The 112,163-nt window shown below is 65.8% G+C and carries 110 protein-coding genes (2 of these 110 running past the window's edge); 60 read left to right on the top strand and 50 right to left on the bottom strand.

Features of this window, described 5'->3' with window-relative positions; all coding sequences use genetic code 11:
* The 6 genes from KCN53_RS05765 to KCN53_RS05740 all read right to left on the bottom strand — a co-directional run.
* On the bottom strand, nt 1–785 hold the 5' portion of the coding sequence (locus KCN53_RS05765; protein ID WP_088711028.1) for a divergent polysaccharide deacetylase family protein. The gene continues 142 nt to the left of window position 1, outside the view; 785 of the gene's 927 nt are visible here — the first part of the coding sequence; the start codon lies at nt 783–785; its stop codon lies beyond the left edge, outside the window.
* 18 nt (nt 786–803) lie between these two features.
* A complete protein-coding gene (locus KCN53_RS05760; protein ID WP_088711029.1) occupies nt 804–2,141 on the bottom strand; it encodes a S41 family peptidase in 1,338 nt (445 codons plus the stop codon).
* Between the two features lie 86 nt (nt 2,142–2,227).
* Entirely contained in the window at nt 2,228–3,400 is a 1,173-nt protein-coding gene (locus tag KCN53_RS16150) for a murein hydrolase activator EnvC family protein (protein ID WP_088711030.1), read from the bottom strand.
* Nucleotides 3,390–3,812, bottom strand: coding sequence for a 23S rRNA (pseudouridine(1915)-N(3))-methyltransferase RlmH (locus KCN53_RS05750; protein ID WP_088711031.1), 423 nt, complete (start codon nt 3,810–3,812; stop codon nt 3,390–3,392). The genes KCN53_RS16150 and KCN53_RS05750 overlap by 11 nt, the downstream gene beginning before the upstream one ends.
* Nucleotides 3,813–3,846: 34 nt before the next feature.
* On the bottom strand, nt 3,847–4,236 hold the full coding sequence (gene rsfS / locus KCN53_RS05745) for a ribosome silencing factor (RefSeq protein WP_224199387.1): 390 nt from the start codon (nt 4,234–4,236) through the stop codon (nt 3,847–3,849).
* A 15-nt stretch (nt 4,237–4,251) separates the two neighbouring features.
* A complete protein-coding gene (locus KCN53_RS05740; RefSeq protein ID WP_088711033.1) occupies nt 4,252–4,860 on the bottom strand; it encodes a nicotinate-nucleotide adenylyltransferase in 609 nt (202 codons plus the stop codon).
* Between the two features lie 169 nt (nt 4,861–5,029).
* Between KCN53_RS05740 and KCN53_RS05735 the strand changes: the two genes are divergently transcribed.
* From KCN53_RS05735 to nhaA, 5 genes are all read left to right on the top strand, one after another.
* Nucleotides 5,030–7,207: a TonB-dependent receptor gene (locus KCN53_RS05735; RefSeq protein ID WP_088711034.1), complete on the top strand. Its 2,178-nt coding sequence runs from the start codon at nt 5,030–5,032 to the stop codon at nt 7,205–7,207.
* Nucleotides 7,207–8,640, top strand: a complete 1,434-nt coding sequence (locus KCN53_RS05730) for an alkaline phosphatase (RefSeq protein ID WP_172406138.1) — start codon at nt 7,207–7,209, stop codon at nt 8,638–8,640. Before KCN53_RS05735 ends, KCN53_RS05730 begins: the two co-directional genes overlap by 1 nt.
* 79 nt (nt 8,641–8,719) lie before the next feature.
* Nucleotides 8,720–8,938 (top strand): dodecin, encoded by a 219-nt coding sequence (locus KCN53_RS05725; RefSeq protein ID WP_088711035.1) that lies wholly within the window; start codon nt 8,720–8,722, stop codon nt 8,936–8,938.
* A 63-nt stretch (nt 8,939–9,001) separates the two neighbouring features.
* Nucleotides 9,002–10,111: a sensor histidine kinase gene (locus KCN53_RS05720; RefSeq protein ID WP_088711036.1), complete on the top strand. Its 1,110-nt coding sequence runs from the start codon at nt 9,002–9,004 to the stop codon at nt 10,109–10,111.
* A 40-nt stretch (nt 10,112–10,151) separates the two neighbouring features.
* Entirely contained in the window at nt 10,152–11,450 is a 1,299-nt protein-coding gene (nhaA, locus tag KCN53_RS05715) for a Na+/H+ antiporter NhaA (protein ID WP_088711037.1), read from the top strand.
* Here the strand turns inward: nhaA and KCN53_RS05710 are convergent.
* The 3 genes from KCN53_RS05710 to KCN53_RS05700 form a co-directional block, all read right to left on the bottom strand.
* Entirely contained in the window at nt 11,431–12,309 is an 879-nt protein-coding gene (locus KCN53_RS05710; protein WP_088711038.1) for an acyl-CoA thioesterase, read from the bottom strand. The two genes, nhaA and KCN53_RS05710, sit on opposite strands and share 20 nt — an antisense overlap.
* Nucleotides 12,306–12,731: a methylmalonyl-CoA epimerase gene (gene mce, locus KCN53_RS05705; protein WP_088713277.1), complete on the bottom strand. Its 426-nt coding sequence runs from the start codon at nt 12,729–12,731 to the stop codon at nt 12,306–12,308. Before mce ends, KCN53_RS05710 begins: the two co-directional genes overlap by 4 nt.
* A gap of 83 nt (nt 12,732–12,814) precedes the next feature.
* The gene (locus tag KCN53_RS05700) at nt 12,815–13,474 is read right to left on the bottom strand and encodes a M23 family metallopeptidase (RefSeq protein WP_088713278.1); all 660 of its coding nucleotides are present in this window, start codon (nt 13,472–13,474) and stop codon (nt 12,815–12,817) included.
* A gap of 116 nt (nt 13,475–13,590) precedes the next feature.
* Here KCN53_RS05700 and KCN53_RS05695 point away from each other — a divergent pair, with 116 nt between their 5' ends.
* The 3 genes from KCN53_RS05695 to KCN53_RS05685 are packed head-to-tail and all read left to right on the top strand — an operon-like array spanning nt 13,591 to nt 16,002.
* Nucleotides 13,591–14,565 (top strand): SPFH domain-containing protein, encoded by a 975-nt coding sequence (locus KCN53_RS05695; protein WP_088711039.1) that lies wholly within the window; start codon nt 13,591–13,593, stop codon nt 14,563–14,565.
* Between the two features lie 18 nt (nt 14,566–14,583).
* Nucleotides 14,584–15,048 carry an NfeD family protein gene (locus tag KCN53_RS05690; RefSeq protein ID WP_088711040.1) on the top strand — a complete coding sequence of 155 codons (465 nt, stop codon included), beginning with the start codon at nt 14,584–14,586 and terminating at the stop codon, nt 15,046–15,048.
* Between the two features lie 33 nt (nt 15,049–15,081).
* Nucleotides 15,082–16,002 (top strand): radical SAM protein, encoded by a 921-nt coding sequence (locus KCN53_RS05685; protein ID WP_088711041.1) that lies wholly within the window; start codon nt 15,082–15,084, stop codon nt 16,000–16,002.
* Here the strand turns inward: KCN53_RS05685 and KCN53_RS05680 are convergent, their stop codons facing one another.
* From KCN53_RS05680 to glmM, 6 genes are all read right to left on the bottom strand, one after another.
* Nucleotides 16,003–17,268, bottom strand: coding sequence for a hypothetical protein (locus tag KCN53_RS05680; protein WP_143712156.1), 1,266 nt, complete (start codon nt 17,266–17,268; stop codon nt 16,003–16,005).
* Between the two features lie 41 nt (nt 17,269–17,309).
* Complete coding sequence (folP, locus tag KCN53_RS05675) at nt 17,310–18,377, bottom strand: dihydropteroate synthase (protein WP_088711043.1); 1,068 nt, start codon at nt 18,375–18,377, stop codon at nt 17,310–17,312.
* A gap of 18 nt (nt 18,378–18,395) precedes the next feature.
* Nucleotides 18,396–19,481 carry a site-specific DNA-methyltransferase gene (locus KCN53_RS05670; protein WP_088711044.1) on the bottom strand — a complete coding sequence of 362 codons (1,086 nt, stop codon included), beginning with the start codon at nt 19,479–19,481 and terminating at the stop codon, nt 18,396–18,398.
* A 196-nt stretch (nt 19,482–19,677) separates the two neighbouring features.
* Nucleotides 19,678–20,292, bottom strand: a complete 615-nt coding sequence (locus tag KCN53_RS05665; protein ID WP_088711045.1) for a ribonuclease HII — start codon at nt 20,290–20,292, stop codon at nt 19,678–19,680.
* Between the two features lie 172 nt (nt 20,293–20,464).
* Entirely contained in the window at nt 20,465–21,274 is an 810-nt protein-coding gene (gene thiD / locus KCN53_RS05660) for a bifunctional hydroxymethylpyrimidine kinase/phosphomethylpyrimidine kinase (RefSeq protein WP_088711046.1), read from the bottom strand.
* Nucleotides 21,271–22,605: a phosphoglucosamine mutase gene (glmM, locus tag KCN53_RS05655; RefSeq protein ID WP_088711047.1), complete on the bottom strand. Its 1,335-nt coding sequence runs from the start codon at nt 22,603–22,605 to the stop codon at nt 21,271–21,273. The genes thiD and glmM overlap by 4 nt, the downstream gene beginning before the upstream one ends.
* Nucleotides 22,606–22,711: 106 nt before the next feature.
* On the opposite strand from glmM, the gene KCN53_RS05650 reads away from it, so the two are divergent.
* Nucleotides 22,712–24,151, top strand: a complete 1,440-nt coding sequence (locus tag KCN53_RS05650) for an alanine/glycine:cation symporter family protein (RefSeq protein WP_088711048.1) — start codon at nt 22,712–22,714, stop codon at nt 24,149–24,151.
* Nucleotides 24,123–25,121 carry an aldo/keto reductase gene (locus KCN53_RS05645; RefSeq protein ID WP_088711049.1) on the top strand — a complete coding sequence of 333 codons (999 nt, stop codon included), beginning with the start codon at nt 24,123–24,125 and terminating at the stop codon, nt 25,119–25,121. The genes KCN53_RS05650 and KCN53_RS05645 overlap by 29 nt, the downstream gene beginning before the upstream one ends.
* Here the strand turns inward: KCN53_RS05645 and KCN53_RS05640 are convergent.
* Nucleotides 25,118–25,915 carry an SDR family NAD(P)-dependent oxidoreductase gene (locus KCN53_RS05640; protein WP_088711050.1) on the bottom strand — a complete coding sequence of 266 codons (798 nt, stop codon included), beginning with the start codon at nt 25,913–25,915 and terminating at the stop codon, nt 25,118–25,120. The genes KCN53_RS05645 and KCN53_RS05640 overlap by 4 nt on opposite strands.
* A gap of 192 nt (nt 25,916–26,107) precedes the next feature.
* Nucleotides 26,108–26,767: a Tim44/TimA family putative adaptor protein gene (locus tag KCN53_RS05635; protein WP_088711051.1), complete on the bottom strand. Its 660-nt coding sequence runs from the start codon at nt 26,765–26,767 to the stop codon at nt 26,108–26,110.
* Nucleotides 26,768–26,971: 204 nt separating this feature from the next.
* On the opposite strand from KCN53_RS05635, the gene secB reads away from it, so the two are divergent.
* The 4 genes from secB (at nt 26,972) to KCN53_RS05615 (ending at nt 31,085) form a co-directional block, all read left to right on the top strand.
* Nucleotides 26,972–27,541, top strand: a complete 570-nt coding sequence (gene secB / locus KCN53_RS05630) for a protein-export chaperone SecB (protein ID WP_088711052.1) — start codon at nt 26,972–26,974, stop codon at nt 27,539–27,541.
* 139 nt (nt 27,542–27,680) lie between these two features.
* Nucleotides 27,681–29,246 (top strand): murein biosynthesis integral membrane protein MurJ, encoded by a 1,566-nt coding sequence (murJ, locus tag KCN53_RS05625; protein ID WP_088711053.1) that lies wholly within the window; start codon nt 27,681–27,683, stop codon nt 29,244–29,246.
* 81 nt (nt 29,247–29,327) lie between these two features.
* Nucleotides 29,328–30,341 (top strand): tryptophan--tRNA ligase, encoded by a 1,014-nt coding sequence (gene trpS / locus KCN53_RS05620; RefSeq protein ID WP_088711054.1) that lies wholly within the window; start codon nt 29,328–29,330, stop codon nt 30,339–30,341.
* 120 nt (nt 30,342–30,461) lie between these two features.
* A complete protein-coding gene (locus KCN53_RS05615) occupies nt 30,462–31,085 on the top strand; it encodes a DUF4136 domain-containing protein (RefSeq protein WP_088713279.1) in 624 nt (207 codons plus the stop codon).
* Here the strand turns inward: KCN53_RS05615 and KCN53_RS05610 are convergent.
* Entirely contained in the window at nt 31,082–32,020 is a 939-nt protein-coding gene (locus tag KCN53_RS05610) for a redoxin family protein (protein WP_143712157.1), read from the bottom strand. The genes KCN53_RS05615 and KCN53_RS05610 overlap by 4 nt on opposite strands.
* 19 nt (nt 32,021–32,039) lie before the next feature.
* On the opposite strand from KCN53_RS05610, the gene argH reads away from it, so the two are divergent.
* From argH to KCN53_RS05575, 7 genes are all read left to right on the top strand, one after another.
* Nucleotides 32,040–33,443 (top strand): argininosuccinate lyase, encoded by a 1,404-nt coding sequence (gene argH / locus KCN53_RS05605; protein ID WP_088711056.1) that lies wholly within the window; start codon nt 32,040–32,042, stop codon nt 33,441–33,443.
* The gene (locus KCN53_RS05600) at nt 33,440–33,676 is read left to right on the top strand and encodes a hypothetical protein (protein WP_088711057.1); all 237 of its coding nucleotides are present in this window, start codon (nt 33,440–33,442) and stop codon (nt 33,674–33,676) included. The genes argH and KCN53_RS05600 overlap by 4 nt, the downstream gene beginning before the upstream one ends.
* Before the next feature lie 3 nt (nt 33,677–33,679).
* Entirely contained in the window at nt 33,680–34,951 is a 1,272-nt protein-coding gene (lysA, locus tag KCN53_RS05595; RefSeq protein ID WP_088711058.1) for a diaminopimelate decarboxylase, read from the top strand.
* A complete protein-coding gene (locus KCN53_RS05590) occupies nt 34,948–37,296 on the top strand; it encodes a DUF4175 family protein (protein WP_088711059.1) in 2,349 nt (782 codons plus the stop codon). The genes lysA and KCN53_RS05590 overlap by 4 nt, the downstream gene beginning before the upstream one ends.
* A complete protein-coding gene (galU, locus tag KCN53_RS05585; protein ID WP_088711060.1) occupies nt 37,293–38,156 on the top strand; it encodes a UTP--glucose-1-phosphate uridylyltransferase GalU in 864 nt (287 codons plus the stop codon). The genes KCN53_RS05590 and galU overlap by 4 nt, the downstream gene beginning before the upstream one ends.
* Nucleotides 38,156–38,932, top strand: a complete 777-nt coding sequence (locus KCN53_RS05580; RefSeq protein ID WP_088711061.1) for an esterase/lipase family protein — start codon at nt 38,156–38,158, stop codon at nt 38,930–38,932. Before galU ends, KCN53_RS05580 begins: the two co-directional genes overlap by 1 nt.
* 62 nt (nt 38,933–38,994) lie before the next feature.
* Complete coding sequence (locus tag KCN53_RS05575; RefSeq protein WP_172406139.1) at nt 38,995–39,627, top strand: class I SAM-dependent methyltransferase; 633 nt, start codon at nt 38,995–38,997, stop codon at nt 39,625–39,627.
* Here KCN53_RS05575 and KCN53_RS05570 read toward each other — a convergent pair.
* Together KCN53_RS05570 and KCN53_RS05565 are read right to left on the bottom strand one after the other, a co-directional pair.
* Nucleotides 39,624–41,066, bottom strand: a complete 1,443-nt coding sequence (locus KCN53_RS05570; RefSeq protein ID WP_088711063.1) for an ArnT family glycosyltransferase — start codon at nt 41,064–41,066, stop codon at nt 39,624–39,626. The two genes, KCN53_RS05575 and KCN53_RS05570, sit on opposite strands and share 4 nt — an antisense overlap.
* A gap of 22 nt (nt 41,067–41,088) precedes the next feature.
* Nucleotides 41,089–42,219, bottom strand: coding sequence for a glycosyltransferase (locus tag KCN53_RS05565; RefSeq protein WP_224199382.1), 1,131 nt, complete (start codon nt 42,217–42,219; stop codon nt 41,089–41,091).
* A 112-nt stretch (nt 42,220–42,331) separates the two neighbouring features.
* On the opposite strand from KCN53_RS05565, the gene KCN53_RS05560 reads away from it, so the two are divergent.
* Nucleotides 42,332–43,654, top strand: coding sequence for an O-antigen ligase family protein (locus tag KCN53_RS05560; RefSeq protein ID WP_088711064.1), 1,323 nt, complete (start codon nt 42,332–42,334; stop codon nt 43,652–43,654).
* Nucleotides 43,655–43,670: 16 nt separating this feature from the next.
* Here KCN53_RS05560 and KCN53_RS05555 read toward each other — a convergent pair whose 3' ends face one another.
* The 8 genes from KCN53_RS05555 to KCN53_RS05520 all read right to left on the bottom strand — a co-directional run bounded on the left by KCN53_RS05555 (nt 43,671) and on the right by KCN53_RS05520 (nt 50,409).
* Nucleotides 43,671–44,072, bottom strand: coding sequence for a F0F1 ATP synthase subunit epsilon (locus KCN53_RS05555; protein ID WP_088711065.1), 402 nt, complete (start codon nt 44,070–44,072; stop codon nt 43,671–43,673).
* Nucleotides 44,073–45,536: a F0F1 ATP synthase subunit beta gene (gene atpD, locus KCN53_RS05550; protein ID WP_088711066.1), complete on the bottom strand. Its 1,464-nt coding sequence runs from the start codon at nt 45,534–45,536 to the stop codon at nt 44,073–44,075.
* Between the two features lie 19 nt (nt 45,537–45,555).
* The gene (locus tag KCN53_RS05545) at nt 45,556–46,431 is read right to left on the bottom strand and encodes a F0F1 ATP synthase subunit gamma (protein WP_088711067.1); all 876 of its coding nucleotides are present in this window, start codon (nt 46,429–46,431) and stop codon (nt 45,556–45,558) included.
* 104 nt (nt 46,432–46,535) lie between these two features.
* The gene (gene atpA, locus KCN53_RS05540; RefSeq protein WP_088711068.1) at nt 46,536–48,065 is read right to left on the bottom strand and encodes a F0F1 ATP synthase subunit alpha; all 1,530 of its coding nucleotides are present in this window, start codon (nt 48,063–48,065) and stop codon (nt 46,536–46,538) included.
* Nucleotides 48,065–48,607, bottom strand: a complete 543-nt coding sequence (locus KCN53_RS05535) for a F0F1 ATP synthase subunit delta (RefSeq protein ID WP_397333618.1) — start codon at nt 48,605–48,607, stop codon at nt 48,065–48,067. The genes atpA and KCN53_RS05535 overlap by 1 nt, the downstream gene beginning before the upstream one ends.
* Before the next feature lie 203 nt (nt 48,608–48,810).
* Entirely contained in the window at nt 48,811–49,413 is a 603-nt protein-coding gene (gene msrA, locus KCN53_RS05530; protein ID WP_088711070.1) for a peptide-methionine (S)-S-oxide reductase MsrA, read from the bottom strand.
* A 10-nt stretch (nt 49,414–49,423) separates the two neighbouring features.
* Nucleotides 49,424–49,924, bottom strand: a complete 501-nt coding sequence (msrB, locus tag KCN53_RS05525; protein ID WP_088713281.1) for a peptide-methionine (R)-S-oxide reductase MsrB — start codon at nt 49,922–49,924, stop codon at nt 49,424–49,426.
* Nucleotides 49,925–50,061: 137 nt separating this feature from the next.
* Nucleotides 50,062–50,409 carry a GntR family transcriptional regulator gene (locus KCN53_RS05520; RefSeq protein WP_088711071.1) on the bottom strand — a complete coding sequence of 116 codons (348 nt, stop codon included), beginning with the start codon at nt 50,407–50,409 and terminating at the stop codon, nt 50,062–50,064.
* A 99-nt stretch (nt 50,410–50,508) separates the two neighbouring features.
* Between KCN53_RS05520 and KCN53_RS05515 the strand changes: the two genes are divergently transcribed.
* Both KCN53_RS05515 and KCN53_RS05510 read left to right on the top strand, forming a co-directional pair.
* Entirely contained in the window at nt 50,509–52,140 is a 1,632-nt protein-coding gene (locus KCN53_RS05515) for a cation:proton antiporter (protein WP_088711072.1), read from the top strand.
* A 23-nt stretch (nt 52,141–52,163) separates the two neighbouring features.
* Nucleotides 52,164–52,751, top strand: coding sequence for a hypothetical protein (locus KCN53_RS05510; RefSeq protein WP_088711073.1), 588 nt, complete (start codon nt 52,164–52,166; stop codon nt 52,749–52,751).
* A 25-nt stretch (nt 52,752–52,776) separates the two neighbouring features.
* On the opposite strand, the gene mutS is transcribed toward KCN53_RS05510, so the two are convergent.
* Nucleotides 52,777–55,398, bottom strand: a complete 2,622-nt coding sequence (mutS, locus tag KCN53_RS05505; RefSeq protein WP_224199380.1) for a DNA mismatch repair protein MutS — start codon at nt 55,396–55,398, stop codon at nt 52,777–52,779.
* A gap of 105 nt (nt 55,399–55,503) precedes the next feature.
* Here mutS and KCN53_RS05500 point away from each other — a divergent pair, with 105 nt between their 5' ends.
* From KCN53_RS05500 to KCN53_RS05490, 3 genes are all read left to right on the top strand, one after another.
* Nucleotides 55,504–56,067, top strand: a complete 564-nt coding sequence (locus KCN53_RS05500; RefSeq protein ID WP_088711075.1) for an ATP-dependent Clp protease proteolytic subunit — start codon at nt 55,504–55,506, stop codon at nt 56,065–56,067.
* 125 nt (nt 56,068–56,192) lie between these two features.
* A complete protein-coding gene (locus tag KCN53_RS05495) occupies nt 56,193–58,469 on the top strand; it encodes an NADP-dependent malic enzyme (RefSeq protein WP_088711076.1) in 2,277 nt (758 codons plus the stop codon).
* Nucleotides 58,470–58,480: 11 nt separating this feature from the next.
* On the top strand, nt 58,481–59,251 hold the full coding sequence (locus KCN53_RS05490; protein ID WP_088711077.1) for an alpha/beta hydrolase: 771 nt from the start codon (nt 58,481–58,483) through the stop codon (nt 59,249–59,251).
* 41 nt (nt 59,252–59,292) lie between these two features.
* On the opposite strand, the gene rpoN is transcribed toward KCN53_RS05490, so the two are convergent.
* From rpoN to KCN53_RS05460, 6 genes are all read right to left on the bottom strand, one after another.
* The gene (rpoN, locus tag KCN53_RS05485; RefSeq protein WP_088711078.1) at nt 59,293–60,810 is read right to left on the bottom strand and encodes an RNA polymerase factor sigma-54; all 1,518 of its coding nucleotides are present in this window, start codon (nt 60,808–60,810) and stop codon (nt 59,293–59,295) included.
* A gap of 18 nt (nt 60,811–60,828) precedes the next feature.
* Nucleotides 60,829–61,620, bottom strand: a complete 792-nt coding sequence (gene lptB / locus KCN53_RS05480; RefSeq protein WP_088711079.1) for an LPS export ABC transporter ATP-binding protein — start codon at nt 61,618–61,620, stop codon at nt 60,829–60,831.
* A gap of 187 nt (nt 61,621–61,807) precedes the next feature.
* Nucleotides 61,808–62,848, bottom strand: a complete 1,041-nt coding sequence (locus KCN53_RS05475; RefSeq protein ID WP_172406140.1) for a cupin-like domain-containing protein — start codon at nt 62,846–62,848, stop codon at nt 61,808–61,810.
* Nucleotides 62,848–63,477 (bottom strand): prolyl hydroxylase family protein, encoded by a 630-nt coding sequence (locus tag KCN53_RS05470; protein ID WP_088711081.1) that lies wholly within the window; start codon nt 63,475–63,477, stop codon nt 62,848–62,850. Before KCN53_RS05470 ends, KCN53_RS05475 begins: the two co-directional genes overlap by 1 nt.
* Nucleotides 63,474–64,253, bottom strand: a complete 780-nt coding sequence (locus tag KCN53_RS05465; RefSeq protein ID WP_088711082.1) for a prepilin peptidase — start codon at nt 64,251–64,253, stop codon at nt 63,474–63,476. The genes KCN53_RS05470 and KCN53_RS05465 overlap by 4 nt, the downstream gene beginning before the upstream one ends.
* Entirely contained in the window at nt 64,254–65,258 is a 1,005-nt protein-coding gene (locus KCN53_RS05460; RefSeq protein ID WP_088711083.1) for an SDR family NAD(P)-dependent oxidoreductase, read from the bottom strand.
* Between the two features lie 154 nt (nt 65,259–65,412).
* Between KCN53_RS05460 and KCN53_RS05455 the strand changes: the two genes are divergently transcribed.
* Nucleotides 65,413–65,622, top strand: coding sequence for a DUF2061 domain-containing protein (locus KCN53_RS05455; protein ID WP_088711084.1), 210 nt, complete (start codon nt 65,413–65,415; stop codon nt 65,620–65,622).
* 36 nt (nt 65,623–65,658) lie between these two features.
* On the opposite strand, the gene KCN53_RS05450 is transcribed toward KCN53_RS05455, so the two are convergent.
* Nucleotides 65,659–66,645, bottom strand: a complete 987-nt coding sequence (locus tag KCN53_RS05450; protein WP_088711085.1) for a mechanosensitive ion channel family protein — start codon at nt 66,643–66,645, stop codon at nt 65,659–65,661.
* 53 nt (nt 66,646–66,698) lie between these two features.
* The gene (locus tag KCN53_RS05445) at nt 66,699–67,184 is read right to left on the bottom strand and encodes a (2Fe-2S)-binding protein (protein ID WP_088711086.1); all 486 of its coding nucleotides are present in this window, start codon (nt 67,182–67,184) and stop codon (nt 66,699–66,701) included.
* A gap of 32 nt (nt 67,185–67,216) precedes the next feature.
* On the opposite strand from KCN53_RS05445, the gene KCN53_RS05440 reads away from it, so the two are divergent.
* From KCN53_RS05440 to KCN53_RS05385, 13 genes are all read left to right on the top strand, one after another.
* Entirely contained in the window at nt 67,217–68,029 is an 813-nt protein-coding gene (locus KCN53_RS05440; protein WP_088711087.1) for a crotonase/enoyl-CoA hydratase family protein, read from the top strand.
* A 45-nt stretch (nt 68,030–68,074) separates the two neighbouring features.
* Complete coding sequence (locus tag KCN53_RS05435) at nt 68,075–68,611, top strand: DUF421 domain-containing protein (protein ID WP_088711088.1); 537 nt, start codon at nt 68,075–68,077, stop codon at nt 68,609–68,611.
* A gap of 79 nt (nt 68,612–68,690) precedes the next feature.
* Nucleotides 68,691–69,914, top strand: coding sequence for a cytochrome c oxidase subunit II (coxB, locus tag KCN53_RS05430; protein WP_088711089.1), 1,224 nt, complete (start codon nt 68,691–68,693; stop codon nt 69,912–69,914).
* Nucleotides 69,915–69,932: 18 nt separating this feature from the next.
* On the top strand, nt 69,933–71,597 hold the full coding sequence (ctaD, locus tag KCN53_RS05425) for a cytochrome c oxidase subunit I (protein WP_088711090.1): 1,665 nt from the start codon (nt 69,933–69,935) through the stop codon (nt 71,595–71,597).
* Nucleotides 71,597–72,547 carry a heme o synthase gene (locus tag KCN53_RS05420; protein WP_088711091.1) on the top strand — a complete coding sequence of 317 codons (951 nt, stop codon included), beginning with the start codon at nt 71,597–71,599 and terminating at the stop codon, nt 72,545–72,547. Before ctaD ends, KCN53_RS05420 begins: the two co-directional genes overlap by 1 nt.
* A complete protein-coding gene (locus tag KCN53_RS16035) occupies nt 72,544–72,669 on the top strand; it encodes a hypothetical protein (RefSeq protein WP_263434960.1) in 126 nt (41 codons plus the stop codon). Before KCN53_RS05420 ends, KCN53_RS16035 begins: the two co-directional genes overlap by 4 nt.
* Nucleotides 72,669–73,232, top strand: coding sequence for a cytochrome c oxidase assembly protein (locus tag KCN53_RS05415; RefSeq protein WP_088711092.1), 564 nt, complete (start codon nt 72,669–72,671; stop codon nt 73,230–73,232). Before KCN53_RS16035 ends, KCN53_RS05415 begins: the two co-directional genes overlap by 1 nt.
* A 2-nt stretch (nt 73,233–73,234) precedes the next feature.
* Nucleotides 73,235–74,068, top strand: a complete 834-nt coding sequence (locus KCN53_RS05410) for a cytochrome c oxidase subunit 3 (protein ID WP_088713282.1) — start codon at nt 73,235–73,237, stop codon at nt 74,066–74,068.
* Between the two features lie 5 nt (nt 74,069–74,073).
* Nucleotides 74,074–74,481, top strand: a complete 408-nt coding sequence (locus KCN53_RS05405; protein WP_088711093.1) for a DUF983 domain-containing protein — start codon at nt 74,074–74,076, stop codon at nt 74,479–74,481.
* The gene (locus tag KCN53_RS05400; protein ID WP_088711094.1) at nt 74,478–75,125 is read left to right on the top strand and encodes an SURF1 family protein; all 648 of its coding nucleotides are present in this window, start codon (nt 74,478–74,480) and stop codon (nt 75,123–75,125) included. The genes KCN53_RS05405 and KCN53_RS05400 overlap by 4 nt, the downstream gene beginning before the upstream one ends.
* A 24-nt stretch (nt 75,126–75,149) precedes the next feature.
* Nucleotides 75,150–76,547, top strand: a complete 1,398-nt coding sequence (thrC, locus tag KCN53_RS05395; RefSeq protein ID WP_088711095.1) for a threonine synthase — start codon at nt 75,150–75,152, stop codon at nt 76,545–76,547.
* The gene (locus KCN53_RS05390) at nt 76,547–77,776 is read left to right on the top strand and encodes a M16 family metallopeptidase (RefSeq protein WP_088711096.1); all 1,230 of its coding nucleotides are present in this window, start codon (nt 76,547–76,549) and stop codon (nt 77,774–77,776) included. Before thrC ends, KCN53_RS05390 begins: the two co-directional genes overlap by 1 nt.
* Complete coding sequence (locus tag KCN53_RS05385; RefSeq protein WP_088711097.1) at nt 77,773–78,633, top strand: class I SAM-dependent methyltransferase; 861 nt, start codon at nt 77,773–77,775, stop codon at nt 78,631–78,633. The genes KCN53_RS05390 and KCN53_RS05385 overlap by 4 nt, the downstream gene beginning before the upstream one ends.
* 10 nt (nt 78,634–78,643) lie before the next feature.
* Here KCN53_RS05385 and KCN53_RS05380 read toward each other — a convergent pair whose 3' ends face one another.
* Both KCN53_RS05380 and rnr read right to left on the bottom strand, forming a co-directional pair.
* Nucleotides 78,644–80,296, bottom strand: coding sequence for a GGDEF domain-containing protein (locus KCN53_RS05380; protein ID WP_088711098.1), 1,653 nt, complete (start codon nt 80,294–80,296; stop codon nt 78,644–78,646).
* A gap of 105 nt (nt 80,297–80,401) precedes the next feature.
* On the bottom strand, nt 80,402–82,594 hold the full coding sequence (gene rnr, locus KCN53_RS05375) for a ribonuclease R (RefSeq protein WP_088711099.1): 2,193 nt from the start codon (nt 82,592–82,594) through the stop codon (nt 80,402–80,404).
* Nucleotides 82,595–82,873: 279 nt separating this feature from the next.
* Between rnr and KCN53_RS05370 the strand changes: the two genes are divergently transcribed.
* Nucleotides 82,874–84,493, top strand: coding sequence for a DEAD/DEAH box helicase (locus KCN53_RS05370; RefSeq protein ID WP_088711100.1), 1,620 nt, complete (start codon nt 82,874–82,876; stop codon nt 84,491–84,493).
* A gap of 93 nt (nt 84,494–84,586) precedes the next feature.
* Here the strand turns inward: KCN53_RS05370 and KCN53_RS05365 are convergent, their stop codons facing one another.
* Genes KCN53_RS05365 through KCN53_RS05355 form a run of 3 tightly spaced genes read right to left on the bottom strand, consistent with a single transcriptional unit; the run spans nt 84,587 to nt 88,259 of the window.
* Entirely contained in the window at nt 84,587–86,779 is a 2,193-nt protein-coding gene (locus tag KCN53_RS05365) for a xanthine dehydrogenase family protein molybdopterin-binding subunit (protein WP_088711101.1), read from the bottom strand.
* Entirely contained in the window at nt 86,776–87,765 is a 990-nt protein-coding gene (locus KCN53_RS05360; protein WP_088711102.1) for an FAD binding domain-containing protein, read from the bottom strand. Before KCN53_RS05360 ends, KCN53_RS05365 begins: the two co-directional genes overlap by 4 nt.
* Nucleotides 87,762–88,259, bottom strand: coding sequence for a 2Fe-2S iron-sulfur cluster-binding protein (locus tag KCN53_RS05355; protein WP_088711103.1), 498 nt, complete (start codon nt 88,257–88,259; stop codon nt 87,762–87,764). Before KCN53_RS05355 ends, KCN53_RS05360 begins: the two co-directional genes overlap by 4 nt.
* A 153-nt stretch (nt 88,260–88,412) precedes the next feature.
* Between KCN53_RS05355 and KCN53_RS05350 the strand changes: the two genes are divergently transcribed.
* From KCN53_RS05350 to KCN53_RS05340, 3 genes are all read left to right on the top strand, one after another.
* Nucleotides 88,413–89,048: a trimeric intracellular cation channel family protein gene (locus KCN53_RS05350; RefSeq protein ID WP_088711104.1), complete on the top strand. Its 636-nt coding sequence runs from the start codon at nt 88,413–88,415 to the stop codon at nt 89,046–89,048.
* 76 nt (nt 89,049–89,124) lie between these two features.
* A complete protein-coding gene (locus KCN53_RS05345; RefSeq protein WP_088711105.1) occupies nt 89,125–89,613 on the top strand; it encodes an SRPBCC family protein in 489 nt (162 codons plus the stop codon).
* Between the two features lie 86 nt (nt 89,614–89,699).
* Nucleotides 89,700–90,869 (top strand): serine hydrolase domain-containing protein, encoded by a 1,170-nt coding sequence (locus tag KCN53_RS05340; RefSeq protein WP_088711106.1) that lies wholly within the window; start codon nt 89,700–89,702, stop codon nt 90,867–90,869.
* Here the strand turns inward: KCN53_RS05340 and KCN53_RS05335 are convergent.
* Together KCN53_RS05335 and topA are read right to left on the bottom strand one after the other, a co-directional pair.
* Nucleotides 90,866–91,855: an alpha/beta hydrolase gene (locus KCN53_RS05335; RefSeq protein WP_088711107.1), complete on the bottom strand. Its 990-nt coding sequence runs from the start codon at nt 91,853–91,855 to the stop codon at nt 90,866–90,868. The two genes, KCN53_RS05340 and KCN53_RS05335, sit on opposite strands and share 4 nt — an antisense overlap.
* Nucleotides 91,856–91,938: 83 nt before the next feature.
* Complete coding sequence (topA, locus tag KCN53_RS05330; RefSeq protein WP_317988406.1) at nt 91,939–94,530, bottom strand: type I DNA topoisomerase; 2,592 nt, start codon at nt 94,528–94,530, stop codon at nt 91,939–91,941.
* A 201-nt stretch (nt 94,531–94,731) separates the two neighbouring features.
* On the opposite strand from topA, the gene KCN53_RS05325 reads away from it, so the two are divergent.
* From KCN53_RS05325 to aat, 4 genes are all read left to right on the top strand, one after another.
* Nucleotides 94,732–96,777 carry a putative bifunctional diguanylate cyclase/phosphodiesterase gene (locus tag KCN53_RS05325; protein ID WP_143712158.1) on the top strand — a complete coding sequence of 682 codons (2,046 nt, stop codon included), beginning with the start codon at nt 94,732–94,734 and terminating at the stop codon, nt 96,775–96,777.
* 112 nt (nt 96,778–96,889) lie between these two features.
* The gene (plsY, locus tag KCN53_RS05320; RefSeq protein ID WP_088711110.1) at nt 96,890–97,603 is read left to right on the top strand and encodes a glycerol-3-phosphate 1-O-acyltransferase PlsY; all 714 of its coding nucleotides are present in this window, start codon (nt 96,890–96,892) and stop codon (nt 97,601–97,603) included.
* Complete coding sequence (dprA, locus tag KCN53_RS05315) at nt 97,596–98,696, top strand: DNA-processing protein DprA (RefSeq protein ID WP_224199379.1); 1,101 nt, start codon at nt 97,596–97,598, stop codon at nt 98,694–98,696. Before plsY ends, dprA begins: the two co-directional genes overlap by 8 nt.
* On the top strand, nt 98,693–99,343 hold the full coding sequence (gene aat / locus KCN53_RS05310) for a leucyl/phenylalanyl-tRNA--protein transferase (RefSeq protein ID WP_088711112.1): 651 nt from the start codon (nt 98,693–98,695) through the stop codon (nt 99,341–99,343). The genes dprA and aat overlap by 4 nt, the downstream gene beginning before the upstream one ends.
* On the opposite strand, the gene KCN53_RS16145 is transcribed toward aat, so the two are convergent.
* The 5 genes from KCN53_RS16145 to KCN53_RS05285 all read right to left on the bottom strand — a co-directional run bounded on the left by KCN53_RS16145 (nt 99,274) and on the right by KCN53_RS05285 (nt 101,862).
* Entirely contained in the window at nt 99,274–99,732 is a 459-nt protein-coding gene (locus tag KCN53_RS16145) for a DUF2155 domain-containing protein (RefSeq protein ID WP_088711113.1), read from the bottom strand. The two genes, aat and KCN53_RS16145, sit on opposite strands and share 70 nt — an antisense overlap.
* Nucleotides 99,729–100,292 (bottom strand): outer membrane lipid asymmetry maintenance protein MlaD, encoded by a 564-nt coding sequence (gene mlaD / locus KCN53_RS05300; RefSeq protein WP_088711114.1) that lies wholly within the window; start codon nt 100,290–100,292, stop codon nt 99,729–99,731. Before mlaD ends, KCN53_RS16145 begins: the two co-directional genes overlap by 4 nt.
* Complete coding sequence (locus KCN53_RS05295; RefSeq protein ID WP_088711115.1) at nt 100,289–100,693, bottom strand: NADH:ubiquinone oxidoreductase subunit NDUFA12; 405 nt, start codon at nt 100,691–100,693, stop codon at nt 100,289–100,291. Before KCN53_RS05295 ends, mlaD begins: the two co-directional genes overlap by 4 nt.
* A 102-nt stretch (nt 100,694–100,795) precedes the next feature.
* Nucleotides 100,796–101,284: a DUF192 domain-containing protein gene (locus tag KCN53_RS05290; RefSeq protein WP_224199378.1), complete on the bottom strand. Its 489-nt coding sequence runs from the start codon at nt 101,282–101,284 to the stop codon at nt 100,796–100,798.
* The gene (locus KCN53_RS05285; protein ID WP_224199377.1) at nt 101,281–101,862 is read right to left on the bottom strand and encodes a cold shock domain-containing protein; all 582 of its coding nucleotides are present in this window, start codon (nt 101,860–101,862) and stop codon (nt 101,281–101,283) included. The genes KCN53_RS05290 and KCN53_RS05285 overlap by 4 nt, the downstream gene beginning before the upstream one ends.
* A gap of 117 nt (nt 101,863–101,979) precedes the next feature.
* On the opposite strand from KCN53_RS05285, the gene KCN53_RS05280 reads away from it, so the two are divergent.
* From KCN53_RS05280 to KCN53_RS16135, 4 genes are read left to right on the top strand one after another with little or no spacing between them, the layout of a single operon-like run.
* Entirely contained in the window at nt 101,980–102,672 is a 693-nt protein-coding gene (locus KCN53_RS05280) for a CoxG family protein (RefSeq protein ID WP_088711117.1), read from the top strand.
* A 17-nt stretch (nt 102,673–102,689) separates the two neighbouring features.
* The gene (locus tag KCN53_RS05275) at nt 102,690–103,634 is read left to right on the top strand and encodes an XdhC family protein (protein WP_088711118.1); all 945 of its coding nucleotides are present in this window, start codon (nt 102,690–102,692) and stop codon (nt 103,632–103,634) included.
* Nucleotides 103,607–104,608 (top strand): molybdopterin-binding protein, encoded by a 1,002-nt coding sequence (locus tag KCN53_RS16140; protein WP_088711119.1) that lies wholly within the window; start codon nt 103,607–103,609, stop codon nt 104,606–104,608. The genes KCN53_RS05275 and KCN53_RS16140 overlap by 28 nt, the downstream gene beginning before the upstream one ends.
* Nucleotides 104,605–105,207, top strand: a complete 603-nt coding sequence (locus KCN53_RS16135; RefSeq protein ID WP_088711120.1) for a nucleotidyltransferase family protein — start codon at nt 104,605–104,607, stop codon at nt 105,205–105,207. The genes KCN53_RS16140 and KCN53_RS16135 overlap by 4 nt, the downstream gene beginning before the upstream one ends.
* Here KCN53_RS16135 and KCN53_RS05260 read toward each other — a convergent pair.
* A complete protein-coding gene (locus KCN53_RS05260; RefSeq protein ID WP_088711121.1) occupies nt 105,204–105,752 on the bottom strand; it encodes a regulatory protein RecX in 549 nt (182 codons plus the stop codon). The two genes, KCN53_RS16135 and KCN53_RS05260, sit on opposite strands and share 4 nt — an antisense overlap.
* A 125-nt stretch (nt 105,753–105,877) precedes the next feature.
* Here KCN53_RS05260 and KCN53_RS05255 point away from each other — a divergent pair, with 125 nt between their 5' ends.
* The 7 genes from KCN53_RS05255 to KCN53_RS05225 all read left to right on the top strand — a co-directional run.
* Complete coding sequence (locus KCN53_RS05255; RefSeq protein ID WP_172406141.1) at nt 105,878–107,692, top strand: fatty acyl-AMP ligase; 1,815 nt, start codon at nt 105,878–105,880, stop codon at nt 107,690–107,692.
* A gap of 4 nt (nt 107,693–107,696) precedes the next feature.
* Nucleotides 107,697–108,611, top strand: coding sequence for an NAD-dependent epimerase/dehydratase family protein (locus tag KCN53_RS05250; RefSeq protein ID WP_088713285.1), 915 nt, complete (start codon nt 107,697–107,699; stop codon nt 108,609–108,611).
* A gap of 27 nt (nt 108,612–108,638) precedes the next feature.
* Nucleotides 108,639–108,887, top strand: a complete 249-nt coding sequence (locus KCN53_RS05245) for an acyl carrier protein (RefSeq protein ID WP_088711122.1) — start codon at nt 108,639–108,641, stop codon at nt 108,885–108,887.
* A 17-nt stretch (nt 108,888–108,904) separates the two neighbouring features.
* Nucleotides 108,905–110,110 (top strand): serine palmitoyltransferase, encoded by a 1,206-nt coding sequence (gene spt / locus KCN53_RS05240; RefSeq protein WP_088711123.1) that lies wholly within the window; start codon nt 108,905–108,907, stop codon nt 110,108–110,110.
* A 465-nt stretch (nt 110,111–110,575) separates the two neighbouring features.
* The gene (locus KCN53_RS05235; protein ID WP_088711124.1) at nt 110,576–111,064 is read left to right on the top strand and encodes a (2Fe-2S)-binding protein; all 489 of its coding nucleotides are present in this window, start codon (nt 110,576–110,578) and stop codon (nt 111,062–111,064) included.
* The gene (locus KCN53_RS05230; RefSeq protein WP_088711125.1) at nt 111,061–111,834 is read left to right on the top strand and encodes an FAD binding domain-containing protein; all 774 of its coding nucleotides are present in this window, start codon (nt 111,061–111,063) and stop codon (nt 111,832–111,834) included. Before KCN53_RS05235 ends, KCN53_RS05230 begins: the two co-directional genes overlap by 4 nt.
* A 4-nt stretch (nt 111,835–111,838) precedes the next feature.
* Nucleotides 111,839–112,163 carry the beginning of a M15 family metallopeptidase gene (locus KCN53_RS05225; protein WP_172406142.1) on the top strand. It continues 422 nt past the right edge of the window, so only the first 325 of its 747 coding nucleotides appear in the window; it begins with the start codon at nt 111,839–111,841; its stop codon lies beyond the right edge, outside the window.

The following is a 112,163-nucleotide window of genomic DNA, read 5'->3' as shown; positions in this document are numbered from 1 at the left end:
CGCTTCGCAATCTCGCTGAGCTGCGCCAGCCGGCGGTCGATAAGCTCCCGCTCCGCCGGTTCGTCCAGAAAGAGGTCGTTCGTCCGCGAGGCGACGCCGGCAGCACGCGCCTCCGCCTCGGCGATGCTGCTGGCGGACGCGCGCTGATCGATAAAGGCAAGTTCCCGCGCCGACAGATCGATCATCAGCGGGCCCAGCGCCTCGCGGCTGCGGGTGAAGCGGCTACCCATCATGCCGGTCACACCGTCTACTTCGGGAAAGCGCCCGAGCACCTGCTCCACGGCAGCGAGATTGTCTTCGGCCGAAACATCCGTTCTCAGCGTCCCGGGACCGGGACTTATGTCCGGGTAGCTGTTGGGCTCCATCGGAAGCGAAACGATCACTTCATGACCGTGATCGCGGGTAAGTTCGACCAGACGTGCCAAATTCTCCCCATAGGGGGAAAAGGCGAGGCTAACCTCCGGCGGCAGGGTAGGAATTAGCTGTGCGTCCCGTATGGGCTGCATACCGATCTCGGTCACGAGAATCGCAACCAGCGGCCCCTCCGGAAGCGGCGCTGAGGACTCGCCGGCGGGCGGTCGCTCGGTTCGGCTTTGGGCTGCGGCAGCGGCGCTTTCCTCGGCCGCCAGGACAGCGTCCGATCTAGCCAACGACGACAAGGCGGCCTGCTGCTGCGCCGCGCGCACGGCCTTGGTTTCCGGAAGTCCGGCAAAAGCAAGTGCGGCAAGCCAGGCGGACGCCGCGACCACCACGGCGGCGAGAAGCGTCAGGCCGACGAACTTCATTCCGCCCGCCCGGCCGGGCTATTCCGCCACGCTCGCCATTTTGATGAGTCCGGGCTGACCGTCGAGACGCCCGAGAATGTCGAGCGCATATTGCAGCTGGAAGTCCTCGATGCCGGCATCCTGAAGCTCTTCATAGCTGATGTCGAAGCGAGGATTGACCATGTCATCTTCCTCGATGATCGCGTCGTCGCCGACACTCTCGTTACGAAGCGCCCGGCGCAGATCGGTCTCCCGCACCACGCGGCGATCCGCGTAATTCTCATCGCTGAGCTGCGGGACGATGATGTCGGGTTCGATACCCGCTTCCTGTACCGAACGGCCGGAGGGCGTGTAGTAGCGGGCAGTCGTCAGGCGTAGCGCCGTGTCCGTTCCCAGCGGGATCAGCGTCTGGACCGAACCCTTGCCGAAGCTCTGGGCCCCGATCACGAGGGCGCGCCGGTGGTCCTGCAGCGCCCCCGCCACGATTTCCGATGCCGACGCCGACCCTTCGTCGACGAGCACCACGACCGGCTTGCCGTCGGTCTGGTCGGGCGTGCGCGCGAAATAGCGCTGCACATCCTTCGACTGGCGGCCGCGCTGGGAGACGATTTCGCCGCCATCGTTCAGGAAAGCGTCGCTGACTTCGATCGCCTGGTCGAGAAGACCGCCCGGATTGGAGCGGAGGTCGATGACGAAGCCGAGCAAGTCGCTACCCACTTCCTCCTCAATGGCCTCGATCGCCTCGCGCGTCGCATCGCCGGTCTGCTTGTTGAAAGTCGAAATGCGGATCACGCCGACGTCGTTGGTCACTTCCCAGCGAACCGGCTTCAACTCGATCGTCTCCCGCACGAGCGTGAAGTCGATCGGCTCGTCCTCGCCTTCGCGAACGACGGTGATTTCGATCGGCGTACCCGGCGGCCCGCGCATCTGTTCGACGGCTTCGTTCAGCGACAGGCCGTAGATGAGCTCCCCGTCGATATGGGTGATGTAGTCGCCCGACTCGATGCCCGCGCGCGCGGCGGGCGTATCGTCCGTCGGCGCCACGACGCGAACGACGCCGTCTTCCATGTTCACGGTAAGGCCGAGACCGCCATATTCGCCGTCGGTCTGCGTCCGCATGCGGTCGAAGTCGCTCATATCCAGGAACGAGCTGTGCGGATCGAGGCTGGCCAGCATGCCGTCGATTGCGCCCTGAAGGAGCTGCTCGTCGGACACCTCCTCGACATATTCAGCCCGCACGCGTTCGAACACGTCCATCAGCTGATCCAGCTGGCGATAGGTGTCCTCGCTGTTGCTCGCCGCCTGGACCGTCGTGGGCGTCGGGACGAGCGCGCCCAGTGCGATCGGCAGGAAGGCGTAGAGAATGCGGTGCTTCATGTCGCGGGTTCCTCGAACTCAAGAGATACCAATATAGAGACGCTCCTCGCCCACTTACAGGGCCTGTTACGACACGGGGCAGCCACTCACCCGTCCTCCTGCGAAGCCCGCGCCTCGCCCGCGATGTAAAATAGCGGGTCGACGGGCGTACCACCGCGGCGCAGTTCCAGGGCGACCCCAGCCGCGCCCGCCCGGCCGACGGGCAGTCCGCGAGAGACCTCTTGGCCCACCTGCGCTTCGACGTCCGCCAATCCGGAAATGATGGTCGTCATGGGCGGACCGGTCGCCACATTCCCATGCTCCAGGATGACGACTCCGCCATAGTCGCGAAAAGGGCCAGCATAGACGACCGTGCCATTCGCGGGCGAGGTCACGAGCGCACCTTTACGGGTACCCAATGTGATCCCCCTGCCGATCACTCCCACCTCGCTAGGCGCGCCAAAGCGGGCAAGAACCGGTCCGGTCGCCGGACGCCGGTAACCCAGTGCATCCACCTCAGCGCGCGCAGGCCTGTGGCTGCGAAGACGGCGGCCGCGTTCGATGTCGTCGGGCAGGGCGAGCCCCCGGTCGAGGCCGGCCGCTTCGACCGCATTGGCTGCCAGCCGGCTGGCCCGCGTCGCGGCGGTAGCGGCGTTTTGCGACAAGCTGCGCGAGCGGCGACGATAGCGGGCCGCAGCGTCGCTATATTCGGACATTCTCTCGCTAAGTTGCGCTTCGGTGCGCGCGAGGGCGCTGCGCTGCTTCGCAACGCTGCGGCGCAGCGCTGCCAGCCTGTCGAGGTCGGCGCGCAGATCTGCCGTTCTTGCAAGTATCTTCGGGCGCACCGTCTTCACGAGCGAGGCGAGGCGGGCCGCCTCCAGCGCGCTGCCCGGTTCAAGAAGCATCGCCGCGGCGGGCCGGCGGGCCATCGACTGAAGGGCGGCAAGCAGCGCGGTCAGTCCCTCCTCGCGTTCGGCCACGCGGTCCAGCAGGGCGCCGCGTCTGGATTGCAGCGTCTGCAGCCGGCGCTCCGCAGCCAGCGCTCGACCTTCAAGCACCTGAATCTCCGCAGCCATCTGTCTGACCTGCGCCTCGGCCTGCGAAGCGGCAGCGGCAGCCTCTTCGGATTCGCGCCTCAGCTCACGCGCCTCGCGGTCGACCGCGAGAGCCGAGTCGACGGCTTCCGTTTCCGGCCCGGCATCCTGAGCTCGGCCCGGTTCCGCTCCGGTGAAAAGCAGGACCCCCAGCAGAATAGCGGTAGCGCGAGGGTCAGCCGGCACGGTGATAGGGATGCCCTGCGATGATGGTTTCCGCCCGGTAAAGCTGCTCCGCCAACATCGCGCGTACGAGAAGATGCGGCCACGTTGCGGCGCCGAACGAAAGCAGGAGGTCGGCACTCCGGCGAAGCTCCTCCGGATGACCATCCGCGGCGCCGATATGAAACTGCGTCTCGCGCACGCCCTCATCGCGCCATGCGCTCAGCTTGGCCGCAAGGGCCTCGGACCCAAACGCCGTGCCGCGTTCATCCAGGACCACCATCCTAACCGGGGCCGAAGGCTCGGGAAGACGGCCTCCGCTTTCGGGCAATTCCGTAAGCTTCAACGGCGGGCGGCAACGGCGGGCATAGCGCTCGACCAGCTCGGCTTCGGCGCTACGCCCGATCTTGCCGCGGGCAACGATATGCAGCCTCATGCCGAGCCTCGTCCGCGGCGCCGCACGCGGCAGCTCAGGACGGGTTGGAGGCGGCGGCGCTGCGCAGGTGCGGACTGTCCGCGACGGCCCACATCTTCTCCAGATTGTAGAAGCTGCGCACTTCGGGACGGAAAAGGTGCACGATGACGTCACCGGCGTCGACCAGAACCCAGTCGGCCGCCGGCAGCCCCTCGATGCGCACCGGGCGGCCCATCTCGGCCTTGATGCGCTCGGACAGCTTCTGCGCCATCGCGGCGACCTGCCTGGTCGACCGCCCGGACGCGATGATCATGTGATCGGCAACCTCCGTCTTACCGCTGAGGTCGATGTCGACGAGATCCTGCGCCTTGTCGTCATCGAGACTCTGCAGGACCAGCTCGTGCAGCCGGTCGGAGGAGCCGGTGTCGCTAACGCCTTCAGGCAAGATGGTATGCGTCCTTCATCTAGGGGGGGCCGGGTCTTCGATATAGGCACCTGCCCAGTCGGGCGAGTGCGCACGAATGGCTGTGGCGGAACGTGCGTCGAGCGGAATGCGCAGGAACAGGATCGCCGGTAATCTCCATTCGGTCCATCGCCGCGCCTGTTCCGGCCGTTTCAAGAACCTGCGCAGCCAACCCATCGCCTGAGCGCGGTGGGCCGCCCCAATGTAGTCGGGCCGGGCCATAACCGCAATCGGCAGCGTGCGCGCGAGGCGCCGCCACTCTTTCCAGCGGTGAAACTGCACCAGATTGTCGGCGCCCATCAGCCAGATAAAGTCGTGCTGCGGAAACCGCCGGACCAGCGCCCGGGCCGTATCCGCGCTATATCGGGTCCCCAGTTCGACCTCCAGGGCCGTTACCTCCAGTCGCGGATGGCGGGCCACTTCCTTGGCTCTCAGCATTCGTGCAGGGAGCGGCGCCATCGTGCGTTTTGCCTTCAGCGGGTTCTGCGGGCTGACAAGCCACCACACCTGGTCGAGGCCCAGCCGGCGCAGCGCCTGCAGGCTGATATGGCGATGACCGCCATGAGCGGGATTGAAAGAGCCGCCTAGGATTCCGATGCGCGCCATGGTCGCCTCGGCTTAGGCGCCGCCGGCGCAGGGAAACAAGCGGCTTGATCGCCGGGCCTGTCCACCCGCGCCGCGCAGCGCCGTGTGCGCCCGCACATGCACCGATTGACAGGAATCGTAGGAACGCGCGTAAGAGACGGGTTTTCCGACACCTCCGAGGCTTACTTACATGTTCCTGCGCAGCGCCTTGTTCGCCGGCATTTCCACCCTTGCAGCGTCCACGGCGGTCGTGGCGGCCGAGCCAACGACGGACCCGGTTTCCCTGAACCTCTCGCAGGAGGCGATGGAGCGCCGATACCTGACCGAGCCAGCGGATTTGCTTGGTCAGGCGCCCAACGGCGTCGCCGTGACGACGCCCGGCTTTGGCGCAGGAACGCTCTATACCCTCCGCGGCGTGCCGGATGTGGGCACCTATATCGACGGCATCCGCCTCAGCCTTCCCACCGCGAACCTGCTGGGGTCGTTCGACTATGAGCAGATCGATATCGGTCGGGGGGCTGCGCTGTTCCCCTTTGCGCTCCCTTCGGCGGGTGGATCGGTATCGGCCCGCTCCCACCGGCCCGGCGCTGAACCGCATGGCCGCTTTCGCGCGCATTACGGCGCGTTCGACCAATGGGGACTGGACGGGTCCCTCGACATCGCCTCCGACAACGGCAGCTTCGGCATGAACCTCAATGGCTTCTACGAGGATGGCGACGGCTATGTGGACAATCTCGCGACCGGCGAGACGCTGAACGCCACGCGGCGCTGGGGCGGGCGGCTCGGCATCCGCCTGACGCCCACGGACGGCCTTGAATGGGACGTCGTCGCCGGCGTCGTGCAGGACCGGTCGCTCTATCTCTACAATGCCGAGTGCGGCGACCTGTGCGACGACCGCTACTCCACGACCGGCTTTTCCAACGAGGTGGACGACCTCCTCGACCCACTTGCAGGCCTGCCGGTCAGCGGCGACAAGGCCCGCGGTGGACTGGGCGCCGAAACGGCAGTCGCGCTCATGTCGAGCGACATGCGGCTCGATGCCGGATTTGGCACGTTTTCCTTCGTGGCGGGCTATGCCGATACCGACCAGGACTACGGGCTCGACCTGTCGGCAGGCAGCCCGCTGCCGTCCGGGGGCGGCGCATTCCCGGAAGATCCCGCTTTCCCGCTGGGACAGGATCTTCGCCTCGGTGAGACTTCACGCGAAGACCTGACCGCCAGCCTCAGGCTGGAGGGCGATGTAGCCCGGGGCTTCGGCTACCTGATCGGGATTTCCGGATTCGACTCGAGCGAAACGTCCGATGAGGCGCGCGTGACGACCGGCGACGACGGGGTGTCGGCCGTGGCGTACGACCGCCTGACGGAGGTCAACTCGACCGGCTATTCGGTCTTTGGCGCCCTCTCGGCCGAACTCGGCGCTTTCAGGCTTTCCACGGGCGGCTCGTTCGGTTCCGAAAGCCCCGAGGTCGTTCAGAGGCGCAGAGATGTCGCACTTCCCACGGTCCGCGACTCCTTCGAGGAAGACCTTTGGAGCGCCTTTGCCGACGCAAACCTGGCTCTCGGGCCGTCTGCGAACCTGTTTGCCCGGGCTGCCCGCGGTCACGGCACCGCCGATTTCGAAGAAGACCGCCTGGGCGCTACCGGGGCGGGGCGGCTGCGCCCGGTTGAGACCCTCAGCTTCGAAGCTGGCATTTCCGCGGGTCTGTTCGGCGATGCAGTCAACCTGCGCGCCTTGGGCTTCTATCTGGAGGCCGACAACCTCGCGGCTGGCTTCAGCGAGACGGAAGTCGCCGCGAGCGCTGTACAGGCCGACCTTCGCAACGCCGGCGCCGAACTGGAACTGGTCGCGCGGCCTTTCGACGGTTTCGTCCTCACCGCGGCGGGCGGCTACCAGTCGCCGGAATTCAAGGAGAGCGGTGCGCTCATGCAGGTCAGGCAGGCCTGCCTCGCCGAGTTGCAGGCGGGTCAGGCAGGCGGCGTCTGCGGATCCGGCTTCATCGGCAGTGACGGGACGATCGCCGATCCCGTCTACGCGCCCGACTTCACCGCCCGCGCCGACGCCTCGTGGAGATTTTACATCCCCTCCGCGGAAAGTTTCATCACTCCGTCACTTGCAGTTGATTATCGGGGCGACATGGAGACGAATTCGGCCAACCTCCCGCTGCAGGGACCGACCGGAGCGATCCGCGCCGATGCGCGGACGCTGGTCGATGCCGGCCTCTCCCTGGAAACCGACGACGGCTGGTGGCTGGTATCGCTGGAATGCGACAACTGCTTCGACGAGACATATGTGGATTCGAGCGCAGCAGGCCTTCCTTATCTCGGCCGTCCGATGACCTGGACATTTCGAGCCCGAAGGAAATTCTGATGCTGCGTACTCTTGCGGCCGCCTGTCTGTCGGCGGCCCTGGCGATGCCCGCCGCTGCCCAGGACGCCGAGGCACGGCCGAAGAACATCATCGTGATGATCGCCGACGGAGCCGGCTACAACATGCTGGCCGCCACGCGCTACTGGCACGGCCGGGCGCTGACCGCCGACGGCCCGGCATGGGAAAAGGCGGCGATGGCGACCTACGCCCTGCGCCGCGACATCGAGCCCCTCGGCCTCTCGCAAAATCCGGAGACCGTCTACGACAGCGGCAAGAACTGGGACGCCGCGCCAGTGACGGGCGCGTCCGCCTGCGCCGACGGCTATGATGCAGGCTATGCGGGCTATGAGTGGAACCGCTGCTCCGCGCCCGACAGCGCCGGGACGATGTCGGCCATGATGACCGGTATTCGCACCTATAACGGGGCGATCAACGTCGACGGGCGCGCCGAACCGGCCAAATCGCTGGCGGAGACAGCGAAAGCGGCCGGCTGGAAGGTCGGCACGCTGTCGAGCGTTCCCTTCACTCATGCCACTGTGGCTGCAGGCGGCGGCGCGCATAATCGCGACCGCGACAATTACCACGAGATCGCTTCGGAAATGCTCTCTTCGGAAACGCTCGACTTCATCGCGGGCGGCGGCAATCCCGACTATGACGGCGATGGCAAGGTACGCGGCGAAAATGCGGACGAACGCTACCGGTGGATTTCGGAAGCGGACTGGACGGCTTTGAAGAGCGGCGAATCGGCTTGGACGCTCGTCGAGGACCGGGATGCCGTTCGCGACCTCGCCTCCGCTCCGCAAACCGGCCGCCTTATCCTTCTTCCCCGCGTGGCCAGCACGCTGCAGGTCGAACGCACGCCGGTCGGCGGCGACGGGGGCGACCCGCGCCTCCAGGCTCCCGGCGACACCCCGCCCATCGAAACGGTGCCAACGCTCGCGGAGCTTGCCGCAGCAGCGCTCTCGCAACTCGAAGGCGGAGACGGCATGTTTCTCCAGATCGAGGGCGGCGCCGTCGACTGGGCCATGCACGGGAACTTCCTCGGCCGGGCGATCGAGGAATATAATGGCTTCAACGAGGCCGTGGACCTGGTCGAGGCGTGGGTCGACGACCCTGACAACGGATCGACGTGGGACAATACGCTTGTCGTCGTCACCGCCGATCACGATCATTTGCTGTTCGGTCCCGGCAATGCGCCCTTCGAACCGATCGAGAATCGCGGGGTGGGTAAGCTTCCCGGTCACAAATGGTGGTCGGGGTCGCATTCCAACCAGCTCGTGCCCTTCTTCATCCGCGGCGCGGGCGCGGACCGGGTGATCGCCGAAGCGGATCAGATCGACAGCGCCCGGGTGAACGGCGAAACGGTGGGCCGAGGCCGCTACCTGACCCAACCGGAACTGGGAGAGGCGCTGATCGGGCTCGTTTCGGACTAGGACTTTTCACAGCGGGCCGGAACAATATCGGGGCCGCGAAGCGTTGGATTGCTCTTTATGCCAGAGCAGGAGCGCCTCAATGTCCGACAATGTCTATGCCGTGACGGAACTCGTCGGAACGTCGGAAACGAGTATCGAGGATGCGATCTCCGGGGCCATCGGCCGGGCGTCCGAAACCATCGACAATCTTGACTGGTTTGAGATGACCGACCTGCGCGGACATATCGACGGCAACAAGGTGAAGCATTTCCAGGTCACCATCCGCCTAGGTTTCCGGCACGATCCAAAATCGGCCTAGTTTGAGCCAGCGCAGCGGGTCCCGCCACTGGCCGGAGCCCCCGCTGCGCACTATGAGGCCGATGTGAACTACATTCCTCCCGGCACACCAGCCTCCGAGCGTCGTCGCCAGGCGATCCTCGACTCGCTGCGCGTTCTCGATACGCCAGCCGAGCAGGAATTCGACGGGATCGCCCGGGCCGCGAAGCTCGCTCTGAATGTAGAAACGGCGCTGCTCAGCCTCGTCGATCGCGAACGCCAATGGTTCAAGGCCGCCGTGGGCACCACAGCGCGTCAGACGCCGCGCGACGTGTCCTTCTGCGGGCATGCGATCCTGAAGCCCGACGAAGTCATGGTCGTGCCGGACACCCGCGAAGACGAGCGTTTCCGCGACAATCCCCTCGTGACCGGCGACCCGCGTATCCGCTTCTATGCCGGCGCCCCGATCGTGGTCAGCGGCGAAGCGGTCGGCACGCTCTGCCTGCTGCACCCCGAACCGCGACCCGAAGGGCTGTCCGATCGCGAAACGACGATCCTGAGAGAATTGTCCCGTGTCATGTCCAATGCCCTGACGGCGCGGACGCAGCAGATCGACTACGCTCAATCCGTCGAGAATCAGGCGCGCGAACTCCGCCATCGGGTCAACAACCTGATCGGGCTAATTGACGCACTGGCGGGCCGTACCGCCACCGAAGTTTCCAACCTTCCGGACTTTATAGAGCTTTACAGATCGCGGCTGCAGGCGCTCGCTCGGACTCAGCGGCTGACCCTGTCGACAGAAGACGGTACCGATATCGAGCAGCTGATCGAGGCAGTCGTGTTCCCCTTCCGGTCGAGTTTGAAGAGCCGCTGGTCGATTGGCGGCCGGTCGATAGAGACGGGAACGCGGCGCGCGCAGGTCATCGCTCTCACCGTCCACGAACTGGCCCTTAACGCCTTCAAATATGGAGCGTTCAGTCGTCCGGGCGGAGAAGTCGAGGTTGTGTTGGATGGTGATCCGCACGAAATTCTGATCACGTGGAAAGAGATCATTCCCGACGGGCCCGTGCCGGAGAGCTTCGCCGTCGACAGCGCGCTCATGTCCACGGGATCCGGCAGGTCGATCGTCGGACGGCTCGTGAAAGCGGAAGGCGGCACGTTCGATTTCGACCTGGGGCCGCGTAGTCTTACCGCAAAACTAAGCCTCCCGGCTTAGCGGCTTTTCAAAATGGCTGCCTCTGGGGTAGGCGAGGCGCATGGCTGAAAGACCCCCCGAGGAGAACGGTATGCTTGGCGCCGTTCACACCACCTTGATCGAGCGGCCGAAGTCGGCCCTGCGCAACCTCGTCGCGACGGAATCGGCCGGCGGTCTGGTCCTGATGGGGGCCGCGCTTCTCGCCATCCTCGTCGCCAATACGGCGCTCTACGACAATTACGACCACCTGCTGCACACCTACCTAGGCGGGTTCGAATATGAGTCGGGCCTCAGCTGGAAGGGCCTCAGCGTCCTCCACTGGATCAACGACGGCCTGATGGCGATCTTCTTCCTGCTCGTCGGACTGGAAGTGAAGCGCGAGATGCTCGACGGGCAGCTGTCGACATGGGAGCGGCGCATCCTTCCTGGGGCCGCTGCGATCGGCGGCATGGTCGCCCCCGCACTGATCTTCGTCGCCTTCAATGCAGGCGAGCCGACGCTGCGCGCCTGGGCGATCCCCGCCGCGACCGACATCGCCTTCGCTCTCGGCGTACTCGCGCTTCTCGGCAAGCGCGTTCCCGTCTCGCTCAAGGTGTTCCTGACCGCAGTCGCCATCATCGACGATCTCGGCGCGATCATCATCATCGCCCTGTTCTACACCGCAGAGCTGAACCTGGTGCCGCTGGTAATGGCGTTCGGCCTTCTCGGGGTCCTGTTCTTCCTCAACAAGCGCGGCGTGCGGACGTTGTGGCCCTATATGGTCATGGGGCTCGTCATCTGGGCATTGATGCTCGTATCGGGCGTCCACGCCACCCTGGCGGGCGTTGCCGTGGCGCTGACGATTCCGATGACGAAGAATCCCGGCCATCCGGACAGCGTCGAGTCGCCTCTCCACAAGCTCGAGCACGCCATCGCGCCCTGGGTCGCGTTCCTGATCGTTCCGATCTTCGGCTTTGCTAATGCCGGCCTGAATTTCAGCGGCCTCGAGCTCGAAATGCTCTGGGCGCCCCTGGTCCTCGGGATTGCGATGGGCCTGTTCATCGGCAAGCAGATCGGCGTGTTTTCGGTGATCTGGCTGCTCGAAAAGCTGAACATCGTGGACTATCCCGCGCGCGCCTCGGTGGCGCAGGTCTACGGCGTGTCCCTGCTTTGCGGTATCGGCTTCACCATGAGTCTGTTCATCGGCAACCTTGCCTTCGTCGACATGACGTACATCAACGAGGTGAAGATGGGCGTTCTCGGCGGGTCGCTCCTCAGCGGGATTGTCGGAACGCTTGTGCTGGTGTTCGCCCAGCAGGAAAGGCTCGAGGAGGAGCCCGACCTGCCGGCAAGCGACGAGGTCAGGACCTCGGCCGAATAAGGCCCTCCTGCGCCACCGAGGCGCACAGCCGTCCCGAGCGGTCGTAGATAAGGCCGCGGTTCATGCCGCGCGCATGGCCTGCCCAGGGGCTGTCCTGCACGTAGAGCAGCCAGTCGTCCGCGCGAGCGTCGGCGTGAAACCACAGCGCATGGTCCAGGCTGGCGATCTGCACTTCGCCGGAATACCATTTCAGCCCGTGCGGCCGCTGACAGGTCGAAAGCAGGGTCATGTCGCTGGCATAGGCGAGCAGGCAGCGATGCAGTTCGGGATCGTCCGGCAGCGGCGCCTGGGCACGAAACCACACCTGCTGGCGCGGCTCGCTCCCCTCCTCGTCGGGCACGGACTGGTCGACGCGGCGGAAGTCGATCGGGCGTTCCCGCAGAAAATGGTCGCGCATCCGCTTCGGCACGGAATCTATGAAGCTTGCCCGCCACTCCGTCTCGCTCATCAGCGTTTCGGGATCGGGAACATCCGGCATGTCGAAACGGTGCTCATAGCCATCTTCGACGATCTGGAAGCTGGCGGCCATGTTGAAGATCGGCTTGCCGTTCTGAATCGCGATCACCCGCCGCGTGGAAAAGCTGGAGCCATCTCTGTCGCGTTCGACCTGGTAGATCACGGGAACGTCGATCGCCCCCGGCCGCATGAAATAGGCATGCAGGCTGTGCGCGGGACGCTCTGTCCCCACGGTTCGCTGCGCCGCCACCAGGGCCTGCGCGATGACCTGGCCGCCGAACAGGCGAAACGTGGCATCCGGTGAGTTCTGGCCGCGGAACAGGTTCTCGTCGATCCGCTCCAGGTCGAGTATGTCGACCAGCTCTCGCATCAGGCCTGCGGCGTCCGGATCCGCATCGCTCATTCGTGAAGATCCTCGGGACGTTCCATAAGCTCGACGAGGACGCCGCCCATATCCTTCGGATGAACGAAGATGACCGGGGTGCCGTGGGCCCCGATGCGGGGCTCGCCCGTGCCGATCACCTTCGCGCCCTTGGCCGCCATCTCGTCGCGTGCGGCATAGATATCCTCGACCTCGAAGCAGACATGATGCTGCCCCCCGGCCGGGTTCTTCGCCAGAAAGCCGTGAACGGGGCTGTCGTCGCCCAGCGGCTCGATCAGTTCGATCTGGCTGTTGGGGACGTCGACGAAGCAGACCCGCACCCCCTGTTCGGGCATGTCGAAAGCGTCGTGGATCTTCGTGGCGCCCAGTACGTCGCGGTACAGCGTCACCGACTTCTCGATCGACGGGGTCGCCACCCCGACATGGTTCAGACGTCCGATCATTTTCATCTCCTTTGGGCGTTCGCGGCCACGGCCGCGCCTTGCGGCCAGCGCTTAGATAGGGCCGCTACGGGCGGCAAGCCGCGCTAGTTGGCGGACAATACGGGATAGGGGTCGATGGGCGTCGCCTGCCACCAGCGCTTTTCAGGGCCCAATCGCTCGATGGCAAAGTGAAGATGAGGTTCATCGCCATCGGCGTTGCCCGTGCTGCCGACATATCCGATCACCTGGCCCCGGCGCACGCTGTCGCCCTCGGCAAGGCCGTCCGCGCGGCTGTCCAGATGGGCGTAATAATAGACATAGGTCTCGGTCGGATCGAACTGGTAGATCGTGATCCCGCCGCGGTCGGAATCGTAGAACTTCTCGATGACGCCGTCTTCCGCGGCGAGTACGGGCGTTCCCTGCGGCGCCGGCAGGTCGATGGCCCTGTGCTGACGACCGCCGCGATCGTCCTGGAATTGCGGGCGCAGCTCGTCGGCCGGAAATCCCTGCACCGGGATGACCAGATCCTTTCCCATCAGCTGCGCAAGGGCAGGGCTGGAAGGCTCGACCAGCATCTCTTCCGGTACGGGAACGGGTATTTCCCGGGGCGGAAGCGGATCGGCCGGGCTGTCATCGACCAGTTCGGGCACGGTCACAGCCGGCCCGCCCGTATCGGGCGTCCGCTCATAGAGGAAGATCCAGCCCGCGCTGGTCGCGAGGGCCGTTACGAGCGTCGTGGCGAGGATGGTTCCCAGAGTACGCATCTTGAAGGCCTTCTTCCGGACATCGTGCGGGCTCCGCAAGAGCCAGCTCTGCATTCGCCTTGCGGGCGGGCGGCGGGCCGCTAGGCTTGCGCTCCATTCTCTCGGGGAGGCGGGCCATGCTGGAAGCGGGCACCATCATCACGTTCATAATCGTCGCACTCGTGATCGTCGCGCTCTTCAAGGCCGTGGTCGTCGTCCGCCAGGGCCACGAATATACGCTGGAGCGCCTTGGCCGCTACACCCACACGCTGAAACCCGGCTTTTCGCTGATCATGCCCTTCATCGATTCCGTCGGTCGGCGCATCAACGTGATGGAGCAGGTTCTCGACATTCCTGGTCAGGAAATCATCACGCGCGACAATGCCATGATCTCGACCGACGGCGTGGTCTTCTTCCAAGTCCTCGATGCCGCCAAGGCCGCGTATGAGGTCAGCGATCTCTACAATGCCATTCTCAACCTGACGACGACGAACCTGCGGACGGTGATGGGATCGATGGACCTCGACGAGACGCTGTCGAAGCGCGACGAGATCAACGCCCGCCTGCTGGCGACCATCGACGAGGCCACGGGCGTATGGGGCGTCAAGGTTACCCGTGTCGAAGTGAAGGATATCCGGCCGCCGCAGGACATCGTCGAGGCGATGGCGCGGCAGATGAAGGCCGAACGCGACAAGCGCGCCACCATCCTCGATGCCGAAGGCGAGCGGCAGGCGGCCATCCTGCGGGCGGAGGGCGAAAAGCAGTCGAACATTCTCGAGGCCGAAGGACGGCGCGAAGCGGCGTTCCGCGATGCCGAAGCGCGCGAGCGCGAAGCAGAAGCGGAAGCCAAGGCCACCCGCGCTGTTTCCGAAGCGATCGTCGGGGGCGACGCGCAGGCGATCAACTATTTCGTGGCACAGAAATATGTCGACGCTATGGAAAGTTTTGCCCGTTCCCCGAATGCAAAGACGATTTTCCTTCCGCTTGAAGCCACGAGCCTGGCCGGGACGATTGGCGGCATCGGCGAACTGGTAAAGACGATCGCAAAGGACGCAGAAACCTCCTCCAAACCCGGAAGCGCGCTGGACCAGCCCCGCGCCGACCGAAGCTAAAAGAAGCGGGCGGAGGCAATGGGCGATCTCTTCGGCCAGCTGTTCAGCCCGTGGGGATGGGCGGCCGTCGGCCTACTCCTGCTCGGTCTGGAAGTGATCCTGCCGGGAACCTTCGTCATGTGGTTGGGGATCGCGGCCCTTCTGACCGCCTCCTCCACCCTGTTCTTCGATCTGGGCGTTGAACCGCAGCTGCTTAGCTTCGCGCTCTACAGCGTTGTCAGCGTGCTGCTGGGGCGCAGATACTTCCAGAACCTGTTCGAAGCCGCTCCCTCTCCCGGCCTCAACGAGCCCGCAGCCCGATATGTCGGGCGCGTCGTCGAGGTGATCGAGCCTATCGAGAATGGAAGGGGGCGCGTCAAAATCGCCGACTCCCCTTGGATTGCGCAGGGGCCGGACACACCTGCGGGACGCAAGGTTCGCATTGTCGCCGTCGACGGATCCGCCGTCGAGGTCGAGCCTGTCGCCGAACTTCCGGCGGCGTAACGCCGCCTCTGCGCGGACCGAAACAGGGATATCATGACTGCGCGCCCTTTTTCCGATCCGACCACGACTGCTCTTGGAGAACAGCGCGCCCATGTGGATTTCCGCGGCCTCGAAACGCTGTGGCTGAACACCGGCACGTTGTGCAACCTCGCCTGTGATCATTGCTATATCGAGAGCTCTCCGAAGAACGACCGGCTCGCCTATCTGACGCGCGGCGATGTCCGTGCCGCGCTCCGGCAGGCCGCCGAGACCCGGCAGCCGCTGAGGTCGGTGGGCATTACCGGCGGCGAGCCGTTCATGAACCCGGACATCGACGACATCCTTGCCGATTGCCTTGCAGAGGGGCTGGAGGTTCTGGTCCTGACCAACGCGATGACGCCGATGCGCCATCACCGGCAGGCGCTTCTCAGCCTGGCGGCGCGCTATCCGGCGCTGCTGACGATGCGGGTCAGCCTGGATCATTACGACCCGGCGCTACACGAGGAAGAGCGCGGCCCGCGCAGCTTTCGTCCCGCCATGGACGGCCTTCGCTGGCTCTCCGACCACGGCTTTCCCATCGCGGTTGCGGGGCGAACGCGCTGGGGTGACGACGAGGAGGATCTGCGGCGCGGCTATGCCGAACTTTTCGCGAACGAGGGAATTTCAATCGATGCAGCCGATCCCGAAGCGCTCGTTCTGTTTCCCGAGATGGACGAACAGGGCAAAACTCCAGAGATCACCACCGCCTGCTGGCAGATTCTGGACAAGAATCCCGCCACGCTGATGTGCGCGAACGAGCGCATGCTTGTGCGCCGCCGGGGCGCGCAGCACGCCTCCTACGTGGCCTGTACGCTGCTGCCCTATGATGAAGAGTTCGACTATGGCGCGGACCTGCAAGGCGCGGTTGGCCCCGTACCGCTGAATCACCCGCACTGCTCGCGCTTCTGTGTGCTCGGGGGTGGCAGTTGCGGCTGATCAGCCGTTCGTGAAGTCCTGGTAGATCGGCAGCGAATCGAGCGCTGCGTCGATCCTGTCGACAGCGGCCTCATATTGCTCGCTGTTCAGTCGGCCGAAGCGGCGCTCGAACTCCTCCTCCGATAGTCCTTCTTCCATCCCAAGGGCGCGTGCGGGGAAGAGATTCGCCGTGCCGCCGCGGCCCAGATGCCGCTGGACCTCCGCTGTCGTCTTGGGGTCGGCAAGCAATGTGCCAAGGCGGATTCCTGCCCGGTCGGCGGCAAGATCGACGAACGAAAAACCGCTGCCGCCGGGTAGGGCATCGCTCAGTTCCTTCATTTCACCCAGCGCGCTGCCAAGTTCCCGGTCGCGCTGGGCGGAGAAGATTGCCGAGATGAGGAGGTGGAGCGCAAGGTCGCGCCGGCCGACGACCGTCACGACAACCCGCTCACCCCGGCATGGTGGATTTCGCTGCGCATCGACGTCGACCAAGCGGAGAAAATCCGGATCGTAGGCCGCCATGATCATGCCGACCAGGCGGCCCGACGCTTCCTCCGGGGAAACCGTGTCCTCGTCCTGCGGAAACGCCTGGGCGAACAGGCCTCCCAGCGAGGCCGGGCGCCGAAAAGAATCTTCGAAGTTCGTCAGGCGTAAATAGGTCGCCCGGGCGGCGGCATCTGCATCGGGCGAATATCGCCCGGCGAGCCTTTGGGCCGCGCGCAGAAGGCCGATGGGCATGTCGATCCGCGCAGCGGCGAAATCCTCGCCCACCCTGACCTCTTCGATCAGGTCGGACAGACGCGGCGCATCCTCGAACGGTTCGGGCCAGATGAGCCCGACCCCCATGTTGCTCAGCCAGCGCACGGCGGCGGGCGAGAATCGGACGGTGCCTGCCCGAACATAAAGTCGCGGCAGCTCCTCGGGAGTGTGCGCAGCAACCGCGAGATCGAGATTGAGATAGGTAGCCGTAGCGAGGGCCAGGCTGCCCCTGAGTTGCAGGGCCCCGTTCTCGATGCGGCCATCGGCAGCCAGCCCCGGATTGCTGAAGGAGACCACCCGGGAGACGGAGGGCAGTTCCTCGGCGCGCACGCCGACAAAGCCCCCCTCCTCCGACCTGATGGCCGCAAAGGCCATCCGGGCGATGGTGCTCACTGTCCCCACATCACGCGGACCCGGCGTCTCCGGCGGGACTATTTCCGGACGGTCCGACAGCACCGCCGCGCCAAAAAAGGCGAGCGAAGCGACTATGACTAGGAGAAGGCGGCCTGCGCCTCGAACGATCGACACGGGCGGTCTCTATCGCGGCGGTCCGAGAGCCGCAAAGGCCTTCAGGCCGGACTGAGCGCCGCGTCACGCAGGCCGCGCCAGACGTGGAGCGCCTGCACACTCTCGGGAACGTCGTGAACGCGGACCAACTGCACGCCCTGGGAAAGACCGGCCTGCAGCACAGTCAGCGACCCGGCCAGGCGGCGGTCCGCGGGTGCCTCCTTCGACAGCGCCCCGATGAAGCGCTTTCGGCTCGCCCCTAGCAGCAGCGGCGCGCCCAGCCCGTGGAACAGCGACAGTCCGTTGATAAGGGCCAGGTTGTGGCGCAGCGTCTTGCCGAATCCGATGCCCGGATCGACGATAATCCTTCCGCGCTCGATGCCTGCCGCGACCGCAGCGTCTATCCGCTCTGCGAGCCAGTCGTACACGTCGAGGAGGACATGGTCGTAGGCGGGCGCCTGCTGCATGGTCTGCGGGTCGCCCTGCGCGTGCATCAACACCACCGGAACGCCGGCCTCGGCAACGACGCCCGCGCTTTCGCTGTCATAGGTCAGCGCACTGACGTCGTTCACAAGATGTGCGCCCGCCGTCAATGCAGCGCGCATTACGGCGGCTTTCCGCGTGTCGATGGAGATAAGCGCGCCTTGGTCGCGTAGCCGTTCGACCACGGGAAGAATGCGGGCCGCCTCGTCGCCTTCCCAGACCGGTTCGGCGCCCGGCCGGGTCGATTCGCCACCAATATCGATCAAGGCCGCTCCGGCCGCGCTCATGTCCCATCCCGCCTCGGCGGCAGCGGTCACATCTTCATACGCTCCGCCGTCGGAGAAACTGTCGGGCGTCACATTCAAAATGCCCATGATCTGCGGCTGGTCGAAGCGGAACGCACGGCCGGAGCAGGATAGCGGCGGACGCGTACCGATCAGGTTCGACCAGACCGGCTCCGCCTCCGGGCAGGACGAAAGAAAGGCTTCAATGTCGCTAACCGCGAGCAGCTCGGGCTCTGCGCCACGCCGAAGGATCTCGACGGCGGAGAACCAGCACATACCGCCCGCGAGGCGTGCCACCTTGCCATCATGCCCGAAGGGCGCCTCCACGAACCCCGTGGGCCGAAGATAGGGACCAGCAGCCATGATAGTCCTGCGGACCGGTCAGCCGGTCTGCTGCTGGTCGCGGTACCGCTGCCGCAGCGCGTCGAGGGGCATCAGGGAGCCGGCCTCCTCCATATGCCAGAAGGTCCAGCCATTGCAGCTCGGCGCATTCTGTACCTGCGCGCCGATCTTATGGATCGACCCCGCTTCCTTGCCGTGGAGGATGGAACCGTCGGCCCGCACCCGCGCCTCGAACCGGCGGCGGGCATCCCATAGCGGCGTGCCGGGCCGGATGAGGCCCGTCTCCAGCAGCGCGCCGAACGGCACCCGGGGCTGGGCGCGCCGGCCCCGGCTGATCTCCAGCGCATCCAGTTCCACCTGGCGGGCACGCTCGATGCGGGAGCGGGCGACGCCGATATAGGTCTCTTCTCGCTCTATGCCCATGAAGCGGCGGCCGAGCCGCTTAGCCACTGCGCCGGTGGTGCCCGATCCCAGAAATGGATCGAGAACGAGATCGCCGGGCTCCGAACAGGCAAGGAGGACACGGTAGAGAAGCTCCTCCGGCTTCTGCGTCGGATGCGCCTTGCGGCCGTTCAGCTTCTCCCGCTCGGCGCCGGTGCACAGCGGGATCGACCAGTCGGAGCGCATCTGCAGATCGTCGTTGAGCGCCTTCATGGCGTGGTAGTTGAACCGGTAGCGGGCCTGCTCCGACTTCGCGCACCAGATCAGCGTTTCATGGGCATTGGTAAAGCGCGTGCCCTTGAAATTGGGCATGGGGTTCGTCTTGCGCCAGATGATGTCGTTGAGGATCCAGTAGCCGAGGTCCTGCAGGGTCGCGCCGACCCGGAAAATGTTATGGTAGCTGCCGATGACCCACAGGCTGCCGGTATCCTTCAGGATGCGGCGCGCCTCGCCGAGCCAGGACCGGCTGAACTCGTCATAGGCGGCAAAGCTGTCGAAGCGGTCCCACTCGTCGTCGACGGCATCGACTTCGCTGCCCTCCGGGCGCCGCAACCCGCCGCCAAGCTGAAGATTATAGGGCGGATCGGCGAAGATGAGGTCGACCGACTTGTCGGGCAGTTTCGCCATTTCGGCCACGCATTCGCCGTGAACGATCCGCATCGGATCGCTGCCTGTCGCCGTCATGATGGCCGTCCCAATTGCCTCGCTTGGCCCGAAGAGTGGGCGAAGCGGGACTCGCCGTCAAGAAAGAGAGTGAAAGGAGTCAATAACTTGCGCCCCTAGCTTTAGTTCGAGACTCATCCGGAAGCGCGGCGCCACCACCAGTTGAGTCGCCCCCGGCGCGCGCTCCACAAGACCTAGTAGGTGTGGCGCAGAGGACTCAGGCGGGGACTTTGAGGTCGAGTACGCGCTGCGCGACGGGCGCAAAGCTTCGCCTGTGGTGCGGCGTCGGGCCGAGTTCGAGCAGCGCGCGCTTGTGCGCGGGCGTGGGATAGCCCTTGTTCTCAGCCCAGCCGAAGCCCGGGCATTCGCGGTCGAGATCGGCCATGATGCGGTCGCGCGTGACCTTGGCGATGATCGAGGCCGCCGCGATGGACCGGCATTTGGCATCGCCCGCCACCACGGCGCGGCTGGGGCGGGTCCAGTTTGGGCAGCGATTGCCGTCAACCAGGACCATCAGCGGGTCGAAGCCAAGCGCATCGACCGCACGCACCATGGCCAGCATGCGCGCCCAGAAGATGTTCAGCCGGTCAATCTCCTCGACCGAAACGATCCCGACGCCGATGCGGGCCCGGTCGTACAGCCGGTCGAACAGCTTTTCACGCTGCGGGAGAGGCACCTTCTTGGAGTCGTCGAGCCCGCGCGGGAAGTTCGCCCGGTCGAGCACCACGGCGGCGGCAACGACCGGTCCCGCCAGCGGCGCGCAGCCTGCCTCGTCCACCCCCGCAAGCGGTTCAGGATAGTCTCGTTCGATCTTGAAACAGGGCCGGCCCACTCTCAGCGATCCGCCGGCAAATCGAGCTGTAGGTCACAGTAGGTCACACCTCGGGCGCGCGCGTGCGCCCGCGCACGCGAGGAAGGTTCTCTAATACGGGTAGAGGTGATGGTGATGGGGGAGGCGGGAAGCATGGCCCGAGAGTCCGAAAATCCCGCCTATTTTGCAAGCCTCAGCAATGGTCGGGCCGCGTGACGGCCTGGTGCCCAAGCGGGCCGCCCCCCGCGCCGAAACCCGGCGCCGCGGCGATGGCGGCGCGCACGAACAGCCGCGCCTCTCCCACCGCGTCGGGCAGGGTGAGCCCCCGTCCCAGGCCGGTGGCGATGGCGGAAGCGAGCGTGCAACCCGTTCCATGTGTTTCCGACGTGTCGATGCGGCTGCCGGGAAAGCGCCAGACGGCCGACCCCTCAACGAGAATGTCCGTCAGCGCGTCGCCCGGCAAATGTCCGCCCTTCGCCAGCACTGCACAGCCTAGCCGAGCCGACAGCTTCTTCGCCTCGGCCTCCATCGTTTTGCTGTCACCGATCTCCCGGTCCGCGAGCACGGCCAGCTCATCGAGGTTCGGCGTCAGCAGCGCGGCGCGGGGAAAGAGATACTCGCGCAGAGCGGCCAGCGTCGCTTCGTCGATCAGGCGCGCACCGCTGGTCGCGACCATCACGGGATCAAGGACGAGAGGTACAGCCCGATTCCCTAGCGCGCTCGCGATCGCCTCCACTTGAGCCGCCGATCCGATCATCCCGGTTTTCACGGCGTCGGCGCCGATATCGGACAGGCAGGCCTCCACCTGCGCGGTCACGCTGTCGGCGGAAAGCATATCGACGCGGGTCACACCGGCCGTGTTCTGCGCGGTGACTGCCGTGATGGCCGTCATCGCATAGCCGCCCATCATGGTGACGGTCTTGATATCGGCCTGAATCCCCGCGCCTCCGGAGGAGTCCGACCCGGCGATGATCAGGATGCGCGGCGGCGTCTCCGCGCTCACGCGGCCTTCTGCACCGCGTCGCAGATGTCGTCGACGACCTGCTCGATCACGTCCCTGTCCTCACCCTCGGCCATGACGCGGATGACCGGCTCGGTGCCGCTTTTGCGGATCAGCACGCGGCCCCGATTGCCGAGCCGGTCTTCGCCCGCCCGAATGGCCGCCTGCACACTGTCCACCATCATGGGGTCATTGTCCTGATAACGGACATTTCTGAGAAGCTGGGGCAGCGGCTCGAACAAGGTCAGGAGCTGCGACGCGGGCTGACCGCGCGCCACGAGGCAGGCGAGAACCTGCAGCGCCGCCACCAATCCGTCGCCTGTGGTGGCATAGTCGGTCAGGATCATATGGCCGGACTGTTCGCCGCCCACGTTGAAGCCATGCCGGCGCATATGTTCGAGGACATGCCGATCGCCGACCTTCGTCCGCGCCAGAACCAGCTGATGGCTTTCCAGATAGCGTTCGAGCCCCAGGTTCGACATGACCGTCGCGACAAGCCCGCCGCCGCGCAGGAGGTCCTTGCGCGCCCAGTCCGTGGCGATCAGCGCCATGATCTGGTCGCCGTCGACGATCTTTCCCTGTTCATCGACCACGATCAGCCGGTCCGCATCGCCGTCGAGGGCAATGCCGATGTCCGCGCCAAGCTCGCGCACCTTCGCCTGCAGCGCATCGGGATGCGTCGAGCCGCATTCGCGGTTGATGTTGAAGCCGTCGGGGTCGACGCCCATGCGGGTCACATCTGCCCCGAGTTCCCAAAGTGCGTCGGGCGCGACCGTGTAGGATGCGCCGTGCGCGCAATCGATGACGATATGAAGGCCATCGAGACGCAGATGGCTGGGAAAGCTGAGTTTCGCGTCGTGGATGTAACGCCCGCGCGCGTCCTGAAACATCTTGGCCCGGCCGATATCCTCAGGCTTTGCCAGTTTGGGCGTGATGTCGAGACGATGCTCGATATCGGCCTCGTCCTCGTCGGAGAGTTTGAAGCCGTCGGGCCCGAACAGCTTGATCCCGTTATCGTGAAAGGGATTGTGGCTGGCGGAGATCATCACGCCCAGATCCGCGCGCATCGACCGTGTCAGCATGGCGACCGCCGGGGTCGGCAGCGGACCGACCTGGACGACGTCCATGCCCACGCTGGTAAAGCCCGCGATCAGTGCGGACTCGATCATATAGCCCGACAGGCGCGTGTCCTTGCCGATCACGACCCGGTGCTTGTGATTGCCGCGGAGAAATTTCCGGCCCGCCGCCTGGCCCACGCGCATCGCCATGCCCGGCGTCATCGGATGGGTGTTGGTCAGGCCGCGGATGCCGTCGGTGCCGAAATACTCGCCCACATTCTTCCCCAATTCTCTCGCCGTGCAATTCTTTATGCGGCCCTTTAAGCATGCAGCCTTTACGCCCGTGGCTGAGGCATAGGCAACGTCAGAAGAAGGACTTCAGTTGGTCGAAACGCTTACCGACGGCATCGGGGCGCTGAGCGCGGGCGTCTTTTCCCAGGTCGCTATTTTCGGCACGGACATCGAGCTGGTGGTCCTGCTGCTGGCAGGCGCCATGCTGTTTTTCACCGTCTGGCTGGGTGCGCCCCAGCTGCGCGGCATTGGCATCGGCCTGCGCCTTCTGCGCGGCAAGCATGACGATCCGACCGCGCCCGGCGAAGTCAGCCAGTTGCAGGCCCTGTCCACGGCGCTCTCGGGAACCGTGGGGCTGGGCAACATCGCCGGCGTGGGCATCGCCATCGCCATGGGCGGTCCGGGCGCCGCCTTCTGGATGTTCGTGATCGGCTTCTTCGCGATGGCGCTGAAATGCGCCGAAGTCACGCTGGGCCTGAAATACCGGGAATTCGGCCCCGACGGCAGCGTTCGGGGCGGGCCCATGTACATGCTGAAAAACGGGCTGAAGGAAATCGGCCTGCCGCGCCTCGGCCTGGTGCTCGGAACGCTTTACGCGATCTTCGCCATGGGCGGAGCCCTCCCCCTCATTCAGGTGAACCAGAGCTTCGAACAGGTCGCCGCGGTAGGCGGTTTTGCCATCAACCCGCAAAACGGTTTCTTCTACGGCCTCGCGCTCGCGGTCCTCATCGGCCTCGTCATCATCGGCGGCGTGCGCTCCATCGCCCGGGTTACCGGGAAAGTCGTCCCCTTCATGTGCGCGCTCTATCTCGGCGCGACGATCGTCATCCTGTTCGCGAACGCACCCGCCATCCCGGAGGCATTCAGCCTGATCGTCACGAGAGCCTTTTCCGCCGATGCACTGGCGGGGGGCGTGGTCGGCACCTTCGTCGTCGGCATGCGGCGCGCGGTCTTTTCCTGCGAAGCCGGTGTCGGCACCGCGGTGATCGCCCATTCGGCGGCCAAGACGCACCATCCCGCTTCCGAGGGCATGGTCGCGCTCCTGGAACCGATGTTCGACACGATGATCGTTTGCATGGCGACGGCGCTGATGATCGTGGTGACCGGGGTTTATGACGACGGCTATGAAAATATCGCCATGACCAGCGCAGCCTTCGCCAGTGTCATCGACTGGTTTCCCTATGTCCTGCTGCTCGCGGTGGTGCTGTTCGCCTATTCGACGCTGATCGCCTGGGGCTACTACTTCATGACCGCCTGGGGATTCCTGTTCGGTCATGGCCGCAAGCGCGACTGGGCGGCGAAGATCTTCTACTGCCTGCTGATGCCGCTGGGCAGCGTGCTGGCCGCCGACGCAGTTGTCGAACTGATCGACAGCCTGTTTTTCCTGATGGTGCTGCCGAACGTCGCCGGGTGCCTGATCCTGGCGCCGCGCGTCAGGCGTGAAGTGAACAATTTCCTCGCCGGCGTGAAGGCCGGCACCATCTACGCAAAGGATGTCGAAGATGAAACGGCGCTCCCTCGGCACGACTGACGTTTCCGCCATCGGCCTCGGCTGCATGGGCTTTGCCGGCGTTTCCGGAATGAGCTCGATGTATGGCGAGGTGGATTTTGACGAGGCCCGCCGCGTGATGCACCGCGCGCTCGACCTGGGGCTCGACTTCCTCGACACCGCCGAAGTCTACGGCCCCTTCGCCAATGAGGAGTTCGTCGGTGAGACGATCCGCGAGCGCCGCGACGACGCGTTCCTGGCCACCAAGTTCGGCTTTCGCATCGAAGACGGGAAAGTCGCGGGCCTCGATAGCCGGCCGGCGCACATCCAGGAGGTGTGCGAGGCCAGCCTGCGGCGGCTGGGAACCGACCGGATCGACCTGTTCTATCAGCACCGCGTCGATCCCGCGGTGCCGATCGAAGACGTCATGGAGACCTTCGCGGCGCTGAAACGGGCGGGCAAGATCCGCTTTGCCGGTCTGTCCGAACCAGGCCCCGAAACGCTGAAACGAGCCATTGCCGCCGGCAAGGTCGACGCCGTTCAGTCGGAATATTCGCTGTGGGAACGCACGGTCGAGGACGACATCCTGCCGCTGTGCCGGGAACATGGGATCGCCTTCGTTCCGTACTCGCCGCTGGGACGCGGATTTCTGACCGGCCAGGTGAAACGCGCCGAAGACTATGAGGAGGGCGACTATCGCCGGACCGATCCCCGCTATCGGGGCGAGAATTACGACGCCAACATGAAGCTGGTGAACGCCGTGAAGACGGTGGCCACGCGGCACGACGCGACGCCCGCGCAGGTGGCGCTGGCCTGGCTGCTGGCGCAGGCGCCGAACGTCATCCCCATTCCGGGCACGAAGAAGGTCCACCGGCTGGAGGAAAACGCGGCGGCGGCAGAGCTGAGCCTGAGCGAGCAGGATCTGAAGGACCTGGCCGAGGCCGCGCCGGTCGGCGGCACGGCCGGCGAACGCTATGCCAATCCCGCCATGCTGGCGATGGTGCGCCGCTAGCCGCCGCGCTTCGGCGCCATCGCGGCCATCCGGTCGAAGACGAGGTTCGGAAACAGCCGTTTCAGGGTCAGGGCCTGCATCTCGGCGCCCTTGCCCACGGGAATCTCGCGCTTGCCCGCACGCAGCCCCGCCAGGATCTGCTGCGCCGCCGCCTCGGGCGAAATCCCGTGATTCACCGGATCGTCATTGGGTCCGTAGCGCTCGCCCGTCCCGTCGAGCGCGTTCGCCGCGATCTCCGTCCGGACGAAGCCGGGCGTGACGACCGTCACCCCGACGCCGAACTGGTCGACCTCCGCCCGCAAGGCGTCGGAATAGCCGACGAGGGCGTGCTTGGCCGCGCAGTAGCCGGTGCGCAGGGGCGAGCCGAGCTTGCCCGCCACACTGGCGATATTGACGAAGTGCCCCGCCCCGCGCGCGGCCATGTTCGGCAGCAGAAGCTGCGTCAGCCGCAAGGGGGCGAAGAAATCCACCTCCATGAGGCGGCGATAGACGTCGAAATCGGTGTCCAAGGCGACCGAGCGCTGGGAAATGCCGGCATTGTTGACCAGGATATCGACCCGGCCGCGCCAGGTTTCGGCCTGCTCGACCAGCGCGGGCAGCGCGTCATAGTCGGTCGCTTCGAAGGGGAGCAGCTTTGTTTCACCGGAACAGGTGGAGGCCGCCTCTGCCAGGGCGCTTTCTCGCCGGCCCGAGAGAATGACCGCCGCGCCTTCTGCCGAAAAGACCTCCGCCAGCGCGCGGCCAATGCCGCTCGATGCCCCTGTAATCCAGACCGTCTGTCCGCTCACCTGCATGTCGCCCTCCCCGCCCCCGTTCTTTTAAGGCGGCAAACCATACGATCCCGGCGCAGAGCGCAAGAGTTCGAATGCAGGAAGTTCAACGCCGGAAACTCAGACGCGCGAGCCTCGGGCGGGAACCGGCAGCCGACGGGGGCGCGGACCGGGAACGTTCAGATAGTGAGGGGCCAGTAAGGCCGGCCGGTCTGCTCAGTCGGCGGAGTCGGTCTCGATCAGCAGCCAGGCCGGATCGTCCGAGCGCAGGTGGCGGCTGAACGTCCAGATGTCGTGCGACTGGGTGGCATCGCTTTCGGAGCCGGCAATGAGGGTGCCCTCGGCATCGCGGGTAACCGCCACGAGGTCGGCATCGAAGCGAACGGTGACCTCGGCCATCTCGCCGCGGCGAACGGCGCTGACGATTTCCGCGCGCTCCACACCGACAAGGCGGTTCTCGTAAGTCAGCTTGTCGGCTTCGCGGGCCTCGATGGCACCGGCGAAATCCTCGGCAATATCGTCGCTGACCAACTCTTTCAGCGCCTCGGCATCACCGCGCCAGAACGCTTCGAGCACGAGACGGTAGGCTTCGGTTGCGCCGGAGAGGAAACGAACGGGATCGAAGTCGGGATCGGCGGCGTGAATATCCTCAAGGCCGGCACGCGCGGCGGCATTCACATCGTCGGGAATGGTAAGCGGCTGGGCCTGCGCGGCATCGCCGCCGCTGATCGAGACGACATTGTCCGCCTGGCGCGCCTGGGCACGCGGGACGACGGGGGCCTGGGGCTCTGCCGACTCGTCATGATTGCCGAGCACGCTGATCAGGCGCAGGGCAATGAAACCGGCAAGCAGGGCAAGTACGACGATCTCGATCAAATCCGCCTCCGAAGGGGCAAAACAACTAGGTCTTCCGTCTCCTGAAACACGAGACGGCCACGAAAGGTCCAACATAGGTCCTCAGCGCGGCGCCGCAAGCCACGCCCGGGCGACTGCGGCAACCTTGCCATTCCCCCCTTCGCCCTGCTAGCGCGCCGCCTTGCATTCGACCCTCCCGAACACAGACCCGAACAGGTGAACATTATGGCGGACGAACAGCCGCAGCAGCCCGAAGGCGCAGCCCCCGACCAGCAGCAGCCGCTGGGCATCGAGATCATGGCGCAATATGTGAAGGATCTCAGCTTCGAGAACCCGAACGCGCCGGAATCGCTCAGCCAGCATGCCGGGCAGCCTGCCATCGATATCGGTGTCAGCGTCGCCGTGAACGAAAAGGGCGCACTGTCCGAGGGTGCCTATGAGGTCATCCTGCACCTGAAGGCGGACGCCAAAACCGACGAAGGCCAGAAGACCGCCTTCGTCATCGAACTGGCCTATGGCGCGCTCTTCCGTTTGCAGAACGTGCCGCAGAACCTCCTCAATTTCGTGCTGCTGGCCGAAGCGCCGCGCCTGATCTTCCCCTATGCGCGCCGCGTGTTCGCCGATGCCGTCCGCGACGGCGGCTTCCCGCCGCTGATGCTGGAGCCGATCGACTTCATGAAGCTGGCGCAGCAGCAGATGGCGCAGCAGGGCGGCCAGCCGGAAAATGGCGGCGGCCAGCAGGGCGGCGGCAGCCAGGACGGCGGCGAAACGCCGAACATCATCCTGCCGAGCTGATGACCCTGGTCCGGGGCGCAGCGTCCCGGACCACAGCCCGTTTTTCCGGCGCAGGCTGGAATCTTCTTTCCGCCGTTCTTCGCGGCTAGAAGGGGCGCGCCCACCTTAGGGCGACCATGCGAAAAGGACGGCCGCGCCGGTGTCACTGATCAGGAATGTCGGCACGATCGGCGGGCTGACCCTCGTCAGCCGCGTCTTCGGCTTCGCGCGCGACATGCTGCTTGCCCGGCTGCTCGGCGCGGGTACGGGCGCGGACGCCTTCTTCGTCGCCTTCAAGCTGCCCAACATCTTCCGCCGCCTGTTCGCCGAGGGCGCCTTCAGCGCGGCGTTCGTACCGATGTTCTCGAAGGAACTGGAAAGCGGCGGCGGCCGGGACGCGGCGGTGCGCTTCTCGGTGCAGGTCCTCAGCGTCTTCCTGCCGATCCTGTTCTTCTTCACCGCGATCGCCGAAATCTTCATGCCGTGGATCGTCGATGCCATGGCGAGCGCCTATCGCGAGGTGCCGGGCAAGTTCGAGCTGACCGTCACGCTCAGCCGCATCACCTTCGTCTATCTGTTGCTGATCAGCCTCGTCTCGCTCCTCGCGGGCATTCTCAATTCGCTCAGCCGGTTCGCGGAGGCGGCAGCGGCGCCAGTCCTTCTCAACATCTGCCTGATCACCGCCGTCATCCTGTTCGGCTCGACCGGCCCCGACCCCGACTTCACTACCGCAAGGGCGCTGGCCGTAGCGGTCTCGGTCGCGGGCATTTTGCAGTTCGTCTGGCTGCTCTTCGCCGTCCGGCGCGCCGGGATCGAGTTGAAGCTGCTGCCGCCGCGCATGACGCCGCAGGTCAAGCGGCTGCTGCGCATCATCCTCCCGGCAACGTTCGGCGCCGGCATCTACCAGATCTCGCAGCTCGTCGACGTCTTCTTCGCCACGCGGCTGCAGGAGGGAGCGATGAGCTTCCTCAACTATGCCGACCGGCTGAACCAGCTCCCGCTCGGCGTCATCGGCATCGCACTCGGTACGGCGATCCTGCCTGCCCTCTCGCGGCTGATCGGCCGGGACGATGCGGCAGGCGCGCAGCGACTGATGTCGAAGGCGCTCGAGCTCTCGATGATGCTGACGATCCCCTCGGCCGTCGGACTGATGCTGTGCCGCGACGCGTTGACGCGCGCCTTCTTCCTCGGCGGCCGTTTCGACGCTGCCGACGCTGCCATTACCGCCGATGTGATGGCGGGACTTGCCATCGGCCTGCCCGCCTATGTGCTGATCAAGGTCTTCACGCCGGGCTATTTCGCGCGCGGCGACACGAAGACGCCCGTCTATACGGCGCTGGCGGCGCTGGTGGTGAACATTGCGCTGATCCTGCTTTTGATCGAGCGGTTCGACATTGTGGGCCTGGTCCTGGCGAGTGCCGCCGCAGCGTGGCTGAATACGCTGCTCCTGTACGCCGGGCTGCATCGGCGCGGGCAGTATCACCTGACCGGACTCGTGGCCCTGCGCATCGGCAAGCAGGCGCTCGCCGCCGCGCTGATGGCCGTTCCGCTGTGGTTCCTCTCCGGCTGGCTGGCGCCCTATTTCGGCGGCGCCCCGCTGGACCGGGTGTGGAGCATCGCAACGCTGATCGTCCCTGTAATCCCCGTTTACTTCGGGGCGCTCTGGATCATTGGCGGACTGGATCCGGAATCGATATCGGCGCTGCGCCGGCGCGGTTCGCCCTGATCGGCCGCTGAGCGCCGCCAGAGGCATGATGAGGCAGGCATGCGCTTGACCGCAGGGCGCTTGCGGGCAAAAGCCCCCGCCATGACCAACGAACGCGTTTTTTCCGGCATCCAGCCGACCGGCGACCTGCACCTAGGCAATTATCTGGGCGCCATCGTGAACTGGGTCCGCATGCAGGAAACCCACGACTGCATCTTCTGCATCGTCGACCTGCACGCCATCACCATGAGCCACGATCCGCAGCTGCTGGCCAAACAGACGCGCGAGCTTGCCGCCGCCCTGATCGCCTCCGGCTTAGATCCCGACCGCTGTATCCTGTTCCATCAGTCCGCCGTGCCGATGCACGCGCAGCTTGCCTGGATCCTGCAATGCGTGGCGCGCGTCGGCTGGCTGGACCGCATGACGCAGTTCAAGGAGAAGAAGGGCAAGGACAAGGAGGGCGCCTCGGTCGGCCTGTACACCTATCCCGTGCTCCAGGCGGCGGACATTCTGGGCTACCGCGCAACCCATGTGCCCGTGGGCGAGGACCAGAAGCAGCATCTGGAGCTGGCGCGCGACATCGCCATCCGGTTCAACCAGAATTTCGGCGGCGGCGATGGAGAGTTCTTCCCCGTCCCCGAACCGATGATCCAGGGCCCGGCGACACGGGTGATGAGCCTGCGCGACGGGACGGCGAAAATGTCGAAATCCGACCCCTCAGACATGAGCCGCATCGCCATGACCGACGACGCCGACACGATCATGCGCAAGTTCAAGAAGGCGAAGACCGACCCCGAACCGCTGCCGGAAAGCGAAGAGGGCCTCGAGGGGCGCCCCGAAGCGGCGAACCTGGTCAACATCTACGCCGCGCTGGCCGGCACGGACCGCGCCGCGGTACTGCGCGAGTTCGGCGGACAGGGCTTTGGCAGCTTCAAGCCTGCGCTGGGCGAACTGGCGGCGGAAAAGCTCGCTCCCAATTCCGAACGCTACCGCGACCTGAAAGCCGACAAGAAGACGCTCGACCGGATTCTGCGTGACGGTGCCGCAAAGGCCGACGCCATCGCCGCCCCCATTCTGGAGGATGCGAAGCGCGCGGTCGGTTTCCTGAAAGGTTAGGCGCTAAGGCGAAACTGCGATGCTGAACAAAAGCTTGCGTTCAGCCTTTGTTCAAGGCGAGTCTGCATGCTGCGTCGCTTTGCTGACGAAGAATTTCGTTCGGAATCCGGGGAAGACCAGATGACCATCCTGAAAGCCGCCGTCCTGGGCGCCGCCCTCAGCCTCACCGCCGCCTGTGCCGCGCCCTTCACGGCCGATGTAAGCCGCTTTCAGCGCCTGCCCGCGCCGACGGGGCAGAGTTTTGCCATCGTGGCGGCCGAAGAAGCGAAGACTGGCAGCCTGGAGTTCGGCACCTATGCCCGCTACGTCGCCGGCGAACTGATCGACGAAGGCTACCGCGAGGTCGCCAATCCCGAAGCCGCCGACCTGATCGTCGCCCTCGACTACGGCGTCGGCGATCCGCGTGAGAAGGTGGCCACCCGGCCGGGCAGCTATGGCGGCTTCGCCCGCTATCGCTATGGCTGGTACGGCTACCGCTACCCGATCTTCTACGATCCGTGGTTCTACGGCTATCCGGGCATGCACGACCGGGATGTCTACAGCTACACCGTCTACAATGCGTTCCTGGACATGGTCATCCGCGAAGATAGCGGCGAACCCGTTTTCGAGGGCCGGGCGATGACTACGTCGCGCGACAATGACCTGCCGGAACTGGTGCCGAACCTCGTCACCGCGATGTTCACGGATTTTCCGGGCAATAACGGGCGCACGATCCGCGTGAAGGTGCCGCAGGACGACCGCTAAAGCGCCGTTCCGCAGCCGCGGAACGTGCGTCCGTCGAGAGTGAGGCTCACACTGTGCGGATAGGCGCGCCCGCTCATCGGGTCCTCGCAGCTCTCGTCCCGCACCGTAAGGGACAGGCTGTGCCCGCCGTCCTCGAGTTCGAAGCTGAAAGGCGCTTTTCGAGGAGCCTGTGCAGGTGCCGGAAAGCGGACCTCGGTCTCGCCATAGTCGACAGCCACCGTCAGCCGCTCGCCGGGGACCAGCGTGGCCAGCCAGCCCGGTTCCTGACCGCGCGCAACATAGCGGACGCCGTGAGCGCGAAGGCCGGTGTCTGCTGCGGCCTGGCCGCCGGCATCCCCGGCTGATGCACTTTCGTCTCCAGCGTCTCCGGCGTCCGCGCCTTCTTCTTCCGCAAGCGCGCCCTCCTCGTCCCACTCGTTCGGGCCGGCATAGCGCCATAGCTCCTTGCCTGCGGCGTCGTAGAGAATGGTCATGGGCAGGCCCGGGGCGGGGTAACCCGTCGCAAGGTCCATATCCGGATCGGCCAGCACGACCGCATGTTCGATGGGCACGCGCTCGAGAAACGGAGAAATCTGCTCCCAGCCGCCCGAATCCTGGCTGACCAGCACTACGTCGAGGCCGCCGCCGCGCGCCTCCGCCAGCCGGTCGAGCGCAGGCATTTCGGCGATGCAGGGCGCACACCAGGTAGCCCAAAGGTTCACCAGAGTGGGCGTGCCGAGATAGGCCTGCAGGCTCATCGGCCCCTCGTCCCGGCGCAGCAGCGTCGTATCCGGCATGGGCGTCCCGGCCTTCGACCGGTCATAGGTTCCGGGCTCGGCAGCCTGCGCCGCCGTTTCCCTCTCTTGCTCCGCCCCCGGCGCTTCCGTATCGCGGGGGCTTGCCTCGCAGGCGGCCACGAGAAGGCTGGCGGCGAGAATGGTCGAAAGGGCGTGCATGACGGATAACTCCAACTCGATGTGGGGCGGGCGCTTCGGCAGCGGGCCCGCCGCGATCATGCAGGAGATTAATGCGTCCATCGGCACCGACAAGCGGATGTGGCGAGAAGACCTGGACGGCAGCCGCGCCCATGCCGACATGCTCGCCGCGCAGGGCATCATCGAGCCCGCCGACCGCGACGCCATCCTGGACGGCCTCGACAGGATCGAACGCGAATGGGCGGAGGGCGGCCTGGTCGAAGACCTCGCGCTCGAGGATATTCACATGCATGCCGAAGCGCGCCTGAAGGAACTGGTGGGAACGCCCGCCGGCCGCCTGCACACCGCGCGCTCCCGCAACGACCAGGTGGCGACCGACTTTCGCCTGTGGACGCGGCGCGCCTGCGACGAAGCCGGCGCGGGGCTCGCGGCATTGCAGCAGGCGCTGCTCGACCGGGCAGAGGAGCATGCCGGCAGCATCATGCCGGGCTTCACCCATCTTCAGTCGGCGCAGCCGGTCACGCTGGGGCATCACCTGATGGCCTATGTCGAGATGCTGCGCCGCGACCGGTCGCGCGTCGCCGACTGCCGCCGGCGGCTGAACGAATGCCCGCTGGGTTCGGCGGCGCTTGCAGGCACCGGATTCCCGGTCGACCGTGAGATGACGGCCCGCGCGCTGGGCTTCGATGCGCCGACGCGCAACAGCCTCGATGCGGTCAGCGACCGCGACTTCGCGCTGGAGTTCGCGCAGGCTGCGCTGACCGCCGGGCTCCATCTTTCGCGTCTGGCGGAGGAGATCGTTATCTGGGCGTCCCAGCCCTACCGCTTCGTCGACCTGCCCGACAGCTTCTCCACCGGCAGCTCGATCATGCCGCAGAAGCGCAACCCCGATGCCGCCGAGCTCGTGCGCGCGCAGCCGGGCACCTATCTGGGCGCGGTGACCCTGCTCGCCACCATGATGAAGGGCCTGCCGCTGGCCTATGCAAAGGACCTGCAGCAGGACAAGGAACCGGTCTTCAAGGTCTTCGACACGCTGCAGCTGGCTTTGGCGGCGATGACGGGAATGGTTCGCGAGCTGGGGTTCCGAACCGAGCGGATGCGGAAGGTCGCGGCGGCAGGGCACTCCACCGCCACCGACCTTGCGGACTGGCTGGTACGCGAGGCGTCGGTCCCCTTCCGCGAAGCCCATCACATCACCGGGCGCGCCGTCGCGCTGGCCGACGAGAAGGACTGTACGCTGTCCGACCTGCCGCTCGACGAGCTGAAGGCGATAGATGGCCGCATCGACGCGGGGGTCTTCGACGTCCTGAGCGTAGACAAGTCGGTGGCCAGCCGGTCGAGCTTTGGCGGCACGGCGCCGGATCAGGTGCGCGCGCGGATCGCCGAAGCGCGCGAGGAGCTGAAGGCCGAAAGCGGCGGGCAATGCCCTGGAGACATAGCATGAAGACGTTCGCCTGCGCGGCGCTGCCGCTGCTCCTTCTCGCCGCCTGCGGCTCCTCCGGCAACATCGCCTTCGCCGACGACGAGCACCCGCCGGCGCCTGTGGGCGAAGAGCAGGCCCCGACCGTCGCCGACCTGCTCGATCCGCCGCCCCAGGCCGCGCCCGACCGGCTGGACGATATCGTCGACCGCTCGGAAGAGCGCGACGAAGACGAATTCGACCTGCCGCCGAACTGATCGATGGACTTTTTCCAGCACCGCGACGGCGTCCTTCACGCCGAAGACGTCGACCTCGAACGGCTCGCCGAGGAGATCGGCACGCCCTTCTACTGCTATTCCGAAGCGACGCTCGTCAGGCATCTGAATGTCTTTCGCGAGGGAGTCGCGAGCTGCGGCAAGGACCCGCTGGTGGCCTATGCGGTCAAGGCGAACCCCAACCAGGCTGTGATCGCCTGCTTGGCGCGCGAGGGGGCGGGCGCCGATGTCGTCTCCATCGGCGAACTGCGCCGCGCGCTTGCCGCCGGGGTCCCGGCCGACCGCATCGTCTTTTCCGGCGTGGGCAAGACCCGGGAGGAAATGGCCGAGGCGCTTGCCGCCGACATCCTGCAGTTCAACCTCGAGTCGACATCCGAAGCGGACATGCTCGCCGAGGTCGCGAGAGCCGCAGGCCGCAGGCCCCGCGCCGCCTTTCGCGTCAATCCCGACGTCGATGCCGGCACGCATGCGAAGATTTCCACAGGACGCGCCGAGAACAAGTTCGGCATTCCCATCGACACGGCGGCGCAGGCCTTTTCCGCCGCAGCGGCGTCGGGCGATATCGACATGGTGGGGGTCGCCGTCCACATCGGCAGCCAGCTGACCGACCTGAGCCCGCTGGAGGCCGCCTTTCGCCGGGTGGGCGACCTGATCGGAGAGCTGCGCGCCGGCGGGCACGACATTCGCACCGCCGACCTGGGCGGCGGTCTCGGCATTCCCTACAGCCCCGACAGCGCGGAGCCGCCCCTTCCCGCCGACTATGGCAAGATGGTCGCCGCAATCACCGAGGACTGGAATGTGCGCCTGATCTTCGAGCCGGGACGGCTGATCACGGGCAATGCCGGTATCCTGGTGTCCCGCGTCATCCGCCTGAAGCAGGGGGTCGGGCGCTGCTTCGTCATCATCGACGCAGCGATGAACGACCTGATGCGACCCACCCTCTACGACGCCTATCACGGCATCGAGGCGGTGCGCCCACGAGGAGGCGAGGTGGTCGCCGACATCGTCGGTCCGGTCTGCGAGACCGGCGACACCTTTGCGCGCGACCGGGCGCTCCCCAGGCTGGAGGCCGGCGACCTTATCGTCTTCCGCACGGCGGGCGCCTACAGTGCGACGATGGCCTCAACGTACAATTCCCGCCTGCTGACGCCCGAGGTTCTTGTGAGCGGCGAGCGAAGCGCAGTCATCCGGCCGCGCCGGACCTATGAGGACCTGATCGGACAGGACCGTATCCCCGACTGGATCGCGAAGGAATGACGGCGCAGCCGGTCCACCGCCTGACCCCTGCCGCCCGGCATCGGCTGCTCCCCGCCGCGGCACTCTTGTGGATCGAACGCGCCATTCCGGCAGAACTGTCCTGGCTGGGGGCGCTGTGGCTGGGCTATGCGGCGGCGGTTCTCACCGGGCTGTTCGACCTGTTTCCCGGCTCTGTCCGCGTCGCCGCGCTCGGGCTGTGCTGCGTCCTCACCATCGCCCTGCTCGCCCGGGCTGCGATCAGGATCGAACCGCCTGCCCTCAACGATGTGCTGAACCGGCTGGAACGCGACAGCCACGTTCCCCGCGGCCTGCTGCGCCTGCAGGCCTATGGCCCTGCAACGGAGCTTAGCGGGCCGGGCTCGGCGCTGTGGACTCGTGCCCAGACGGAGGCGGCGACGCAGCGCGTGCGCCTGCGCCTGCGCCTGGGCAGCGCCCGGCCCGGGCCAAGGCTGCTGGCCGCGCTCGCAGTCCTTGCCGTCGCCGCAGCAGCCGGGGGCGTCTATTCCGTGGTCGCTGCGCCAGACCGGTTTGCCCGCCTGATCTCGCCTTGGCCGGTACCGCTTTCCGCATATGAGTTTCGCGTCCGCATGACGCCGCCCGACTATGCCGCGGCAGCGCCGGTGACGATCACGCTGGCGGGCGGCGACCGACAGGCCCTGCGCCTGCTGCGCGGGACAGCGCTGCAGGTCGAGGCGCTGGACGGTCCCGGAGGCTGGGTCCTAGACGGTCCCGCCGGCCTGTCAGCCGACGGAGAGATCACGCCGGACCGGGCCGGCACATGGGACATCGTACAGCACGGCCGCACTTTGGCGACGCTCGACATCTCCATCGCGGCCGATGGCGAGCCGGTCATCCGGTTTGACGGCACCCCGCAACTGAATGCCTCGGGCGCCCTCCTCGTCCGTTACCGGCTGGAGGACGATCACGGCCTTTCCCGCCTGGCCATCGAAGTCGACGGAGAACGGGGCCGCCCCCGCCTTTACCCGCTGACCGACGCCGCCCGCGTCGGCGAGGGCAGCTCCTACGCCGAACTGTCGCGCGACCCGCGGGCGGGCGAGGACGCGCGGCTGACCTTGGTCGCGACCGACGGCGCGGGCAATGTCGGGCGGTCCTCCCCGCTTCTCGTGACACTGCCGGAGCGCAGCTTCACGAACGAAGCCGCGCAGGAGATCATCGCCGTCCGGCGCGCGCTCTTCGGCGGCATGAACCGGCAGCGCGTGGTGCGCCGGCTGGGCACCATCGCGGCGCGGCCGGAGAGATATGACGAAAATCTCGCCGTTTATGCGGGGCTCCGCAGCGCCGGCGCACGCCTCGTCTACTCGGAGGGCGATGCCGCCATCGAGGAGGTCGGCGACCTGCTCTGGGATATCGCGGTCGACATAGAAGATGGCGGCGCGAGCCGTGCGCTTGAAGATCTGCGCTCAGCCATGGACGAGCTGATGCGCGAGGCGGCGACGGCAGACGACGACCGGCTTGCGGCGCTGACCGAGCAGATCGAACGCGCCATGGCGGAATATATGCGCCGCCAGATCGATGCCGCGCTGGAGGCGGGTGAAATGCCCCCTTCGGGAATGATGCAGGGCCTGGCGTCCAACGTCGACGGCGATTTCCTGCAAGCGATGATGGAGGACCTGAAGGACCGGCTGGCGGCAGGCGATACCGAGGGCGCCATGGAAGCGCTGCAGAATCTGCGCGGACTGATGGAATCGATCCAGTTCGCCGCGCCGAGCCCGGATCCGGAGGCCGCCGCCCGCGCCGAAGCGCTTCGCGACCTTGCCGAACGGCTGGGCCAGGCCGAGATCGACCAGGGCGAACTGAGGCAGGAGACGATTGCCGAGGCGATCCGCCAGACGATCAACGTGGGCGAAGATGGAAGCGCCGAGCTGGGTGAACGGCAGCAGGCGCTGAGCGAAGCCGTCTCGCAGATCGAGCAGGGCCTGGCCGAGGCGGGGGCGGCGGCGCCGGACGCGCTGGACGAGGCACGCAGCGCCATGCAGGCCGCCGCCGCGGCCCTGTCGGAAGGCGAGGCCGGAGAGGCCGGCCAGCGGCAGGGCGAAGCGCTGGAAGCGCTCGCGAGCGCGGCCGCGGAACTGGAACGACAGGCGCAGCAAGCCCAGCAGCAGGCGGCGGGGGGCATGATGCAGCCGGGTCAGAGCGGAAGCGGCGTCGATCCGCTTGGCCGCCCCGGACGCGGGTTCGGACAGGGATCGGTGGACCTGCCGGACGAACAGCGACTACGCCGTGTGCAGGAAATTCGCGCCCTGCTGGAGGAACGCGCCCGCGACCAGTCGCGTAGTCAGGAAGAGCGATCCTATTATCTCAGGCTTTTGAAGAGGTTTCGATGAAACAGGTACGAACGGCCGTATTTCCCGTCGCTGGGCTCGGCACGCGGTTTCTACCCGCGACCAAGGCCATTCCGAAGGAGATGCTGCCCGTCGTCGACCGACCGTTGATCCAATATGCCGTCGACGAGGCGCTGGAGGCCGGTATCGAGCAGCTGGTCTTCGTGACCGGACGCGGAAAGACGGCGATCGAGGACCATTTCGACATCGCCTTCGAGCTGGAACACACGATGGAAACGCGCGGCAAGGACCTGAGCGTGCTGCAGGGCTCTCGCATCGGGCCGGGCCGCATCGCCTATGTCCGCCAGCAGGAGCCCCTGGGCCTGGGCCACGCCGTGTGGTGCGCCCGCAGCGTGGTCGGCCACGAGCCCTTCGCCGTCCTGCTTCCCGACGAGCTGCTGGTCGGGAAGCCGGGCTGCCTGAAGCAGATGATGAACGCGTATGAGGAAGTGGGCGGAAACCTGGTCTGCGCGCTGGAAGTCGACCCGGCGGAAACCTACAAATATGGCGTGGTCGATCCCGGGAAGACAGACGGCGCGCTGACCGAGGTGAAGGGCCTCGTCGAAAAGCCGAAGCCGGAGGACGCCCCCTCCAACCTGATGCTGCCCGGCCGCTATATCCTGCAGCCGGAAGTCATGGGCATCCTGAAGGACCAGGAAGCCGGTGCGGGCGGCGAAATCCAGCTGACCGACGCGATGGCCCGGATGATCGGCAACCAGCCCTTCCACGCCTTTACCTTTGACGGCGAACGCCATGACTGCGGCGACAAGGCCGGATTCGTGAACGCCACGCTGGCGCTTGCGCTGGAACGCGAAGACCTGGCCGACACAGTGCGCAGCTTTGCGAAGGAAAGACTGGGCTAGTGGCCGAGCCGCCGTCCCTCGCCCTGCACCTGCGCGAGTTGTTCAGCGTCGGAGAACTGGCGCGGTTCATTGTCAGTGACACGACGAGCGGCCTGCCGCGCGGCGACGGCCATCCCGTAATCGTTTATCCGGGGATGCTGGGCTCCGACACGACGACCTACCTGCTCCGCTCCCGGCTCAGCGAGATCGGCTATGAGGTACATGGCTGGGAACTGGGGCAAAACCTTGGGCCGCGCCGCGATACCCTGTCGGAGATCCGTTCACAGCTTGTACGCATCACCTCTGAAGCCGGTCGCAAGGCCAGCCTGTTCGGCTGGAGCCTCGGCGGGCTGTTCGCGCGCGAGATCGCCAAGCGGCGTCCCGACTGCGTGCGGCAGGTCATCACGGCCGGGACGCCCTGCAGCAACTTCCGCGCGACCAATGCCTGGAAGACCTATGAGCGGCTGAACGATCATGCCGTCGACGAAATCCCGTTCGACACGGACCTGTCGGAACTGCCGCCCGTGCCTGTCACCGCGATCTACAGCAGGGAGGACGGTATCGTCGCCTATGACTGCATGGACATCGGCCAGGGGCCACGGCATGAGAGCGTGCAGGTTTCGAGCACGCATATCGGCCTCGTCTGGTCTGCCGAAGTGCTGGCCGTGACGGCGGACCGGCTGGCCCAGCCGGAAGGCGAATGGGCACCCTATGTCCGGCCCGGCACACGGGCAGACGCCTCGCACACAGCGCGCACCGAAGGCGAAGACCCGCCGCAGGAGAACAGCAGATCCTAAGCGTTTATCTGGAGAACCGGCGCGAGGGCGATTCAGCCTTCGACCGGGCAAAGTCCGCCTATGTGTCTGCCGCCTATCGCTACGGCGACCGGGAGCGCGGCAAGCGCCTGCTGGAGAAGGGAGCGGCCGCACCGCTCGCCAGCGCGGCGCGCTTCTTTGCGAGCCAGCTCGCCATCTGCGACCTGCCGCGCATGATCGAGCTGGACGTGCCGTGGTGGAACCGCAAGGCCGCGCTTGCCGTCGACCGCTTTCTCTCCGCGCGGTCCGAGGCGCGCGTTTTCGAATTCGGGTCCGGCAGCAGTACCGTCTGGCTCGCGCGCCGTGCCGCGCATGTCTACAGCGCAGAGCCGCATGCGGACTGGGCCGAGGCGCTCGAGCGCGAACTTGCCCCCTATGGCAATACCGACCTTCTGGTACGCAGGCTGGAGCGGGGCGGCGGGCCCTTCGCGCTCAGCATCGCCGAAGCGGGAGGCCAGTTCGACCTGATCGTCATCGACGGACGCGAGCGCGCGGCCTGCTTCACCCAGGCCATCCCCTTCCTGAAACCGGATGGCCTTGTCCTGTTCGACGACAGCTTCCGGCGCCGCTACCGGCCCGCCATCGAAGCCGCCCCGCTGGTCGAAACGCGGTATTTCGGACCGGCCTTTGCAAAGCCCTATCCCGACCATACCTCGATCCTGAGGCGAAAAGCCTAGCGCTTCAAAGCCCAGATGATGACGTCGCGTTCCCCCTCGACCGTCGTTTCGGGAAGCGTGGCGACCGGCTCGTAGCTGCGCTCCAGTTCCTCGCTCAGCAGGGCGAAGTTCTGCCGGTTGGGCGCGGGCACGATTGGCCGGGGCCGGGTGACGATCACCGCGGGCCGCGCCGCCAGAGCTCCGCGCATCGCCTCGTCGGCAGGTTGAGGCAAGGCAAAGCGTTCGCGCGCGAAGTTCAGATGTTCAGGAAAGAGGTATGGCGTTACCTTACAGGCGCCCGTTTCCCGGTAGAGGCTGACTGGTCCGTCATAGACATAGAGGCATCCCCCATCGAGATGCGCGCCGACCGTTCGCGCCAGTGCGGCCGTCGTCTCCTTTGAGCGCAAATGAGGCTCGGCCGAGAGCCTCTGGCCGGGGACCGCCAGCATGAGGGCGAGGACCGCCAGATATACACCCCTCAGCCGGTCAGACCGGAACATCCAAACGGCTGCGAGGATGAAGGGCGGCAGCAGGGGAAGCGCGTAGTGAACGAAGAAATTCGGGACGACGAAGAAGCCGGCAAACGCGCCGACGACATAGAAAGCCAGCGGCGCGCGCGCCTTTCCGAGAGCGCAGAAGAGCAGCGTCGGCGCCATCAGCGGCGAGAGCAGGATCAGCATCTTGCGCGCCTGCGGCCAGCCAAGCGAGCCCTCCGCGGTGCGCTCGAAGACCGAAATGAAGGCAGCCTGGATGTAGGCCGGCCCGGCGCCGAGCGCGTACATGAGCGCGGCGCCCGCAAGCGAGGGGCCGCCGCCGCAAAGGGCGAACCAGAAGACCCGCTGCAGCAAGGGCCGGAAGCCGACGCCGCGTCGGTGCCACAGCCACAGAAAGCCGAGGCCGATCCCCGCCCCTTCGAACAGGGCGGTGGGCTTCACGGCGACGGCAAGACCGCACAGCAGCATGGCAGCGGCACCGGGAAAGATATCCGTTTCCCCCTCACGCTCGCAGCTTCGCAGGAGCAGGAGGAAGGCCAGCATCACCGGCAGGTTGTAGAAGATCGGCGACTGCCCGCCGCCGCCCATGAAGAATTCGAGCGCTAGCAGATAGACGATGCCCGCCGCGGCGGCGACCGCCGGGCCGGTGCGGCGCATCGCGGCGGCGCAGATCAGCATCGCCGTGCCGCCTGCGGCGAGTAGCGCGCCGAGCTGGTAGGCAAGGAGGCCGTCTCCGAACAGCGCAAAGACGGCATAAAGGAGGAAAAGCCCAACGGGCTTCCGGTCCCAGACATCGACATAGGGCAGAGCCCCCTGCGTCATCATCTCGCCGAACAGCAGGTAGAACTGCTCGTCCATATGATAGTTGGGATCGCCGAGTGCCGGGAGGCGAATGACGAGCGCCGCCGCCGCGACGACGAGGCATGCCAGCGTGCCGCTGCCGATGCGCGGCAAAGCGGAGGGCATAGTCCTAAGCGAAACGCTCACGCTAACGGCGCGACCAGGTGAGCCAGGACGTCACCGCATAATTCCAGATCGCGCCCACAAGTGCGCCGAGCGCTCCGGCCAGCCACCAGTCGGCGCCCTGCTCCCCGAACACGAATCCGGCGACACCGACATTCGCTGCCGCCCCGGCGCTGCAGACCAGCGCGAAGCTTGCCAGGCCGCGCCACCAGGCGAAGCCGGACAGGCGCCTATCCCGGTAGGTGAAGGCATTGTTCAGCGCATAGTTGAACGTCATCGCGGTGAGGACGGCGAGGGTCTGCGCTGCGGCAAACCCCAGGCCGGCCGCATTCAGCGCCACGCCGAGTACACAGAGATGGACGAGCAGCCCCAGCGCCCCCACCGCGCCGAACATAAGGAATTTGACCGGCACGAACCGCCCGACAAGCTTGTCGAGCAGAAGTTCGAAATATTCGAGCGCCACCGCGCTATCCAGCTTCGACTCCCCGGCCGTGCGTGAACGAAACTCGTAGGGCACTTCCTTTAGTGTCAGGCGGCGGGGATGCGAGGCAACGAGGTCGAGAAGAATCTTGTAACCAACCGACGAGAGGTCGCTCGCGGCTTCGAGAACGACCGCACGTTTGGCCGCGAAGAAGCCCGACATCGGATCGGACAGGAGCGTCTTCGTCACGGGAGCGGCGAGACGGGTGGCAAGGCGGCTGATGCGCTCGCGGGCGCGGTCCCAGTCGCCCGTGCCGCCGCCCTCCGCATAGCGCGTTCCGACGGCAAGTTCGTACCCGTCCTCGGCAATCGCCCGGTAGAGCCCCGGAAGCACCGTTTCGTCATGTTGCAGGTCGCCGTCGATGACCGCCACGACCTGCGCCACGGTCGAAAGGAACCCCTCGACCACTGCGGACGAGAGCCCGCGCCGCCCGATGCGCCGCAGCAGGCGGACGCGCCGGTCGGTGGCGGCGATGGCCTCCACCCGCTCGGGGGTGCCGTCTCCGGAGCCGTCGTCGACGAAAATGACTTCGAACTCGATGCCCGCAAGTGCGATGGACAGTTTTTCGAGGAGCGGCCCGACATTGTCATGCTCGTTGAGCACGGGGACAACGACCGCGAGCTCGAGCGGCCTGTTTTCGACGTGCCGAAATGTTTCCAGTATTGCCTGCTGCACGATCGCGGCCCCCACATCGGTGATGGCAGGCGTGGTAAACGGCCGAAGTAAAGAAAGGCTTTCCGCCAGCCGTCCGAACGGTTCGTTAATCCTGTCTGGTTAGGCGGAAAGCATGACGAGCAGCAGCCGCCCCGCTTTTTCCGCCGCGCCGGTGCGGTCCGGCGCGAGGCTGCACGCGCCCTCACCGCTCGCCCTGCTGCTGGTTCTGCTTGCCGCGCTGCCAGCGCTGGCCGCTTTGATGTTCCCGGTGCCCTGGAACCAGATGGGCGGGGGGCTTGCCACTTTCGCGTACATCAACGACTTCCTGTTCGCCGCGGCAGAGGTAGCTTTCATCGTCTATATGCGGCGGCGCGGCCGGTCGGTGCTGCGACCGCTGTGGGACCTCGGCAGGGCGGACGGGATTGCGCTCGGTGTCTTTCTGGCGCTGTTCTGGGTGTCATCGGTCTTCGTCTCGCAGCAGCCGGCCTTCTCGCTGGTCCGCGTGCTGCTGTGGGTCGTCCATGGCCTGTTCGGCCTGGCCGTGTTCGAAGCGGCGAAGGCCATGACCCGGCATTCGATGTCCCGGGCCGCAGCCGGGGTTGCCTGCGGTGTCCTTCTGCTGGCGGCGCTGACGGCGGTGCATATCGCCGCGCTTCCGGCCAGCGTACTTCGCGGCTCCGACCTTCCTTGGGACACAATGCTTCCCGGCTTCATGAGCGCGCGCCAGCTCGGCTTCACCGCGGCGGCGGCCATGGGCCTGCTCGCCGGCTACCTCTCGCTGGGCGCCGAGCGCAGACCGGAGGCCGCCATCGCCTTTGCGGGGCTGCTCGTGGCATCGGCGCTGCTATGCTTCAGCGGCACGCGGTCCGGCGTGCTGGCTTTCGTTGCTGGCGCGGTCCCGACCGTCTTTCTATGCCGCACGAACTTGAAGGCGCGGGGCGTTCTTGCGGCCTGCGGCGCGATTCTTCTGGGCGCCCTTGCCTCAACCCTGTGGGTTCCCGAGCATCCCGCTTTCGGTATCGAGCGCATATTGGGCATCGCCGCAGCGTCGCCCGAAGGAGAAATCTCGGCGGGCCGGACGCAGCTATGGATGCTGACGGCTGGCCTGATCGGCGACGCCCCGCTGCTCGGCCATGGCGAAAACGCCGCGCTGTGGCTGCTGAAACCGTTCGGGTATCACCATTTCCAGCCGCACAACATCGTGCTGCAGGCCGCGCTGAGCTGGGGCCTGCCCGCAGCGCTGGCGGCAGGATATCTGGCCGTCCGCATGTGGAGCGGCGCAGCCATGGCCGTGCGGCGGGACAACTGGGCGATGCCGCTGTTCCTCGCGCTGAATACCCTGCTCATCATGGCGATGCTCGACGGCGTGCTGCACGCAGGCCGCACCGTGCAGCTGGCAGCGGCGCTGGCCGCGATGCTGCTGGCCATCGGGCGCCGGCACACCGACGCCGAATAGCCGACTTCTCCAGAAGCTAGTTGGCGGCGACGTCCCGCTTGGCCCGAAGCGCGGCAAGCCGCGTTTCAGCCTGAGTGCGTTCCGCGTCGGACGCTGCGGACGCAACGGTACGCTCGGCCTCTTCGATCTCGGTCGCCAGCGCGCCCGCGTCGATCTCCGATACCGGCTCAGCCCGCTCGGCAAGGATGGTAAGGCCCTTGTCGTTCACCTCGGCGAAACCGCCTTCGATGAAGATCCGCTCGGCCGGTGCGCCTTCACGCTCATAAACGTCGATCGCGCCGGGGCGGATCGTCGACATCATCGGCGCATGGTTCTCCAGCACGGCGAAATCGCCCTCCGCGCCCGGCACGACCACCTGGTGGACGCTGCCGGAGCGAAGCTGCTTCTCGGGAGAGACGAGTTCGAAGTTGAGAGCCATTTACGCCGCGTCCGCCGCCATCTTCTGGGCCTTTTCACGGGCCTCGTCGATGCCGCCGACCATGTAGAACGCCGCTTCGGGCAGGTCGTCATGCTTGCCCTCGACGACTTCCTTGAAGGACCGGATGGTGTCTTCGAGGTCGACGAACTTACCCGGGATGTTGGTGAACACCTCGGCGACGTGGAAGGGCTGCGACAGGAAGCGCTGGATCTTACGCGCACGGGCGACGGTCAGCTTGTCCTCTTCGGACAGCTCGTCCATTCCCAGAATGGCGATGATGTCCTGCAGCGACTTGTACTTCTGCAGAATCTCCTGGACGGCGCGCGCAGTCTCGTAGTGATCCTGGCCGACGACGCGCGGCTCGAGAACGCGCGACGTCGAGTCGAGCGGGTCGACCGCCGGGTAGATGCCGAGCTCCGAAATCGCGCGGTTGAGCACGGTCGTCGCATCGAGGTGGGCAAAGGAGGTGGCCGGCGCCGGGTCGGTAAGGTCGTCGGCGGGCACGTAAATGGCCTGCACGGACGTGATCGAGCCCTTGGTCGTCGACGTAATACGCTCCTGCAGGTTGCCCATGTCGGTCGCGAGCGTCGGCTGATAGCCCACGGCCGAAGGAATACGGCCGAGCAGCGCGGACACTTCCGAGCCGGCCTGCGTGAAGCGGAAGATGTTGTCGACGAAGAAGAGCACGTCCTGCCCTTCCTGATCGCGGAAATATTCGGCGATGGTCAGGCCCGACAGGGCGACGCGGGCGCGCGCACCCGGCGGCTCGTTCATCTGGCCATAGACCAGCGCCACCTTAGAGCCCTCGGAAATGGCGTCGCCGGCCTCGTTCTTCGCGATGACGCCCGCGTCGAGGAACTCGTGGTAAAGGTCGTTACCTTCGCGCGTCCGCTCGCCGACGCCCGCGAAGACGGAAGTGCCACCATGGCCCTTCGCGATGTTGTTGATCAGTTCCTGAATCAGGACGGTCTTGCCGACCCCGGCGCCGCCGAACAGGCCGATCTTGCCGCCCTTCGCATAGGGGGCGAGCAGGTCGATGACCTTGATGCCGGTGACCAGGATCGAGCTTTCGGTCGACTGGTCGATGAAGAGCGGAGCCTCCGCGTGGATCGGAGCCGACTGAGTGGCCTCGATGGGGCCGCGCTCGTCGATCGGCTCACCGACGACATTCATGATGCGGCCGAGCGTTTCGGGGCCGACCGGCATGCGGATCTGCGAACCCGTGTCGGTCACTTCCTGACCGCGCACGAGGCCGTCGGTGCCATCCATGGCGATGGTGCGGACCATGTTCTCGCCGAGATGCTGCGCCACCTCGAGAACGAGGCGCTTGCCGTTGTTGCTGGTTTCCAGCGCCGAGAGAATTTCCGGCAGCTCCGTATCGAACTGAACGTCGACGACGGCGCCGATCACCTGGGCGATACGGCCGATATTGTTGGTCGTGGGCTGGACTGCTGCGGTTGCCATGTCTTCGCTTCCCTGCGGTCTAGAGCGCCTCGGCGCCCGAAATAATCTCCACCAGCTCGGTCGTGATGACGGCCTGGCGAGTACGGTTATACTGGATGGTGAGGTCGTTGATCAGGTCGCCGGCGTTACGCGTGGCATTGTCCATCGCGGTCATCGAGGCGCCCTGCTCGGAGGCGGCATTTTCAAGAAGCCCCGTGAAGATCTGCACCGCAATGTTGCGCGGCAGCAGCTTGTCGAGGATTTCCTCCTCCGACGGCTCATATTCTACCGGACCGGTTTCGCGTTCGCCGTCGGCTTCGGAAGACACCGGCGCCGGAATGATCTGCTGCTCGGTCGGGTTTTGCACCAGCGCGGACTGGAACTTCGAGAAGTAGAACTGGGCGACGTCGAATTCGCCGTTGCGGAAGCGGACGAGAATGTCGTCGGCGACGGCCTTGGCATAGTCGAAGTCGACATTCCTGATGTCCGAAAAGTCCTGGAAATGCACGATATCGTCGGCGAAGCGGCGATTGATGACCGCGCGGCCCTTCTTACCCAGCAGGTAGAATTTCACCGTCTTGCCATGCGCGCGCAACTGCTCGGCTGCCGCCAGCGCCTTCTTCACGATGTTCGCGTTGAACGCACCGGCGAGACCCCGGTCCGACGTGGCGACGACCAGCAGATAGCTATCGGTCTTGCCGGTACCGGTGAGAAGCGGCGAGGCCGTTGCCGGCGTCACGCGCTGGCCGAGCGAGGCAAGCACCGCCTCCATCTTCTCGGCATAGGGGCGCGCAGCCTCCGCAGCCTCCTGCGCACGGCGCAGCTTGGCGGCGGCGACCATCTTCTTCGCCTTGGTGATCTTCTGGGTCGATTTGACCGAGGAGATCCGGTTTTTCAGTTCCTTGAGGCTTGCCATGTGGCTCCCGAAGGCTTCCCTATCCTGTCATCCCGGCGCTGCCGGAACCCGATTTCACGTTCCTCCACCCGGCCTGCCACTGACGCGGCAGCGGGCGGCAGGCCCTATGCGAAGGTGCGCACAAACTCCTTGAGGATCGAGTGCAGCTTGTCGGCCACATCATCCTCCAGCTTGCCGCTGGTGCGGATCGAGTCGAGCACCTCCTTGTGGTTCGCGCGCATGTCCGTGAGGAACGCGCTTTCGAACCGGGTCACATCGTCGACGGCGACGCTGTCGAGATAGCCCTGCGTACCGGCGAAGATCGACACGACCTGCTCCTCGACCGGCATCGGCGAGAATTGCGGCTGCTTCAGCAGCTCGGTCAGGCGCTGACCGCGGTTCAGCAGCTTCTGCGTCGACGGATCGAGATCCGACCCGAACTGCGCGAAGGACGCCATCTCGCGATACTGGGCGAGGTCGAGCTTCATCGAGCCGGCGACCTTCTTCATCGCCTTCGTCTGGGCGGCGCCGCCGACACGGCTGACCGACAGACCTACGTTAATCGCAGGGCGGATGCCCTGATAGAAGAGGTCGGTTTCGAGGAAGATCTGGCCGTCGGTGATCGAGATGACGTTTGTCGGAATGTAGGCCGACACGTCGCCCGCCTGCGTCTCGATGATCGGCAGGGCGGTCATCGACCCGGCGCCCATGCTGTCGTTCATCTTCGCGGCGCGCTCGAGAAGGCGCGAGTGCAGGTAGAAGACGTCGCCCGGATAGGCTTCGCGGCCCGGCGGGCGGCGCAGCAGCAGCGACATCTGGCGGTACGCCACGGCCTGCTTCGAAAGATCGTCATAGACGATCAGCGAGTGCATGCCGTTGTCGCGGAAATATTCCGCCATGGCACAGCCGGTGTAGGGCGCAAGATACTGAAGCGGCGCCGGCTCGGAGGCCGTCGCGGCGACGACGATGGAATATTCCATCGCGCCATTCTCTTCCAGCGCGCGGACGAGCTGCGCGACGGTGGAGCGCTTCTGGCCGACCGCGACATAGACGCAGTACAGCTTCTTCGATTCGTCGTCGCCGGCGTTCACGCCCTTCTGATTGATGATGGCGTCGAGCGCGACGGCGGACTTGCCGGTCTGGCGGTCGCCGATGATCAGCTCGCGCTGGCCGCGGCCGATCGGCACGAGCGCGTCGACGGCCTTCAGGCCGGTCTGCATCGGCTCATGCACGGATTTACGCGGGATGATGCCCGGGGCCTTTACCTCGACGAGGCGGCGTTCGGCGCCCTCGATCGGACCCTTCCCGTCGATCGGGTTGCCGAGGCCGTCGACCACGCGGCCAAGCAGGCCCTTGCCCACGGGCACGTCGACGATCTCGCCGGTCCGCTTGACCTGATCGCCTTCCTTGATGCCGGCGTCGGAGCCGAAGATCACGATACCGACATTGTCGGCCTCGAGGTTGAGCGCCATGCCTTTGATGCCGCCGGGGAATTCGACCATTTCGCCGGCCTGCACCTGGTCGAGGCCGTAGACGCGGGCGATACCGTCACCGACGGACAGCACTTCGCCGACCTCGGAGACCTGGGCCTCCGTGCCGAAATCGGCAATTTGCTGCTTGATGACGTCGGAAATTTCAGACGGGCGGATGTCCATTAGCTCATGCCTTTCATCGCGCGACCGATATTGTCGAGCTTGGTCTTGAGGGAGGAGTCTACGAGGCGGCTGCCGACCTTGACGATCAGCCCGCCGAGAATCTTGGGATCGACGTTCGCATCGAGAGCGACGTCCTGATGATAGCGCGCGCGCAGCATGGTCTTCAGCGCGCCCTTCTGGTCCTCGCTGAGTTCATGCGCGGACGTAACCTCCGCCGTGATCTCTCCGCGCGCGGCAGCGGCCAGGCGCTGATAGGCGCGGACGATCTCCGGCAGCGCGGCAAGGCGCCGGTTCTTCGCGAGAACGCCAAGGAACTTCTTCGTCAGCGGATCGAGCTTCATGCGGTCGGCAAGCGCGTCCATGCCGGCGCGCTGCTGCTCGCGGTCGAGAAGCGGAGAGGAGATCAGCGTCCGGAAGTCCGCGGAATCGGCCAGCGCCGCTTTCAGCGTCGCCAGACTGTCCTCAACGGAAGTCTCGGCCTTTTCCTCTTTCGCGAGGTCGAAGAGCGCCATGGCATAACGGCCGCCAAGACCGTGTACCATCCTGCCCATGTTCGAAGTGGTCGTTGTGTCCACGCCTGTCCCGTGTGGCTGGAAGTGGGGTTCGTATCGAATCGCCGTAGCGCACAGAAAATAGGGCGCCGTTCCCTAAGGACCTGGCACCCTCCGCTCCAGCAGGGCCTGCGGGTAGCACCGCCCCCGCCGAATCGCAAGCGTCGAGAAAGCGAGGAAATTCGCCTCTCGGCTTATTCCCCCCAGACTTCCTGCAACCGGGCGTCGCGGCCGCATCCCGTGCGGTAGAATTTGTACCTGAGCGGATTCTTGTCGGAATAATCCTGATGATATTCCTCTGCCCGGTAGAAGGTCGGCGCCTCGACGATTTTCACGGCTACCTCGCGCCCGAAGCGGGCTTCGACCCGCTCGAGCGACTGCCGGGCCAGCGCCCGCTCCTCCGCATTGGCCGGAAAGATGGCCGCGCGGTAGCTTTCGCCCTTGTCGCAGAACTGACCGGCGGGATCGAAGGGGTCGACATTCTTCCAGAAGATATCGAGCAGCTCGCCATAGCCGACCACGTCCGGATCGTAGCTGACGCGCACGGCCTCATAATGGCCCGTGCCGCCTGCGGAGACCTGTTCGTAAGTGGGATTTTCCGTCGTGCCGCCGGCATAGCCCGACACGGCCTCCGAAACGCCCTCGACTTTCTCGAAGTCCGCCTCCGCGCACCAGAAACAGCCCATGGCGAAATAGGCGCGATCTTCCGACTCGGCGGGCGCACCGCCGCTCTCCTGCGCGTAAGAGGAACAGGAGGACGCAAGGACGGCGGCGGCGACGAAAGCAGCTAAGCGCATGACGGGCCCCCTAAGCCGGCTTCGGAACATGTTTGAAGTCGAGCGCGGCGCCGTTGATGCAGTGACGCTTGCCCGTCGGCTCGGGTCCGTCGTCGAAGACGTGACCCAAATGTCCGCCGCAGCGGCCGCAATGAACCTCGGTACGGGTCATGAAGAGCGACTTGTCCTCGGCATAGCCCACCGAACCTTCGACCGCCTCATAGAAGCTCGGCCAGCCCGTCCCCGATTCGAACTTGGTGGCCGAGGTATAGACGCGGTTGGAACAGCCCGCGCAGCGATAGACGCCGCGGCGCTTTTCCTCGTTCAGCGGACTGGTAAAGGCGCGCTCGGTACCCGCCTCGCGCAGGATGCGGAATTCCTGCGGGGTCAGACGCTCACGCCACTGCGCCGTATCGAGGTCGACTTCGAAGGGTCCCGCTGCGTGCGGATTCGCGGCGACGCGCGCGCCGAACATGCCGGCGAGGGTCAGCGCTCCGGCGCCGGTCAGTATTTGTCGTCGATCGAAACTCATCGTCTCTCCTTTGCCGAACATATGGGGTTCGTTCGGAAGATTCGGAGAGTTACTGCGAGCGACTGCGACCGAGCGTCGCGCGGTGCGGCGCCAGAATCGATGCGCTCCCACCCCTGAGGCGCCCCGAGGGGCCGGCGCTACGCCGTCTCGGCGTCCACCAGATCCGCAAGCGAAATGCCGAGGCGGCGGGCATGGGCCCGGACACGCGGCCACTCCTCTGTCAGGAATGCCTGCTTCTCGTCGCTGATCAGGCGGTCACGGGCGCCGGACACGACGAACAGCCCGAGGCCCCGGCGCGCCTCGACGAGGCCGGCCATCTGCAATTCCTGATAGGCCTTCGACACGGTCAGGGGATTCACATTCTCCTGTCCGGCCAGCATGCGCACCGATGGAAGCGCATCGCCCACGCCGAAATCCTCGTCGATAATCGCCGCCGCGATACGGTCGCGAATCTGAAGGTAAATGGGTCGGTCTGTCTGCTTCATGACTGTCTTAAATTACTAGCACAGCAACTCACGTCAAGCCGCGGATATGGCGGCAGGGCAGAAGCTGACCTAGATTAGCCTTCTCATGAAAGGTGGACGATGGCGGATATTCATAGCGCGGTAGAGACGATCCAGCCCGCCGTGGTCCTTCTGGGCCTCGGCGTCGGCGCCGCCCTCCTCTCCTACGCGCTGCGCCTGAACCCGATTGTCGGCTATATCGCGCTCGGTGCGGCAATCTCGGCACTCGGCTTCTCGGGAGACTTCGAGGGCCCGGTCGTGGCGGCGCTCGCCGAAGCCGGAGTGATGTTCCTGCTGTTCAACCTGGGTCTTCACTTCTCTCTCGCGAAAATCCGCGAGGAGGCCGGAAATATATTCGGGTTCGGCGCCCTGCAGATGTTGGTGGCCGGAGGCGGCTTCACGGCCCTGGGCTTCCTGTTCGGCCTGGAGCCCGCCGCCGCCGTGCTCGGCGGCTTCGCGCTGGGCCTGAGTTCGACCGCGGTCGTCATCGGTCTGATCCGCGAGCGCGACCAGGAGGACTGCCCCGTCGGACGCGCGGCCCAGTCCATCCTGATCTTCCAGGATATCGCCGCCATCCTGCTTCTCGTCGCTGCGGGAGCGCTGGGCGGCGACGGAAGCCTGGGGTCCGCGCTGCTACTGGCCGGCGCCAAGGCCCTCGCGGCCTTCGCCGCCGCGGTCCTGTTCGCGCGCTTCCTGACCGAGCCGCTGTTTCGTTTGGTCTCGCGGACCACGGCAGGCGAGGTCTATACGGCGACCGCGCTGTTCCTGGCGCTCGCAGCAGGCTGGGCCACCGGCGCGGCTGGCCTGTCGCTGACACTCGGTGCCTTTCTGGGCGGCGTCGCTGTCGCCGAATCGCGCTACAAGGTCCTCATCCAGACAGAAATCGAGGCGTTCCGCGGCCTGTTCCTCGGCTTCTTCTTCATGACCGTCGGCATCGGCCTCGACATCTCGGCGCTCGTGTCGAGCTGGGCCCTCGTCCTCCTTGTCGCCGCGCTTCTGATTTTCCTGAAATGCGCCTTCAACATCGTCGCCGCGCGCCTGAACGGCTGGTCGGTTCCAGGATCGGTCCAACTCGGCTTCCTGCTCGGCCAGGGGTCGGAGTTCGCGCTTGTCCTGTTCGCCATTCCGGCGGTCTCCGGCTTGCTCGGCGCAGACGCCGTGGCGATTTTCGTCGCCGCCATCGCTCTAAGCCTGGCCCTGACCCCGCCCGTATCCAATCTGGGGCGCCGCATCGCCGGAAAGCTGCGCAGCGGACCGCCCGACCGGAAGGTCGGAACCGCGCGCGCGCCGGTCGTCATCGTCGGACTGGCCGATCACGGGCGCGCCGTCGCCGACGGCCTGCGCGAAGCAGGGGTCGAGTATCTGGCGGTCGAATTCGACCGCGAGCGGTTCGAGCGCGCTGTCGCAGACGGCTATGAGGTGTACTATGCCTCGACTGCGAATCCGAAGAGCTGGGACGTCCTGTCGATGGCACAGCGCGAGGCGATCATCCTGACCACGCCGCGCACCGACCGCATCCACGAATTGTCTCCACTGGTGCAGCAGTGGCTGCCGAACCTGGCGCGTTATGTCCCCGTCAGCGGCAACGACAATGCCGATCTGGACGGCACAGGGGTGCGGCCGGTCGATGTCAGCGGCGCGCGGGGCTATGCGCCGCTACTCGACGCCGTGCTTGCCGAACTGAACCGGCGCGGCGAAAACGCGGCCGCCTGACCACCACCAGCGGACTTCTCACCATGCGCCCTCTCCTCCCCGCGATCTTTCCTGCCCTCGCCATTGGCGCCCCGGCCGCCGCGCAGGTCGATAGCCAGCAACTTCTCGACTGCGCCGTTATCGTTGAGGCCGAACAGCGCCTGGCGTGCTTCGACCGGCTCGCCGCAGGGATCAGCGACAATGCGCAGCGCATGATTTCCGAGCGCCGCGCCGAGGAGCAGCGTCTTGCGGCCGAAGCGCGCGCCGAAGCCGCAGAGCGCGCCCGGATAGCTGCGGAAGAGGCGCGGCGGCAGGAGCTAGAGCGTCGTGAGGCGGAGGCCGCCGAACGCGAACTCTCCGCGGTCCAAGCCTTCGGCCGCGAACAGGTCGAACCGGGAACGGGACGGCCGGGCCAGGCGCTCGACAGCATCGAGTCCACTGTCTTGGAGGCCCGCAAACAGGGCCGGGAAACCTGGCTCGTGCTGCTGCAGAACGGGCATGTCTGGACCTTCGACCAGGTGCGCCCGCTGTCGATCGATGCCGGAGAAACCGCGACGGTAGAACGCGCCCTAGGTGGGTCCTACCGCATGACGATCGGTCGCCGGTCCTTCCGGGTGAAGCGCGTCCGCTAGCGGGACCGCCGCTCCGCCCTCGCCGTTACGTTTCCGCTGCGAGCCGTTTCAGTTCGTAGATGAGGTCGAGCGCGGCGCGCGGGCTGAGATCATCCGCAGCGACGGCATCCAGCCGCTCCCGCAGCGCATCGGGAGCATCGGCAACGGGCGGCGCACTCGCCGAAAATAGCGGCAGGTCGGCGAGACCCGCCGCGATGCCGCCCGTTTCGGCGCGGCGTTCCTCGAGCCGGTCCAGAACTTCCCCTGCGCGCGATACCGTATGCGCCGGCAGGCCGGCCAGCCTGGCGACGGCAAGGCCGTAACTCTTGTCGGCCGCGCCCCTGATGACTTCGTGCAGAAAGACGAGATCGCCCTTCCACTCGCGCACGCGCACTGTGGCGAGTTCGAGCCGTTTCAGCCGCTCTGCCAGACCCGTCAGCTCGTGGTAGTGGCTTGCGAACAGGCAGCGCGATTCCAGCTCGTCATGAACCGCCTCCAGCACGGCCCACGCAATGGCCAGCCCGTCATATGTGGACGTCCCGCGCCCGACTTCGTCGAGGATGATGAGCGAGCGGTTCGTCGCCTGTCTCAGGATCGCTGCCGTCTCGACCATCTCGACCATGAAGGTCGAGCGCCCCTCCGCCAGGTTGTCCGAGGCACCGACGCGGCTGAACAGCCGGTCCACGATGCCGATTTCGGCCCGTGCCGCCGGCACGAAGCAGCCTGCCTGCGCAAGGATCGCGAGAAGCGCGTTCTGGCGCAGAAAGGTCGACTTGCCGGCCATATTGGGACCGGTCACGAGCCAGACATGCTGTGCGCGTGTAAGGTCGCAGTCATTGGCAACGAAACTGCCGCCGTCCATCGCCGATTCGACGACCGGGTGCCGTCCGCCCTCAATAACGAACCGGTCGCTGTCATCGACCACCGGGCGCGTCCAGCCGCGCGTGGCGGCCAGCCCCGCGTGAGACGCGGCGACATCGAGCCGGGCAAGCGCCGCGGCCGTGTTCTCGATCACCGGACCATGGTCGATAACGGCCGCGCGCAGGCGCTGGAAATGCTCGGCCTCCATCGCCAGGGCGCGCGACTGCGCCTGCGTGATGCGCATTGCGAGGCCGGCTAGTTCCTCGGAATTGAACCGCACCGCGCTTGCCAGCGTCTGCCGGTGCGCAAAACCGCTGTCCGACGTCATCAGCGCATCCGCGTGGTTGGCGCCAACCTCGATGAAGTAGCCGAGCACATTGTTATGCTTGATGCGCAGCGCCTTGACGCCGGTCGCCTCCCTGTACCGGGCCTCGAGCGCGGCGATATGCTGGCGCGCGTCGCGGGCAAGGCTGCGATGTTCGTCGAGCGCGGCGTCATACCCCTCGGCGATAAACCCGCCCTCATTGGCGGAAATGCCAGGCTCGGGAACGAGCGCGTCGGAGAGTGCCGCGAGAAGCTCGCCATTGGGTCCGATCAATTCGAGAAGCTCGGCGAGAATGGGCGGAGGGCCGAGCAGCTTTGCCGCGGCGAGGCGCGCCTTTATCTCCTCCGCCGCGCCGAGACCGTCACGCAGAAGGCCAAGGTCGCGGGGACTCCCGCGTCCGGCCGAGAGGCGGCCGAGCGCCCGTTCGAGGTCGGGCACGCCCTTCAGCATCTCGCGCAGCCGGTCGCGAACGGACGGTCCCGCTTCAAAGGCGGCGACGAGATCGAGCCGCCTGGCAATCTCGCGCGCATCGGTCAGCGGGGCCGAGATATCCTCCGATAGCAGCCGCGCGCCGGCCGCCGTTTTCGTCTCGTCGAGACAGGCAAGCAGGGAGCCGCGCCGTTCGCCCTTCTGCGTGCGCGCGATTTCCAGGCTGTCGCGCGTGGCCGCGTCGATCGCCATGTGCGCACCGGGCAGTTCCCGCTCGGGCGCTCCAAGCCGCACGCCCGCCTCGAACTGGGTGGCATCGACATAGGAAAGGAGCGCCCCCGCCGCCGCGATCTCCGCGCGCGTGAAGTCACCGAGGGCATCCAGGGACCCAAGCCGAAAACGGTCCTTCAGCGCCGCTTCGCCGCGCGCACTGTCGAAATGGGCGCGCGGCAGGGGCGTGAGCGACCAGCGTTCCGGCCCCTCGCGGTCCTCGGCAATGAGGAGTTCCGCCGGCGCCAGCCGCGCAAGCTGGGCGGGCACTTCCTCGGCGGCAAGGGGCATTGTCCGAAACGCGCCCGTCGACATGTCGGTCCAGGCGAGCGCCGTTGCGCCGCCCGCTTCGGCAAGCGCCGCGAGGTAATTGCTGCGCCGCGCGTCGAGCAGCGCTTCCTCCGTCAGCGTGCCGGGCGTCACCACGCGCACGATCTCGCGCCGGACGACGGACTTCGATCCCCGCTTCTTTGCCTCCGCCGGGTCTTCGGTCTGGTCGGCTATGGCGACGCGGAAGCCCTTGGCGATCAGCCGCGCGAGATAACTCTCGGCCGAATGTACCGGCACGCCGCACATCGGAATGTCCTCGCCGGCATGCTGGCCGCGCTTCGTCAGCGCGATGTCGAGCGCCTCCGCCGCGCGCACGGCATCGCCAAAAAACAGCTCAAAGAAATCGCCCATGCGAAAGAACAGCAGCGCATCTTCCCCCGCCTCGTCCTTCAGCGAGAGATATTGCGCCATCATGGGGGAGGGGGCGGCGGGCGCCGCCGACCGAGCAGCCATTCCCCGCCCTTAAAGCTGCGCGCATCCCGCGTCACCCGTCAGCGCGCGCGGAACCTTTATAACGCCCGGACCTTTGCCGCTGCGAACCCGAGAAAGCCCGAGACGATGTCGAAGACCCAGCAATATCCCCTGCTCGCCAATCCGAACCTGCGTCTGCACGGTCCGGTGAACCACGCCATGTACGACCAGTTTCGCGGCGGTCTGGAATGCGCGCCGGAGGAGGGCGCGATCGTCATTGCCCTGACGACGCTTGGCGGCGATCCCGAACTTGCCCGCACCATGGGCGACGACGTGCGGTTGCTGCGCGAACAGACCGGACGCGAAATCCTGTTCCTGGGCAAGCAGGCGGTTTATTCCGCCGGAGCGACGTTCATGAGCTACTTCCCGCGCGAACACCGCTTCCTGACGCAGGGAACGCGGCTGATGATCCACGAACGGCAGATGAGCCAGACGATCAATCTCAATGGCCCGCTGCGCTCCTGCGTCGCCACGCTGAAGGCGAAGCTGCACGAGATCGAGCATTCCATCCTTATCGAGGAAGAGGGCTTTCGCGGCATTGCCGAACAGTCCGACGTCGACTTCGAGACCATCCGCGAAAAAGCGCCCGAAAACTGGTATATCGAGGCCGAGGAAGCGCGCAAACTCGGCCTGATCCTCGACGTGATCTAGCGGCCCGCGCGCGACCTGCCCTTGCTGCGCCGCAGCACGAGAAAACCCCGTTCCGCGCCTTGCGGCCAGCCCATCCTTCCTTAGAAGCGGCGGGCATGATCATCACGCAGAACGGACTTCGGTAAGTGGCGGACAAGAAGAACTCGTCGCGCGGCTCGTCGGTACAATTTTCCGACGAGGAGGCCCTGCGCTTCCACTCGCAGAACCGGCCGGGAAAGATCGAGGTCGTCGCCTCGAAACCCATGGCGACGCAGCGCGACCTCAGCCTCGCCTATTCTCCGGGCGTTGCGGTGCCGGTGAAGGCGATCGCCGACGATCCGGTGACGGCCTACGACTATACCGCCAAGGGAAATCTGGTCGCGGTGATCTCGAACGGCACCGCCATCCTCGGCCTCGGCAATTTGGGCGCGCTGGCCTCGAAGCCGGTGATGGAGGGCAAGGCGGTCCTCTTCAAGCGCTTTGCCGATGTCGATTCGATCGACATCGAACTCGACACCGAGGATGTCGAGGCGTTCATTTCCGCCGTGAAGCTGATGGAGCCGAGCTTCGGCGGCATCAACCTGGAAGACATCGCCAGCCCGGACTGTTTCGAGATCGAATCGCGCCTTCGCGACGAGATGAACATTCCGGTCTTCCATGACGACCAGCACGGCACCGCGATCATCTCGGCGGCCGGCCTGTTCAATGCCTGCGAGCTGACCGGCCGCAAGCTCGAGGACATCAAGATGGTCGTGAACGGCGCTGGCGCCGCCGCCATCGCCTGTACCGAGCTATTCATCGCCTCCGGCGTCCGGCGCGAGAATGTGCGCATGTGCGACCGCACCGGCGTTATCCACAAGGGGCGCGACGACCTCAATCAGTGGAAATCGGCCTATGCCGTCGAGACCGACGAGCGCAGCCTCCACGACGCCATGAACGGAGCCGATGTGTTCATCGGCCTGTCGGTCGCCGATGCGGTGTCGCAGGACGATGTGAAGGTGATGGCGGACCAGCCGATCATCTTCGCCATGGCCAACCCGGTGCCCGAGATCCTGCCGGAAAAGGTCGCGGAGGTGCGCGACGACGCCATCATGGCGACCGGCCGGTCGGACTATCCGAACCAGGTCAACAACGTTCTCGGCTTTCCCTATATCTTCCGCGGCGCCCTCGACGTGCGCGCCACGACGATCAACGAGGAAATGAAGATCGCCGCGGCGCAGGCGCTGGCGGACCTCGCCAAGGAGGCCGTGCCCGACGAAGTCGCCGCCGCCTACGGCACCCAGCTTTCCTTCGGGCCCGACTATATCATCCCGGCCCCCTTCGACCCGCGCCTGATCGAGGCGGTCCCCTTCGCGGTCGCGAAGGCGGCGATGAAGTCGGGCGTCGCGCGTCGTCCCATCATCGACGAGGAGGCCTACCGCACCGAGCTGCGGGCGCGTCTCAATCCCACGACCGCCGTGCTGGAACAGGCCTTCAACCGCGCCCGTGCCAATCCGAAGCGCATCATCCTGGCGGAAGGCGAGGAGGAGGTCGTGCTGCGCGCCGCGCTCACGATCAAGGGCCAGGGCTACGGCATCCCCGTGCTTGTCGGGCGCGACCACAAGGTGAAGGAAAACCTGAAGGCTCTGGGGGCGGACCCGGACAGCTTCGAAATCCAGAACAGCCGCGAGAACCCGCTCGTTCCCGGCATGACGGAGCATCTCTACCGCCGGCTGCAGCGCAAGGGCGCGCTCCACCGCGACGTACAGCGCTGGGTCAACCAGGACCGCAACATCTTCGCCTCGCTGCTGGTCGAACTGGGGCATGGCGACGTGCTCGTCACCGGCGTGACGCGCCACTTCGGCCAGACGATGGAGCAGATCTCCTATGTCATCGATCCGAGCCCGCGGCACACGCCGTTCGGCATCCACGTCGTCGTGGGCCGGCACGACAGCTACCTGATCGCCGACACCGCGGTCACGGAGCGGCCGTCCGCCGAGCAGCTTGCCGACTATGCCGAGCAGTGCGCTGCCTTCACCCGCCGCATGGGCCGCAGCCCGCGCGTCGCCTTCATCAGCTACTCCAATTTCGGCAATCCCGAGGGCGAGAATCTGGAAATGACGCGCCAGGCGGTGAAGCTGCTCGACGAGCGCCGCGTGACCTTCGAATATGAAGGCGAGATGTCGGCCGACGTGGCGCTCAACCGCGACATGCAGAAGCTCTATCCCTTCTCCCGCCTGACCGGGCCGGCGAACGTCTTCATCATGCCGGGCCTGCAAAGCGCGAACATCTCTGCGAAGCTGCTGAAGGAACTGGGCGCGGTCCGAACGATCGGTCCGCTGCTGATGGGCATGTCGAAGCCGGTCCAGATCGTGCCGATGACGTCGGGAACCAACGACATTGTCACCATGGCCGTGCTTGCCGCCAGCGGCGTCGCCGACTAGGGCTGTAAACCATGGCGAAAGCGCCGCTCTTCTTCATCCACGGCATGTGGTCCACGCCCAAAGTGTGGGACTGGCTGCGCGAGCGCTACGAGAGCCGCGGTCACCCTGTCTACGCCCCCGCCCTGCCCTTCCACGATGCGAAGGCAGGCGACGTACCCGATCCGCTGCTCGCGACGACGGGGATCCGTGACTATGTCGATGCGCTGCTGGCCGCTGGCCGGGACGTCGGCGAGTCGCCCATCATCGTCGGTCATTCGATGGGGGGCATGCTCGCGCAGAAGCTAGCGGAACAGCAGGGCGCCCGCGGACTTGCGCTGCTGTCGCCGGCCCCGACCGCGCAGACGAGCAGTCTCGCCATCAGTTCGCTGCGGACGCTTCTCGGTGTCACCACCGGGCGCAGCTGGTGGCGTTCCCCGACGCTGATCGACGAAATGCGGGCGCGCTGGGGCATTTTCAACAATGTACCCGAGGAGGATATCCGCGAGGCGCTGTCCGAACTGGTGTGGGATTCCGGCCGCGTCCTGTTCCAGATTTCCATGCCCTTTGCCGACCGTGAGCGGTCTACGGACGTCGACTATAGCCGCCTCGACATGCCCGCGCTGGTCCTGGTGGGCGACGAGGATCGCATCACGCCCGTCGCCACGGCCCGCCGGACCGCACGAAAGCTGACGGGCGACGTGGATTATGTCGAGCTGGAGGGGGTAGGACACTGGGTCTTCCACGACCCCGTCAGGGAGCGGGTTGCCCGCGAACTCGACAAGCTGATCGACAGGACTGGCTAGAGCGCCTCTCCCCGCCCGCAGCCGAACGAACCTGGGCCGGCTTACGCGTTGACGGCGCTGTCGAGCTTGTAGCTGCGCCGCCGCTGGACCGAGCTGCCGATCCCCATCGCCTCGCGATATTTCGCAACCGTGCGCCGCGCGATATCGAAGCCCTCCCCCTTCAGGATCGTAACCAGCTTGTCGTCGGACAGGACCTTCTTCGGCGATTCCGCCGCGATCAGCGCGCCGATCCGGCTCTTCACGGCTTCGGCAGAAACATCCTCGCCCTCCGATGTCTGGATGGCGCTGGTGAAGAAATATTTCAGCTCGAACAGGCCGCGCTCGCAGGACAGATACTTGTTCGACGTCACGCGGCTGACCGTCGATTCGTGCATCTCGATCTCTTCTGCGACGGCGCGCAGGGTCAGCGGCTTCAGCGCACTGATGCCGCGGCGGAAGAAGCCGTCCTGCTGCTTCACCAGTTCGCTCGTCACGCGCACGATAGTACGCTGGCGCTGGTCGAGCGCGTTCATCAGCCAGTTCGCCGACTGCAGGCAATCGGACAGGAACGCCTTCGTCTCCTTCGACTGCTTTCCCTGAGCCGACAGGGAGGCGGCATATTCCCTGTTCACCAGCAGGCGCGGCAGCGTGGCCTGGTTGAGTTCGATCGCCCAGCCGCCTTCGTCGTCAGGCCGCACGAAAATGTCCGGCACCACGGGCGAGATGTCGCCCTGCCCGCCAAAGGCGTAACCCGGTTTCGGATCGTAGCGACGCAGCTCCGACAGCATGTCCGACATATCTTCGGCATCCACGCGGCAGAGACGCTGCAACGCCTGCAAGTCGCCGCGCGCGACGAGATCGAGCCGATCGATCAGCGTGGCCATAGCCGGGTCGTAGCGGTCCGCCTCGCGCGCCTGGATGGCAATACATTCGGACAGGGTCCGTGCGCCGACGCCGGTCGGCTCGAACGTCTGCACCTTTGCCAGTACGTCCTCGACGAACTCGGGCGGCGCGCCAAGCCGTTCGGCGATCTCGCCGCAGTCTCCGGTAAAATAGCCAGCCTCGTCGATCAGATCGACGATGGTATGCGCGACGACCTGCTGGTCATGGGACAGGACGCCGGCCTGCTCCTCCAGCACGTCGCGAAGCGAACGCGGGGCGCTGCCGATCGCGCCCGGGTCGACGCCCTCTTCGCCGCCGATGCCGGTCCCGTTTAGCGAAAGCTGCTCGGCAGCTGCCGGGGTCTCGCCGATTCCGTCGGTCGGACCGTCATGGTGAAAGGTTTCCGCGCCGTAATCGACATCGAGCGGCGCGTCGCTCTCCCCCGCGCCCGACCCGATCAGGTCGTCCGCGCCCGCCGGTTCGCCCCCATCTGCACCGTCCGTGCGGCCATCCATACCGGCTTCCTGGGGTTCCGCGGCCTGTTCGGGCATGTCGAGCAGAGGGTTCTTCTCGACCTCTGCCTGAACAACCGCTTCCAATTCCACATTGGACAGCGCGAGCAGCTTGATCGCCTGCTGCAACTGGGGTGTCATCACCAGTTGCTGCGATTGCTTTAGATCGAGACGCGGCCCCAGCATCGGATCAGTCGCCCCGCATCAAGCCTGGAAGCCTTCGCCCAGATAGACCCGGCGTACTTCCTCATTGGCGACCAGCGCCTCGGGCGTCCCCTCGAAGAGGACACGGCCATCGTAGATGATGCAGGCCCGGTCGACGATATCGAGCGTCTCGCGCACATTGTGATCGGTGATGAGGACGCCGATGTCGCGGTCCTTCAGATGCCAGACCAGGTCGCGGATATCGCCGATGGAGATCGGGTCGATGCCCGCGAAGGGTTCGTCGAGCAGCATGATGGAGGGATCCGCAGCCAGCGCCCGCGCGATTTCGCAGCGACGCCGTTCGCCGCCCGACAGCGCCATCGCCGGCGACGAGCGCAGGCGCGTGATGGAAAATTCCTCCAGCAGCTCTTCCAGCCGGTCGCGGCGGGCGGTCTTGTTCGGTTCGCTGATCTCCAGGACCGCCATGATGTTCTGCTCGACCGTCATGCCGCGAAAGATGGAGGTTTCCTGCGGCAGGTAGCCCAGGCCGAGCGCCGCGCGGCGGTACATGGGCAGCTTCGTGATGTCGACGCCGTCGAGAAGGATGCGCCCGCGGTCCGGCTCCACCAGCCCCATGATCGAATAGAAGCAGGTCGTCTTGCCCGCGCCATTGGGACCAAGCAGGCCGATCACCTCGCCGCGCCGCACTCCCAGCGAGACGTCGCGCAGCACGATCTTCTTGTCGTAGCTCTTGCCGATCGAAATAACCGCGAGCCCGCCGGCGCCGTCGGGCGCGCTTTCGCTTTCCGCGGCAATCCGTTCCGCTTCGCTGATGGTGTCCACTTCGGCCATGAACAGGGGGCATAACAGGCCGGGCGTTAACGATAAATGGCCAGAGCGCGATTCTGGCCCGGAAATTGCAGAATATTTTCTGCTGTGGCGTTCCTATCGCAGAGGCGACGCAATTCTACGCGCGCGTAAGTGGACGTGCGGGTAGAGGCGAGTGGGTAGAGGCGGGGTGGGTAGACTGGGCAACCGCTCAGAGCGGCGAATTGGCGTCATATTTCGAATAGAAGTCGTTATCGCGCGCAAAATTGGTGAACGACATGCCGATGGTGGTCGAAAGTCCCTCCACATGATGCCACCAGCCGATGGGAATGAAGAGCATGTCGCCGGGACCGATATCCACCTTCCACGGCTGCGGCCGGCCCGGAATGGAAAGGCCGTCGGCGAAGTCTTCTCCAGTCCATTCCGAATAGCAGTGCATGTAGTTCTTCATGCCCGGCGTATCCCAGCTGGGCACCATGATGACGCGCTTCCGTCCGTCTATCTGGACAAGGAGATTGTTCGTCAGGTCATGGTGGAAGGGGGTGATCGTACCCTGCGGTCCCATCCAGAAGAAGCCGTCGCGTTCCTCCTGCCGGGCAAGGAAGCCGGGAAGTTCTCCCACATCTTCCCATAGCGGCGCCAGCGACTGCTTGTTCACGGGGCTGTTGTTCGCGGTGACGTAAAAGTCGTTGGTCGGCCCGCCGGAGCGCAAGCGCTCGATCACCTGCGGCAACGGCTGGGTCTCGCGAAATTCCTCGGTTCGCGGCTCGTAATCCGGTGCCGATTCGCGGTTATTCTGGATACTTATGGGCACGTCGCCCAGCCGTTCCTCGAGATAGTCGAGCGACCAGCGGGACATGGCGGGCCAATTGTCGATCATCCCTTCGAGAACAACGGGCAGGTTAGCAGCATAATAGTCGCGGAAGAACGCCTCCGGAGAAAGGTCCCGTAAGCGCGGAATAGTCCGGTCCTGCATACGCAGCGCGGCTAGCTGGCCGACATTTCTCAGCAGCCAGTCGCGCTTCCTGACGCGGGCGCGCAATCGTTCGGCGCCGGCAAGATAGGGATGTTTCCGCGCGGCCTCGATCTCCGCCTCGACCTTGCGCTCGGGCAGTCCCCGCGCCTGCAGCCGCCGCGCGATGCGAACCGGCTCTTCACTTAGCATCAACGCTTCGGCGATTTCGGTTCTGACGCTTGCCGGCAGAGCCGACGCGGCAGGGTCAACTGCGGGTTTTCTCTTTCTCTTGGCCATCAGGCGCTCCGCGGCCAGGGCCGCTCGGTGAACCATTTGGTGATGACGTATTTCGTGCCCGCCCGCACCTTCATCCCATGGTGGAGCGTGGAGAAATTGGGGCTGCCATCCGGCTTCAGATTGTTCCAGGCCAGAAGCGCGCCGCGTTCGGGCACAACCGTCTTCTTGATGGCCTTGAACCGGGTGGCGCCGCCCGCTTCCGGCGCGTTCAGATAGACCATCGCGGTCCAGGTGCGTTGCCCAGCCGTCTGGTTACGCTTCTGCAGGTCGGCCCCGCCGGGTTCGAAATAGTCCGTGTGGTTCTTGAACTCCTGCCCCACCTCGTAGCGCTGCCCCTGAAGGGGCTCGCTGAAGCCCTCGGGAATGCCGAGAAGATCGTGCAGCTTCCTGTCGACCTCGGCGATGAAAGCGTCGCCGGACCCGAAATAGCAGGTCTCGCTGGTGCGGTAGGTCGGATCGCCATTGTCGTCGGACTGCGTCGAGGGCTGGCGGTTGGCATCGATCATCTGCATCAGCCGTTCGCACTCGTCCGCATCCAGGAACCCGCGCAGCCTGAACAGTTCGAGCTTGGGCGTGGGCGTGCGCTGCATGCCCGGAACGGCGCGCAGGATCTCGGACGTCTGATTCATGGGACCTCTACGGTGAACGGCAGGGGCAGCTGGGAAAGACTCGCGACGGCCCAGTATAACGCCGCCCCCAGCGCGAGAAACGTCCCAAATGGCAGACGCGTGTCGGAGGTGATCTGCCGCCCGCCCGCCATCGCGCCGAACACGAAGGCGAGCCCCCCGAGCGAGGCGAAGCTGACGACCGGTGCCAGCGCGCCGGCCCCGAGCCAGGCACCGATGGCGGCGAACAGCTTCGGGTCGCCGCGCCCGAGTCCCCGCCGCCCGCGCAGCCGCTCATAGCCAATGGCGACAAGAGCCAGTGCCGCCCACCCCGCCGCCGCGCCGCACAGCGCAAAGAGAAAGCTCTGTCGGTCGCCCGCTGCCGCATGGTAGGCGAGGCCGAAGGCGAGGAGCGTCAGGGTCAGGCGGCGCGGCAGCCAGAGCGCGCGCCAGTCGAGAAGCGCCAGTGCCAGCAGCATCCAGCCGAAGAGGGCCCAAAAAAGCTCAAGCGGGCGGTCTGCGACCGCGAAGACGGCCGCGCCGACAATCGCCGCCAGCAACTCGACCACAGGAAGGTGGGCTGGGATGGGCGCACCGCAATGCCGACATTTCCCCCTCAGCACGGCATAGCTGGCGAGCGGCACCAGGTCGGCAGGCGTAAGCGTCCGCGCGCACGCCTCGCAGCGCGATCGGCCACTGACGACCTGTTCCCCGCGCGGCCAGCGCTCCCCGATCACGCCGATGAAACTGCCCGCGACCAGCCCCGCCAGTGCACCCGCCAGGGCCAGCGCAAGCGACATTCAGGCGGGACCGAGCACGGACTTCGCCGCCGGGCCGAAGGGGGAGTTTTCCAGCATGGCAAGCTGCGTCCGCCTGCTGACCTCGTTGATCCGGAGCTGCGGTTTGGTGCCGGGATGGACGGGGCGCCGCAGCGGCCGCTCTCCCGCCGGCATGGCGATCAGTTCGGCGATGGCACGCGGCACATCCATCGGATCGGTCGAGCCGCCGCCCGAGCTGCGCAGGGCATTGTCGATCAGCTCGGGATATCCTGCCTTTCGCTCCTCGCCGATCCTATCGAGCAACGCGCGGGTATAGCGGTCGCCATTTTCCCAGATTTCCGTCGGATAACCGCCAGGCTGAACGATAGCGACGTCGACGCCGTGCGGCGCCAGTTCATAGGCCATCTGTTCCGACAGCCCTTCGACCGCGAACTTGGTCGCCGAATAGAGACCGATATTGGGGTAGATGACCCGCCCAAGCTGGGAGGAGCTGTTGACGATCAGCCCGCGCCCCGCCGCGCGCATGGCCGGCAGCGCCGCCCGCGCCGTGCGCAGATAGCCGTCGACATTGGTGCCGAAGATTTGCGCGGCGGCTACCTCGTCCTGCAGTTCGACAGGGCCGCTGATACCGATGCCGGCATTGTTCACGAGCACGTCGAGCGCGCCGCCTGCAATGCGCTCGCCCTCCGCAATGCCTTCGCGTACGGAGGACTCGTCAAGAACGTCGAGCGGGACAAGGTGAAGGTCGAGTCCGTCCGCCTCCGCGGCCTGGCGCAGGGCATCCGCTTCGGGCCGCGGCATGTCGCGCATGGTGGCGATCACGCGTGCGCCGAGGCGGGCATAGTGAAGCGCGCCGAGATGACCGAAGCCCGAGGAGGTGCCCGTAACGAGAATCGAACGGCCCGAAAGGTCGGGGTCTCCCGCACCCTCCTGCGCCGCGGCGCGGTCCGCGACAGCCCCAGTCGCCGCTGCCGCGCCCGCCAGAGCGGTACCGGCGAGCAATTCCCTTCTGTTCAGGTCAGACATGGACTGGCTCCTCCCTCTCCATCTTTCTACGCCCGAGAGGGTGCCGCCCCCCGGCGCAAAGCTCTATTCGATAAAATCGATCATTGAACGCTTATTTATTCATTGGCGCTAGTTGCGATCAATTCTCATTTAGGGTCCCGAAAGGAATCCTGCCGTGGATCGTAATCTCGCCAAGACACTCAGCTACCTCTCGCTGCACCTCATCATCGGGTTCAGCGTCGCCTATCTGATGACCGGCTCGCTTGCCGTGGCAGGGGGCATCGCGCTCGTCGAGCCGCTGGCGAACGCCGTCGCCTTCTATTTCCATGAGCGCTTCTGGGAGGGGCGCCGCGCGGCGTCATTCTCGCTGGTCCATGCCCATTGAGCAACGCGTCGCGGCGAATACCGCAAGCCCGAAAGACTAGCCTTCGTCCTTCGGTCCCTGCTGCAACAGCGGCAGCGGCTCCTTGAAGGTGAGCGTGCGGTAGGGGAAGGGAATTTCCACACCGGCATCGTCCAGCGCGCGCTTGATACGGCGGATCACCTCGTCGCGGCTCTTATGCATGTCGATCGGCTTCGACCCCGACCACCAGCGCACCGTATAATCGATGGAGCTGGCGCCGAAGGCGGCGGCGAACACCTGCACGGGCTTTTCGCTGTCGACCAGCTCGCATCCCTCGACCGTCTTCTGGATCAGGTCGCGGGCCATGTCGGCGTCGGTATCGTAGCTGACGCCGGCAGTGATCTCGTGCCTGCGCATCGTCGCATCGGTGATGATCTCGACCGGGTTCTTGAACAGGTGGCTGTTTGGGACGACGGTGATTTCGTTGGACAGGCGGCGCAGATAGGTTTCGCGCAGGGTGATGTTGGTGACCTCGCCCTCGACGCCTTCGCAGATGATATAGTCGCCGATGCGCATTTTCTCGCGCAGCATCAGGAGGACACCGGCGAGGAAGTTCTCGAAGACGTCCTGGAACGCGAAACCGATGGCGACTGACCCGATGCCCAGGGCCGCAATCAGGCTGCCGAGCGTCATGGAGGGAAAGACGATCGTCATGACGAGGAGCAGGCCGACGATCCATACGCCGACCTTCGCCAGCGTCTCGGTCAGGTCGACGAGGCTGCGCCGTTCACCCGCCTTCTGAGCGGCCTTTCCGGCCAGACTGCTAACGCCGCGCGCCAGGATAGCCACGATGACGAGAACGATTGCGGCAATCGCCAGAAGTGGAAGCGCGGCGACGAGCCCGCGCAGCATTCCCTCCAGCGTATCGACGAGCGTTCCGACGATGGAGACATCGCCGCCCACGGCTTCGACGACATTTTCTCCGCCTTGCGGTGCTGCCGCAGCGTTCTCCGCTGCCCCGGTGTTCTCGGCTGCGGCAGCGGGCTCAGGAGCCTGGTTCTGCATTCTTGTCCCCGTTCATTTAACCTATGAAATGGGCCGAGACGCAGCGTGGTTCCTCAGCCTTCGCCGTTGGCAGGCGCTTTCCCGCCGGAATCGGCGGTCGAAGCAGCGCGCAGAACCGCTTTCTTGATCCGGGGATAGGTTCCGCAGCGGCACAGATTGGTGATGCCGGTACGAATATCCTCCGGGCTGGGATTGGGGGTGTCCTTCAGAAAGGCCGCGGCCGCCATGATCATGCCCGACTGGCAATAGCCGCACTGCGGCACCTGTTCGGCGATCCAGGCCCGCTGAACGGGGTGCGAGCTATCCTCCGACAACCCCTCTATGGTGGTGACGTAAGTGCCCTCGATGTCGCCGATCCGGACCTGGCAGGACCGGCGCGCTTCGCCGTCGATATGAACCGTACACGCACCGCAAAGGCCCGCCCCGCATCCATATTTGGTGCCGGTCAGGTTGCTGGCGTCGCGTAGCGCCCACAGAAGCGGGGTTTCCGGCGCAAGTTGATATTCGACAGGGTTGCCGTTGACGGTGAAGCGGGTCATCGAGACCGCAAACTAGGACCGGGAGCGCACAAATGGAACTCGAAACGCTGACACTCACGACCTCCGAGGGGGTCGCCCATGTCCAACTGACCCGCGGCGAGCAGCTCAACACCATGACGCCGCAATTCTGGGAAGACATGATCTCCGCCTTCGAGGCGATCGAGAAGGATGGTTCCGTGCGCGCGGTCGTCCTGTCTTCGACGGGACGGCACTTCACCGCAGGTCTCGACCTCAACAGCGCGACGCTCTCGCAGGGCGAAGACCAAGACGAGGCGCGCCGAGCCTATAGCTTCACGCGGCACCTGAAACGCCTGCAGCAGGCCTTCAATGTCATCGAATCGTGCCGCGTGCCCGTCATCGCGGCGGTTCACGGCGCATGTATCGGCGGCGGCGTCGACATGGTCTGCGCATGCGACATTCGCCTGGCGAGCGACAATGCCTATTTCACGATCCAGGAAATCAACATCGGTATCGTCGCCGACGTGGGCACGATCCAGCGCATCCCCTATCTGCTGCCCGAGGGCATCGTCCGCGAACTGACTTATACGGGCCGCAAATTCCCGGCCGAGGAGGCGAGGAGCTTCGGCTTCGTCAACCGCGTCACCGGCACCCACGAAGAAACGGTCGACGCCGCCTTTGCCATGGCACAGGAGATCGCCAGCAAGTCTCCCGTAGCCGTCATGGGGTGCAAAACTCTCCTTAACCGCGGTCGCGGCATGACCGTGGAGCAGGGCCTCGACTATGTCGGCGTCTGGAACGCCGCGTTCATCCATGGGGATGACATGAAGGAGGCTGTGTCCGCGCAGATGCAGAAGCGCCCGCCGAAATTCGCCGACATTTCTTGATCATGCCGCTCGACGGGGCGCAGCCCGGCGCATAGGAGCCTGCAGATGTTCGTCGCCGACCCCACTCTCGACATGGTCCTGAGAGGGCTGATCCTCACCGCCATCGGGCTGCTGTGGATCGTGCTCCTTGTCCGTGTGACCGGACTCAGGTCGTTTTCAAAGATGACGAATTTCGACTTCGTCATGACCGTCGCGGTGGGCTCGACCCTCTCTGCCGGCGGTACCACGAGCGACTGGACCGGCTTCGGACAGGCGATGACGGCGCTGGTCGCGCTTTTCCTCGTCCAGTTCGTGATCGCCCGTATCCGCAAATCTTCGGACAGTGTCGAGGACGCCCTCCAGAACCAGCCCGCCATCCTGATGCGCGACGGCCGGATCCTCCACGAGGCGCTGAGCGCGACACGGGTGACGGAGACGGACCTGATCGCGAAACTGAGGGAGGCGAACGTGCTTCACATGGACGAGGTTCGCGCGGTCGTCCTGGAAACCACGGGCGACATTTCGGTCCTGCACGGCGAGCATCTGGAAGAGCGCCTGCTGGCCGGTACCAAGGCCGTAGATACCCGCCCTGCGGCAAGCTAGCGCTTGTCGTTCCCCGAAGCCCTGCCTATACCGCGCCGCAATCGCGGGCGTCCGCCAGGAGCGGGCGCGGGTAATTCGCATGAAGATTAGGAACCAGATGGGACGCTGGACACATCTCGCCGCCGCCTTGGCGCTCAGCATTGCAGCCGGATCGGCAAGCGCACAGGACGCAACGCCTCTGAACGAGGGCGGGCTCGAGCCGCTCGTGGCCGGGCAGGAAGTCACTCAGGACGAAGCCGAAGCCATCAACGATCCGGACGAGAGCCGGACCGTCAGCGGCGACATGACGACCGAAGAGGCCGTCGAGGCAACGCCCTCGACCCCCGAAACGGTTCCCTCCGTCGACGGCGATATCGCCAATGCGGGCACGGTTGCCGATGCCACTCTCGGCCAGCCCATCGGCGGCATGGGCATCCAGTCTCAGGTCACCTCGCTCGGTGAGTTCGCGAATGGCTTCAATACCGCCCTTCTCACCGTGATGGGGCTGGTGACGCTGTTCGTGTTCGGACTGCTGCTCTGGGCGATGCTGCGCTATCGCCGGAAAGACGGCGTGGCGCCGTCGAAGACCACGCACAATGTGTTCATCGAGGTGCTCTGGACGCTCGTTCCGGTCCTCATTCTCGTTGGCATCGCCATCCCGTCCTTCGGACTTCTGGCAGCGCAGTACGACCCGCCCGAAGCCGACGTGACCGTGAAGGCGATCGGCCACCAGTGGTACTGGGAGTATGAATATCCCGATGAAGGCGGCTTCTCCTTCGACGCCATCATGCTGACCGACGAACAGGCGGCAGAAGCGGGCGAACCCCGCCTCCTCGCCACCGACAACCGGGTCGTCGTGCCTGTCGGCGCCAATGTGAAGGTTCTCGTCACCTCGGTCGACGTGCTGCACAGCTGGGCCATGCCGTCCTTCTGGGTGAAGATGGACGCCGTTCCCGGCCGCATCAACGAGACCTGGTTCCGCGCCGAACGCACCGGCGTTTTCTACGGCCAGTGTTCGGAACTTTGCGGTACGCAGCACGGCTTCATGCCGATCGTCGTCGAGGTCGTCGAACAGGACGTCTACGATAACTGGGTGGCAAGCCGTCAGGACTATGCCGGCATCGACCCTGCCGACCTTCTGGAAGAAGAAGAGGGCTTCAGCGCCGTCGAGGACGAAGGTCTCGGCGTTCCGACCGACCAGTCGGTCGCCGTTCCCGATGAAGCCGGAATGCCCGCGCCCACCGATACGGACGGGGTTACCGGCACCGTCATCGAGCAGTCAGCAACCAGCACGCCGTCCGAAGTCGGCGAAGTGACCGAGTAAGTTCAGGAAGCGAAGACCATGGCTACGCACGCCCCCACTCATGACTTCGAGGCCGAGCACGGCCACGACGATGCGCATCACGACGCCGACCACAAGCCCGGCTTTTTCGCGCGCTGGTTCCTGTCGACCAATCACAAGGACATCGGCACGCTCTACCTGATCTTCGCGCTGATCGCGGGGATCGTCGGCGGTGCACTGTCCGGCTTCATGCGCGCCGAACTGGCCGAGCCCGGAATGCAGATCCTGCCCGGCCTGGTCGACGGCAATCTCGACGCCGCCTACCATCTGTGGAACGTCTTCATCACCGCGCACGGCCTGATCATGGTCTTCTTCATGGTCATGCCCGCCATGATCGGCGGCTTCGGCAACTGGATCGTGCCGCTGATGATCGGCGCGCCCGACATGGCCTTCCCGCGCATGAACAACATTTCGTTCTGGTTGCTTCCGCCGGCGCTGATCCTCCTCGTCATTTCGATGTTCGTTCCGGGACCCGCCGGCTTCGACGGCGCAGGCACGGGCTGGACGGTCTATCCGACCCTTTCGACCATCGGCCATCCGGGACCTGCGGTCGATCTCGCCATCTTCTCGCTGCACATCGCCGGTGCCAGTTCGATCCTCGGCGCGATCAACTTCATCACGACCATCTTCAACATGCGTGCACCCGGCATGACGCTGCACAAGATGCCGCTGTTCGTCTGGGCCGTGCTGGTGACCGCGTGGCTGCTCCTCCTGTCGCTTCCGGTCCTTGCCGGCGCGATCACCATGCTGCTGACCGACCGTAATTTCGGGACGACCTTCTTCGACCCGGCCGGCGGCGGCGATCCGATCCTCTACCAGCACCTGTTCTGGTTCTTCGGCCATCCGGAGGTCTACATCATGATCCTCCCCGGCTTCGGCATCATCAGTCAGGTCGTGGCCACCTTCAGCCGCAAGCCGGCCTTCGGCTATCTCGGCATGGCTTACGCCATGGTCGCGATCGGCTTCATCGGCTTCATCGTCTGGGCGCATCACATGTACACGGTCGGCCTCGACGTGAACGTGAAGCTCTACTTCACCGCCGCCACGATGATCATCGCGGTGCCGACGGGCGTGAAGATCTTCTCTTGGATCGCCACCATGTGGGGCGGCTCCATCAGCTTCCAGACGCCCATGCTGTGGGCCATCGGCTTCATCATCATGTTCACGCTGGGCGGCGTGACCGGCGTGGTGCTGTCGAACGCCGGCGTCGATACCTACATGCACGACACCTATTATGTGGTCGCGCACTTCCACTATGTGCTGTCGCTCGGCGCGGTCTTCGCGATCTTCGCCGGCTGGTATTACTGGTGGCCTAAGATCACCGGCAAAATGTACTCCGAGTTCCTCGGCAAGCTGCACTTCTGGGTGTTCTTCGTCGGCGTGAACGTGCTGTTCTTCCCGATGCACTTCCTCGGCCAGGACGGCATGCCGCGCCGTATTCCGGACTATCCGGACCAGTTCGCGGGCTATAACCAGCTGTCGACCTACGGCTATATGATCATGGCCGCCGGCCTGATCCCCTTCTTCCTGAACATCGTGGTGTCTCTCGTTGCGGGTAAGAAGGCGGCCGCCAATCCGTGGGGCGAAGGGGCGACGACGCTCGAATGGACGCTGTCCTCGCCGCCGCCGTTCCACCAGTTCGAAACCCTGCCCGAGATCAAGTAATGAGCGGTGCGCCCACCTCGCCAGTGGCGCCCGGGCTGCCACTGGCCGGGGCGGCGCCGCTCGCCTCGACCGACTTCGGCGACTGGCGCGACTATCTCGCCCTGACCAAGCCGCGCGTCATGGCGCTGGTCGTCTTCACCGCGCTGATGGGGCTGCTCGCCGCCCCCGTGGCAGTGCACCCCGTTATCGGCTTCACGGCGATCCTGTGCATTGCCGTCGCCGGCGGTGCGGCCGGAGCCCTCAATCAGTGGTATGAGGCCGACCTCGACGCAAAGATGAAGCGCACTCGCGGGCGTCCGCTCCCCGCGGGCCGCCTGACGCGCGACCAGGCGTTCGGCTTCGCCATGTTCCTTGCCATCGGATCGGTGACGATCATGGCGCTGGCGGTCAATCTCGCCGCCGCGGGGCTGCTGGTCCTGTCGATCCTGTTCTACGTGCTGGTCTACACGGTCTGGCTGAAGCGCCGCACCCCGCAGAACATTGTCATCGGCGGCGCTGCCGGCGCCTTTCCGCCGATGATCGGCTGGGCGGCCGCCACCGGCGATGTCACCCTTCTGCCGCTCCTGATGTTCGGCATCATCTTCCTGTGGACCCCGCCGCACTTCTGGTCGCTCGCGCTGTTCGTGAAAACCGACTACCGCGAAGCGGGCGTGCCCATGCTGCCGGTTTCGCACGGCCTTGCGGAGACCCGCAGGCAGGTCCTCCTCTACACGTTGCCGCTGGTCACAGCCGCGCTTGCGCCCTGGGCGCTCGGCCTGACCGGGCTCGTCTACGGCATCCCTGCCCTGGCGCTGAATATCGTCTTTCTCGCAGGCGCGGTCCGGGTTGCGGGCAACCGAGCCGAAGACCCCGCCGGGATGAAGGCCGAAAAGCAGCTTTTCGCCTTCTCCATCCTCTACCTGTTCGCGTTGTTCGCTGCGCTTGCCGCGGACCGGCTGGTGCTCGCATGAGCCCGGAGGAGCAGCGCGAACTCGAACGGAGGCGGCGGCAGCGCAACTATGTGCTGGGCGGTGTCCTCGTCGGCCTCGCCGCGCTGTTCTACCTGATCACCCTCGTAAGGATGCCTGGCTGATGACGGCAAACAAGCGCACGGGATTCATGATGTTCGGCGTGGCGGTGCTGATGCTCGGCATGGCCTACGCCTCCGTCCCGCTCTACCGGATTTTTTGCCAGGTCACGGGATTCGGCGGCACTACGCAGCGCGCCGAGGAAAGCGCGCAGGTCGTGGCCACCGACGTGCCGGTGAAGGTTCGCTTCGATGCGAACACCGCGCCCGGCCTCGGCTGGGACTTCGAGCCGGTAAAGAATGTCGACACGATCCTGATCGGCGAACGAAAGCTGGCCTTCTACCAGGCGACCAACAACAATCCCTATCCGGTGACGGGCGTCGCGACGTTCAACGTCTCGCCCGATACCGCAGGCAAGTATTTCAACAAGATCCAGTGCTTCTGTTTCAACGAGCAGACACTCCAGCCGGGGCAGAGCGTGTCGATGCCGGTCAGCTATTATATCGACCCGGAATTCCTCGACGATCCGGACGCGGCGAAGATCGAGGAGGTCACGCTGTCCTATACCTTCTTTCCTACGCGCGAGCAGACCGCTAGTAAGCGCGCAAAATCCGATACAAGAGGCTGATGATGGCAGGCGCCAAAAACCACGATTTCCACATTATCCCCCCCAGCCCCTGGCCGCTGCTGTCTTCGGTCGGCGCGTTTCTCATGCTGGGCGGCGCGGTCATGTGGATGCACGAGATGGCATTCGGCAATTTCATCTTCTTCGCCGGGCTGATCGTCACCTGCGCGATTGCCGCCTTCTGGTGGGGCGACGTCGCGAAGGAAGCCAATGAGGGGCATCACACCCCGGTGGTTCAGCTTCACCACCGCTATGGCATGATCCTCTTCATTGCGTCGGAGGTCATGTTCTTCGTCGCCTGGTTCTGGGCCTACTTCGACGCCTCGCTCTACCCCAGCACCAGCGATGCGGTCGGCGGCGTGTGGCCTCCGGAGGGCATCGAGGTGCTCGATCCCTTCGTCTATCCGCTTCTGAACACGCTGATCCTGCTTCTCTCCGGCACGACCGTGACCTGGGCCCACCACGCCCTGATCGAGGGCGACCGTGAGGGTCTGAAGAAGGGTCTGTGGCTGACGATCATCCTCGGCCTGATCTTCAGCTGTGTGCAGGCCTATGAATATGCCCATGCCGCCTTCGGCATGTCGGGCAATATCTACGGCGCCACCTTCTACATGGCGACGGGCTTCCACGGCTTCCACGTCATCGTCGGCACCATCTTCCTGATCGTCTGCCTGATCCGCGCCTATCGCGGGGCGTTCACGCCGCAGCATCATTTCGGCTTCGAGGCCGCGGCCTGGTACTGGCACTTCGTCGACGTCGTCTGGCTGTTCCTGTTCATCTCCATCTATGTGTGGGGCAGCGACTTCGGCGCGGCCGTGGTCCACGGCGCCGGTCACTAGGCGGCGTGGCCGCCGGGGAAGCTGAGGGGCGGCGCGTCGACGTCGCCGCCGCGGCGCTCGGCAAATGTCCGCGCTGCGGGCGCGGGAAGCTCTACAAGAGCTTCGTCGAATTTCGCGAACGCTGCGAGGTGTGCGGCCTGTCCTTCGGCGACTTCAACGTCGGCGACGGCGCCGTCGTGTTCCTGATCCTGATCCTCAATACGATCGGTCTGGTCGGCGCGGTGACCCTCGAGCTCAGCGCGCATCCGCCCTATTGGGTGCATGTGGCCATCTGGCCGGCGCTTCTCATCTTTCTGACGGTCGTGGGACTTCGCGCGGGCAAGGGACTCCTTCTTGCCTTCGAGTATCGCCACGATGCGCGCGAAGGAGCGCTCGGCGCAGACGGCGACGACCAGGCGCGGGACGACCAATGAAGCTGCCCTTGCTGCCCACGGCGATGGTGGTGCTGGCGGTGCCGGTGATGATCGCGCTGGGCTTCTGGCAACTCGACCGATTGGAGTGGAAGGAGGAGATGCTCTCCGACCTTGCCCGCCGCCCTTCCGCGCCGCAGATCGACCTCGACCAGCCCGGCGCTGCGCCGGAGAATTTTCGCCGCGCGGCGATCACCTGCCGAACGTCCGGCAGGCCGCAGGCCGTCAGCGGCCGCTCGCTGCAGGGCCAGACCGGTTACAGCTACCGCCTGCCCTGTTCCTCGCCCGAGAGCGGCGCACCCGTCATGCTGGACATTGGCTGGGCGCCGCGCCCGGACGCGGTCAATGCGGTCGTCCTGCGCGACCGCTATCAGGGCGTCCTTATCGACCGGATCAGGGAACTTGGCAGCGGCGCCGACCGATTCCTGCTCGTGTCCGGACGGGCAGCGGTACCCGAACTACGCCCCAGCGCGCCGCCAACGCTCGAGGACATCCCGAACAGCCACCGCGCCTATGCGGGGCAGTGGTTCGGATTTGCAGCCGTGCTCTCGGTCATCTACGTCCTCTACACGTTGCAATGGCGCCGGGCGCGCCGCGCGGCGAAGCAGACCACCGACGCGAAGACCCCCCACGCGGAAAACCGCTGACGCGAAGACCCCGAACAGGACCCGATGAACTATATTTCCACGCGCGGACAGGCACCGGTTCTCGATTTCGAAGCCGTGACCCTGGCAGGCCTTGCCAGTGACGGCGGCCTTTATGTTCCCGAGGCCTGGCCGGCCCTGACGCCCGATGAACTGCGCGCACTGCGCGGTGCCAGCTACGAAGAAACGGCGAACGCGGTCATCGCAAAGTTCGTCGGCGATACGCTGTCGGCCGAAGAAATCGCCGAGTTGACCAAGGCCGCATACGGCGCATTTTCGCACGCCGCCGTCACCCCGCTGGTACAGCTGGACGGTCGCCACTGGCTGCTCGAACTCTTCCACGGCCCGACGCTCGCCTTCAAGGACGTCGCGCTGCAGCTTCTCGGCCTGCTGTTCGAGAAATTCCTGACCGCCCGCGGCGAGCGCCTGACCATCGTCGGCGCCACCTCCGGCGACACAGGATCGGCGGCGATCAATGCGCTCGCGGGCCGCGAGTGCGCGGAAGTCTTCATGCTGCACCCCGCGGGCCGGGTGTCTGACGTCCAGCGCAGGCAGATGACCACCGTCATCGCGCCAAACGTCCATAACCTGGCCATCGAGGGCAGCTTCGACGATGCCCAGGCGCATGTGAAGCGCATGTTCCGCGACCCGGACATGGCGGGCCTGCGTCTCAGCGCGGTCAACTCGATCAACTGGGCGCGCCTGATGGCGCAGATCGTCTACTATGTTTACGCGGCAGTCCGCTTGGGCGCACCGGACCGCAGCGTCGCCTTTTCCGTTCCGACGGGCAATTTCGGCGATGTCTTCGCCGGCTATGTCGCCGCGCGCATGGGACTGCCGGTCGAGCGGCTGATCGTCGCCACCAATGTAAACGACATCCTGCACCGGGCGCTCAGCGCCGGCGACTACAGTGCAGGCACGGTATCCCCCACGGCAGCCCCCAGTATGGACATTCAGGTGTCGTCCAATTTCGAACGGCTGCTGTTCGATCTGGCCGATCGCGATCCCGCGCGTCTCACCGCGATGATGGAAGGGTTCGATGAGACGAAACGCCTGCGCCTGGACGACGACATTCGGGAAAAGGCGGCGGCGATGTTCTCGAGCGCACGCATCGATGCCGACGAGATGTCGATGACGTTGCAATGGGCCTGGCGCCAGACCGGCAATCTGATCGACCCCCATACCGCCATCGGCCTGGCCGCCGCCCGGCAGGAGGAGCTTGCCGCCGACGTACCGGTCGTGACTTTGGCGACCGCGCACCCGGCGAAGTTCGAGACCGCTGTGGAGCGCGCGACCGGTATGCGTCCGCAACTTCCCGGCCGCCTGTCGGGCCTGATGGACCGCGCGGAGGCCTACGAGACCTTGCCGGGCACCTATGAGGCCGTACGCGACTTCGTAAGGACGAATGCGGCGCTGCCGGCCTGATGCAGCGCCTCACAACCCTGGACAACGGCCTGCGCATCGTCAGCCGGACCATGCCGAGCGTAGAGACGGTAGCGGTCGGCCTCCAATGCGATGCTGGCTCACGGCGCGAAAACGGGCGTGAAAACGGTCTCGCTCATCTGTACGAACATATGGTCTTCAAGGGCGCGGGCGGGCGTTCGGCCCGCGACCTCGCCGAGGCTGTGGAGGATGTCGGCGGCGACCTCAATGCCATGACCGGGCGCGAGGGTACGGTCTTCTCCGCGCGTCTGCTGGCGGATGACCTTGGCCTTGGCCTCGAGCTGATCGCGGACATGATCCTCGACCCGCATTTCGACCCCGTCGAACTGGAACGGGAAAAGCTCGTGATCGAGCAGGAAATGGCCGAGGTTAACGACAATGCCGGCGACCTGATCTTCGACGATCTGCAAATGGCCTGCTATCCCGACCAGCCGCTCGGACGGTCGATCCTGGGCAGCCTCGAAAGCCTGCGCGGACTGACGCGCGACGATCTCATTGCCTGGCGCGACACCAATTACGAGCCCGGCTCGCTGATCATCGTTGCGGCCGGCGCGCTCGACCATGACGAGCTTGTTGACCTCGCCGCGCGCCGCTTCGGCGACCTGGCCCCGGTGACCCGGCCGCAGGTCCACGCCGCACGCTTCACGCCGCGCGCCATCGACCGCACCCGTCCCGCCGAGCAGGTTCACCTCTGCCTGGGGTGGGAGGGACCCGCGACGGCGGCTCCCGGCCTGTTCGCGGCGCGAATCTTCTGCGAGGCGGTAGGCGGCGGCATGGCCTCTCGGCTGTTCCAGGAACTGCGAGAGGAACGCGGGCTTGCCTACACCGTCTACGCAACCCACGCGCCCTTCCTCGATACCGGGCTGTTCTCGGTCTACGCGGCAACCGCGCCCGCCGATACGAACGCGGCGCGCGACCTCGCGCTGAAAGTCCTGAATGAGGCGGCCGACGATCTCGACGAGCGCGAACTTTCGCGCGCCCGCGCCCTCGCCAAGGCGGGTCTTCTGATGGCGCTGGAAAGCTGCGAAGGCCAGGCGAGCTATGTCGCGCGCCAGCTTCTCGTCCACGGACGCCTTGTCGAGCCTTCCGAAGTCGTCGACCGGCTTGAATCGCTGACACTCGATGAGGTTCGCGCCGCCGGTAAATCCCTGCTCGCCTCCGACCCGGCCCTCGCAGTGATCGGGGCGGGTCACGGACTCGACCTGCCATGACGCTGACCACCATCGTCGCGGAGCCCTGGGAGGATTACGGCCTCGTCGACTCGGGCGGCGGACGAAAGCTGGAGCGCTACGGCCCCTATCGCTTCATCCGGCCCGAACCGCAGGCATTGTGGGATCCTGCCTTGGCCGACTGGGACGCACACGGCGAATTCGTGCCAGCCTCCGACAGCGAAGGCGGCGGCCGCTGGCAACTGGATCGCAACATACCGGAAAGCTGGCCGCTCTCCCGTCAGGGCGTCCGCTTCCATGCGGCGAACACCCCCTTCCGCCACCTCGCGTTCTTCCCGGACATGGCGCCGCAATGGGACTGGATGCGCGCCCTGACGGAGACGGGCGACGAGGTCATGAACCTGTTCGGCTATACCGGCGTGGGTACGCTGCTTTTGGCAGAACAGGGCGCCCGGCTGACGCATGTCGATGCATCGAAGAAGGCCGTCGCGGCAGCGCGCGAAAACCAGGCGCTGTCGCAGATGAACGACCGGCCGATCCGCTGGCTGGTGGAGGATGCGCTGAAATATGCTCAGCGCGAAGTGAAGCGTGGGCGCCGCTATGATGGCATCCTGTTCGACCCGCCGAAGTTCGGGCGCGGTCCCAAGGGCGAACGCTGGGATCTCGAATCCGGCCTGCCGGAGCTTACGCGGACGCTCGCCGCGCTCCTCGACGAGCGGTCGAAATATCTTGTCCTGACCGCCTATGCCGTGCGCATGAGCGCGCATGCGCTGGGCGAGCTGTTCCGCCAGGTGCTCAAGCCGCTCGGCGGACAGGTCGAGGCCGGCGAGATGTGCGTGCGAGAAGAAGCGCGCGGACTCCTCCTGCCGACAGCGATGTTCGCCCGCTGGTCGCGCTGAGCAACCGGGCTCAGCCTGCGCGCACGGTCACCACGTCCCGCCCGGCATCCTTCGAATCGTAAAGCGCCTGGTCCGCCTCGCGGTAGAGCGCGAGGAGGTTGAAGCGACCGGTCGTGCCGCTGATGCCGATACTGACGGTGACGGACAGGCCGGGAGCCTTGCCGCCGAACCGCAGCGCGGCGACGCTTCGGCGAATCTCCTCGGCCAGCTTCCTCGCCTCGTCCAGCGTGCCCCGGAAGGAAACGGCGAATTCCTCGCCGCCGATGCGGCCGGCGGCAGCGCGTCTTCCGTTCACCGTTCCCTCTAGCGTCTTCGCGACTTGCTCCAGCACCAGGTCGCCCACGTCGTGGCCATGTCTGTCGTTGACCGCCTTGAAATGATCGAGATCGACCAGCAGCAGATGCACCCGGCCTTCGCTTTCGACCAGCATCTCCTCTGCCCGGCGCATGAAGCCGCGGCGGTTCCAAAGCGCAGTCAGTGGATCGCGTTCGGCCAGCTCGGCAAGCGCGCTCTTCTCGGCGCGGGCGGCGTCGCGCTCGGACCGCAGGCGCGACAGGCGGACGGTCACCAGAGCGGACAGCCAAAGGATTTGCACGGCCGAGGCGATCAATATGGCGAGCTGCGGCCCGCCGCCGAGCAAAAAATGGCCGAGGTCGACGATATTGAGGCCGCCGAGGGCAAGCATCGACACGGACCAGACCAGGAGAAAGTCCCGCGCCTCACGCGACCCCGTCGCCCAGCCCCAGCCTGCCAGCAGCGCCGCGATGACAAGGTTGAGGAGCGTCAGGACGCCGGTGGTGACGGCCAGGCTCTCCAGCGTACCGGGAGGAGGATAGACCGCAAGCAGGCCGGCGGCGACCGACCCGGCGGCACCAAGCTTCGCCACCCATCGCAGCCAGTTGGGGGCCGTATCCCGTCCAACGATGGCGAGTACGCTCATCATCGCTGCCGCCACGGCAGCAGTCGCGAACAATGTTCCCAACCGCGCCGACAGGGAACCCGCGATAGCCGGAAGGACGACGACGCCGAGGTGCGACCAGACGACGCCGTAAAGAAGGACGGCCGTGGCCCATGCCGCATGCCAGCCGATGAAGGCCCGGCGCGTTCCGATCGCAAGCAACGCATTGTAGAGCGCGCCGAGAAACAGAAGCGACACGCACGCGCCCACGATAACGGCCAACAGCGAGAGTTGCTGGCTTGCGTCTTCGGCGGTGAGAATGCGGGCGCGCAGAACACCGAAGGCCTCGAGCCGGTCAAGGACAAGCGTTACCTGCTCGACGGGCACCTCTCTGTAGGGCGGGGTGAATTCCAGCTGCCCGCCAATGCGCCAATGGGGGCCGTAGTCGCCTCGCTGCACCGACTGCTGCACGATGCGGCCATCGGCATAGCGGAACCGCACCGCCAGCCGGCTGAAGCGGCTCTGGTGGACGAGCACGCTGGTACCTTCCTTGCCCTGGTCGGAGGGAAGGACCTCGGCATCGAGCCATAGCCTTGCAACTTCATAATCCTGCGGGTCTGCCGGACAGGCAAAGCGCTCGGGAACCGCATCGAAGGGGGATGTAACGGCCGAGCAGAAGCGTTCGCCGAGGTCGGCGGCGCGAGCTTCCGCCGTCCACAATCCGGCTAGAGAGATCAGGAACAGGACCGCGACGCGGAATGGCATTCTGTCCCCCCTTTCCCCTCCGAGGCTGCGATGGCCTCTCGTACCGGACGCGTTCCTATCCCTGTGAATGAAGCGCGAGCAAGGCGACACTCTTCTATAGGAGGGTCAACGCTCGCGTCGGCCGCGGCGGGGCGTTTTGCCGCCCTTCGCGCCTTTCCGGCCTGCAGACTTCTTGCGCGCCTTTGGAGAGGTGCCGGGCTTGCGGCGACCGCGCGGCTGCGCCCGGGGGCCTCCAGCCCCCGGTGACCCGGCTCCGTCCGGCAATTCGAAGATCAGCCCGCCGGTCACCGGATTGGCTTCTACCATGCGCAGTTCGAGCCGCTGCCCGATGCTGTAGGTCGTGCCGGAGCGTTCACCCGTGATTGTTCTCGTGGCCTCGTCGAACTGCCAATATTCCCCGCCGAGCGCGCGCATGGGCAGAAGGCCGTCGCCGCCGACACCGTCCACCGTGGCGAAGAGGCCATGCTTGGTGACGCCGGTGATGCGGGCCTCGACAACGTCGCCCGCCCGCTCGGACAGATAGGCCGCGACATAGCGATCGGTCGTGTCCCGCTCCGCCTCCATCGCGCGCCGCTCGGTCTTGGAGATATGCTCGCTGATCTGCTCGAGTTCGGCCTCCTCGGCATCTGTGAGGGCCCCGGGCCCCAGATCGAAGGCGCGCACTAGCGCGCGGTGGACCAGAAGGTCCGAATAACGACGGATCGGCGAGGTAAAGTGGGCGTAGCTGGCCAGGCTAAGGCCGAAATGGCCCAGATTGTCGGTGGTGTAATAGGCCTGTGTCTGGCTGCGCAGCACCTCCGTCGACACCTGCTCGCGCAGGATCGGATCGGTCAGCGCATCGAGCATGCGGTTGAACAGCGCCGGGCGGATGACCTGCCCCTTCGCAAAAGGCACGCCCAGCGATTTCAGATATTCCCGCAGCGCGTCGATCTTCTCGCTGCCAGGTGTTTCATGAGCGCGGTAGACGACCGGAGACTTCTTCTTTTCCAGCGCCTTCGCCGCCGCGACATTCGCTGCAATCATGAAGTCCTCGACCAGGCGGTGCGCGTCCAGCCGCTCGCGCACGCCGATGCGAATGACGCGCCCGTCAGCGTCCAGTTCGACGCGCCGTTCGGGAATGTCCAGTTCCAGCGGCTCTCGCGCCTGCCGCGCCGCAAACAGCGCTCGCCACGCTTCCCACAGCGGCTCGATGTCCGGCCAGTCGGCAGCCTGCTCATATGCGATGTTCGCCGCGACGCGAATGACGGCGCGCGCAAACCGCCAGTTGGACAGCGTGCCGTCCTCTGCGATGTGCAGATGGCAGACGAGCGCCGCGCGGTCTTCATTCTCCACCAGCGAGCATGCGCCCGCGGAAAGCACTTCCGGCAGCATCGGCACGACCCGGTCGGGAAAGTAGGCCGAATTGCCGCGCTTTCGCGCTTCGGCATCGAGCGCGCTGCCGGGCCGCACATAATGGCTGACATCGGCGATCGCGATGACGGCATCCCAGCCCCCCTTGTTGCTGCGCCGGACATGGAGGGCGTCGTCATGGTCGCGCGCATCCTCCGGATCGATCGTCAGGATCGGTAGATGGCGCAGGTCCTCGCGCCCGTCGCCGAGCGGCTGCCCCGCGCTCTTGTCGGCCTGCTCGAGCACCTTCTCGGGAAAGACGTGCGGCAGACCCTTGGCGTGAATGGCGATCAGCGAAATCGACCGCGGTTCGAACGGATCGCCAAGCCGCTGGGTCACGCGGGCTTTCCGCCCCTCGACTGCGGCGAGGACCAGGTCGCCGGGACGCGCCTCGCCGATATCGTGGACGGAGAAGGTCTTTCGCAGCCGCTTGTCGGTCGGCTGCAGGAAATGGCCGCGCTCGTCTGCGCGCAGGATGCCGAGAACCTCTTCCGACGTCCTGCCGATCCGTTTCATCAGGTGGCCGCGATAGCCCCGCCCGGTTTCTTCGATGCGCGCCAGAATGCGGTCGCCTTCGCCGAGCGCGCGGCCGCCCTTCTTCTCGCGTACCAGCACGCGCGGCGGCGGGTCGGGATTGTCCCAGCTTTCTGGGATGGCGAAGGGACGACCATCCTCGACCGACACTACCCGCAGCACCGTGACCTTGGGCAGACCGCCCGCCTCGTGCACCGTCTTGCCGCGCCCCAGTTCCAGATCGCCGGCCTCTGCCATCTCGCCCAACAGGGCTCTCAACGCGCGGCGGTCGTCGCCCTTGATACCGAAGGCCTTGGCGATTTCGCGCTTCCCTACCGGGCCGCTGCTGTCTTTCACGAATTCGAGAATGGCGTCGCGCGAGGGAAGATCGGTCATCTCTCCCTAGCTAAGGACTGGCGCGGCGCATTGACAGCCCGCCCGCTTCCGCCCATATGCCGCCCCGCATCGGTGCTGCGTCGCAGCATCTGGCCCGGAACGGCGTGAAGCGCCGGACGCGACGATCCTGACGATATGATCGCGCTCCGATGAGTTCCCGGCCTTTACGAGTTGCAAAACTCTGCCACGTCCCGGTTCACGCGGGGTGCGTTCCTCGCAATCATCCGCGCCCGACGGGCTCAGCGGAGCTTGGCGCGCTGCGCCACTTGAAAGAGATTCATGACCAAATTTTCCGACTTCGGCTTTGCCGAACCCATTGCCAAAGCCATTGCCGCCGAGGGCTATGACAGCCCGACGCCGATCCAGGCGCAGGCCATTCCCTACGCGCTTGAAGGGCGCGACCTTCTGGGCATTGCGCAGACGGGCACCGGCAAGACCGCCGCCTTCGCGCTTCCAATTTTGCAGGCCATCGCCACGCGCCCCTACAAGCTGACGCCGAAGGCTCCGCGCGTTCTGGTACTGGCACCGACGCGCGAACTCGCCGCGCAGATCGGCGAAAGCTTCAAGGCTTATGGCCGCGGCCTCCGCCTGACCGTCGAAACGATCTTCGGCGGCGTGAAGGACGGCCCGCAGAAGCGCCGGCTTCATGCCGGTGTCGATATCCTGATCGCCACCCCGGGCCGCCTTCTCGACCTGATCGACCAGAATGCCTGCCGCCTCGACAAGGTCGAATTCCTCGTCCTCGACGAAGCCGACCAGATGCTCGATCTGGGTTTCATCCACGCCCTCAGGCGTATCGTCCCGATGGTCCCGAAGGACCGGCAGACGCTCTTCTTCTCGGCCACCATGCCGAAGCAGATCAAGGAACTGGTGGGCAAATATCTGAGCGAACCCGCGAAGGTCGAGGTGCAGCCCGAATCGACGACTGCCGAGCGGGTCGAGCAGCGCTGTCACTTTATCGACGCCAAGCAGAAGCAGCCCCTGCTAACGCTGACGCTGGAGCGCGCCGACTACGACCGCGTCCTCGTGTTCACGCGTACCAAACACGGCGCCGACCGGGTGGTCCGCAATCTTGAGGCGGCAAACATCCGCTCGGCGGCAATCCACGGTAACAAGTCCCAGGCTCAGCGGACGCGCGCTCTCGATGCGTTCCGCGCCGGTGATGTGCGCGTGCTGGTGGCGACAGATATCGCCGCGCGCGGAATCGACGTTTCCGGCGTCAGCCATGTCATCAATTTCGACATCCCCGAGGTTGCGGAGCAATATGTTCACCGCATCGGCCGGACGGCGCGCGCAGGCGCGGCCGGCGAAGCTCTCAGCTTTGTCGCGCCGGCAGAAAAGCAGGACTGGAAGGCGATCGAGCGCACCACGCGCCAGAAGATCGAAACCCTGCCCCTGCCTGAGAATTTCATGGCCGAGGTCGAGCGCATCAACGGCCTGAAGCTGCCCCCGCGAGGGGCCGCCGGGGCAGAGCGCGGCGATGACCGGCGCGGCGGCGGCGGCAATCGCCGGTCGCGCGGCGGTGCGAATGGGGGTGGGCAGCGCCGCCGGAAGCCGGAATTCTCCGCGGAACGCGAGGATGGTGCCCGCAAGCCGCGACCGAAACAGCACCGCCGCGGAGGCGGCGCACAGACTGGCGCTCATCAGGACGGGCCCCGTCAGGATGGACAGCGCCAGGACCGCAGCCGCGACGGCGCACATGCCGAAGGCGGCAAGGGTCAGCAGCACCGTGCCAAGGGGCCCGGCGGCAAGCCCGGGGCCGGACGTCGTCCGCACCGGAAGGGCGGCGGCGGACAGCATGGTCAGGGTCACGGCCAGGGGCGTCCCGGTGCCCAGGGCCGGCACAGGCAGGGCAATCGCAACCGCTCCGGCGGGGAACAGTCCTCGCGCCAGGGCTAACGCCCGTTAGGGCGCGCGTACCCGGCTGAACCGCCGGGTACGCGCGCCACACACAGATCGCAGCCCTTGCTCGCATCTACAGCTAGATCGACGTTAGTCGGGCAGGCCCGCCAGCAGCTTGTCGAGCGTGACCGGATAGTCGCGCACGCGCACACCAGTGGCGTTGTAGATCGCGTTCGTGATCGCGCCTGCCGCGCCGCAGAAGCCGAGTTCGCCGATACCCTTCGACTGGATCGGACATGCCGCGTCCTCGCGTTCCTCAAGAAAGACGACGTTGAGTTGCGGCACGTCGAGGTTCACCGGAACATGATATTCGGCGAGGTCACGGTTGACGATCTTGCCGTTGCGCTCGTCGTGAACGAGCTCTTCGGTCAGTGCAGTGCCGATCCCCCAGGTCATACCGCCGAGGCACTGCGATCGCGCGGTCTTCTCGTTGAGGATACGCCCCGCGGCGTAGACGCCCAGCATGCGGCGCACGCGGGTCTCGCCCGTCACGCTGTTCACTGCCACTTCGCAGAAATAGGCGCCGTAGCCCGCCTGCGCATAGTCTTCGCTGGTCTCGCCGGGGTTGAACTCGCCCTCGCCCGTCAGCTCGTCCGCGCCGAGCGCGTCGGCCAGGCTCATGCGCCGGTTGCCGGTGACCGCCTCGCCGTCCTTCAGCGTCAGGTCCGCCTCCTCGCAGCCGAGAGCTTCGCAGATTTGCGTGCGCACATCCTCGCAGGCCAGGAAGACTGCCGAACCGCAGGACGACGCGCCGATCGAGCCGCCAGAGCCTGAGCCCGGAGGCAGGTCGGTGTCGCCGAGCTTCACTTCTACCTTCGCGGGGTCGAGACCGAGCATTTCCGCGGCGACCTGTCCCAGCACGGTATAGCTGCCGGTACCGATGTCGGTCATGTCGGTTTCGACCGTTGCGGTCCCGTTCGCGCTCAGCGTGACCCGCGCCTTCGCCGTTTCGGTCATGTTCACGCGGCTGGCGCCGGCCATGCCGTGCCCGATCAGCCACTCTCCCTCGCGCAGGCCCCCAGGCACCCTGTTGCGGTCGGCCCAGCCGAACCGCTTTGCGCCCTCGTCCATGCATTCGGCATATTTGCGCGTGCCAAAGGGAATGCCCGTCTCCGGATGGCATTCGGGCAGGTTCTTCTTACGCAACTCGACGGGGTCGATCCCTACTGCGTGGGCCAGCTCGTCCATGGCGTTTTCGAGCACCGGCATTCCCACGGCTTCGCCCGGCGCACGTACCGAGCCGGCGGCCGGCCTGTGGATCCGCGCGACGTTGAGCGAGATCTTCCGATTCTCACCGCCGTATAGAAAATGCGTCGACTGCGGCACGGGCTCGGCAAACTCCTCGTCCGGCAAGTTCGAAATCAGGCTCTCATGGCCCAGGCCTGTCAGCCTGCCCTCGGCGTCGGCCGCGAGCCGCATATGCTGCTTCGTCTCTGTGCGCCGCATGATGCTTTCGAACACCTGCTGCCGCGTCATCACGACGGAGACCGGTCGGCCGAGGCCGCGCGCCGCGACTGCGGCGGCAATGCCCTCCTGGCTGATCCCCAGCTTCGATCCGAAGCCACCGCCGACATAGCGCGAGACGATGCGCACATCGGCCTCGTCGAGACCGAGCGAGTCCGCCAGCTCCTTCCGGTTGAACTTCAGCATCTGATAGGCGCCGTAAAGCGTCAGTTTCGGTCCGTCCCAGACGGCGATCGAGGCGTGCGGCTCCATCGCCGCGGCCGCATGTCCCTCGGTGCGGTAAACCACGTCAACGCTGTGGGACGCGTCGCGCATGGCGCCCGCCAGGTCGCCCTGGTCGACCGCCTCGCTATCCTGCGGCTCCGGCTCGACCGCCTCGGGATCGACGATATGGCCCGCCGGCTCGATTTCGGGCGCGAAGGCGTAAGAGGCGTGGCGCGCCTGCTCGAACGTTTCCGCGACGACGAGGCCGATGACCTCGCCCACATAGGCAACTTCGCCGACGCCCTGTACCGGCGCTTCGCCGGCCATGCCCTGGGCGGGGTTGCGCAGGAATTCGTCGGACGAAAAGACACCGAGCACCCCTGGCAGGGCCTCGATCTTCGCGCGGTTCAGGCTTTTGACCGTGCCCATCGTCGCTGCGCGCAGCAGCACGCCATGGGCACAGTTTTCGATCTCATATTCGGCGGCATAAGGCGCGGTACCCGACACCTTCAGCGGCCCGTCGGGCCGGTCGAGCGGCTTTCCGATCACGGCCTGCGCCATATGATCGAGACGCCGGCGGTCGTCCGGCTTGTCCATGGTCAGCGTCTTGGTCATTCGCCCGTCTCCAGTCCGCATGCATCGGCAAGCACGGCAATCATGGTCCGCTTCGTCAGGGGAATCTTGAAGTCGTTGTGCCCCTGTCCTGTCGCGTCCTTCAGCAGCAGGTCGGCCGCCTCGGCGAACAGAGCCCGGCTCGGCGCCTGCCCCTTCAGACGGGCTTCGACGGCCTCGTCGCGCCAAGGGCAATGCGCCAGCCCGCCAAAGGCCAGGGTCACGTCTGCGATGCGCCCCTCCTCCAGGCTGACGACCGCGGCCACGCTGACCAGTGCGAAGGCATAGGAGGCACGGTCGCGCACCTTGCGGTAGCGCTGCTCGCTGGTGACGGGGGCCGGAAGGATCACGGCCGTGATCACGTCGCCGGCTTCCAGTTCCGTCTCGATATGCGGCGTGTCGTGCGGCAGGCGGTAGAAGTCGTCGACGGGCACCGTCCTACGGCTGCCGTCGGCGCTCTCGATCTCCACATCCGCCTTCAAGGCACGCATGGCGACGGCCATGTCACTCGGGTGAGTGGCGATGCAGGCATCGCTTGCGCCAAGTATGGCGTGAATGCGGTTGAACCCGCCAATGGCGCGGCAGCCGCTGCCCGGCTCGCGCTTGTTGCACGGCTCGGAGGTGTCGTAGAAATAATAGCAGCGCGTGCGCTGGCACAGATTGCCGCCCGTCGTCGCCTTGTTGCGAAGCTGGCCCGAGGCCCCGGCGAGCAGCGCGCGCGACAGGACGGGATAGTCGCGCCGGACTCGCTGGTCGGCGGCGAGGTCGGCATTCGGGACAAGCGCACCGATTTTAAGGCCGCCCTCTTCCGTCTCTTCAATCTCGCCAAGCGGCAGCCGGTTGATGTCGACCAGCCGCTCGGGCGCCATCACTTCCAGCTTCATCAGGTCGAGAAGGTTGGTGCCGCCGGCGATGATCGTCGCGCCTGCCGCGCTGCCCTTCGCAGCGTCGGAGACGGCTTCGGCGCGGGCATAATCGAAGGGTCTCATTCGGCCACCTCGCGGATCGCATCGACGATATTGGGATAGGCGGCGCAGCGGCACAGATTGCCGCTCATCCGCTCGGAGATTTCCTCGTCGGTCAGGTCGGGACGGCTTTCCAAGTCCTCCGTCACGACACTGGGCCAGCCCGCCTTCGCCTCTTCCAGCATGGCGGTGGCGGAGCAAATCTGGCCGGGGGTGCAATAGCCGCACTGATAGCCGTCATGCCGCACGAACGCGTCCTGCATCGGCGACAGGCTGCCGGGCGTGCCCAGTCCCTCGATCGTCGTGATCTCGTCGCCGTCATGCATGCAGGCGAGCGTCAGGCAGCTGTTGATCCGCCGCCCGTTCACCATGACCGTGCAGGCGCCGCACTGGCCGTGGTCGCAGCCCTTCTTGCTTCCGGTCAGCCGGAAATGATTGCGCAGCGCGTCGAGCAGGCTGACGCGCGAATCTGCCTCGAGCTCGCGCTCCTCGCCGTTCACCTTGAGGGTGGTTTTCATGCAGTCGTGTCTCCCTGGTTCCGGAAGACCAAGCGCAGAACGGCCTTGCCCGTTCCGCGAGAATTTTCCCGCAGTTGCGAAGATTTACATAGGTTCATGAATCCGGCCAATTTCGCTGGCTTCAGCGCATTCTGCGCGCCATGACGGGGCGCTATGGGCGGGCTTTCCGAACTCTTTTTCTGGTATGCGCTGGTCGGCACGGCCGTCTTCGCGATTTCGGGTGCGCTGCTGGCCCTGCGCAAGGGCATGGACGTTGTCGGGGTATCGTTTATCGCCGTGGTTACGGGCGTCGGCGGCGGAACGGTCCGCGACCTGCTGCTCGGCGACACCCCCGTCCACTGGGTGCGCGAGCCGCTCGACATCGCCGTCTGCATCGCCTGCGCCGTCGTTGCATGTGCGCTGAATCGATGGCTCTTGGGCCGGCGCATGGATTGGCTGCTTTATGCGGATGCCGCCGGACTCGCCCTGTTCGCCGTCCTCGGCGCGGCAAAGGCCGAGCAGGCCAGCGCGCACTGGCTGGTCGCGGTCCTTCTCGGTGCCATGTCGGCGACCTTTGGCGGGATAATCCGCGACATCGTCTGCGGCGAGCGACCCATCCTGTTCGCGAAGGAGCTGTACATCACCCCGGCGCTTCTCGGCGGGGCGGTTTTCGTGGCCCTGCCCGGCCCGCTCGGCTTCGACCTGCGCGCGCTATGCGGGCTGGCTGCCGCGCTCGTTCTCCGGCTCGTGGCCATTCGGCTTTCACTCAGCCTGCCCTTCCCCCGCTACCGCGCCCCGCTCGACGAATAGGCCTCTCCATTTCCAGCGCGTCACCGCCGGGTCCGATGCGCTAAGAAGATGGCGGGGGCGAACGAAGGAGAGCGACATGCCGAAGATGAAATCCCATGAGCCGGTGGGCGAAGAGTATCTTGCCGCCGTATCATCCTCGCTGATCACGCACCGCTTTCCCTTCGCACCCGACCTGGTGTGGAACGCGCTGCTGGATGCCAAGGCGTGGACCGAGTGGCTGCCCATCACAAACGTGACCTGGACCAGCCCGAAGCCCTTCGGGGTCGGTACGACGCGGACGGTGGAGATCGACAAGCAGAAGGTCGAGGAAGTGTTCTTCGCCTGGGAGGAAGGCGAGCGCATGGCCTTCTACTTCGACAAGTCCACCCTGCCGGTGAAGTCCGCCATCGAGGACTACAGGGTACGGCGCGCGCCGGGGGGCAGCGAACTGATCTGGTCCGGCGGGGCGAGCGGCTTTCCGCTCGGCTGGCTCGTCTCGAAAGGCCTGAAAAAAGGCATCGCCGACGGTATGCCGAAGCTGGAGACGCTGATCGCCAACAACCCGCAACGTTTCCGGAAGAGCTGATCTGGGGAACAAAGTGAAACCGGCGGACTGGTTGAAGGTGCTACAAATGTAGCATAGGCCTCCCGAAACTTCGGGAGACTGTCGGAATGCGAGCGCTTTTGCTTCTTATCGCTGCCATGGCGTGGCTTGGTCTCGCCGGGACCGGGGCGACGCAGACGCAGCCAGACACCGAATTCGGAACTGTGAAACCCGGCAGGAATGAGGACGCGCTACGCACTGCGTTCGCGGACGTCGCGGCCCGCCATGGGATCGTAACCGCCGGCTTTGCCACCCTGCGAAATGGCGAACTCGCTCTCGAAGGATATGTGGGGGAGCAGTCACCTGGCGTACCCGCAAACGAGGCTACGCTCTTCAACGTCGCTTCCATCACGAAGCTGATCTCGGCCGAAACGTTTCTGCGCCTGGTCCAGGATGATCGCCTCTCGCTCGACGAACCGATGGCGGACTACTGGATCGACCCGGACATTGCCGGGGACCCCCGCACGAAGCGGCTGACGTTGCGCCATGTCCTTACGCATTCGACCGGCTTTCCGAACTGGCGCTTCTTCAGAAGCGACGGAAAGCTGGCCTTCGAGTCCGAACCCGGCAGCGGCTTCGGCTATTCCGGGGAAGGCTTCGAATATGCCCGCCGCTACGCAGAAGCGAAGCTCGCTACCGACTTCGAAGCGCTTGTCGACGAGTATCTGTTCGAGCCTCTGGGTATCGAGACCGCGTCGGTGCGCGCGGAATTCGGAACCGAGCGCCTGCTGGCGCGCCCCGTCGATGCCGAGGGCGAATTCTACGGCTATTACTGCCGTCCCGGCGGCTATTGCCGGGAGGCCGGTAGCCTCAACGCAGCCGCCGACCTGGCGATCAGCGTGGGCGACCTTGCGAAAATTCTGGGATCGGTCTGGCGCGGCGACGCCCTGTCGCCCGAACTTGCCGACGAGCGGTTCCGCGTCCTCAACCGGCGGCAGGAGGGAGCCGTCGTCGACTGCGCGCAGGCAGCCCCGCAGGACTGCCCCGCGGCCCAAGGCTACGGCCTCGGCTACGAAGTGCTCGACTGGGGCGAGGTGAAGAGCTTCGGACACAATGGAGCCGACTGGGCCCAGCTTTCGGTCGCCTATGTCTATGAGCCCACCGGGGACGGCATCATCATCCTTCTCAACGCGCCCAATCAGCGGGCGCTGGAGGCGATGCCGGAATTGATCGAACTCCTGGACCCCCACTCGGTCCACATCGACAAATATGAACGATGGGCGCGGCAGGCCGACTAGTCGGCAGTGCCGTCCTTCGTTCGCTCGGGCCAGGACGACCCCAAGGCTGCCGCCTCATCAGACCACAGCGCTGGAATGGCGTCAGTCAGGAGTTGCGGCACGACCGTATAGTGATCCTCGCCCTCGTAGATCCGCGTGGTCAGTTCGAGCGAAGGATAATTCCGTAGATGGAGGCGGCGAGAAAAGGCCGCGGTGGATGCCACAATCCCCGACACGGCGAGAAAATCCTCATCGAGTTCGGCGGATCCTGCACCGAGGAAGATCGAAACGGGAAGGTCGTCATGGCTGGCAGCAAAGCGCTCTTCGGTCGTGAAGACGGCACCATCGACACCGTCCATGAAGGGACTGCCGATGATCATCTTGTCGAACGCCTCGGGGCGGGACATCAGCGCGTAACCTGCGAACATCCCGCCAGCCGAGTGGCCGAACAGCGCATGTTCGCCGCTCGTGCGATACGCCTCGACGATCCTCGGGCGAAGCTCGTCGACCAGCATGGCAAGGAAGGCATCGGCCTTGTGCGGAAATTCGGGAATAGGTGCGATACTGTGGAAGACCTCGCCGCCAAGGCCGGTCGGCGCATAACCTTCCCCCGGCGGGGAGAAATCGACCACTCGTCGCCCGACGCCGGCGAGGCCCTCTTCGGGCGCGCTACCGACGCCGATCACGATCATCTCCGGGCTGTGGTTCCCAAGGACCAGAATGTCGAGAATACCGGTCACCGCCCGCAGCATCATAGGTGAATCCAGAACCCACAGGACGGGATAGCTTCGATCGGCGGCAGCATCGTAGCTGGCCGGCAGGGCAACCGTAACCTGATGAGGAAAGGGCATTTCGCTACCCTGAATCTCGAACGGCTCAAGAATCGCCATGTTGGTGCGGGCGCCCGGAACGGAGGCAAGCTGCGGGTTGGCGGCGGCCGGAACCGCGACTGCGACAAGAGCGCAGGCGAGCAACGCCTTCGGGAGCGCGGAGAACAGGGGAGCCATATGAAGGGGTCTCACAGAGAAACTTGCTGTGTTATTCAGATAACACAGCAAAGGGCGGTCTGCAAGCGGCGGAGGCGCCTCCCTTAACCCTCCTCCGCGCTTGCCGCTTTCTTAGCCGGTGCCTTTTTCTTTGCAGTGGCTTTCTTCGCGGGGGCCTTTTTCGCCGCGGCCTTCTTCTTCGCAGGGGCCTTGCGCTTCTTCTTCGCCGGCGCCTTTGCCGCGCGTTCATCGATCAGCTCGGCGGCCTGCTCAAGCGTCAGCGCCTCCTGATCCATGTCCTTCTTCAGGCTGGCATTGACCGATCCGTCGGTCACATAGGGGCCGTAGCGCCCGTCCATCAGGCGGATTTCCTCGCCCGATACCGGGTGCGGGCCGAGAACCTTCAGCGGTTCGGCCTTCTTCCGGCCCTTACCCGCATTCTTCTCGGCGTCCGCCAGTTTCGCGACCGCAGCGTTCATGCCCGTCTCGAACACCTCGGCCGTGCTCGCCAGACGCGCATATTTGCCATCGTGGCGCAGATAAGGACCGTAGCGGCCGATCGAGGCCTCGATATCGTTGCCGGTCTCGGGGTGCTGGCCGATGACCCGCGGCAGGCTGAGGAGCTTCAGCGCCATTTCCAGGTCGACCGTCTCGGGTTCCACATCTTTCGGGATCGACGCGCGCGGCGGTTTCTTCTCCTCGCCCTTCTGGACGAACAGGCCGAAGCGACCGTCGCGGATCGTGATGGGCTCGCCGTCCTCGGGATGCGCGCCGAGATCCTTCGGATAGGCGCCCGCCTTGTCGACGCCCTCTGCATCCGGACTGCCATAGGGACGCGTATAGGTGCATTCGGGATAGTTGGAGCAGCCGATGAAGGGGCCGTTGCGGCTGGAACGGAGGTAGAGCCGCCCGTCGTCGCATGAGGGGCAGGCGCGCGGGTCGCTGCCATCCTCGTTCGGCGGAAACAGGAAGGGGGCGAGGTACTCGTCCAGCACCTCCGTGATCTCGGACGGCTTCAGGCCCAGGATTTCCTGTGTCTTCGGATAGAAGTCCTGCCAGAAGTCGCGCAGTACCGTCTTCCAGTCGATGTCGCCGGCGGAAATCTCGTCGAGTTGCTCCTCCAGCGAGGCGGTGAAGTCATATTCGACATAGCGGGTAAAGAACCGCTCGAGAAACGCTGTCAGCAGGCGGCCCTTCTCGTCCGGGAAGAAGCGCTTCGACTCCAGCCGCACATAGCCGCGGTCCTTCAGCACCTGCAGGATCGAGGCGTAGGTCGAGGGGCGGCCGATGCCGAGCTCTTCCAGCCGCTTCACGAGCGAGGCCTCGGAATAGCGCGGCGGCGGCTGCGTGAAATGCTGTTCCGCGGAGGCGTCCTTGACGGCCGGGGCCGAGCCCTTCTCGATCTTCGGCAGCGCGCGGTCGTCCTCGTCTTCCTCGGCGTCGTCGCGCGTCTCTTCGTACAGCGCAAGAAAGCCGGGAAAGACGGTGACCTGGCCGGAGGCGCGCAGTTCTGCGCGGCCGTTCCGGTCCTGCAGCAACACGGTGGTGCGGTCGAACTTCGCCGACGCCATCTGGCTGGCGAGGGTCCGCTTCCAGATCAGGTCGTAGAGGCGGCGCTGCGCATCGGGCAGCGACGAAAGCGCTTCCGGCCCCTTCGCGAGATTGACGGGGCGGATGGCCTCGTGCGCTTCCTGCGCATTCTTCGCCTTCGATTTGTAGATGCGCGGTTTGTCGGGAAGGTGACGCTGCGTGTAGCGGTCGGCGATGACCTGACGCGCCTCGGTAATGGCTTCGCTCGCCATTTCGACGCCGTCGGTACGCATATAGGTGATGTGGCCTGCCTCGTAGAGCGCCTGCGCCGTCCGCATCGTGTCCGAGGCCGCCATGCCCAGCTTGCGGCTCGCCTCCTGCTGCAGTGTCGAGGTGGTGAACGGCGGATAGGGATTGCGGCTGACCGGCTTCGTCTCGACCGAACCGACCTGATATTCGCCGGCCAGCACGTCTGCCTTGGCCTCGGCGGCAAGCGCGGCCTTCGACAAGGTGAACTTGTCGAGCTGGGTTCCCTGCCAGCGCACCAGGCGGGCTTCGAAGGCTTGTCCCTTGTCGGTCTCGAACCGGCCTTTGACGGTCCAGTATTCCTGCGCCTGGAAGACCTCGATCTCCCGCTCGCGTTCCGTGATCAGGCGCAGCGCCACCGACTGGACGCGTCCTGCCGACTTTGCGCCGGGCAGCTTGCGCCACAACACGGGCGACAGGGTGAAGCCGACCAGATAGTCGAGCGCGCGGCGCGCCAGATACGCGTCGATCAGCGGACCGTCGAGGTCGCGCGGGCTGGCCATGGCAGAGGTGACGGCGGCCTTGGTGATCTGGTTGAAGGTGACACGCCTGACCGTGTCGGGCAGCGACTTCTTCGCCTTCAGATGCTCGTACAGGTGCCAGCTGATGGCTTCGCCCTCGCGGTCGGGGTCGGTCGCCAGGATCAGCGCATCGGCGGCCTTCGCCTTGGCCGCAATGTCCTTCAGCTGCTTCGACCGATCCGACTGGACCTGCCAGGTCATCGCGAAATCCTCATCGGGATTCACCGAGCCATCCTTCGGCGGAAGATCGCGCACATGGCCATAGGAGGCGAGCACTTCGTAGTCCGAGCCGAGATATTTATTGATCGTTTTCGCCTTGGCCGGCGACTCCACGATCACGAGATTATTGGCGATGACGGCGTCTCCTCTTCAGGCGCCGGGATATAAAGCGGCATGGCTCACGAACAAGTGCAGACCGCCCGGCGCGGAAGGGACACAAAGCGAGCGAGATCGTCATTTACGCTAGCGTAATATTCGAAAGTTGAAACGTTTCCCCACCTCCGGCATTGAAAGCTCGGGTCGCTAAAAAGTGAGTATCGCGTGCTGAATATAGTTAATTGCATTGCGTATGAGCACGATCCATGGCTGGTGCTATTGGCTCTTGTCGTGGCAGCGATCGGCGCGACTGCATTTGTCCTTCAATTCGAACGCGTTCAGGTCAACCGGGGATCGCAGAAACGCGGCTGGCTGATCCTCACCGCGATGTCGGCGGGTGCCGCCGTCTGGTGCACTCACTTCGTGGCAATGCTCGCCTATCGCACCGATGCGCAGGCGGTTCTCGTGCCGTCGATTACCATCGCTTCGCTGCTCATCGCGGTCGTCGGCAGCGGGCTCGGACTTGCCTTGGTGGAGCAGCGCGCGCCGAACATGCTACGGCGTGCCGCCGGCGGCGTGATCTTCGGACTTTCCATTGCTGCCATGCATTTCACCGGCATGGCGGGATACCGGTTCGATGGCATCGTGACCTGGGACCCTGGCTATGTCGCCGCTGCCGTCGTCGTTTCCGTCGTCTTTGCAATCGGCGTCGTCCTCGCCCTGACCCAGGAAGGAATGCCCCGCCAGCGGGTCGTCGGAGCCACGCTGTTCACCTTGGCGGTGGCTCTTCTGCACTTCACCGGAATGACGGCCCTGCAGATCGACGCGCTGCCGCTTTCCGATTCGGCGCTGGGACCGCATGACCGCGAAGCGCTCGCGGCCATCGCCGCGATCGTGGGCATGCTAGTAATCGCCAATGGCGTGGCGGCTGCATTCATAGACAAACGCGCCCGTTCCGAGACGAAGCTTCATTTCGAACGCCTGAAAGTCACAGATGCCCTAACCGGCCTGCCGAACCGCAACCGCCTTCGAGAAATCATCCGCGCCCGGATTGATCAGGCCGAACTGGAGGGTGAGCGCTTCGCGCTCGTAAAGATCGACCTGGACCGCTTCAGCGACGTGAACGATCTTCACGGCCATCTCGTAGGCGACGAGGTACTGAAGATCGCCGCTACCCGAATATCCGCTCCGCTCAGCCACGCCGACAGTGCCGCCCGCGTAGACGGGGATGAATTCGCGCTTCTCGTTTCCGGCGGCGACTATGACCGAATCAGCCGCTTGCTGTCCTATATCCGCTCCTCTCTGGCAAAGCCGATGCCCCTGGATGGCGCCGAAGTCCGGGTCGCGGCCAGCTTCGGCGTCGCCGTCTATCCGCGCGACGGGGATGATGGGCCAGCGCTGTCCCGGAATGCCGACCTCGCCATGGCGCGCGCGAAGTCTCAAGGCTCCCGCCAGGCCTGCTTCTACAATCCGGAACTCGACGAGGAAGTCCGGCGCCGCCGGGAGCTTGCTGCGGACCTCAAGGCGGCTCTGGCTGCCGATGATGGCCAGCTCTACCTCGAATATCAGCCGCAGTCCGACATCTCGCTTTCCCGCGTGATCGCCTATGAAGCGCTGCTGCGCTGGAAACATCCTGTCAGCGGCCTCGTCTCTCCCGAGCTATTCATTGCGGTGGCGGAAGAATATGGTCTCATCGTGCAGGTGGGAAACTGGGTGCTCGGAACCGCGTGTCACGAGGCCGCTGGCTGGGACGCTGGCATAAAGGTCGCCGTCAACGTATCGCCGCTACAGTTCAGCCAGTCGGAGCTGCCGCGCCAGGTGCGCATGGAGCTCGACCGCACAGGCCTTCCCGCCGCCCGGCTGGAACTGGAGCTGACCGAGAACGCGCTCCTTGCCGACCGCGACCAGGCACTCAGGATCATCGGCTCTCTCAAGACCCTCGGCGTAGGTCTCGCGCTCGACGATTTCGGAACCGGGTATTCCTCGCTGGAGACACTCCGCAGCTTTCCCTTCGACAAGATCAAGCTCGATCGCTGCTTCATTGCCGAGCCCGATGCACCGGTCGAGGAAACGGCAATCGTCCGCGCCGTGCTCGCGCTCGGCCAGGCATTTTCCATCCCCGTCCTTGCCGAGGGTGTCGAAACGGAAGAGCAGCTTGCGGTGCTTCAGCAGGAGGGATGCCGGCTGGTTCAGGGCTATCTGGTGGGGCGCCCCTCCGCGCGGCCCGACTTCACGCCCAGCTACCTGCACGCCGGTGCGGCGTTGACCTGAAGTCGCCGGCGGCACTGACGTCGCCGGGCGCAGACGCACTCGCCCGCAATCTTTTGCGTGAGCGTCCGCGGCATCTTGCGCCCCCCTTGCCCTCAGCCGTAAGTCAGGCGGCATGTCCGGGACCGAACTCCTTGCCAATCCATGGTTCTGGTTTGCGGCAGGCTATCTTGCGGGCTCCGTCCCCTTCGGCCTCCTTCTGACCTTTCTCGCCGGCAAGGGCGACGTGCGGAAGGTGGGCAGCGGCAATATCGGCACGACGAACGTCCTGCGCGCGGCAGGCAAGGGAACGGCGGCGCTGACCTTGCTGTTCGATGCCGCGAAGGGCGGCGTCATCGTCTGGCTCGGCAGCCGCTACGCCCTGGGCGGCGACATATTGGGCGGCATGGGCGCGTTTCTGGGCCATTGCTTTCCGATCTTCCTGCTGTTCCGCGGCGGCAAGGGCGTGGCCACTTATCTGGGCATCGCGCTCGCCCTGTCCCCGGCTGCGGGTCTGGCCTTTGCGGCTGTCTGGCTTCTCACCGCCTTTCTCGTGCGGCTGTCCTCGCTGGCGGGCCTGCTCGCCAGCATTGCCGCGCCGATCGTTCCGCTGGTGCAAGGCCGCTGGGATGCCGGGCTGCTTCTCGCCGGCATGACCGCCATCGTCATTGCCAAGCATGAGGCGAATATCGGCCGCCTGATACGCGGCGAGGAACCGAAGATCGGCGCCAGAGACGAAGGGACCGGTGACGCAGGGAGCGACACCTATGGTGACGATGGTTTCGACGAGCCCGAACAAACTTCCGATGATAGAGATACGGAGCCCGCCCCGGGGCCGCGTCTTGGTTAGCGAGACCGGCGCATCCGAACAGCTCTCACGGCTTCGGCTTGCGCGGACGCCCCGGATCGGGCCCGTCACCTACCGCCAGCTCCTCGCGCGTTTCGGCACTGCGGACCTTGCCCTCGACGCCCTGCCCGAACTGGCACGCCGCGGCGGCGGCAAGCCGCTGCGTCCGCCGCCGGTCGCTCGGGTGCAGGAAGAGATCGACCGAACGGCGGAGGCCGGGGCCAGCTTCATCTTCTACGGTGACGAGGCCTATCCCCGGCGTCTTGCCAATATCGAAACTGCGCCGCCCGTGCTCGCCTGCCGCGGCAGGCTCGATCTGGCCCATGAGCGCTGCGTGGCGATCGTCGGCGCACGCAATGCCAGCGCCGCCGCGATCCGGTTCACGCGCGATCTGTCTGCGGAACTGGCGGGAGCGGGCTTCACCGTCGTCTCGGGGCTTGCACGAGGCATAGACGCCGCGGCGCATCAGGGGGCGCTCGGGGGCGGAACGGTCGGCGTCATCGCGGGCGGGATCGACATATGCTGGCCGCCCGAAAATGCCGGCCTGCACCAGGAACTGTACGAGCGCGGCCTCGTCGTTGCCGAACAGCCTTTCGGCATGGAGCCCAGGGCAGCGCATTTTCCCCGCCGCAACCGCATTATCAGCGGGCTTTCCCTAGGGACGGTGGTCATGGAAGCCGCGCCCCGTTCCGGCTCGCTGATCACCGCGAGGCTGTCGAACGAACAGGGCCGCGAGGTCATGGCAGTGCCCGGCTTTCCGCTCGACCCGCGAGCGCGGGGCTGCAACGCGCTCATTCGCGACGGCGCAACGCTCGTCCAGTCGGTCGAAGACATCGTCGAGACACTCCAGCCGCTCTCTTCCGGAGCAGCGGTGAAGGCAGAGCCCCCGACCTACGTCCCGGCCCCGCATGAAGAAGTGGGAGACCGCGAGCGTGACCTTGTCGCGGGCCTGCTCGCCCTCACGCCCGTGCCCGTCGACGAACTCGTGAGACTGTCGGGCCTGTCCGCCGCGACTGTTTCGGCAGTCCTCCTGGAACTCGAGCTTGGCGGACGGCTGGAGCGGCATGCGGGCAACCGGGTAAGCTCGGCCGCATGAGCGGCGTCCTCGACCCGGACCTCCTGATCCGCGCCTACGCAATCGGCGTCTTCCCCATGGCGGACGACGCTGCCGCGGAGGACGTGTTCTGGGTCGAACCGAAACGCCGGGGCATCCTGCCGCTGGACGGATTCCACCTGTCGCGCAGCCTCCGCAAGGTCCTGCGCCAAGAGCGGTTCGAGCACCGTGTGGACACCGCTTTCGACGCGGTGGTTGCGGCCTGCGCGGAGCGGGACGGCACCTGGATCAACGGACAGATCCGCACTGGGTACCGGGCGCTTCATGACCGCGGCTTTGCCCACTCGGTCGAATGCTGGCGGGAGGGCAGGCTGGTCGGCGGGCTATACGGCGTCCGGCTCGCCGGGGCCTTCTTCGGGGAGTCGATGTTCACGCGAGAGGACAATGCCTCGAAGGCTGCGCTCGCGCACCTCGTGGCGAGACTACGTTTCGGCGGCTTCCTCCTGCTCGACACCCAGTTCCTGACCGATCATCTCGCCAGCCTGGGCGCGGTGGAAATCACCCGGCAGGACTATCGGGACCGGCTGGACCGCGCACTGGCCCGCCGGGCGCGTTTCGATCAGTTCTCGGCCTCGCCAGAGGGAGTATCGGGAAAGTCCATCGTGCAGCTTCTTACCCAGACGTCGTAGGCGGGGTTGTCGAAACTGTTGAGCGACGGGCTGTTCGCGAACAGCCAGCCCGAGAACAGGCGCCGCGATTCGCCTTCGCCCGCCCGCCGGTCGTCGATCTGGATGAAGGCGCCTTCCTCTTCCCGCGGCGCCCATGGGGGCGTCTTTTCACAGGCGACGAGGCGGATCGACAGCGCCCGGTAGTCCTCGCTGTCGCCGGGCGACATCTCATATTCGGTGACGACCTGGCTGACCTTGTCGAGCACGGCGATCACGGCGATGCGCTCTTCCATCGGCGTAGGGCCGGACGTCTCCGCCTGCTGCGCGGCCGCAGGCGCGGCAAGCATCAGGACGCCGCCCACCAATGCGGCCGATCGCGTCAGGAAAAGGCCTGCGGCGCACCTGGTCACAGGGCCGGCTCGTCCTCCGGCGCGGGCTCTTCTAGATTGCCGAAGCCCCCCTCCAGCGAACTGCCCGATCCCGATCCGGAAGAGTCGCTGCCGGAATCGCTGCCGGTCTGATTGATGAACTGGCCCACCAGTCCCATCATGTCGACCGAGCCCTGCGTGTTCATGATCTGGTCGCCACTACGCAGCACCTCGGTATCGCCGCCGGGCGACAGGGCGATATAAGTGCCGCCGAGAATCCCCTCGGAGGTGATCTGCGCGCTCGAATCGAGCGGCAGCTCGTAGCGGTCGTTGATTGCCAGCTCCAGCTTGGCGCGAAAGGGGAACTGCTCTTCCAGCGTATAGGAGGTGACCTGTCCGATGGTCACGCCGGAAACGCGCACGTCAGTACCCTCGTCGACGCCGGCCGCATTGTCGAACAGGGCGGTCACGACATACTGGCTGTCGCCCGTGCTCGCGCTGGTCTTCTCATAGAAAAACAGCACGGCGAAGACGGCGACGACCAGGACCAGCAATCCGACAACCGCCTCGATCAGGTTCTGCCGGAACATCTGATTCATCATGCGTGGCTATCCTCCGGCGACCATGCCTCGTAATCGCCCAGCGTCTTCGGGCGCTCGCGTCCCGACGGAAGACCGCCCGGCCGGACATAGGCCGCCGGCGTCCCGGTGGGATTGGGGCGATGCTCGCGTACCCAGGGGTGAACCAGCTCTTCGCCTGGCGCGGGCACGTCGTCATGGCTGAAATGCAGCCAGCCATGCCAGCGCGGCGGCACGCGGCTCGCTTCGTTGTCGCCATTGTAGATGACCCAGCGCCGTTCGCGCTGCCGGTCCGTGGCGTCCTTGCGGTAATAGACGTTGCCGGCCGCATCCCTGCCGACTTCCTCGCCGTGGCGCGAGGACCACAGGCGGGTGCCGAGGGTGGGACCGTCCCACCAGGTGAAGATGGATTTCAAGATGCCCATGGGGCGCTCTTCCCTGTTGTGCGAAGCATATCGTTCGCCGCTTAGTCGCTGGCAGGACAGGAATCCACTCCCTGCCCGTCCGGTTCCCGCCCGAACCCCGCCTCAGCGGGCGGGCAGCTCGTAGCTGACCCGGTCGCCCGCCTCCGCGCCGATGCGGGCGGCCTCCCCGGCGTTCAGCTCCAGAACGGCCGCCACGGTCCCTTGCGAGCGGTAGCTGGAAGTAGCGAGCGGAACCGTGTCGGCTGCGATGCTTTCGATCGTCCCGTCCGCCGTAACGAAGATCATGTCGAGCGGCAGATAGGTGTTCTTCATCCAGAAGGAGGCCGGTCGCGGCGGATCGAACGGAAACAACATGCCCTCGTCGGGGGCCATTTCCTGGCGAAACATCAGACCGCGCGCCTGTTCGTCCTGCGTCAGCGCCAGTTCGACCTGATAGTCATGCGTCCCCGTCTCGGTTTCGATGGACAGGGGAATCCAGCCTTCTTCCAGGGTCTCGGCAGCTTTTGCCGAGGGCTGCGAGCTGGCCGTACAGGCCGAACAGGCAAGGCCGAGCATCATAAGCGGCCCCAGGGCCAGTCGTAGCGGGGTCACTCTTCGCTGTCGTCCTTCTCGGACGCGCGGGCGGCAACTTCGATGGCGATGAAGCCGCGCTGTCCTTCGCCGATGCGGGCGTCGAGCACATCACCTGGTTCGACTTCACTGATTCCGGCCGCGCGCAGGGTTTCCATGTGCACGAAGATATCGCCATCGACCGAGGGGCGCAGCAGGAAACCGTAGCCCTTCAGCTTGTTGAACCATTTGACCTGGCATTCTTCCAGCTCGCCGACGCTTTCGGCGGCGGCCTCGTTCACCCGCTTGACGGGTGCACGCAGTTCCGGATCCGGCCCGGTGGCGGTCGAAAGGTCGAGGGAGAGTATTTCCTTGGCTTGCAGGCCGCGGTCGGTCTCGCAGACGCGGCAGCACAGGCTCGCCCCTTCCGGAAGCGTCCGCCGGTCGTGCTTTGCCAGCAGGCTATAGTGCACGAGTACGTCGCCCTTCCCGTCCTGGTCCGGGACGAGAAAGCCAAATCCTCTTACGCTGTCGAACCACTTCATACGGCCGGACAGCTTTTCGCCGTCCGCGTCGTCCGTGGCCGCGTCGATTTCCATCGACCGGTCTACAAGCCCCATACTGCCCTTCCCCGCAGTGGGTATCTATTTACCCCTGATTAACGAGCGATCATAGCAAATTTGCTGCGGTTTGAAACGTTGAAGCATCAATATGCGTCACTTAGGCGGGAGCATGACATGAAAATTTCCGGACAAACGCGGATCGCCGCACCGCGAGAGCGCGTATGGGCCGCCCTGATGGACCCCGATGTCCTCGCCCGCTGCATCGACGGCGTGGAGTCGCTCGAACGTACCGAAGACGACCGTTTCGCAGGAAAAATGAATGCGAAAGTCGGTCCCGTGCGCGCCAAATTCACAGGCGAGGTCGCGATCCAGGAGGCCGAGCCGCCGCAGCACTATGTCCTTCGCGGCGAAGGCAAGGGCGGCGTCGCCGGCTTTGCGAAGGGAAGCGCCGCGGTCGACCTGGAAGAGCCCGAACCCGGAGCGACGATCCTGAACTACACCGCCGAATCGCAGGTTGGCGGGAAGCTCGCCCAGCTCGGGTCGCGCCTCGTCGAAGGCGCGGCAAAGGGCTATGCCGAACGCTTCTTCGAGAATTTCAAAGATGTGGTGGAGGGAAATCCCGGCTCGGGAGCGGTCCCCGCCGCCGCAGAGGAAGCCCAGCCCCTCGCCGATCCGGTCGAAGCTTCGCCGGGCAAGCCCTCGGTGCCCGCCGACACCCCCGCGGCGCAGGAACCGACCGCCCCCGTTACGGGCGCGGTCGACGACAGCGAGCCCTTCCGCAGCGAGTCTTCCGGCCTCGGCGTCAAGGGATGGGCCGCGCTCGTCATTCTGATCGCCGCCGGCATCGTCGCCATCCAGTTCCTCTAGAACAGGCGGACACCGGCATGAGCAGCGAAGACCGCGCGCTTCTGCAGCAAGCGCTGGACTGGAGTGCGGACGAAGGAAAGGTCGCGCTCGCGACGGTGACGAAAACCTGGGGCTCGGCGCCGCGGCGCCAGGGCGCGCATCTGGTCATCCGGTCCGACGGCCTGTTCGAGGGCTCGGTTTCCGGCGGCTGCGTGGAGGGCGACGTCATTACCGAGACGGCCGCTGTCTTCGAAACCGAGGAACCGCGCCAACTGCACTACGGCGTCGCGAACGAACGCGCCTGGGACGTCGGGCTCGCCTGCGGCGGTGAGATCGACATCCTCGTTCAGCCTTTTTCGGACCGCGGCTTTTCGCCGGACCTTGCGAAGGAGGTGATCGCGGCAATGGACCGGGGCGAGGAAACGACACTCATCACCGGCCCGGACGGCATCACGCGGCGCGGCGCAGATGGCGAGCCCGGCGAAGGCCGCTTTCGCAGGCTCTATTCTCCGCCCCTCGAACTGCTCATCGTCGGCGCCGTCCATATCAGCCAGCACCTTATCCCCCTTGCCGCCGAGCTCGGCTACCGCTGCCGCCTCGTCGATCCTCGCGGGCTGTTCGCGCAGGGCGCGCGCTTTGCCGGCATCGAGGTGGACGACCGCTGGCCCGACGAGGCATTTTCGGACTGGCATCCCGGCGCGGCATCCGCCGTCGTCACGCTGACGCACGATCCGAAGCTCGACGATCCCGCGCTGACCGCCGCGCTTCGCTCGGAGGCGTTCTACATCGCCGCTCTGGGATCCCGGCGCACCCATGCCGCCCGGCTGGAGCGCCTTGCCGATGCAGGGTTCGGCGAGGAAGCGCTCCGCCGTATCCACGGTCCTGCGGGGCTCGCCATCGGGGCTGCGAACCCCGCCGAGATCGCCCTTTCGGTCGCCGCGCAGATGGTCGAGGCGTGGCGCGGACGCGTGTCGGCGCCATGAAGTTCGGGGACCGGCGGCTGGCGGCCTGCGAGGGCGCAATCCTTGCCCATTCGGTCGATCTCGACGGCACGCGCCTTGCGAAGGGGCGCCTGCTCTCCGCGGCCGACCTCGACGCGGCGCGCCAGGCGGGCCGAGAACGGCTCACCGTCGCCGAACCGTCGCCGGCGGACCTGCGCGAGGATGACGCGGCCAGTCTGATCACCTCTGCGCTGTCCGGGTCCGGACTGGATGCCCGCCCGCCCGCCAATGGCCGGGTTGACCTTGTCGCCCGGACCCGCGGCCTGCTCTGCCTCGATCCGCGCGTGATAGACCGCGTGAACCGCATCGGCGAAGCGATCGGCCTCGCCACCCTGCCCGCCTTTGCCACCGTCGAGGCCGGCGAAATTTGCGCGACCTTGAAGATCGTCCCCTTCGCGGTGCGGGCAGCCGCCGCACAGCGGGCAGCGAAGGCGGCGAGCGTGCAGCCACTGACGGTCGAACCCTTTCGCGCGCTCTCCGCCGACCTCATTCACACGCAAGGCGAAAACCCCACGCCCAAGCTCGAGGCGAAGACCGCCGCGGTTACAAGGACGCGGCTGGAGGCGCTGGGCGGGCGGCTGACGAGCGAGCGTGCCGTTCCGCACAAGGTGGATTCGCTCGGCGACGCGCTCGCAGAGGCCGGGTCCGATCTCGTCCTTGTTGCAGGCGTCTCGGCAACCACCGACCGGCGCGATGTCGTTCCCGCCGCGATCCGCAAGAGCGGCGGCACCGTCCTCCGCCTCGGCATGCCGGTCGATCCGGGAAATCTGCTCCTTCTCGCGAGGCGCGGCGCGCAGTGGATCGTCGGTCTGCCGGGCTGTGCGCGCAGCCCGAAGCGGAATGGCTTCGATATGGTGCTGGAACGCCTGTTCGCGGGCTTGCCCGTCTCCTCGCGGGACATTGCGGCGCTCGGCGCGGGCGGGCTTCTCAAGGGGTCGGAGCGGCCCAGCCGGTGACGGTCGGTGCGATCCTTCTTGCAGCAGGCATGTCGCGCCGCATGGGCGATGAAAACAAGCTGCTAGCCGAACTGGGCGGTGTGCCGGTCATCGCCCGCACCCTCGCCCTCACGACGGCGGCCGGCCTCCCTGCGTTGGTCGTCCTCGGTCATGACAGGGACCGGGTCGCCGCAGCGCTGCCGCCGGGAACGGAAACCGTCACCGCTCCTGCCTATCGGGACGGGATGGGCGCCTCGCTCGCGGCAGGTGTACGCGCCGTTCCCGCTGACTGGCGCGGGTTCTTCATCATGCTCGGCGACATGCCCCTGGTCGAACCGGCGCTCCTTCGCACGATGGAAGAAGCCCTGGCCGGTCCGGACGGCATCATCGTACCGGTGTCGGGGGGCAGGCGCGGGAACCCGGTGCTCTGGGGCCGGGACCATCTTTCCGCGCTCGAACATCTATGCGGCGATCGGGGCGGCAAGGCTCTCCTTGCGGCATCTTTCGAAAAGATCGTCGAAGTGAAGGCGCCGTCCAAGTCCGTCTTCCTCGACGCGGACACTCCCGAAGGACTGAACGAAATCCGCAGAGTTTGGGACGGCACCCGCGCGAAGGCCTAGTCCTCGACGCCCTCGAACGCCTCCGCGCTTTCGGCGCTGAACAGTTCCTTCACCAGCGACACATCATGGCCCGCGCGCAGGCAGGCGGCAAACTGCTTGCGTTCGCGCTCGGGCGTGGGGTCTTCGGCAGCGAAGGGCCCCAGACGCTTGCGCTCGGCGAAGCGCAGCAGGGCGCCGCGCGCATCGACTTCGCCTCGTGCCGCCCCGCGGTCCTCTTCCCCGAGACCGTCCACACGAAGCTGAGCTTCTACACGGCGGGCGCCGTAACCGCGGGCGGCAAGGCTGCGCGCCTTCATCTCGCCATAGATTCGGTCGCTGATATAGCCGAGCTCGGCAAAGCGCGCCGCGAGCGCGTCGGTGTCAGGCCGGCCTTCACCGTCCCAGCCGCGCTCGCGCAGCTTCCGTTCCAGGTAACGTACCAGCTTGGCGCGGGTGGTGGCGTACCGCCCGACATAATGCAGTGCCAGCTCGCGCAGACTGTCCTCGCCCAAACGCTTGGAAGCACGCGGCTTTCGCCGCTTCGCCGTCGAATCCCGCCCTGTCATGCCCAATTCATGCCACAGTCTGCCGTCATCTGCATGGAAAAGTCCGCACGCGACGGGACATGAAGGCACGGCTTTGTCGAACCGCGTGAATTGTGTAACACAGCTGACAAGATAGAGATCATCCCATGAGGATCGACCATGACCAATTCGACCAGCGGGCCGGCGCAGAGGTGAGCGACGTGCCGGCCGGGGCCCCCGTTCAGGACGATATGACGACCCCGACATCTCCCGGAATCGAGCGACGTTTCGCCGATTTCGATACGCTGCAGGACGCCGTGGACTACGCGGCGACCAGCGCGTGCGGACTGAACTTCTTCGACGCGCGTGCCGCCAATCCACGTGCGCTTACCTTCCGGCAGCTGAAGGAGGAGGCGCAGGCCTTCGCCCGGCGCATGATCGCCCGCGGCATTCAGCCCGGGGACCGCATCGCGCTGATCGCCGAGACGAGTCCCGAGTTCGCAGTCGCCTTTTTCGGCTCCGTATATGCCGGCGCGCTTCCGGTGCCGCTGCCGCTTCCCACCAGCTTCGGCGGGCGCGGCGGCTATGTCGAACAGATCCGCAACCAGCTGACCTCATGCGATCCGCGCCTTGCCGTGGCGCCCGGCGCCCTGACGGAGTTCGTCGCGGAAGCCGCCGAACATTTCGGCCGCGGGATCGACGTTCTTGGCTGGGAGGACGCCGCCGCCCTCCCGGAAAAACCGTGCGACTTTCCCACGGCCGGCCCGGACGACATTGCCTATCTGCAATATTCCAGCGGCTCGACGCGCTTTCCGCACGGCGTGGAGATTACGCATCGCGCCCTGCTTGCGAACCTCAACGGTCATGCCGTCGGCGTCGGCCTGAGAGAGGGCGACCGCTGCATTTCCTGGCTGCCCTTCTACCACGACATGGGCCTCGTCGGCTGCCTGCTCTCGCCCGTCGCGAACCAGACGAGCGCCGACTATATCGCCACCGACGATTTCGCGCGCAGGCCGCTCAGCTGGCTGAAGCTGATCAGTCGGCATGAGGGCACCTCGCTCTCCTATTCGCCCACCTTTGGCTACGACATCTGCGCCCGGCGCATTTCCAGCCAGTCGAGCGTCGCGGAGACCTTCGACCTCTCGCGCTGGCGCGTGGCCGGGAACGGCGCCGACATGATCCGGCCTTCGGTGATGGAGAGCTTTGCGAAGACGTTCGCGCCGGCAGGCTTTGACGCGGGCGCCTTCACACCCAGTTACGGCCTTGCCGAGGCCACGCTGGCAGTCACGATTTCCGAGCCCGGTACCGGCATCGAGACCGACCTCGTCGACGAACGCCGCCTGGCCGGCGAGTCGCGTGCGGACGCGGCCGCGAACGGCGACCTGAGAAAGCGCCGCATCGTCAATTGCGGACGCCCGCTGCCCGGAATGCGCGTCGAGGTGCGCGGCGCCGACGACAGCCTGCTTCCCGACGGGGAGATCGGCCGCGTCCTGATCGCGGGCCCCTCCATCATGACGGGCTATTTCCGCGACCCCGAGGCCACCGCGGCCTGTCTCGACGGGGAATGGCTCGATACCGGCGATATGGGCTATCTGAAGGACGGGGCCATCTTCATCGTCGGCCGCGCCAAGGACATGATCATCATCAACGGCAAGAATCACTGGCCGCAGGATATCGAGTGGGCGATCGAGCAGCTCGCCGGGTTCAAGGCCGGGGACATCGCTGCATTCGCCATCACCACGCCGCAGGGCGAGGAAAGCCCCGCCGTCCTCGTCCAGTGCCGTACCAGCGACCCCGCCGAACGCGCGCGCATCCGCGACCAGATCAAGGCCAAGGTGAAGGAAATGACCGGCATGAGCTGCGTCGTCGAGCTTGTGCCGCCGCGCACGCTGCCGCGCACCAGTTCGGGCAAGCTCAGCCGCTCGAAGGCGCGTTCGCTCTACCTGTCCGGCGAAATCCAGCCGCTCCAGGTCGCGGCCTAACCCCATCGCCGTCCTCGCCCTCACCGGCGGCACGGGATTTGTCGGCGGTCATACGATCGACGAGGCACTGCGGCGCGGTCATGAGGTGCGCGCCCTGACGCGGCGAGCGCAGGCTCCACGCCCGAGCGTTCACTGGGTAGCAGGCGACCTCGCCGACGAAGCTGCCCTTGCAGAGCTGTGCGAAGGCGCCGATGCCGTCATCCATATCGCCGGCATCGTCAACGCCCGCACGCCCGCCGGCTTCGAGGAGGGCAATGTCGCCGGAACGCGCCGCATGCTCGCCGCAGCCGAAACGGGCAAGGTGCGCCGCTTCGTCCATGTATCCTCGCTGTCCGCCCGCGAGCCCGAACTGTCGCAATATGGCGCCTCGAAGGCGCGCGCCGACGAACGGGTGCGCGCGTCCGGCCTCGACTGGGTCATTCTCCGTCCGCCCGCCGTTTACGGCCCCGGCGATACCGAGACGGTGGACATCTACCGCCTCGCCAAGCGCGGGCTCGCCGTCGCGCCGGGCCCGGGCCGCTTTTCGCTCATCTACGTCAGCGACCTCGCGGCGGCACTGGTCGCGCTCGCCGAAAGCGAAGCAGGCTCGCACCGGATCTTCGAAATAGCCGACGGCCCCCGCGCGGTCACGCACCGCGACATGGCCCGCCTTGTCGGCGCAGCAGTCGGGCGCACCCCCCGGGTCGTGCCCCTGCCCACCGCCGCCTTGAAACTTGGCGCTGCTGCCGACTGGCTGCGCAGCAAGGCGACCGGGCAGCTTCCCAAGCTCAGCTTCGACCGGGCGCGCTACATCGCCCATCCGGACTGGAGCGCCGACCCGGCACCGCTGGAGGCGCTCGGCATCTGGGCGCCGCGCATCGGTGCCGAAGAGGGCATTCGCCGCACCGCCGACTGGTATGCGCGCGAAGGCTGGCTCTAAAGGCGGCGGGCCGTTACAGACGCCCGCATGACGACGACCAAGGAAGAGGTGCTGCCGCGCCTCATCGACATCATCCAGCCCTTCAACAAGAAGGACATCGAACTCACCGCCGCGACCAGCTTCGCCAATGATCTGGAGCTGGACAGCCTGACGGTGATGGACTTGGTGGCGGAGATCGAGGACGAATATGACATCATCCTCCCCGTCAACATGCTGCCCGATTTGGAAACTATAGGCGACGTCGCGTCGGCGGTGGCCGAAATCAAATCCAAATAAGCGGCAGGAGGGCCCCGGTGGCCGATCTCTTCGACAAGTTCCAGCCCCTCATCGACCAGTATGAGGCGTTGCGCGGCAGCGGCCTGCGCGATCCCTTCCACCTGCAGATGGACGAGATCAAGTCGCCCACGCGCGCGGTCGTCAATGGCCGAGAGATCATCCTCGTCGGCACCTATAATTATATGGGCATGACCTTCGACCCCGACGTCATCGCGGCGGGCAAGAAGGCGCTCGAGGAATTCGGCTCGGGAACCACCGGCAGCCGTGTGCTGAACGGTACCTATCAGGGCCATGCCGAATGCGAGGCGGCGCTGCGCGAATTCTATGCCATGGATCATGCCATGGTCTTTTCGACCGGCTACCAGGCGAATCTCGGCCTGATGTCGGTCATGGCGGGGCGCGGTGAGTACATTGTCCTCGACGCCGACAGCCATGCATCGATTTATGACGGCTGCGCCATGGGCAATGCCGACATCGTCCGCTTCCGCCACAACAGCGTTTCGGATCTGGAAAAGCGTCTGAACCGCCTGCCTGCCGAAGCCGGCAAGCTGGTTGTCCTCGAAGGCGTCTATTCGATGGTCGGCGACATCGCCCCGCTGAAGGAGATGGTCGCCGTTGCGAAGGCGGCCGGCGCGATGATCGTCGTCGACGAGGCTCACGCCATGGGCTTCTTCGGGGAAAATGGGCGCGGCGTCTTCGAGGCGGCGGGCGTCGAGGACGATGTCGACTTCGTCGTCGGCACCTTTTCGAAATCCGTGGGAACGGTCGGCGGTTTCGTGGTCTCGAACCATCCGAAGTTCGACATCCTGCGGCTGGTCACGCGCCCCTATGTCTACACTGCCAGCCTGCCGCCCGCCGTGGTCGCCTGCGCCGCGACCTCGATCCGCAAGCTGATGTCCGCGCACCACAAGCGCGCGCATCTTTGGCAGGCGAGCCGCAAGATGCATGCGGACTTGCGCGGGGCGGGCTTCGAGCTCGGAACGGCGGAAGCCGAAAGCGCCATCATCGCGGTGAAAATGCCCGACCAGCAGACCAGCGCGGCCATGTGGACCGCTCTCATCGAAGAGGGGGTCTATGTGAACATGGTGCCGCCGCAGGCCACCCCCGGCTTCAACCTGCTGCGCTGCTCGCTTTGCGCCGAGCATAGCAATGAGGATGTCGCGGAGATCGTCGCGCGTTTCGTGCGCGCCGGCCAGGCCGTGGGCCTGCCCGTCTCCGCCTGACCTTTCGGCGCCGCTCGGTCTGTTCTGGGTGCCCGGTTCGTCGATCCGAGCAACGCCATAAGGGTCCTTCAACACCAGCTGTATCAAAATGAGACCGCGCCTGTTTCAATTCGGCACATCATACGCGCCTGCTTGAACTGGTCGTTCAGGACTATATTTCTCAAGCCGTTATAAATTAACAGCTTTTCGTTTTTGGCACGCAGGTTGCTATCCGTTTCATGTCTCTCGATCACGGCCCCGATCGGGAAGATATTTCGAGGTTCTGCAATGTATCGCAGACCTCTCGAAGCTACGGGCGGAGCCTCACGGCCCCGAGGGTCCGCCCCCTTCGCTAAGAATCAGGCGGCAGCACCAAGGCCCCGGTGTTGCCGCCTTTTTCGTTTTAGCGAATGCCGCCGGATCGTGACGCGAGCCTCACATAAAATTCAATTTCGTCGGTGCCCCCGCCTGCGCTAGGCTCCACCTATGGGGACTCAATTCACGCTGAACGGCCAGCCCGTAGCCGCCGACGCGCCGCCGACAGCGCTGCTTGTCAACGTTCTTCGCGACACGCTGGGACAAACCGGAACGCATATCGGCTGCGACACCAGCCAGTGCGGCGCCTGCAACGTCCTGCTCGACGACGTCCCGGTGAAAAGCTGCACGCTGCTTCTCGCCCAGGTCGCCAATCGCAGCGTCACGACGATCGAGGGGCTTGCAGAGGGCGACCGGCTGCATCCGATGCAGGAAGCGTTCCGCCAAGAGCATGGGCTGCAATGCGGCTTTTGCACGCCCGGCATGGTCATGGCCGGGATCGGCATCGCGAACCGGCATGGCGGTGAGGTCGACGAGGAGACCGTTGCGCACGAGCTCGAGGGCAATCTTTGCCGCTGCACCGGCTATGTGAACATCGTGAAGGCGATTCGCGCCGGCGCGGCGGCCATGGATGGCGCGGCGCGGGAGGCTGCGGAATGAGCTACGAACGTCCCGGCACGCTGGACGACGCCGTCCGCCTCTCCGGTACGGGCGAGGACGCTGCCTATCTGGCGGGCGGCCATACGCTGATTCCCGCGATGAAGGCGCGCCTGCGCGATCCTGACCTTCTCATCGACCTCGCCGACCTCGACGAGCTGAAGGGGCTTGTCACCGACGGCGAACGGCTTTGGATCGGCGCGCTGACGACGCATGCCGAGGTATCGCAGACGGCCGGTGCGATTCCCGCGCTGCAGCAACTCGCCTCTTTGATCGGCGATCCGCAGGTGCGGGTACGCGGCACACTCGGCGGCAGCCTGGCGAATAACGACCCCGCGGCGGACTATCCGGCCGCCGTCCTGGCGCTCGATGCGGTCATCGAAACTGATCGCGGATCGCACGCGGCGGACGATTTCTTCCAGGGTATGTTCTTCACCGCGCTGGAAGAGGGCGAACTCATTCGCCGGGTCGGGTTTCGCATTCCGAAGCGCGCGGCCTATGCGAAATTCAGGCACCCTGCCTCGCGCTATGCCCTTGCGGGCGTCTTCGTCGCCGAGTTCGAGGACGGCGTACGCGTCGCCGTGACCGGAGCGGGGGGCGACGGCGTCTTCCGCTGGACCGCCGCGGAAGAAGCGCTTGCCGCCGGGACCGATCCTGCCTCCATAGGCGCACCGGATGTCGGCGACATGTCCAGCGATATCCACGCAGGCCCGGAATATCGCGCGCATCTGTGCACCGTGATGCTGAAGCAGGCCGTCGGCGGACTTTCATAATCCCATGCTGCGGCTGGCCGCCTTGTTGGCGCTGGGCGCGGCAGGCTGTGCGGCCCAGACGCAATCCGACCGGATGCAGTCGGATCAGGCCCTGCCGATCGAAGCACTGCCCGCCCGCCCCTCCACCGCTCAATCGGCGCCGGTGCAGCCGCAGCTGATCGACATTCACCGAGTGGCCCCGAATATCCGCGTCGATATGCGCTACTACGGCGACGAGAATTTCACGGGGCGGCCCGTTCCCGGATACGAGGCGCCGCAGTGCCTCCTCTCGCTCGAGGCCGCCCACGCGCTGGGCGGGGCTCAGGCCGAACTGGCCGAATATGACCTCG

The sequence above is a fragment of the Pacificimonas aurantium genome, assembly GCF_020092905.1.
Classification (GTDB): Bacteria; Pseudomonadota; Alphaproteobacteria; order Sphingomonadales; family Sphingomonadaceae; genus Pacificimonas; species Pacificimonas aurantium.
The sequence above is the reverse complement of the archived record's forward strand: the minus strand, read 5'-3'. Positions and strand labels throughout refer to the sequence as shown.

Bases quoted from the DNA above. Each gene is read 5' to 3' on its own strand.
- KCN53_RS05275 (WP_088711118.1), top strand. From the start codon at position 102,690: ATGAGCAGCGAAGACCGCGCGCTTCTGCAGCAAGCGCTGGACTGGAGT.
- folP (WP_088711043.1), bottom strand. From the start codon at position 18,377: ATGGCTGCTGGTCCCTATCTTCGGCCCACGGGGTTCGTGGAGGCGCCC.
- KCN53_RS05510 (WP_088711073.1), top strand. From the start codon at position 52,164: ATGCGCCCTCTCCTCCCCGCGATCTTTCCTGCCCTCGCCATTGGCGCC.
- coxB (WP_088711089.1), top strand. From the start codon at position 68,691: ATGAAGATTAGGAACCAGATGGGACGCTGGACACATCTCGCCGCCGCC.
- nhaA (WP_088711037.1), top strand. From the start codon at position 10,152: ATGGCTGAAAGACCCCCCGAGGAGAACGGTATGCTTGGCGCCGTTCAC.
- KCN53_RS05730 (WP_172406138.1), top strand. From the start codon at position 7,207: ATGCTGCGTACTCTTGCGGCCGCCTGTCTGTCGGCGGCCCTGGCGATG.
- KCN53_RS05410 (WP_088713282.1), top strand. From the start codon at position 73,235: ATGGCAGGCGCCAAAAACCACGATTTCCACATTATCCCCCCCAGCCCC.
- KCN53_RS05560 (WP_088711064.1), top strand. From the start codon at position 42,332: ATGACGAGCAGCAGCCGCCCCGCTTTTTCCGCCGCGCCGGTGCGGTCC.
- KCN53_RS05545 (WP_088711067.1), bottom strand. From the start codon at position 46,431: ATGGCAAGCCTCAAGGAACTGAAAAACCGGATCTCCTCGGTCAAATCG.
- KCN53_RS05295 (WP_088711115.1), bottom strand. From the start codon at position 100,693: ATGGGCATCTTGAAATCCATCTTCACCTGGTGGGACGGTCCCACCCTC.
- KCN53_RS05470 (WP_088711081.1), bottom strand. From the start codon at position 63,477: ATGAATCAGACGTCCGAGATCCTGCGCGCCGTTCCGGGCATGCAGCGC.
- KCN53_RS05255 (WP_172406141.1), top strand. From the start codon at position 105,878: ATGAGGATCGACCATGACCAATTCGACCAGCGGGCCGGCGCAGAGGTG.
- KCN53_RS05245 (WP_088711122.1), top strand. From the start codon at position 108,639: ATGACGACGACCAAGGAAGAGGTGCTGCCGCGCCTCATCGACATCATC.
- KCN53_RS05555 (WP_088711065.1), bottom strand. From the start codon at position 44,072: ATGGCTCTCAACTTCGAACTCGTCTCTCCCGAGAAGCAGCTTCGCTCC.
- rpoN (WP_088711078.1), bottom strand. From the start codon at position 60,810: ATGCTGGGGCCGCGTCTCGATCTAAAGCAATCGCAGCAACTGGTGATG.
- KCN53_RS05365 (WP_088711101.1), bottom strand. From the start codon at position 86,779: ATGACCAAGACGCTGACCATGGACAAGCCGGACGACCGCCGGCGTCTC.
- KCN53_RS05735 (WP_088711034.1), top strand. From the start codon at position 5,030: ATGTTCCTGCGCAGCGCCTTGTTCGCCGGCATTTCCACCCTTGCAGCG.
- KCN53_RS05700 (WP_088713278.1), bottom strand. From the start codon at position 13,474: ATGCGTACTCTGGGAACCATCCTCGCCACGACGCTCGTAACGGCCCTC.
- KCN53_RS05345 (WP_088711105.1), top strand. From the start codon at position 89,125: ATGCCGAAGATGAAATCCCATGAGCCGGTGGGCGAAGAGTATCTTGCC.
- KCN53_RS05600 (WP_088711057.1), top strand. From the start codon at position 33,440: ATGAAGACGTTCGCCTGCGCGGCGCTGCCGCTGCTCCTTCTCGCCGCC.
- KCN53_RS05230 (WP_088711125.1), top strand. From the start codon at position 111,061: ATGAGCTACGAACGTCCCGGCACGCTGGACGACGCCGTCCGCCTCTCC.
- KCN53_RS05520 (WP_088711071.1), bottom strand. From the start codon at position 50,409: ATGAAGCAGACAGACCGACCCATTTACCTTCAGATTCGCGACCGTATC.
- msrA (WP_088711070.1), bottom strand. From the start codon at position 49,413: ATGCGCTTAGCTGCTTTCGTCGCCGCCGCCGTCCTTGCGTCCTCCTGT.
- msrB (WP_088713281.1), bottom strand. From the start codon at position 49,924: ATGAGTTTCGATCGACGACAAATACTGACCGGCGCCGGAGCGCTGACC.
- KCN53_RS05475 (WP_172406140.1), bottom strand. From the start codon at position 62,848: ATGGCCAAGAGAAAGAGAAAACCCGCAGTTGACCCTGCCGCGTCGGCT.
- KCN53_RS16035 (WP_263434960.1), top strand. From the start codon at position 72,544: ATGAGCCCGGAGGAGCAGCGCGAACTCGAACGGAGGCGGCGGCAGCGC.
- KCN53_RS05440 (WP_088711087.1), top strand. From the start codon at position 67,217: ATGGAACTCGAAACGCTGACACTCACGACCTCCGAGGGGGTCGCCCAT.
- KCN53_RS05590 (WP_088711059.1), top strand. From the start codon at position 34,948: ATGACGGCGCAGCCGGTCCACCGCCTGACCCCTGCCGCCCGGCATCGG.
- KCN53_RS05490 (WP_088711077.1), top strand. From the start codon at position 58,481: ATGGCGAAAGCGCCGCTCTTCTTCATCCACGGCATGTGGTCCACGCCC.
- KCN53_RS05725 (WP_088711035.1), top strand. From the start codon at position 8,720: ATGTCCGACAATGTCTATGCCGTGACGGAACTCGTCGGAACGTCGGAA.
- trpS (WP_088711054.1), top strand. From the start codon at position 29,328: ATGACCAACGAACGCGTTTTTTCCGGCATCCAGCCGACCGGCGACCTG.
- plsY (WP_088711110.1), top strand. From the start codon at position 96,890: ATGTCCGGGACCGAACTCCTTGCCAATCCATGGTTCTGGTTTGCGGCA.
- KCN53_RS05615 (WP_088713279.1), top strand. From the start codon at position 30,462: ATGACCATCCTGAAAGCCGCCGTCCTGGGCGCCGCCCTCAGCCTCACC.
- KCN53_RS05690 (WP_088711040.1), top strand. From the start codon at position 14,584: ATGGGCGATCTCTTCGGCCAGCTGTTCAGCCCGTGGGGATGGGCGGCC.
- KCN53_RS05500 (WP_088711075.1), top strand. From the start codon at position 55,504: ATGTCGAAGACCCAGCAATATCCCCTGCTCGCCAATCCGAACCTGCGT.
- KCN53_RS05435 (WP_088711088.1), top strand. From the start codon at position 68,075: ATGTTCGTCGCCGACCCCACTCTCGACATGGTCCTGAGAGGGCTGATC.
- KCN53_RS05360 (WP_088711102.1), bottom strand. From the start codon at position 87,765: ATGAGACCCTTCGATTATGCCCGCGCCGAAGCCGTCTCCGACGCTGCG.
- lysA (WP_088711058.1), top strand. From the start codon at position 33,680: ATGGACTTTTTCCAGCACCGCGACGGCGTCCTTCACGCCGAAGACGTC.
- KCN53_RS05640 (WP_088711050.1), bottom strand. From the start codon at position 25,915: ATGCAGGTGAGCGGACAGACGGTCTGGATTACAGGGGCATCGAGCGGC.
- KCN53_RS05515 (WP_088711072.1), top strand. From the start codon at position 50,509: ATGGCGGATATTCATAGCGCGGTAGAGACGATCCAGCCCGCCGTGGTC.
- lptB (WP_088711079.1), bottom strand. From the start codon at position 61,620: ATGGCCGAAGTGGACACCATCAGCGAAGCGGAACGGATTGCCGCGGAA.
- KCN53_RS05350 (WP_088711104.1), top strand. From the start codon at position 88,413: ATGGGCGGGCTTTCCGAACTCTTTTTCTGGTATGCGCTGGTCGGCACG.
- KCN53_RS05415 (WP_088711092.1), top strand. From the start codon at position 72,669: ATGACGGCAAACAAGCGCACGGGATTCATGATGTTCGGCGTGGCGGTG.
- mutS (WP_224199380.1), bottom strand. From the start codon at position 55,398: ATGGCTGCTCGGTCGGCGGCGCCCGCCGCCCCCTCCCCCATGATGGCG.
- argH (WP_088711056.1), top strand. From the start codon at position 32,040: ATGTGGGGCGGGCGCTTCGGCAGCGGGCCCGCCGCGATCATGCAGGAG.
- KCN53_RS05535 (WP_397333618.1), bottom strand. From the start codon at position 48,607: ATGGTACACGGTCTTGGCGGCCGTTATGCCATGGCGCTCTTCGACCTC.
- KCN53_RS05610 (WP_143712157.1), bottom strand. From the start codon at position 32,020: ATGCACGCCCTTTCGACCATTCTCGCCGCCAGCCTTCTCGTGGCCGCC.
- KCN53_RS05390 (WP_088711096.1), top strand. From the start codon at position 76,547: ATGCAGCGCCTCACAACCCTGGACAACGGCCTGCGCATCGTCAGCCGG.
- atpA (WP_088711068.1), bottom strand. From the start codon at position 48,065: ATGGACATCCGCCCGTCTGAAATTTCCGACGTCATCAAGCAGCAAATT.
- KCN53_RS05285 (WP_224199377.1), bottom strand. From the start codon at position 101,862: ATGGGGCTTGTAGACCGGTCGATGGAAATCGACGCGGCCACGGACGAC.
- KCN53_RS05570 (WP_088711063.1), bottom strand. From the start codon at position 41,066: ATGCCCTCCGCTTTGCCGCGCATCGGCAGCGGCACGCTGGCATGCCTC.
- mce (WP_088713277.1), bottom strand. From the start codon at position 12,731: ATGATCGGACGTCTGAACCATGTCGGGGTGGCGACCCCGTCGATCGAG.
- galU (WP_088711060.1), top strand. From the start codon at position 37,293: ATGAAACAGGTACGAACGGCCGTATTTCCCGTCGCTGGGCTCGGCACG.
- ctaD (WP_088711090.1), top strand. From the start codon at position 69,933: ATGGCTACGCACGCCCCCACTCATGACTTCGAGGCCGAGCACGGCCAC.
- KCN53_RS05445 (WP_088711086.1), bottom strand. From the start codon at position 67,184: ATGACCCGCTTCACCGTCAACGGCAACCCTGTCGAATATCAACTTGCG.
- secB (WP_088711052.1), top strand. From the start codon at position 26,972: ATGGCGGACGAACAGCCGCAGCAGCCCGAAGGCGCAGCCCCCGACCAG.
- KCN53_RS05695 (WP_088711039.1), top strand. From the start codon at position 13,591: ATGCTGGAAGCGGGCACCATCATCACGTTCATAATCGTCGCACTCGTG.
- KCN53_RS05380 (WP_088711098.1), bottom strand. From the start codon at position 80,296: ATGCCATTCCGCGTCGCGGTCCTGTTCCTGATCTCTCTAGCCGGATTG.
- KCN53_RS05465 (WP_088711082.1), bottom strand. From the start codon at position 64,253: ATGTCGCTTGCGCTGGCCCTGGCGGGTGCACTGGCGGGGCTGGTCGCG.
- KCN53_RS05280 (WP_088711117.1), top strand. From the start codon at position 101,980: ATGAAAATTTCCGGACAAACGCGGATCGCCGCACCGCGAGAGCGCGTA.
- KCN53_RS05685 (WP_088711041.1), top strand. From the start codon at position 15,082: ATGACTGCGCGCCCTTTTTCCGATCCGACCACGACTGCTCTTGGAGAA.
- KCN53_RS05355 (WP_088711103.1), bottom strand. From the start codon at position 88,259: ATGAAAACCACCCTCAAGGTGAACGGCGAGGAGCGCGAGCTCGAGGCA.
- rnr (WP_088711099.1), bottom strand. From the start codon at position 82,594: ATGACCGATCTTCCCTCGCGCGACGCCATTCTCGAATTCGTGAAAGAC.
- aat (WP_088711112.1), top strand. From the start codon at position 98,693: ATGAGCGGCGTCCTCGACCCGGACCTCCTGATCCGCGCCTACGCAATC.
- KCN53_RS05670 (WP_088711044.1), bottom strand. From the start codon at position 19,481: ATGACGGCGACAGGCAGCGATCCGATGCGGATCGTTCACGGCGAATGC.
- KCN53_RS05750 (WP_088711031.1), bottom strand. From the start codon at position 3,812: ATGAGGCTGCATATCGTTGCCCGCGGCAAGATCGGGCGTAGCGCCGAA.
- KCN53_RS05450 (WP_088711085.1), bottom strand. From the start codon at position 66,645: ATGCAGAACCAGGCTCCTGAGCCCGCTGCCGCAGCCGAGAACACCGGG.
- KCN53_RS05335 (WP_088711107.1), bottom strand. From the start codon at position 91,855: ATGGCTCCCCTGTTCTCCGCGCTCCCGAAGGCGTTGCTCGCCTGCGCT.
- KCN53_RS05420 (WP_088711091.1), top strand. From the start codon at position 71,597: ATGAGCGGTGCGCCCACCTCGCCAGTGGCGCCCGGGCTGCCACTGGCC.
- KCN53_RS05235 (WP_088711124.1), top strand. From the start codon at position 110,576: ATGGGGACTCAATTCACGCTGAACGGCCAGCCCGTAGCCGCCGACGCG.
- KCN53_RS05400 (WP_088711094.1), top strand. From the start codon at position 74,478: ATGAAGCTGCCCTTGCTGCCCACGGCGATGGTGGTGCTGGCGGTGCCG.
- KCN53_RS05260 (WP_088711121.1), bottom strand. From the start codon at position 105,752: ATGACAGGGCGGGATTCGACGGCGAAGCGGCGAAAGCCGCGTGCTTCC.
- KCN53_RS05385 (WP_088711097.1), top strand. From the start codon at position 77,773: ATGACGCTGACCACCATCGTCGCGGAGCCCTGGGAGGATTACGGCCTC.
- thrC (WP_088711095.1), top strand. From the start codon at position 75,150: ATGAACTATATTTCCACGCGCGGACAGGCACCGGTTCTCGATTTCGAA.
- KCN53_RS05760 (WP_088711029.1), bottom strand. From the start codon at position 2,141: ATGAAGCACCGCATTCTCTACGCCTTCCTGCCGATCGCACTGGGCGCG.
- KCN53_RS05370 (WP_088711100.1), top strand. From the start codon at position 82,874: ATGACCAAATTTTCCGACTTCGGCTTTGCCGAACCCATTGCCAAAGCC.
- atpD (WP_088711066.1), bottom strand. From the start codon at position 45,536: ATGGCAACCGCAGCAGTCCAGCCCACGACCAACAATATCGGCCGTATC.
- KCN53_RS05710 (WP_088711038.1), bottom strand. From the start codon at position 12,309: ATGAGCGATGCGGATCCGGACGCCGCAGGCCTGATGCGAGAGCTGGTC.
- KCN53_RS05460 (WP_088711083.1), bottom strand. From the start codon at position 65,258: ATGTCTGACCTGAACAGAAGGGAATTGCTCGCCGGTACCGCTCTGGCG.
- KCN53_RS05645 (WP_088711049.1), top strand. From the start codon at position 24,123: ATGAAACGGCGCTCCCTCGGCACGACTGACGTTTCCGCCATCGGCCTC.
- mlaD (WP_088711114.1), bottom strand. From the start codon at position 100,292: ATGATGAATCAGATGTTCCGGCAGAACCTGATCGAGGCGGTTGTCGGA.
- KCN53_RS05340 (WP_088711106.1), top strand. From the start codon at position 89,700: ATGCGAGCGCTTTTGCTTCTTATCGCTGCCATGGCGTGGCTTGGTCTC.
- KCN53_RS05740 (WP_088711033.1), bottom strand. From the start codon at position 4,860: ATGGCGCGCATCGGAATCCTAGGCGGCTCTTTCAATCCCGCTCATGGC.